Source organism: Streptomyces chiangmaiensis, from assembly GCF_036281785.1.
Taxonomy (GTDB): Bacteria; Actinomycetota; Actinomycetes; order Streptomycetales; family Streptomycetaceae; genus Streptomyces; species Streptomyces chiangmaiensis.
Window position 1 is genome coordinate 1 of sequence record NZ_JAYWVC010000010.1, and the last position, 90,248, is coordinate 90,248.

Annotated in this window: 71 protein-coding genes and 6 pseudogenes; 37 read left to right on the top strand and 40 right to left on the bottom strand. The window is 70.5% G+C overall.

Annotated features, from left to right (window positions below; all coding sequences use genetic code 11):
* Window positions 1-66: 66 nt before the first annotated feature.
* The 10 genes and pseudogenes from VXC91_RS05350 to VXC91_RS05395 form a co-directional block, all read left to right on the top strand.
* Window positions 67-318: pseudogene (locus VXC91_RS05350) on the top strand (SDR family NAD(P)-dependent oxidoreductase); the annotation flags it as partial.
* Between the two features lie 184 nt (window positions 319-502).
* Window positions 503-2,170: an NAD-dependent malic enzyme gene (locus VXC91_RS05355; protein WP_329505564.1), complete on the top strand. Its 1,668-nt coding sequence runs from the start codon at window positions 503-505 to the stop codon at window positions 2,168-2,170.
* Window positions 2,171-2,472: 302 nt separating this feature from the next.
* The gene (locus VXC91_RS05360) at window positions 2,473-5,367 is read left to right on the top strand and encodes a bifunctional glycosyltransferase/CDP-glycerol:glycerophosphate glycerophosphotransferase (RefSeq protein WP_329505479.1); all 2,895 of its coding nucleotides are present in this window, start codon (window positions 2,473-2,475) and stop codon (window positions 5,365-5,367) included.
* Window positions 5,364-6,497: a glycosyltransferase family 4 protein gene (locus tag VXC91_RS05365; RefSeq protein WP_329505480.1), complete on the top strand. Its 1,134-nt coding sequence runs from the start codon at window positions 5,364-5,366 to the stop codon at window positions 6,495-6,497. Before VXC91_RS05360 ends, VXC91_RS05365 begins: the two co-directional genes overlap by 4 nt.
* A gap of 492 nt (window positions 6,498-6,989) precedes the next feature.
* Window positions 6,990-8,306 carry an ABC transporter substrate-binding protein gene (locus tag VXC91_RS05370; RefSeq protein ID WP_329505481.1) on the top strand — a complete coding sequence of 439 codons (1,317 nt, stop codon included), beginning with the start codon at window positions 6,990-6,992 and terminating at the stop codon, window positions 8,304-8,306.
* 14 nt (window positions 8,307-8,320) lie between these two features.
* Window positions 8,321-9,319, top strand: a complete 999-nt coding sequence (locus VXC91_RS05375; protein WP_329505483.1) for a carbohydrate ABC transporter permease — start codon at window positions 8,321-8,323, stop codon at window positions 9,317-9,319.
* Between the two features lie 52 nt (window positions 9,320-9,371).
* Window positions 9,372-10,211: a carbohydrate ABC transporter permease gene (locus VXC91_RS05380; protein ID WP_329505566.1), complete on the top strand. Its 840-nt coding sequence runs from the start codon at window positions 9,372-9,374 to the stop codon at window positions 10,209-10,211.
* A 29-nt stretch (window positions 10,212-10,240) separates the two neighbouring features.
* On the top strand, window positions 10,241-11,605 hold the full coding sequence (locus tag VXC91_RS05385) for a GH1 family beta-glucosidase (protein WP_329505484.1): 1,365 nt from the start codon (window positions 10,241-10,243) through the stop codon (window positions 11,603-11,605).
* 262 nt (window positions 11,606-11,867) lie between these two features.
* Entirely contained in the window at window positions 11,868-12,563 is a 696-nt protein-coding gene (locus VXC91_RS05390) for a L,D-transpeptidase family protein (protein WP_329505485.1), read from the top strand.
* Between the two features lie 123 nt (window positions 12,564-12,686).
* The gene (locus VXC91_RS05395) at window positions 12,687-12,872 is read left to right on the top strand and encodes a hypothetical protein (RefSeq protein WP_329505486.1); all 186 of its coding nucleotides are present in this window, start codon (window positions 12,687-12,689) and stop codon (window positions 12,870-12,872) included.
* A 161-nt stretch (window positions 12,873-13,033) separates the two neighbouring features.
* Here the strand turns inward: VXC91_RS05395 and VXC91_RS05400 are convergent, their stop codons facing one another.
* Complete coding sequence (locus VXC91_RS05400) at window positions 13,034-14,440, bottom strand: S1 family peptidase (RefSeq protein WP_329505487.1); 1,407 nt, start codon at window positions 14,438-14,440, stop codon at window positions 13,034-13,036.
* A 284-nt stretch (window positions 14,441-14,724) separates the two neighbouring features.
* Between VXC91_RS05400 and VXC91_RS05405 the strand changes: the two genes are divergently transcribed.
* From VXC91_RS05405 to VXC91_RS05415, 3 genes are all read left to right on the top strand, one after another.
* A complete protein-coding gene (locus tag VXC91_RS05405) occupies window positions 14,725-15,366 on the top strand; it encodes an HAD family acid phosphatase (protein ID WP_329505488.1) in 642 nt (213 codons plus the stop codon).
* 93 nt (window positions 15,367-15,459) lie between these two features.
* Window positions 15,460-15,846 (top strand): PPOX class F420-dependent oxidoreductase, encoded by a 387-nt coding sequence (locus tag VXC91_RS05410; protein ID WP_329505489.1) that lies wholly within the window; start codon window positions 15,460-15,462, stop codon window positions 15,844-15,846.
* A gap of 155 nt (window positions 15,847-16,001) precedes the next feature.
* A complete protein-coding gene (locus VXC91_RS05415; protein WP_329505490.1) occupies window positions 16,002-17,333 on the top strand; it encodes an enolase C-terminal domain-like protein in 1,332 nt (443 codons plus the stop codon).
* A 71-nt stretch (window positions 17,334-17,404) separates the two neighbouring features.
* On the opposite strand, the gene VXC91_RS05420 is transcribed toward VXC91_RS05415, so the two are convergent.
* Window positions 17,405-18,304 (bottom strand): N-acetylglucosamine kinase, encoded by a 900-nt coding sequence (locus tag VXC91_RS05420; RefSeq protein WP_329505491.1) that lies wholly within the window; start codon window positions 18,302-18,304, stop codon window positions 17,405-17,407.
* 319 nt (window positions 18,305-18,623) lie between these two features.
* Between VXC91_RS05420 and VXC91_RS05425 the strand changes: the two are divergent.
* A pseudogene (locus VXC91_RS05425) lies at window positions 18,624-18,725 on the top strand (IS607 family transposase); the annotation flags it as partial.
* 110 nt (window positions 18,726-18,835) lie between these two features.
* Window positions 18,836-20,665: a hypothetical protein gene (locus VXC91_RS05430; protein ID WP_329505492.1), complete on the top strand. Its 1,830-nt coding sequence runs from the start codon at window positions 18,836-18,838 to the stop codon at window positions 20,663-20,665.
* A 34-nt stretch (window positions 20,666-20,699) separates the two neighbouring features.
* Here the strand turns inward: VXC91_RS05430 and VXC91_RS05435 are convergent, their stop codons facing one another.
* Entirely contained in the window at window positions 20,700-21,362 is a 663-nt protein-coding gene (locus VXC91_RS05435; RefSeq protein ID WP_329505567.1) for a nucleoside/nucleotide kinase family protein, read from the bottom strand.
* A 193-nt stretch (window positions 21,363-21,555) separates the two neighbouring features.
* On the opposite strand from VXC91_RS05435, the gene VXC91_RS05440 reads away from it, so the two are divergent.
* From VXC91_RS05440 to VXC91_RS05450, 3 genes are all read left to right on the top strand, one after another.
* The gene (locus tag VXC91_RS05440) at window positions 21,556-22,296 is read left to right on the top strand and encodes a beta-phosphoglucomutase family hydrolase (RefSeq protein ID WP_329505493.1); all 741 of its coding nucleotides are present in this window, start codon (window positions 21,556-21,558) and stop codon (window positions 22,294-22,296) included.
* Window positions 22,293-24,644: a glycoside hydrolase family 65 protein gene (locus VXC91_RS05445; RefSeq protein WP_329505494.1), complete on the top strand. Its 2,352-nt coding sequence runs from the start codon at window positions 22,293-22,295 to the stop codon at window positions 24,642-24,644. Before VXC91_RS05440 ends, VXC91_RS05445 begins: the two co-directional genes overlap by 4 nt.
* A gap of 108 nt (window positions 24,645-24,752) precedes the next feature.
* Entirely contained in the window at window positions 24,753-25,574 is an 822-nt protein-coding gene (locus tag VXC91_RS05450; protein WP_329505496.1) for a DUF817 domain-containing protein, read from the top strand.
* A 61-nt stretch (window positions 25,575-25,635) separates the two neighbouring features.
* On the opposite strand, the gene VXC91_RS05455 is transcribed toward VXC91_RS05450, so the two are convergent.
* The 5 genes from VXC91_RS05455 to VXC91_RS05475 all read right to left on the bottom strand — a co-directional run bounded on the left by VXC91_RS05455 (window position 25,636) and on the right by VXC91_RS05475 (window position 30,116).
* Window positions 25,636-26,406 carry an SDR family NAD(P)-dependent oxidoreductase gene (locus tag VXC91_RS05455; RefSeq protein WP_329505498.1) on the bottom strand — a complete coding sequence of 257 codons (771 nt, stop codon included), beginning with the start codon at window positions 26,404-26,406 and terminating at the stop codon, window positions 25,636-25,638.
* A 192-nt stretch (window positions 26,407-26,598) separates the two neighbouring features.
* The gene (locus VXC91_RS05460) at window positions 26,599-27,927 is read right to left on the bottom strand and encodes a CAP domain-containing protein (RefSeq protein WP_329505500.1); all 1,329 of its coding nucleotides are present in this window, start codon (window positions 27,925-27,927) and stop codon (window positions 26,599-26,601) included.
* A gap of 61 nt (window positions 27,928-27,988) precedes the next feature.
* Window positions 27,989-28,294, bottom strand: a complete 306-nt coding sequence (locus tag VXC91_RS05465) for a YkvA family protein (protein ID WP_329505502.1) — start codon at window positions 28,292-28,294, stop codon at window positions 27,989-27,991.
* Window positions 28,295-28,420: 126 nt separating this feature from the next.
* Window positions 28,421-28,807 (bottom strand): hypothetical protein, encoded by a 387-nt coding sequence (locus VXC91_RS05470; RefSeq protein ID WP_329505504.1) that lies wholly within the window; start codon window positions 28,805-28,807, stop codon window positions 28,421-28,423.
* A gap of 388 nt (window positions 28,808-29,195) precedes the next feature.
* Window positions 29,196-30,116: a MurR/RpiR family transcriptional regulator gene (locus VXC91_RS05475; RefSeq protein WP_329505505.1), complete on the bottom strand. Its 921-nt coding sequence runs from the start codon at window positions 30,114-30,116 to the stop codon at window positions 29,196-29,198.
* 186 nt (window positions 30,117-30,302) lie between these two features.
* On the opposite strand from VXC91_RS05475, the gene VXC91_RS05480 reads away from it, so the two are divergent.
* Window positions 30,303-30,692, top strand: a complete 390-nt coding sequence (locus VXC91_RS05480; RefSeq protein WP_329505506.1) for a hypothetical protein — start codon at window positions 30,303-30,305, stop codon at window positions 30,690-30,692.
* A gap of 433 nt (window positions 30,693-31,125) precedes the next feature.
* Here the strand turns inward: VXC91_RS05480 and VXC91_RS05485 are convergent, their stop codons facing one another.
* Window positions 31,126-31,950 (bottom strand): ATP-grasp domain-containing protein, encoded by an 825-nt coding sequence (locus VXC91_RS05485; protein WP_329505507.1) that lies wholly within the window; start codon window positions 31,948-31,950, stop codon window positions 31,126-31,128.
* A 140-nt stretch (window positions 31,951-32,090) separates the two neighbouring features.
* Between VXC91_RS05485 and VXC91_RS05490 the strand changes: the two genes are divergently transcribed.
* A complete protein-coding gene (locus VXC91_RS05490; protein WP_329505509.1) occupies window positions 32,091-33,074 on the top strand; it encodes an aldo/keto reductase in 984 nt (327 codons plus the stop codon).
* Between the two features lie 185 nt (window positions 33,075-33,259).
* Here VXC91_RS05490 and VXC91_RS05495 read toward each other — a convergent pair whose 3' ends face one another.
* Both VXC91_RS05495 and VXC91_RS05500 read right to left on the bottom strand, forming a co-directional pair.
* Window positions 33,260-34,864 (bottom strand): serine/threonine-protein kinase, encoded by a 1,605-nt coding sequence (locus VXC91_RS05495; protein ID WP_329505511.1) that lies wholly within the window; start codon window positions 34,862-34,864, stop codon window positions 33,260-33,262.
* A 158-nt stretch (window positions 34,865-35,022) separates the two neighbouring features.
* On the bottom strand, window positions 35,023-36,255 hold the full coding sequence (locus VXC91_RS05500; protein WP_329505513.1) for a 4-hydroxybenzoate 3-monooxygenase: 1,233 nt from the start codon (window positions 36,253-36,255) through the stop codon (window positions 35,023-35,025).
* 172 nt (window positions 36,256-36,427) lie between these two features.
* Here VXC91_RS05500 and VXC91_RS05505 point away from each other — a divergent pair, with 172 nt between their 5' ends.
* Window positions 36,428-37,894, top strand: a complete 1,467-nt coding sequence (locus tag VXC91_RS05505; protein ID WP_329505568.1) for a serine hydrolase domain-containing protein — start codon at window positions 36,428-36,430, stop codon at window positions 37,892-37,894.
* On the opposite strand, the gene VXC91_RS05510 is transcribed toward VXC91_RS05505, so the two are convergent.
* The 5 genes and pseudogenes from VXC91_RS05510 to VXC91_RS05530 form a co-directional block, all read right to left on the bottom strand.
* A complete protein-coding gene (locus VXC91_RS05510) occupies window positions 37,860-38,666 on the bottom strand; it encodes a PP2C family protein-serine/threonine phosphatase (protein ID WP_329505515.1) in 807 nt (268 codons plus the stop codon). The genes VXC91_RS05505 and VXC91_RS05510 overlap by 35 nt on opposite strands.
* 27 nt (window positions 38,667-38,693) lie before the next feature.
* Window positions 38,694-39,438 (bottom strand): annotated as a pseudogene (locus VXC91_RS05515) (pyridoxal-phosphate dependent enzyme).
* A 248-nt stretch (window positions 39,439-39,686) separates the two neighbouring features.
* The gene (locus tag VXC91_RS05520) at window positions 39,687-40,037 is read right to left on the bottom strand and encodes a UBP-type zinc finger domain-containing protein (RefSeq protein WP_329505517.1); all 351 of its coding nucleotides are present in this window, start codon (window positions 40,035-40,037) and stop codon (window positions 39,687-39,689) included.
* Window positions 40,034-41,533 (bottom strand): sensor histidine kinase, encoded by a 1,500-nt coding sequence (locus VXC91_RS05525; protein ID WP_329505519.1) that lies wholly within the window; start codon window positions 41,531-41,533, stop codon window positions 40,034-40,036. Before VXC91_RS05525 ends, VXC91_RS05520 begins: the two co-directional genes overlap by 4 nt.
* Window positions 41,534-41,556: 23 nt before the next feature.
* Window positions 41,557-43,236 carry an FAD-dependent oxidoreductase gene (locus tag VXC91_RS05530; protein WP_329505521.1) on the bottom strand — a complete coding sequence of 560 codons (1,680 nt, stop codon included), beginning with the start codon at window positions 43,234-43,236 and terminating at the stop codon, window positions 41,557-41,559.
* Window positions 43,237-43,367: 131 nt separating this feature from the next.
* On the opposite strand from VXC91_RS05530, the gene VXC91_RS05535 reads away from it, so the two are divergent.
* Window positions 43,368-44,237 (top strand): universal stress protein, encoded by an 870-nt coding sequence (locus VXC91_RS05535; RefSeq protein WP_329505523.1) that lies wholly within the window; start codon window positions 43,368-43,370, stop codon window positions 44,235-44,237.
* Between the two features lie 126 nt (window positions 44,238-44,363).
* Here the strand turns inward: VXC91_RS05535 and VXC91_RS05540 are convergent, their stop codons facing one another.
* Entirely contained in the window at window positions 44,364-45,140 is a 777-nt protein-coding gene (locus tag VXC91_RS05540; protein WP_329505525.1) for a dienelactone hydrolase family protein, read from the bottom strand.
* 329 nt (window positions 45,141-45,469) lie between these two features.
* Window positions 45,470-47,971 carry a SpoIIE family protein phosphatase gene (locus tag VXC91_RS05545; protein ID WP_329505526.1) on the bottom strand — a complete coding sequence of 834 codons (2,502 nt, stop codon included), beginning with the start codon at window positions 47,969-47,971 and terminating at the stop codon, window positions 45,470-45,472.
* Between the two features lie 211 nt (window positions 47,972-48,182).
* Here VXC91_RS05545 and VXC91_RS05550 point away from each other — a divergent pair, with 211 nt between their 5' ends.
* On the top strand, window positions 48,183-48,326 hold the full coding sequence (locus tag VXC91_RS05550; RefSeq protein WP_329505527.1) for a hypothetical protein: 144 nt from the start codon (window positions 48,183-48,185) through the stop codon (window positions 48,324-48,326).
* Between the two features lie 53 nt (window positions 48,327-48,379).
* Here VXC91_RS05550 and VXC91_RS05555 read toward each other — a convergent pair whose 3' ends face one another.
* The 6 genes from VXC91_RS05555 to VXC91_RS05580 all read right to left on the bottom strand — a co-directional run bounded on the left by VXC91_RS05555 (window position 48,380) and on the right by VXC91_RS05580 (window position 55,257).
* The gene (locus tag VXC91_RS05555; RefSeq protein WP_329505528.1) at window positions 48,380-50,311 is read right to left on the bottom strand and encodes an AMP-dependent synthetase/ligase; all 1,932 of its coding nucleotides are present in this window, start codon (window positions 50,309-50,311) and stop codon (window positions 48,380-48,382) included.
* Window positions 50,312-50,580: 269 nt separating this feature from the next.
* A complete protein-coding gene (locus VXC91_RS05560) occupies window positions 50,581-51,531 on the bottom strand; it encodes a TauD/TfdA dioxygenase family protein (RefSeq protein ID WP_329505529.1) in 951 nt (316 codons plus the stop codon).
* 196 nt (window positions 51,532-51,727) lie between these two features.
* Window positions 51,728-52,747, bottom strand: a complete 1,020-nt coding sequence (locus tag VXC91_RS05565) for an LLM class flavin-dependent oxidoreductase (protein ID WP_329505530.1) — start codon at window positions 52,745-52,747, stop codon at window positions 51,728-51,730.
* A 324-nt stretch (window positions 52,748-53,071) separates the two neighbouring features.
* On the bottom strand, window positions 53,072-53,887 hold the full coding sequence (locus tag VXC91_RS05570) for an ABC transporter permease subunit (RefSeq protein ID WP_329505532.1): 816 nt from the start codon (window positions 53,885-53,887) through the stop codon (window positions 53,072-53,074).
* Window positions 53,884-54,828, bottom strand: a complete 945-nt coding sequence (locus VXC91_RS05575; RefSeq protein WP_329505533.1) for an ABC transporter ATP-binding protein — start codon at window positions 54,826-54,828, stop codon at window positions 53,884-53,886. The genes VXC91_RS05570 and VXC91_RS05575 overlap by 4 nt, the downstream gene beginning before the upstream one ends.
* A 138-nt stretch (window positions 54,829-54,966) precedes the next feature.
* Window positions 54,967-55,257, bottom strand: coding sequence for a hypothetical protein (locus VXC91_RS05580; protein ID WP_329505534.1), 291 nt, complete (start codon window positions 55,255-55,257; stop codon window positions 54,967-54,969).
* Between the two features lie 203 nt (window positions 55,258-55,460).
* On the opposite strand from VXC91_RS05580, the gene VXC91_RS05585 reads away from it, so the two are divergent.
* Window positions 55,461-56,822, top strand: a complete 1,362-nt coding sequence (locus VXC91_RS05585; protein ID WP_329505536.1) for a lectin — start codon at window positions 55,461-55,463, stop codon at window positions 56,820-56,822.
* 121 nt (window positions 56,823-56,943) lie between these two features.
* Window positions 56,944-59,106: an RICIN domain-containing protein gene (locus tag VXC91_RS05590; protein WP_408057336.1), complete on the top strand. Its 2,163-nt coding sequence runs from the start codon at window positions 56,944-56,946 to the stop codon at window positions 59,104-59,106.
* 95 nt (window positions 59,107-59,201) lie between these two features.
* Here the strand turns inward: VXC91_RS05590 and VXC91_RS05595 are convergent, their stop codons facing one another.
* From VXC91_RS05595 to VXC91_RS05610, 4 genes are all read right to left on the bottom strand, one after another.
* A complete protein-coding gene (locus VXC91_RS05595; RefSeq protein ID WP_329505538.1) occupies window positions 59,202-60,566 on the bottom strand; it encodes an FAD-dependent oxidoreductase in 1,365 nt (454 codons plus the stop codon).
* A gap of 100 nt (window positions 60,567-60,666) precedes the next feature.
* The gene (locus tag VXC91_RS05600) at window positions 60,667-61,773 is read right to left on the bottom strand and encodes a PP2C family protein-serine/threonine phosphatase (RefSeq protein ID WP_329505539.1); all 1,107 of its coding nucleotides are present in this window, start codon (window positions 61,771-61,773) and stop codon (window positions 60,667-60,669) included.
* A gap of 333 nt (window positions 61,774-62,106) precedes the next feature.
* A complete protein-coding gene (locus tag VXC91_RS05605; protein ID WP_329505540.1) occupies window positions 62,107-63,603 on the bottom strand; it encodes an NlpC/P60 family protein in 1,497 nt (498 codons plus the stop codon).
* A 372-nt stretch (window positions 63,604-63,975) separates the two neighbouring features.
* The gene (locus VXC91_RS05610; protein ID WP_329505541.1) at window positions 63,976-68,394 is read right to left on the bottom strand and encodes a cation-translocating P-type ATPase; all 4,419 of its coding nucleotides are present in this window, start codon (window positions 68,392-68,394) and stop codon (window positions 63,976-63,978) included.
* Window positions 68,395-68,592: 198 nt separating this feature from the next.
* Here VXC91_RS05610 and VXC91_RS05615 point away from each other — a divergent pair, with 198 nt between their 5' ends.
* On the top strand, window positions 68,593-68,934 hold the full coding sequence (locus VXC91_RS05615; protein ID WP_329505542.1) for a hypothetical protein: 342 nt from the start codon (window positions 68,593-68,595) through the stop codon (window positions 68,932-68,934).
* Between the two features lie 33 nt (window positions 68,935-68,967).
* On the opposite strand, the pseudogene VXC91_RS05620 reads toward VXC91_RS05615, so the two are convergent.
* Window positions 68,968-69,108: pseudogene (locus VXC91_RS05620) on the bottom strand (IS5/IS1182 family transposase); the annotation flags it as partial.
* Between the two features lie 194 nt (window positions 69,109-69,302).
* On the opposite strand from VXC91_RS05620, the gene VXC91_RS05625 reads away from it, so the two are divergent.
* Window positions 69,303-69,803 carry a DinB family protein gene (locus tag VXC91_RS05625; protein ID WP_329505543.1) on the top strand — a complete coding sequence of 167 codons (501 nt, stop codon included), beginning with the start codon at window positions 69,303-69,305 and terminating at the stop codon, window positions 69,801-69,803.
* A gap of 229 nt (window positions 69,804-70,032) precedes the next feature.
* Here the strand turns inward: VXC91_RS05625 and VXC91_RS05630 are convergent, their stop codons facing one another.
* Window positions 70,033-70,170, bottom strand: coding sequence for a hypothetical protein (locus VXC91_RS05630; protein ID WP_329505544.1), 138 nt, complete (start codon window positions 70,168-70,170; stop codon window positions 70,033-70,035).
* 195 nt (window positions 70,171-70,365) lie between these two features.
* Here VXC91_RS05630 and VXC91_RS05635 point away from each other — a divergent pair.
* A pseudogene (locus VXC91_RS05635) lies at window positions 70,366-70,585 on the top strand (pyridoxal-phosphate dependent enzyme); the annotation flags it as partial.
* A gap of 177 nt (window positions 70,586-70,762) precedes the next feature.
* On the opposite strand, the gene VXC91_RS05640 reads toward VXC91_RS05635, so the two are convergent.
* The gene (locus tag VXC91_RS05640; RefSeq protein WP_329505545.1) at window positions 70,763-70,927 is read right to left on the bottom strand and encodes a hypothetical protein; all 165 of its coding nucleotides are present in this window, start codon (window positions 70,925-70,927) and stop codon (window positions 70,763-70,765) included.
* Window positions 70,928-71,188: 261 nt separating this feature from the next.
* On the opposite strand from VXC91_RS05640, the gene VXC91_RS05645 reads away from it, so the two are divergent.
* The gene (locus VXC91_RS05645) at window positions 71,189-71,665 is read left to right on the top strand and encodes an SRPBCC family protein (protein ID WP_329505546.1); all 477 of its coding nucleotides are present in this window, start codon (window positions 71,189-71,191) and stop codon (window positions 71,663-71,665) included.
* Between the two features lie 100 nt (window positions 71,666-71,765).
* Here the strand turns inward: VXC91_RS05645 and VXC91_RS05650 are convergent, their stop codons facing one another.
* The gene (locus tag VXC91_RS05650) at window positions 71,766-72,521 is read right to left on the bottom strand and encodes a YqjF family protein (protein WP_329505547.1); all 756 of its coding nucleotides are present in this window, start codon (window positions 72,519-72,521) and stop codon (window positions 71,766-71,768) included.
* Between the two features lie 232 nt (window positions 72,522-72,753).
* On the opposite strand from VXC91_RS05650, the gene ppk2 reads away from it, so the two are divergent.
* Window positions 72,754-73,557, top strand: coding sequence for a polyphosphate kinase 2 (ppk2, locus tag VXC91_RS05655; RefSeq protein WP_329505548.1), 804 nt, complete (start codon window positions 72,754-72,756; stop codon window positions 73,555-73,557).
* A 402-nt stretch (window positions 73,558-73,959) separates the two neighbouring features.
* The gene (locus tag VXC91_RS05660; protein WP_329505549.1) at window positions 73,960-74,700 is read left to right on the top strand and encodes an SDR family oxidoreductase; all 741 of its coding nucleotides are present in this window, start codon (window positions 73,960-73,962) and stop codon (window positions 74,698-74,700) included.
* 521 nt (window positions 74,701-75,221) lie between these two features.
* On the opposite strand, the gene VXC91_RS05665 is transcribed toward VXC91_RS05660, so the two are convergent.
* Window positions 75,222-75,872, bottom strand: a complete 651-nt coding sequence (locus VXC91_RS05665) for a hypothetical protein (RefSeq protein WP_329505550.1) — start codon at window positions 75,870-75,872, stop codon at window positions 75,222-75,224.
* A 756-nt stretch (window positions 75,873-76,628) separates the two neighbouring features.
* Here VXC91_RS05665 and VXC91_RS05670 point away from each other — a divergent pair.
* Window positions 76,629-77,258, top strand: coding sequence for a hypothetical protein (locus VXC91_RS05670; RefSeq protein ID WP_329505551.1), 630 nt, complete (start codon window positions 76,629-76,631; stop codon window positions 77,256-77,258).
* Between the two features lie 227 nt (window positions 77,259-77,485).
* Here VXC91_RS05670 and VXC91_RS05675 read toward each other — a convergent pair whose 3' ends face one another.
* The 4 genes from VXC91_RS05675 to VXC91_RS05695 all read right to left on the bottom strand — a co-directional run bounded on the left by VXC91_RS05675 (window position 77,486) and on the right by VXC91_RS05695 (window position 81,516).
* The gene (locus VXC91_RS05675) at window positions 77,486-77,989 is read right to left on the bottom strand and encodes a universal stress protein (RefSeq protein WP_329505553.1); all 504 of its coding nucleotides are present in this window, start codon (window positions 77,987-77,989) and stop codon (window positions 77,486-77,488) included.
* A 1,495-nt stretch (window positions 77,990-79,484) separates the two neighbouring features.
* Window positions 79,485-80,318 carry an SAM-dependent methyltransferase gene (locus tag VXC91_RS05685; protein ID WP_329505569.1) on the bottom strand — a complete coding sequence of 278 codons (834 nt, stop codon included), beginning with the start codon at window positions 80,316-80,318 and terminating at the stop codon, window positions 79,485-79,487.
* A gap of 77 nt (window positions 80,319-80,395) precedes the next feature.
* Window positions 80,396-80,647 (bottom strand): DUF397 domain-containing protein, encoded by a 252-nt coding sequence (locus VXC91_RS05690; RefSeq protein ID WP_329505554.1) that lies wholly within the window; start codon window positions 80,645-80,647, stop codon window positions 80,396-80,398.
* A complete protein-coding gene (locus tag VXC91_RS05695; protein ID WP_329505555.1) occupies window positions 80,644-81,516 on the bottom strand; it encodes a helix-turn-helix domain-containing protein in 873 nt (290 codons plus the stop codon). The genes VXC91_RS05690 and VXC91_RS05695 overlap by 4 nt, the downstream gene beginning before the upstream one ends.
* A gap of 299 nt (window positions 81,517-81,815) precedes the next feature.
* Between VXC91_RS05695 and VXC91_RS05700 the strand changes: the two genes are divergently transcribed.
* The gene (locus tag VXC91_RS05700; RefSeq protein ID WP_329505556.1) at window positions 81,816-82,298 is read left to right on the top strand and encodes an ATP-binding protein; all 483 of its coding nucleotides are present in this window, start codon (window positions 81,816-81,818) and stop codon (window positions 82,296-82,298) included.
* Between the two features lie 81 nt (window positions 82,299-82,379).
* On the opposite strand, the gene VXC91_RS05705 is transcribed toward VXC91_RS05700, so the two are convergent.
* Entirely contained in the window at window positions 82,380-82,736 is a 357-nt protein-coding gene (locus VXC91_RS05705; RefSeq protein ID WP_329505570.1) for a PRC-barrel domain-containing protein, read from the bottom strand.
* Window positions 82,737-83,078: 342 nt separating this feature from the next.
* Between VXC91_RS05705 and VXC91_RS05710 the strand changes: the two genes are divergently transcribed.
* The 3 genes from VXC91_RS05710 to VXC91_RS05720 all read left to right on the top strand — a co-directional run bounded on the left by VXC91_RS05710 (window position 83,079) and on the right by VXC91_RS05720 (window position 87,444).
* Window positions 83,079-83,792, top strand: a complete 714-nt coding sequence (locus VXC91_RS05710) for an SDR family NAD(P)-dependent oxidoreductase (protein WP_329505557.1) — start codon at window positions 83,079-83,081, stop codon at window positions 83,790-83,792.
* A 315-nt stretch (window positions 83,793-84,107) separates the two neighbouring features.
* Entirely contained in the window at window positions 84,108-84,515 is a 408-nt protein-coding gene (locus VXC91_RS05715) for a universal stress protein (RefSeq protein ID WP_329505571.1), read from the top strand.
* Between the two features lie 202 nt (window positions 84,516-84,717).
* Window positions 84,718-87,444, top strand: coding sequence for a SpoIIE family protein phosphatase (locus tag VXC91_RS05720; RefSeq protein WP_329505558.1), 2,727 nt, complete (start codon window positions 84,718-84,720; stop codon window positions 87,442-87,444).
* A gap of 82 nt (window positions 87,445-87,526) precedes the next feature.
* On the opposite strand, the gene VXC91_RS05725 is transcribed toward VXC91_RS05720, so the two are convergent.
* A complete protein-coding gene (locus VXC91_RS05725) occupies window positions 87,527-87,949 on the bottom strand; it encodes a DUF6233 domain-containing protein (RefSeq protein WP_329505559.1) in 423 nt (140 codons plus the stop codon).
* A gap of 461 nt (window positions 87,950-88,410) precedes the next feature.
* Entirely contained in the window at window positions 88,411-89,394 is a 984-nt protein-coding gene (locus VXC91_RS05730; protein WP_329505560.1) for a quinone oxidoreductase family protein, read from the bottom strand.
* A gap of 181 nt (window positions 89,395-89,575) precedes the next feature.
* On the opposite strand from VXC91_RS05730, the pseudogene VXC91_RS05735 reads away from it, so the two are divergent.
* Window positions 89,576-89,752 (top strand): annotated as a pseudogene (locus tag VXC91_RS05735) (transposase); the annotation flags it as partial.
* Window positions 89,753-90,248 lie beyond the last annotated feature (496 nt).

The following is a 90,248-nucleotide window of genomic DNA, read 5'->3' on the forward strand; positions in this document are numbered from 1 at the left end:
AATGTCCGCAGTGCACAGGTTCAAGTCCAAGACTCACCCCTGCTCACTGATTAGGAACGGTACGGCATCCTGATCACCGGCGCGGCGCGCGGCATAGGCGCCGCGACCGCGCGGCGGCTCGCACGAGAGGGCGCCCGTGTGCTCGTCAGCGACGTGGACGTGGCGGAGGCCGAGAGGACCGCGGGCGCACTGCGCGAGCTGGGTGCGTGGGCCGAGGCGTTCCGGTGCGACGTCGCGGACCGCGCCGGCGTGGAGGCGGCCGTGGCCCACGCCGTGGAGGCCTTCGGCACGTTGGACGTACTGGTCAACAACGCCTACGGCTGAACCCCCGACGCCCCGCGTCGCCCGAGGCGCTAGGGGATCTCGGCGGCCGTACGGCGGGGCGGGGCCGTGCCGCGGCTCCGGCGATCAGGTGAAGGGATTCGTCCACTCGGCCGTGCGGGAGGTACACGAGCGGGGCACAGGGAAGACAATGCTGACCCCCTCCTCCCTGGACCGCATGATGACCCATCTCACCGGACAGACCACCGCTCGTGGTGCCGCGCTGCTCGCCGACCCGCTGCTGAACAAGGGCACGGCCTTCACCCGGCGAGAGCGCGCGGAGCTCGGGCTGGAAGGATTGCTGCCGCCCGCCGTCGAGACCCTGGACGAGCAGGTCACCCGCGCCCACCGGGCCTTCCTCGGCTACGACAAGCCGCTCAACCGGCACATCTATCTGCGCCAGTTGCAGGACACCAACGAGGTGCTCTTCTACCGCCTGGTCACCGCCCACCTGGAAGAGTTGCTGCCGATCGTGTACACGCCCACCGTCGGTGAGGCGTGCCGCCGCTTCAGCGAGATCTACCGACGGCCCCGCGGTCTCTTCCTGGCCTGGGAGGACCGCGACCGGTTCCACGAGATCCTGCACAACCGTCCGCACAAGGGGGCTGTCGAGGTCATCGTCGTCACGGACGGCCAGCGCATCCTCGGCCTCGGCGACCAGGGTGTCGGCGGCATGGGCATCCCCATCGGCAAACTCAGCCTGTACACGGCCATCGGCGGCATCCACCCGGCACGCACCCTGCCGATCCTGCTCGACGTGGGCACCGACAACGAGGAGCTGCTGTCCGATCCGCGCTATCTGGGGCGCCGGGAGCGCCGGCTCACCGGCGCCGAATACGACGAGATGATCGAGGCGTTCGTCTCGGCGGTCGAGACGGAGCTGCCGGGCACCCTGCTGCAGTGGGAGGACTTCGCCACCGCCCACGCCCGGCCGATCCTCACTCGCTACCGTGACCGGCTGCTCACCTTCAACGACGACATCCAGGGCACCGCGGCGGTCGTACTGGGCGCGCTCTCCACGGCGTGCCGGGTGTCGGGCACGCCGCTGCCCGAGCAGCGGCTGGTCGTGCTGGGTGCCGGCTCCGCCGCCGTGGGGGTCGCCGACATGATCCGCGCCGCCCTTGTGGACGAGGGGCTCTCGGACGAGGCGGCCAGGCGGCGCTTCTGGTTCGTCGACGTGGACGGGCTCCTCATCGGCGCCCGTACCGGTCTGAGCGACGAACAGCGGGTGTACGCGCGTGCGGACGACGAGGTGGCCGAATGGGACGGCACCGGGCTCGCCGAGGTGGTGCGCCGGGTGGAGCCGACGGCCCTCATCGGTCTGTCGACGGCATCCGGAGCCTTCACCGAGGAGATCGTGCGGCAGATGGCGTCGACCTGCGAGCGGCCCGTGGTCTTCCCGCTGTCCAACCCGACCTCGCACTCCGAGGCCGATCCGGCCGATCTTGCCCGCTGGACCGGTGGAAGGGCGCTGATCGCGACCGGTTCCCCGTTCCCGCCGCTGAAGGTCGACGGCCGGGAGGCTCCCCTCGCGCAGGCCAACAACGTGTACATCTTCCCGGCCATGGGGCTCGCGGTGGCAGCCGGCGGAGCGACCAGGGTCACCGACCGGATGCTGGTGGCCGCCGCGCGCGCCGTCGCCCTGCGGGCCGCGGACGAGGCCGCCGGGCTTCCGGGCCCGCCGCCCCTGCTGCCGGCGATCGGAGGAATGCGGGAGGCGGCACGGGAGATCGCGTTGGCTGCGGCGCTCGCCGCCGTCGAGGACGGGGTGGCTCCGAGGGCCACCGAGGCGGAGTTGCGCGCGGCGGTCGCCACGGCGCAGTGGACCCCCGACTACCCGGCCCCATGATGTCCGGCACGCCCTCGCTCCAGCCCCCGGCCGGGCCGTCCCGGCGGGGCGGCCGTGCCTCGACGGGCGCGGTCACCGACGCGCGGTCTCCGTGGCCGTGTCCTCACGTAGCGTGGAAGGGAGGTGGGGCACCGCTCTGGCCGCGGTGAACCGCAGCATCGCAACCCTACGGGACGTGGGGTTGCTGACCCGTGCTGAACCCGGACGCACCCTGTCCGCGGGACGCCCTCGCGGACGCCGCCGAGCCACGGCGGGGGACAGGCCCGCTGTCCGGAGAGCCGAATCCGAGACGAGAGGTGGCCGTGTCGATCGATACCCCCGAGTCAGGCGGCGCGGAGCCGGACATCAGCGTCGTCGTCATCGTCTACAACGATGCCCGGCGCCTCCCGGCAGCCGTGCGCTCCGTACTCGACCAGACGCTGCGCAACGTGGAAGTGATCATCGCCGACGACTGCTCGACCGACGGCTCCTACGGCGTCGCGCGGCAACTCGCCGTCGGTCACCCCGGCCGCGTGCGGGCGATCCGGCTGGAGGAGAACAGTGGCGGCTGCGGAGAGCCCCGCAACCGGGGCATGGCCGCGGCCCGCGGGCGCTATGTGATGTTCCTGGACAGCGACGACACCCTCGAGCCCAATGCCTGCCGCAACATGCTGGAGGCGGCCGACCGTACCGGCGCCGACCTGGTCTCCGGACTGTGCCTACGGGTGTATGCCGACAGCCGGCATGACAAGAGAGTCCCCTGGTATCCGTGGCTGTACCGGTCCACACGGACCGTCGAGTCGATCGCCGAACTGCCGGACCTGTTCGTCTTCGACACCCTGTCGACCAACAAGTGCTACCGGCGTGAGTTCCTCGTCGAGAACGAGCTCACCTTCCCGCGGGGCATCCACTACGAGGACCTGCTGTTCACGGCGCAGGCGTACCTCGCGGCGGGGCGGATCACGCTGATCCCCAACACCGTCTACTTCTGGCACGTGGTGGAGAAGTCCACCACCAAGTCGATCAGCAACCGGCGCCACGAGATCAACAATTTCACGGACCGGCTGGAGATCCACCGCCGTATCGACGCGGTGCTGGACCGGCGTGGCCTCGGCGGGCTCAAGCTGCACAAGGACATCAAGTTCCTCAAGCACGACCTCGTCCTCTACCTGCGTGAACTGCCCTTCCTGGACGACGACTACCGGCACCGCTTCGCGGAGCTGGCCCGCGGTTACGTGAAGGAGTTCCCGGAGGAGGCGTACGCCCAACTGGACCGCGTGCACGCCATCTGTGCCCACCTGCTGATGCGGGAGGACTGGGACAACCTGATGCCGGCCGTCGACACGCTGATCAACCGGAACAAGATCTCCGCTCCGCTCGTCCAGCGAGACGGCCGCGTCTACTGGTGCGACCAGCAGCTGGACGACCCGAAGGTACGGGCCGTCATGGACGTCACGGGCCTCGGTTACCACGGCAGACCGCTGGAGGGAATGTTCCTGCGCAACCTGCTCACCGCGTACGCCGTGCGCGGGGACCTGGTGGTGCTCGAGGGCGCGGTGGTCAATCCGCTGCACACCGTCGCCGCCGACGCCCGGCTCACGGCCGAGTTGGAGTTCCGGGCCCGTCGGCGCAGCCTGCAGACGTTCCGGTTCCCGGTGCGGAAGGTGCGTCACGAGGGCGACAGCGTCACCTGGCAGGCCGTCGTCCCGCTGTCGGCGCGCTTCCGGCCGCTCGGTGTCGTCGACGAGGTGTGGGACGTGCGGCTCCATCTGACGGCGGACGGGAAGAGGACCACCACTCGGCTCACAGCAGGTCGCGTCGACCTGGAGAACGCCGCGTCCGTGCCCGTGCAGCCCCGGCTCAGCCGGCTCGTGGCCGACCGGCTCGAACCCCAGGTCTCCGCCAAGGGACATCTCGCCTTCCGGCTCACTCAGCACGGCACGGCGGCCCGCCACGGGCGAGCCGTCGTGGACCGGAATCTGCACGGCCCGGCAGCGAGGACGATCAAGGGCACCTATCGCACACTCCGGGCCGTCAGGAGGGACCTGGCCTCGGGTGCGCGCAAGGTCCAGGTGTACCACCGCATGGTCCGGCTGCTCCCGGTCCGCAAGGGCACCATCGTCTTCGAGAGCCACCTCGGCCGGCAGTACAGCGACAGCCCACGGGCCATCCATGAGGAACTGCGCCGCCGCCGGGCACCCGTCACCTCCATCTGGTCGTACGCGGGAGCGAGGCCCAAGGGTTTCCCGGACGACGTCGAACTCGTCCGCCGGTGGTCCTGGCGCTACCTCAGGGCGCTGGCCCAGGCCGAGTTCTGGATCGACAACCAGGGCTTCCCGTTGCGGCTGGCCAAACGCCCGGAGACCACCTACATCCAGACGTGGCACGGCTCGGCCCTCAAGAGGATGGGCTTCGACGAGCCCACCCATCGGGTGATGTCGGAGCAGGAACAGCAGTCCTACCAGGAGTCGTTGGACCGCTTCGACCACTTCGTGGTCCGCAGCGAACACGACGTCCGCACCTTGGCGCGGGCTTACCGCATCCCCGAGGAGAAGCTGCTGCGCACCGGATACCCCCGCAATGACGCCCTCGTACGGGCGGCCCGCGACCATCGTGCGCCGGACGCGGAACTGCGGCGGCTCGCCGAACGCCTCGGCGTCCGCCCGGACCGCCGTGTGCTGCTGTACGCCCCGACGTTCCGTGCGCGTCCCGACGGCGCGGTCCGGGCCTTCGAGTTCCCCTTCGATGTGGAACGCTTCGCCGACCGCTTCGGCGATCGGTACACCCTGCTGGTGCGCTCCCACTATCTGAACCGGGTCGCCCTGCCGCCGTCGGCGACGGGCCGGGTGATCGACGTGACGGGCGAACCGGACATCACCCCGCTTCTGCTGCTCGCCGACGCCCTGGTCACCGACTACTCGTCCGTGATGTTCGACTATGCGCTGCTGCGCCGGCCGCTCGTGTTCTACGCCTACGACTGGGAGGAGTACTCCCAGGACATGCGCGGCACCTACTTCGACCTCCTCGAAGAAGCGCCCGGCCCGGTGGCGCACACTGAGGAGGAACTGTTCGCCGCGGTGTCCGACCTGCCGGCGGTGGTCACCCAGTACGAGGCGCAGCTCAAGGAGTTCGTGGACAAGTACGGCGAGTACGACCGCGGGGACGCGGCGGCTCGCATCGTGGACCGCTTCTTCGGCCCTGCGGGAGAGACCCGATGACGCAGCGTGAGATCTTCTTCGTCGCCAACGAGGTCAACGAGCTCGGCGGTGTGGGCCGCTGGCAGGCCCAGATGGCCCGGCTGTTCGTGGAGCGCGGCCACCGGGTCCGGATCATCGGTATCGCCCCGCCCGAGCTGGCGATGGACCTCGGCGACGATCCGCCGTTCGAGACCCTGACCCTGTACGACCGGCGGCCCCCGGGCCGGCGCAGGCCCCGCGTCCCGTTCGGCCGTTTCGATCCGTCTCTCCGGCGCCGGGAGGCGGACATGCACGCGGCTGCCGAGCGCCTGTCCCGGCTGTTCCTGGCCGCGCCCTCCGGGGCCGTGATCATCGTGACCCAGGTCTGGGCGATGGAATGGGTGGCGCTCGCGGACACGGCCGGGCACCCGGTGATCGGCATGAGCCACGAGTCCTTCGGCGCCTCCCGCCGCTCCTCGCGCTTCGCCCGCGTGCAGCGCTACTACCAGGATGTGGACCGGCTGCTGGTCCTGACTCAGGAGGACGCCGATCTCTGGGTGGCGCAGGGCCTCAACAACGTCGGCTTCATGCCGAACCCGCTGCCGGTGACCCCCGGTGCCCCCTCGCCGCGCACGGAGAAGGTGGTGGCCAGCATCGGGCGGCTCAGCCACGCGAAGGGCGTCGACCTGCTGCTGGACGTCTGGGCCGAGGCGGCGCCGCGGCAACCCGGCTGGATCCTGCGGATCTACGGCGCGGGGGAACACGAGAGCCTACTGCGGCAGCAGTGTACGGAGCTCGGCCTCGACGACTCGGTGGAGTGGGCGGGGCAGACCGGCGATGTGACCGCGGCGCTCGGGCGGTCGTCGGTGTTCGTGCAGTCCTCGCGTGGCGAGGGCTTTCCGCTCGTTCTCCTCGAGGCGATGGCCTGCGGCGTGCCGTGTGCCGCGTTCGACTGTTCCCCCGGGGTGCGCGAGATCGTCAGCGACGGCGAGGACGGGCTGCTGGCCCGGCACGGCAACACCGCCGAACTCGCCCGTCAGCTGGTGCGGTTGATGTCCGACGAGAACCTCCGCGACACGATGGGTGACAAGGCGCGGCAGAACGTGCGGCGCTTCGCCCCCGACGTGATCACCCGTCGCTGGGAGGAGCTCTTCGACTTCCTGGAGCGCTGACCGACCGTGCCCCGGCGCGAGCCGGGGCGCGCGGGCGTGACGGCGAGCGTTCAGGTTCAGAAAGTGAACGGTGTGGGGTCAAGGCGACCCAGTCGCCCGTGACATGCCTCAGCCGCTTGAACGCAGGGCCATGAACGGCGGTCGGAGTTCCGTCAGAGGCTGCCGACGTGTCCTCGGCTCGCGGCCTTCCCGGAGGAGGCCCGGCGACGGCTCGAACCATGGTCCGAGCGCCCGTCGAGACCCAACCGTTGCAGTAGGCCCTGTCCGGCTCTCCTCCGCAGGTCACATGCCCTGCGGAGGCCGTGTGACGCCCGCCTGATCGTCCCCGTCGCGGCCGGCCGGCGATTAACCCCTGTCGGATCCCTTGACGAGCGTTTCGCGTGGGGTTTAACTCACGTCCTAAATTAAGCCGTGAGGGTTTCGGGAGTCGAACGGGTGTCATCCGGAGCCTTTCTCGGCGTACACGACTCCCGGAAAGGGACACCAGGAGCCATGCGCAGCATCCGAGCCGCGGCCGTCGGCGCCGTCACCATGTCTCTCGCCCTTGCCGTCTCGGCCTGCGGCGGCGGTTCGTCGACGGGTGGTGGATCCGACGACTCGCCCAAGACACTCACCTACTGGGCCTCCAACCAGGGTGCCAGCATCGAGGTCGACAAGAAGGTCCTCCAGCCCGAACTCGACAAGTTCGAGAAGCAGACGGGGATCAAGGTCAAGCTGGAGGTCGTCCCCTGGTCGGACCTGCTGAACCGGATTCTCACCGCGACCACCTCGGGTCAGGGCCCCGACGTGCTGAACATCGGCAACACCTGGAGTGCCTCCCTGCAGGCCACGGGCGCGCTGCTGCCGTGGGACGCCAAGAACTTCGACAAGATCGGCGGCAAGGACCGCTTCGTCGACTCGGCGCTCGGCTCGACCGGCGCAGAGGGCAAGGACCCGGCGGCCGTCCCGCTGTATTCGATGGCGTACGCGCTCTACTACAACAAGCAGATCTTCGCCGATGCCGGCATCGCCAAGCCGCCGGCCACCTGGGACGAGCTGATCGCCGACGGCAAGAAGATCTCCGCGAAGGGCAAGTCGCCGCTCGGCGCCGAGGGCTCGAACGTGTCGGAGAACATCCACCACGTCTTCGTCTTCGGCAAGCAGCACGGCGCCGACTTCTTCACCCCGGACGGCAAGGCCGACTTCACGAACGACGGTGTGGTGGCGGCGGTCAAGCAGTACGTCGATCTGATGGCCAAGGACAAGGTCATCCCGACGGGTGACGCGGAGTACGCACAGAACCAGTCCGTGAGCGACTTCGCCAAGGGCAAGCAGGCGATGCTGCTGTGGCAGTCCGCGGCCGCCAACCTCAAGTCGCAGGGCATGAGCGAGGACCAGTACGGCATCGCTCCGGTGCCTGTCCAGTCCGGCACCCCCGGCACCGGCGCCCAGGTCAACTCGATGGTCGCGGGCATCAACCTGGCCGTCTTCAAGAACAGCCACAACCTCGACGGTGCCACGAAGTTCGTGAAGTTCATGACCAGTGACGAGGAGCAGAAGGTCCTCAACACGGCCTACAGCTCCATCCCGCCGGTCAAGGCCGCGCAGGAGGACGCCGCCTTCACCACGCCGTCCAACGCCGTCCTGAAGGACACCCTCGCCAAGAGTGCCGCCGCGCTGCCGCAGGTCGCCGACGAGTCCCAGTTCGAGACGGCGGTCGGTACGGCCGTCAAGGAGCTGTTCGCCGACGTCGCCGCCGGACGGGCGGTGACCACGGAGTCGGTGAAGGCCAAGCTCCAGAAGGCCCAGCAGCAGATGCCGACGAAGTGAGCACGGGCACCATCATGACCACCACGACCGCCTCCGCCGATACCGGCGAGCGGACGGTGCGCAAGAAGTCTCCCGGTGCGGCGCGCGGCCCGCGCCGCACCGGGCGGATCCGCCGCATCGGACTGCCCTACCTGCTGCTCCTGCCCGCCCTGGTGCTCGAACTCCTGGTCCACCTGGTGCCGATGGTGATCGGCATCGTGATGAGCTTCAAGGAGCTGACACAGTTCTACATCCGCGACTGGGGCACGGCGCCCTGGTCCGGCTTCGACAACTACAAGGTCTCGGTGGACTTCAACGCCCCCGTGGGCGACGCGTTGTTCCACTCGTTCCTCGTCACCGTCGGCTTCACTCTGCTCTCGGTCGGCCTGTGCTGGCTGATCGGCACGGCCGCCGCCGTCTTCATGCAGGACGCCTTCCGCGGCCGGGGCCTGCTGCGCGCCCTGTTCCTGGTCCCGTACGCGCTGCCTGTGTATGCGGCCGTCATCACCTGGGTGTTCATGTTCCAGCACGACAACGGCCTGGTGAACCACGTCCTGCACGACCAGCTGCACCTCACCGACAAGCCCTCCTTCTGGCTCATCGGCGACAACAGCTTCGTCGCGCTGCTCGTGGTGTCGGTGTGGAAGGGCTGGCCGTTCGCCTTCCTCATCGTCATGGCCGGCCTGCAGAACATCCCCAAGGAGCTGTACGAGGCGGCCGCCCTCGACGGCGCCGGAATGTGGCAGCAGATCCGCCGTATCACCCTGCCGTCGCTGCGCCCGGTCAACCAGGTCCTGATCCTGGTGCTGTTCCTGTGGACGTTCAACGACTTCAACACGCCGTACGTCCTGTTCGGCAAGGCCGCACCGGAGGCGGCGGACCTCATCTCGGTCCACATCTACCAGGCCTCGTTCGTCACCTGGAACTTCGGCACCGGCTCCGCCATGTCCGTCCTGCTGCTGCTGTTCCTGCTCGTCGTGACGGGCGTCTACCTGCTGCTCACCTCCCGAGGAAGGAAGACGGCCGATGTCTAGCACCACTCGGGCGCCGCAGCCGCCGGTCACCTCGCGGTCGCCACGCTCGCCGATGGCCTCGCCCCGGTCCTTCCTGTGGTCCCGGGGGATCTTCCTCACGCTGCTCACCGTTTTCGTCCTGGTGCCGGTCTATGTGATGCTCTCCAGCTCTCTGAAGCCCCTGGCGGACGTCACGGGGAAGTTCCGTTGGCTGCCGAGTGGCCTGACCATCCGCCCGTACATCGACATCTGGTCGACGGTCCCGCTGGCCCGGTACTTCGTGAACTCGGTGATCGTGGCGGGCGCTGCGACCGTGTGCTCGGTCGTGATCGCGGTCTTCTCCGCCTACGCGGTCAGCCGCTACGACTTCCGCGGCAAGCGCGTGTTCACGGTGACCGTGCTGTCCACCCAGATGTTCCCCGGCATCCTCTTCCTGCTGCCGCTCTTCCTGCTGTACGTCAACATCGGCAACGCCACCGGGATCGCGCTGTTCGGCTCGCGCGGCGGTCTGATCCTGACGTACCTCACCTTCTCGCTGCCCTTCTCGATCTGGATGCTCATCGGGTACCTCGACTCGGTGCCGCGCGATCTGGACGAGGCGGCGCTGGTGGACGGCTGCGGGCCGCTCGGCGCACTCTTCCGGATCGTCGTACCGGCCGCGATCCCCGGCATCGTCGCGGTCGCCGTCTACGCGTTCATGACCGCCTGGGGCGAGGTGCTCTTCGCCTCCGTGATGACCAACGACACCACCCGCACCCTCGCCGTCGGGCTCCAGGGCTACTCCACGCTGAACGACGTCTACTGGAACCAGATCATGGCCGCCTCGCTCGTCGTCAGCGTCCCCGTGGTCGCGGGCTTCCTGCTGCTGCAGCGCTATCTCGTCACCGGGCTCACCGCCGGAGCCGTGAAGTGACCGACACCCCTATCCCTGAGAGGACTTCTGTGTCCGGACCCATCGACCTCGCCGCGCTCCCGCACGACTTCCTGTGGGGCACGGCCACATCGGCGTACCAGATCGAGGGGGCCGTGGCCGAGGACGGCCGTTCGCCGTCGATCTGGGACACGTTCTCGCACACTCCGGGAAAGATCGACGGTGACGACAACGGCGACGTCGCCTGCGACCACTACCACCGCTGGCGCGAGGACATCGGGTTGATGAAGCAGCTCGGCACCAACGCCTACCGGCTGTCGGTCGCCTGGCCCCGGGTGGTCCCGGACGGCGACGGTCCGGTGAACCCCAAGGGCCTCGCCTTCTACGACGAGTTGGTCGACGCCCTGCTGGAGGCGGGCATCACCCCGTCGGTCACGCTGTATCACTGGGACCTGCCGCAGCTGCTCCAGGACCGCGGCGGCTGGCCCGATCGGGACACCGCCGAGCACTTCGCCGCATACGCCGCGGCAGTCGCGCGGCGTCTCGGTGACCGCGTCACCCACTGGACTACGCTCAACGAGCCCCTGTGCTCGGCCTGGATCGGCCACCTCGAGGGCACGATGGCTCCGGGACTGACGGATCTCACCGCCGCGGTCCGCGCCTCGTACCATCTGCTTCTCGGCCACGGCCTGGCCGCCGCTGCCATCCGTGCCGCCGTACCGGACGCCGCTGTCGGCATCGTCAACAACCTCTCCACCGTGCACGCCGCCGGCGACAGCCCGCAGGACGAGGCCGCCGCCCGCCGCATGGACGGTCACGTGAACCGCTGGTGGCTGGACCCCGTCCACGGCCGGGGCTTCCCCGCCGACATGCGTGAGGTCTACGGCGTCGAACTCCCGGAGCGCCCCGGCGACTTGGAGACGATCGCCGCACCCCTGGACTGGCTGGGACTCAACTACTACTTCCCGGCCACCGTCGCGGACGATCCTGCCGGGCCGGTCCCGCACGCCCGCCCGGTGCGCCGCGACGGTGTGCCGCGCACCGGCATGGACTGGGAGATCGACGCGAGCGGCATCGAGACGCTGCTGCTGCGCCTCACCGACGAGTACGGCGCGCGCAGGCTGTACGTCACCGAGAACGGCTCCTCCTTCCCCGACGTCGTGCGCCCCGACGGCACCGTGGACGACCCCGAGCGCCAGGACTACCTGGTGAAGCACCTTGCCGCCTGTGCCTCGGCTGCGCGTAAGGGTGCCCCGCTGGCCGGCTATTTCGCCTGGTCGCTGCTGGACAACTTCGAGTGGGCATACGGCTACGACAAGCGCTTCGGCCTCGTCCACGTCGACTACCGCACCCAGGCCCGCACGATCAAGGGCAGTGGGCACCGGTACGCGGACATCGTGCGTGACCACCGGAGCCGGTCGCGACGGGCGGCCTGACGCGGCAGTGCCGGTTCGCGCCGTGAGGCGCGGACCGGCACAGGGCGACGACGCAGGCGCTGTCAGTGCCACCATCGGTGGTCGTCGCCGCGCCGGCAGACCCCCTTCGGAACGCCCCGCGAACACCCGAATGTCACTGTTTCGTCGCAGTGTGACCTTTCTTACAACCCGCGAGCCTCGTTGCCTGTCTACCTGGCAAGCAAGCTGGAACGCAGGGTGAGTGCGCGCGCACGGGCGCGCTCACGAGGACGAAAGGTCCGCCATGGGGGACATACGCAGACGGGGAACCGTCGCACTGGGGATCACCGCGCTGGTGATCCCGCTCACACTCGCGCTCGGCGCCGCGCCTGCCGACGCGGCGAGTTGCACCACACAGACGGGGCCGTATCAGAAGCAGGTCGAGAAGTTCCTCGGCCGGCCGGTTGACGGCAGGCAGTCCGCTGCCGACTGTAAGGCGATCCAGGCCTTCCAGTACAAGCACGGCATCACCCCGACCATCGGCTACGCGGGACCCGTCACCTGGGGGGTGATGGACCTCATGAACAAGCAGAAGTCCGTCGGGACAAACCCCAACAGGGACCGGAAGTGCCCCGTCAACAAGGGCCGTATCGCGTGCGTCAACCTCACGCTCCAGCTCAGCTGGATCCAGGACGGGAGCCGGCTCGTCTACGGACCGGTTCCGGTGCGTACGGGCCGTAACGGCTACGAGACCCGTACCGGCCTGAAGAAGATCTACTGGCGGCACATCGACCATGTGTCGAGCCTGTACAACGTGCCGATGCCGTACAGCCAGTTCTTCGACGGCGGCCAGGCCTTCCACTCCGTCGGCCTGAGCATGTGGAACCCGCCCGGCTCGCACGGCTGCGTCAACATGACGAAGACCGCCGCCCAGAAGTACTGGTCGCTGCTCAGGGTCGGCGACGACGTGTTCGTGTACGGCCGCAAGCCCGGCACCTGACGCGGCACCCGGCCCGGCCGTTCCTGTGGGCGGCCGGGCCGGCCCGCGCGGAGTGATCAGCTTCACGGTCCGGAATGCCGGAAGGCGCCTGATTGCTCACAGCGCCTTCACGTGGGGCCCCGTATGCTTCACGCCATGCCCACCACTCCTGAACCCGCAGCGGATCGTTCCGCCGACGAGGTCAACGAGGAGATCCGGGCCCTGTGGTTCCGCAGCGGCGGGACGCTGAGCATGGAGGAACGGCGGGAGTACCAGCGGCTCGTCATGGAATGGGCGGCCGCCTCCCCGGACCCCACTCAGGCGGCCTGACGGTTCGCCTCGCGCCTCGTCCCCGTGACGATCGGCGCGGCGCGTTGGGGGCCGTCCCTCGAGCCCGACTCTCCCGATGCCGTGCCTGCGCGGCCTTCGTCCCGTTCCGTTCCAGAATGATGACGGCAAAATCCGGCGACCCTGTGTTACGGAACGCGGCCTCAGCCCCAGGTGCCGGAGTAGGCCCGGCGGTAGGCCTTGCGCTCCTGTTCCGTGCGGATGTAGCGGGTGGCGGCCAAGGCGACCAGACTCCCCGCGACGACCAGCAGGCCCGGCCCGACGTTGCGCACGTCGGTGAGCCGCGTCACGAAGCTGCCGGCGGTGCCGGTGGCGCCGACCTCCTGGACCGCGCCCGGAGCCGCGGCTCCGGGCGGCCCCGAGCCAGGGGCGATGGCCGCGCCCTGCGAGGCGGAGGCGGACGGCGCGGGAGCGGTGGACGCCTCGTTCGTCGCACCGCCCGACGCCTGGATCTGCCCGGTGAGCCGGATCCCGAGTGTCGACATCGCCTGCGTCACCGGCTGGAAGAACGTCGTGCCGCCCGACCGGCAGTCCCCGTTGCCGCCCGACGTCACGCCGAGCGCGATGCCCTCGGAGAACAACGGGCCCCCGCTGTCGCCCGGTTCGGCGCACACCGTGGTCTGGATCAGACCGGTGACCGTGCCCTCGGGGTAGTTCACAGTCGCGTTGAGCGCGGTGACCGCACCGTCGTGCAGACCGGTGGTGCTGCCACTGCGGAAGACCCGCTGTCCGACGACCGGATCCCCGAACCCCGTGATGCGCACTCCGCGCCCGTCGCCGATGGCCACGACGTTGGCGCCGGGTGTCTCCTGACCGTTCTCGTACCGGATGAGTGAGAAGTCGCCGGAGCCGGGGAACTCCGACGTCACCGTCCGACCCACCAGGGTCCGGCCCGTGCTGTCGGAGAACCAGAGGGTGCCGCCCGGCCCGCAGTGTCCGGCGGTGAGGATGAACTCGCTCTGCCCATTGGTCACGTTGTAGCCGGCCGAGCACCGGCCGTTGGTCGAGATGACCGGCTGGGCGCCGTTCACCCGGGTCGTGAACCTGCCTTGGGTGCGCTCCATCCGTACGAAGTCGCCTATAGCATGGGCGAGTTCGGTCATTCTGGACCAGTCGGAGGCGGAGACGGAGCTGTCGGCCTGCACCACCACCTCGTTGGTCCGGTAATCCAGGGCCCAGGCGGTGCCCGCCACTTTCGGGGCCGAACTCAGGGCTTTGGTGGCCGATTTGAGCTGGCCCATGCTGTGCTGAACCATCTTGGCCCGGGCTCCGGCGGCCGCGACCTGGCCGGCCGCGGCTTCGTCGGTCACGGCGACGACCGGTTTCCCGTCGGAGGAGACCCAACTGCCCGCCGTGCGTGACATGCCGAGCTGCGCCACCAACTCGGCGGCCGTCCGGGAGGCCGCCTGAGCGGACGTGTCAGCGGGAGCCGGCGCGCCGGACGGTTCGCTCGCCAGGGCCTGGGTGACCATAACGCCGCCCAGGAGCAGTCCGCCGGCGGCCGCGATGCGTGCGCCTCGCCGGACGATCCGTCGTCGTGCATGCCTCATCCATGGCTCCCGAACCCCGAACGGCACGGCGTGACCACCGCGGGGCGCTCCGATCGCCGAGCGCCCTCACTACATACGTGGGCCGGGGCCCGGGAGTTCACCGACGGGCGGTGCGAGTGACACCCTCGGCGAAGCGGAGGACTGACTCGCGAGTAACTGTCTACCGAGGAGTAACTTTTCCGTGGTCTGCCGTCCATTCTTGGACATGAGCATGACGGTTGGCGGCGACGCTCGAGGAACTGCCGCCGTTCAGATGCGAGTTGGACGCTAGGGAAGGTACGGGCATGACAAGATCGGGTGTGGGGCGCCGGATCGGTGCGGTCTCGGCGGTCGTGGCGCTGGGCCTCGGTGGCACGGCCGTGGCGGCGCAGACCGCCTCCGCGGCTCCCGTGCAGAGCGCGGTGAGCCTGGCGGCGGCGCAGGCCTCCGACGTCGACTACGTCACCTGGCAGGCCGACGTGAAGGCGGTCATCGACCAGGCGCTGTGGTACGTCCAGCAGCGCACGGCGAACACCGCCGGGCAGAAGCCGGCGATCGTCTTCGACATCGACAACACGACGCTGGAGACGGACTTCCGTCCCTGGTACCAGCTGCCCACCCCCGCCGTGAAGCCCTCGCTCGAGCTGGCGAAGTATGCGAAGTCCCGCGGCGTCTCCGTCTTCTTCGTCACCGCGCGCCCCGGCATCATCGCGTCCGAGACCAAGTGGAACCTCAAGGCCGTGGGCTACCCGGTCGACGGTCTGTACGTACGTGATCTGCCGGACCTCTTCGACGAGGTCAGCGAGTACAAGAGGGGCAAGCGCGCCGAGATCGAGGCCCTGGGCTACACGATCATCGCGAACGTCGGCAACAACGACTCGGACCTGGCCGGCGGTCACGCCGAGCGCACCTTCAAGCTCCCCGACTACGACGGCGCGTTGTCCTGACGGATCCCTCCGCGAACCAGGGCGCCGGTGCGGTCGTAGGTCCGTACCGGCGCCCTGCGCATGTCAGGCCGCCGGCTGCCTAGACTGCCCTCCATGGACGAAGCCACGCTCGACCGGCTCGCAACCGGGCAGTATCTGTTGGTCACCAGCTACCGCAGGAACGGAACAGCGGTCGCCACCCCGGTGTGGGTGGTACGCGACGGCGAAGCGCTCGGGGTGTGGACCCCCGCGGACTCCTGGAAGGTGAAGCGGATCCGGGCCCGCGCCGATGTCCTGGTCGGCCCCTGCGACCTGCGCGGCAATCCGACGGGCGATCAGGTCCCGGCCAGTGCCGAGATCTGCGACCCGGCCACCTCGGCCCGCTATCGGGACCTCATCGGGCGCAAGTACGGCATCCTCGGCCGTCTCACCCTTCTCGGCAGCAGGCTGCGCCGGGGCCGGGAGGGGACGGTGGGCATCCGGGTCACGCTGTCGTCGTGATCCCCTCGCAGCCGGGAACGGCTGCGGAAGGGCATCGACCCGGCAGAGAGCCGGCGCGGCGGCCGCCGACACGGTGGGCGCGGCGGTCGCATCGCGGGAGGACGACGCCCCCCCACGTTGCCGCACCCCTACCACCTTCCAGAGGAGTCCCGTCCATGAGCCAGCCCACCATCACCTCCTTCTCCGTGTACCCGGTCGCCGGCCGGGACTCCATGGCGCTCAACCTCTCCGGAGCCCACGGGCCCTACTTCACCCGCAACATCGTCGTCCTCGAGGACTCCGAGGGGCGGACGGGACTGGGTGAAGTGCCCGGTGGGGAAAGGATCACGCGGACCCTGCGCGAGGCCGAGCCGATCGTCGTCGGTGCGCGCCTGGGCGACCACAAGCGCGTCCTGCGCGAGATAGGGGGCAGGTTCGCGGGACGGGACTCCGGCGGCCGGGGCGAGCAGACCTTCGACCTGCGCACGACCGTGCACGCGGTCACCGCCGTGGAGTCGGCGCTGCTCGACCTCCTCGGGCAGCACCTGGAGGTGCCCGTCGCCGCCCTGCTGGGCGACGGCAAGCAGCGCGACTCGGTCCGTGTCCTCGGTTACCTCTTCTACGTCGGCGATCCCGACCGTACCGACCTGGACTATGTCCGCGAACCCGACGCGAGCGCGGACTGGTACCGGATCCGCCACGAGGAGGCACTCACCCCCGAGGCGATCGTCCGGCAGGCCGAGGCCACCTACGACCACTACGGATTCCGCGACTTCAAACTCAAGGGCGGAGTCCTTCCGGGGGAGGAGGAGGTCCGGGCGGTGCGCGCCGTCAAGGAGCGCTTCCCGGAGGCCCGGATCACCCTCGACCCGAACGGCGCATGGTCCCTGCGCGAAGCCGTCGAGTTGTGCCGGCCGCTCGTGGGCACCCTTGCCTACGCTGAAGACCCCTGCGGGGCCGAGGGCGGCTACTCCGGCCGGGAGATCCTCGCGGAGTTCCGGCGGGCCACCGGGCTGCCCACGGCCACGAACATGATCGCCACGGACTGGCGCCAGCTCACCCACGCGCTGGCGCTGCAGTCCGTCTCCATCCCGCTCGCCGACCCGCACTTCTGGACGATGCAGGGGTCGGTGAGGGTGGCCCAACTGTGCCACGCCATAGGACTGACCTGGGGATGCCACTCCAACAACCACTTCGACATCTCCCTCGCCATGATGGCCCACTGCGGAGCCGCGGCCCCCGGCGAGTACAACGCGCTGGACACCCACTGGATCTGGCAGGAGGGGCTGGAACGCCTCACCACCGCGCCGCCGCGGATCGACGGTGGTGAGATCGCCGTACCGGACACCCCCGGTCTCGGTGTCCGGCTCGACCGGGACCGGCTCCTCGCCGCTCACGACCTGTACCGGAGCAAGGCGTTGGCGGATCGCGACGACGCCGTGGGCATGCGGTACCTGATCGAGGGCTGGACCTTCGACAGCAAGCGGCCCTGCCTGGTGCGGGGGTGACGGAGCATCGAGCGCGGGACTGTACCCCAAGGGGGTATGCGCGGCAGAGCGAGAGCGTGGCGGGGACTTGCCTAGAGGATGGAACGGGCCAGTGCCACCGCTCCGTCGACGGGCGCCACACTCAAGGGCCTTGGCCGTGCACCGGGCAGCAGTGCCTGGAGCGAGGCGGCGAAGGCGCCGTACAGCGCGGGCTGGGCCAGCACGGTGCTGCCCGCGACCACGACGTCGTCGACCGGAACCCCGCGTTCGGCGAGTCGGACGACGAGCGAGGCGAGGGACCGTCCGCCTGCGGCGATCACCTCACGGGCGAGATGCGAACCGGCCTCGGCGGCCGCGAACACGGCCGGCGCATGCCGCCCCCACTCCGCGGAGACGTCCGCCGCACTCTCCAACGCGGCGCCGAGCGCGGGCACCTCGCTCACACCGAACGCGGCGATCAGTCGCAGCGCCAACTCGTCCGGCGGCTCGCCGCGGTCGTGCGCCGCCCACGCGGCCCGGGCCGCCTCCCGGACGAGACCTGCCGAACCTCCCTCGTCGCCGAGCACCGCTCCCCAGCCACCGACCTGAACGGGTGTGCCGTCGCAGAGCCGGCCCACGGCCACCGAGCCGGTGCCTGCGACCAGGCCGACACCCTTGTCGAGCCCCGTCGCGGGCACCAGGAGTTCGGCGTCGCCCACCACCAACGCGGGCACACCAACCTGTTCGTGCAGGGCGGCACGTATGTACTCGCACTGGCGGGGTGTCTCGCAGGCGTGCCCGCCGACAGCGACGGCCGAGGGGCGGGCGCCGTGCGGCAGGGCCTCGTGGATCAGTGCGGTCAGCCAGTCGGCTGCTGCTGCGGGGTCGTGCGGCCGCCAGCCACTGCTGGGGCGGACGTGGTCGGCGACGGATTTTCCCCCGTCCAGGGCGCGGAGATGCGCCTTGGTGCCGCCCACGTCGATACCGACCACAAGGGATGTGGAGTCCTGCACGGATCCTCTTTCAGTCGTCGCGCCGTGGTGCGAACGGTGGGCGAACCGTGCCCGGGTGAGCAGGAGCCGAAGACATCGGGAGCCCCGCGACAGGCTTCGGGCGGAACACGTGATTTCGTTAGGAAATTAACTAACCAGGTAGGGTGCGTCAAGACGAGCCGCGCACTCCACCGCCGGTGCCGGGTGCGCCTGGACGCACCGAGCCCGGCGATGCGCCGCAGCAGTCGCGAAACTGGAGAGCGCCCGCGTTTTATCTGCTGGTTCTTTGGGTCGTGTGGGTGAGCGTGCCCATGTGTGAGTGAGTGTCGTTGTGCAGGGCGTGAATCTGACCGAGTGCGCGAAGGCGCAGGGTGTGCACCCGCAGACGACGTATCGCTGGTTCCGTGAGGGGACGCTGCCGGTGCCTGCTCAGCGGGTCGGGCTCAAGGGCCTTACGCCCGAGGACGACACGGTGCTGCGGGCCGTGGGCGGGCACCTGGGCACGCCGGCCGCGAAGGATCTCAAGCGGCGGTGTGCCGACGGTTGACCGACGTGCATCTTCCTTATCAGCGCGGCCCGTTGCACGACCTGGCGGACACCCCGGTGGCGTACGACGCCGTCCTCGCCGAGGTCACCGAGGAGGCCCTGGCGCGCATCACACCGGAAGGCAATCTCGAACATCCCGGCGCGGTCCTCGACATCGGTGACACCTCGCTCGGCGTCACCGCGCTGCTCGCGCTCGCGTGGCAGCGCACGAAAGACCCGCGTGCGCGCGAGGCGGTCCGCCGCAGCCTGTCCTTCCATCTGCGCGAGCGGGTCTACACGCAGGACAACCCCGGCTACCCGAATCTGAGGGCACGGGACTCCGGACTCCCGTACGCCCGTTACGTCCTCGAAGCGGGCGCCCACCCCATCGGCGACTGGCCGAGCACGGTGTGGGCACTGCTCCAGGCGGTCAGCGTCCTCGACGCGGCGGACGGGCTCCTGGACGATGCACAGCACGCCGAACTCCTCGGCTTGGCCCACGGTTACTGGCGCTGGCTGACCGAGGCGACCTTCTTCAACCCGCAAGAAGCGGGCAATCAGGCGATCGGGTGTGTCGTGGGCGGCCTGATGCTGGCCCGCCATCTCCCCTCCGCCGAGGGCGAGCCGGTTCGCGCGCGGGCGCTGAGCCTGTACGCCGATGAGATCCGTGCCCGCCGGGTGCGGGATCGGGGCGAGCTGCTGCCGCCGGAGCACGGTGGCTCGTACGACAACAACTACGGCCCGATCTCCCTCTCCTTCCTCGCCCAGGCGCACCGGATCACCGGCGAGGAGGTCTTCGCGCAGGACGGCGATGCGCTGGCCCGCTACATCGACGCGCGCCTGACGAACGGCGGCTTCGACAGCGGCGGCCCGCGCTACAGCGAACAGCACTCCGGCTTCGAATCCGTGCTGGGACTGCGCTACTTCAGCCGGCGCATCGCCTCCGACCTGGGTCGCTACCGCGGCGACACCCGATGGGGACGGCACGCGGTCCATCCGGACGGCGGCATCGACGGCCACTTCGCCTTCATGCTGGTCTGGCAGATCCAGGACCCGGCACGCTGGCACCGCACCCCGTCGACCGCGATCGCCCGCCACCAGTTGCGCGCGGGCACCGTGTCGGTCGCCTTCGACGACCGCATGACCCCGGCGCTGATCGAGGCCGCGGGCACGTACTACCTGGCGGCCGCGGTCGACCGCCGGCACGGCTTCGGACCGGTCGTCGACGGCTTCCTGCTGTGCCGGCCGATGGGCCGGGTCCGGGTACGCGACATCCGCACCGGTGAGCTGGCGGCCAAACTGGTCACGAAGCCGGTCGTCGACCGCGAGCATGTGCTGCGCCATGTGCGGTCCCTCTACGGCACCGACGGCACGAGCCTGTGGGTCACGGTCGCCGTGGAACGGCTCGACGGGGCGCCCTACCTGCTGGCGGGGCTGCCGTATGCCACAGATGACGGCCACCTGGTGCGCAGGACCGCCGAGGCCGAGGCGACGTCCGCCGGAGCCCTGCGTCTCACGCACCCACGGGGACAGGGGCCGGACCACTTCGATGCCCGCGCGGAGATCACCCAGGAACAGGCGGCCTTCGCGCTGGCCGCCGATCCGCGCGGCTACGGCAACCCGGACGAGGGCTGGCGCCACCTGGTGTCCTCCACGGCACTCGAAGCCGGCCCCGTGGCCGGTGCCCCGGAGGATCTGCATGTCTTCGCCGTGCGGTACGGCCCCGAAGGCCCGTTCACGCCCGCCTTCGAGTCGGGAGCGCAGGGCCTGACCGTGCGGACCGAGGCCTTCACCGCGCTGATCGGCGAGATCGCCGGTGATGCCCACGGGGATCCGGAACTGAGGCTGCGCGCGTGAGCGCCCATCGGCCCGCGGAACCGCACGGAGCGGTTCAGGCGCATCGCTCCGGAGCGCGGGGCGCGGGCAGCGCCGTACTCGGAACCACCAGGTCCGCACGGGCCCTGGTCGCCGCCACCAGGTCCGCGTTGCGCTGGTCGGTGCCGAGCACCCACGCCACCGCCGTCTCGTGGTCCTTGCCGAACTCCTCGTGGCGGGCCACGAGCCGGCGGATGCGCTCCTCCTCGCCGATCTCGCAGAACCACACCTCGTCCAGCCGTGGGCGGACCCGGCCCCAGGCGCCGCTGTCCAGCAGCAGGTAGTTGCCCTCCGTGACGACCAGCCGAACCTCCGGGAGCACCGGGACCGCGCCCGCGATCGGCTGTTCCAGCACGCGCTCGAAGCCTGGCGCGTACACGGTCTCGTCGCTCTCCTCACGCAGCCGCCGCAGCAGCGCCGCGTACCCGGCGGCGTCGAACGTGTCGGGTGCGCCCTTTCGGTCGCGGCGGCCCAGGCGGTCGAGCTCCACATCGGCCAGGTGGAAGCCGTCCATGGGCACGTGGACCACCCATGGCCGTCCGTCGCCGTTCAGTTCTCGCACCACCTGCTCGGCGAGTGTGGTCTTGCCCGCCCCGGGGCTGCCGGTGATGCCGAGGATCGCGCGACGGCCGGGTCCCGCCAGGGACGCGGCCCGCTTCAGCAGATCGTCAAAGTTCATATGGGTGCGCCGCTCGCTGCCGGAGAGGGAGTCCCCGTCATTGGACCAGAGGCGGCGACGGATCGCGAGGACGGCGATCACTCCAGGGGCCGCCCAGGCCGCGCGGTCCGCCCTGGTCCGTCCGTGCTGGGAGAGCGCAGGAATGTGGCGCCCGCCACTCACTGCCCGGCGTTCTTCGGGGAAGCTAGCCCCTATGACAGAGCTCGGTCTTCCGGACGGCATCCAGGCCTGCCTCTTCGATCTCGACGGGGTCATCACCAAGACCGCCGTCGTCCATGCGGCCGCGTGGAAGCAGACGTTCGATGATTTCCTGCGCCGGCGGGACGGGGACTCCTTCCGGCCCTTCGACGAGGTCGCCGACTATGACGAGTACGTCGACGGGCGCCCGCGCGCCGACGGCGTGCGCACCTTCCTGGCCTCCCGGGACATCCACCTGTCCGAGGGCGACCCAGGAGACCCGCCCGGGAGGGAGACCGTCCACGGTCTGGGCAACCGCAAGAACGAGCTGGTCCTGGAGCTGATCCGGACGCGCGGTGTCGACGCTTACGACGGCACGATCCGGTATGTGGAGGCCGTGCGCGCCGCCGGTCTGCGGACGGCCGTCGTCTCCTCCAGCACCAACTGCCGCGACATCCTTCGGTCGATCGGCGCCGAGCAGCTCTTCGACGTGCGCATCGACGGAGTCGTCGCCGCCGAGCGGCATCTGCCGGGCAAGCCGCATCCGGACACCTTCCTCGCCGCCGCCCACGACCTCGGCGTCGAGCCGAAGGCCGCCGCCGTCTTCGAGGACGCGCTCGCGGGCATGGACGCCGGGCGTTCGGGCCACTTCGGGTACGTCGTCGGAGTGGACCGGGTCGGCCAGGCGGACGCGCTGCGTGCCCACGGAGCCGATGTCGTCGTGACGGACCTTGCGGAACTGGGGGAGCGCTCGTGATCACCCAGACCTGCTACGCCGTCGAGCCCTGGGCGCTGCGGGGGCTGCACCTGGACGTCCTGCCGCAGAGCGAGTCCGTGTTCGCGCTGTCCAACGGGCACGTGGGCTGGCGAGGCAATCTCGACGAGGGCGAGCCGCACGGGCTGCCCGGCTCATACCTCAACGGCGTCCACGAGCTGCATCCCCTGCCCTACGCGGAGGCTGGGTACGGCTACCCGGAATCCGGGCAGACGGTCATCAACATCACCAACGGCAAGATCATTCGTCTGCTGGTGGACGACGAGCCCTTCGACCTGCGCTACGGGCGGCTCGGTTCCCACGAGCGCGTGCTGGACCTGCGGGCCGGTACGCTCACCCGGACCTGCGAGTGGACCTCACCGGCCGGCACAACGGTCCGGGTGCGCTCCACACGCCTCGTCTCCTTCACCCAGCGTGCGATCGCCGCGGTCGCCTACGAGGTCGAGGCCGTCGGCGGTCCGGCCCGGATCGTCGTGCAGTCCGAGCTGGTCGCCAACGAGCAACTGCCCGTCCGCGAGGGCGATCCGCGCGCCGCCATGGTGCTGGACTCGCCGCTCGAGGCGGAGGAGCACTTCGCCAAGAACGGCAGGCTGCGGCTGGTGCACCGTACGCGCCGGAGCGGCCTGAGGGTCGGGGCCGCGGCCGACCACGTCGTCAGGGGTCCCGAGCCGACCACGACCCAGTGCGAGGCGACCGACGACCTGGCCCGCCTCACCGTCGCCTCCCTGCTGCGGGAGGGTGAGCGGCTGCGCGTGGAGAAGTTCGTCTCGTACGGCTGGTCCGGTACGCGCTCGCTGCCCGCGATCAGCGATCAGGTGGACGCGGCGCTGGCCGCCGCCACGAGCGCCGGCTGGTCCGGTCTGCTCGCCGAACAGCGGAGCTACCTGGACGACTTCTGGGCGCGCTCGGACGTCGAGGTGGACGGCGACGAGCAGATCCAGCAGGCGGTCCGCTTCGGCCTGTTCCATGTCCTGCAGGCCGGGGCGCGCGCCGAACAGCGCGCGATACCCGCCAAAGGGCTGACCGGCTCCGGTTACGACGGTCATGCGTTCTGGGACACCGAGATGTTCGTGCTGCCGCTGCTCACCTACACCTCGCCCGACGCGGTCGCCGAGGCGCTGCGGTGGCGGCAGAACACGCTGCCCGCGGCCCAGGAGCGGGCCGTGCAACTGGGGCTGCGCGGGGCGGCGTTCCCCTGGCGGACCATCGAGGGCTCGGAGGGTTCGGCGTACTGGCCGGCGGGCACCGCCGCGTTCCATGTGAACGCCGGCATAGCGGACGCCGTCGTCCGCTATGTCGCGGCCACCGGCGACGAACGGTTCGCACGCGACACCGGGGTCGAACTGCTCGTGGAGACGGCCCGGTTGTGGCGCTCGCTCGGTCACCACGACCATCACGGCACCTTCCACATCGACGGGGTGACGGGGCCGGACGAGTACAGCGCGGTCGCCGACGACAACACGTACACGAACCTGATGGCCCGTGCGAACCTGCTGGCGGCCGCCGACGCCGTGGAGCTCCATCCGCGCCGGGCCCGGGAACTGGCCGTCGACGCGGAGGAGAGCGCGGGCTGGCGCGACGCGGCCGAGGCGATGCACGTGCCGTACAACCACGAACTGGGCGTGCACGAACAGCATGCCGGATTCACCCGCTACCAGCGGTGGGACTTCGCCGCGACCCGCCCCGACCAGTATCCGCTCCTGCTGCACTTCCCGTACTTCGACCTGTACCGCAAGCAGGTGGTCAAACAGGCGGACCTGGTGCTGGCGATGTACACATGCAGCCCGTATTTCGATGCCGAGCACAAGGCGCGGAACTTCGCGTACTACGAGTCCCTCACCGTCCGGGATTCGTCACTGTCCGCGTGCTGTCAGGCGGTTGTCGCGGTCGAGGCGGGCCACTCGTCCCTCGCCTACGACTATCTGCACGAAGCCGCGCTGATGGACCTCGAGGACCTGGAGCACAACACCCGCGACGGGCTGCACATCGCGTCCCTGGCCGGCACCTGGATGGCGCTCGTCGCCGGTTTCGGCGGTATGCGCCACCACGGGGAGAGGATCGAGTTCGCGCCACGCCTGCCGGAACGGTTCGGCCGGCTCGCCTTCACGCTGGAACTGCGGGGGCGTCGGCTGCGGGTGGACATCGGCCGCACAGAGGCCACGTACAGGCTGGTTGAGGGGGAGCCGTTGACGATCCACCACCACGGCGATCCGCTCACGGTCGACGCGGACAAGCCGCACACCCGCGAGATCCCTCTCCTCAAACCCCGCCCGGCACCGGACCAGCCGCTGCACCGGAGGCCGAACAACGCGGGAGCCACGCAGAATTGAGGGCGGAAGCTGCCGCTCACCGCGCCGGCACCGCACGGTTGAGCGGCTGCTCGGCGAAGAGGGCGCGGAATCGGCAACCGCCGGCGCCGCCCCATGGTCTACAGGGACATGCACAAGATCAGGCATGGGACCGGGGTGTTCGTCCGGCAGCTGGCGTTGTTCGGATGGCTTCAGGCGCGTTGCTGTGCCGTCGCCGTCGCGTTGTTCGCCGGTATGGCGGTATCGACGCTGCTGCCCCCGCTGCCGGTGGCACGATACGACCTGCTGCTGGTCTACGGGGTGCTGCTCACCTGCGTCTGCCACCTGCTGGGGTGGGAGAACCGTCGGGAGGTGGCCTTCGTCGCCGTGTGTCATCTCCTCGGACTCGTCTTCGAGCTCGTCAAGGTGCACGTGGGGTCGTGGAGCTATCCCGAGCCCGCACTGACCAAGATCGCCGGTGTGCCCCTGTACGGAGGCTTCATGTACGCCGCGGTCGGCAGCTACGGCTGCCGGACGTGGCGACTGCTCGATCTGTCGCTCACCGGATACCGGGCTCGGAGCACCACCGTGCTGGCCGTCCTTCTGTATGCCAACTTCCTCACGCACCACTGGCTGCCCGACCTTCGCTGGGTCCTGGGCGCCCTGCTCCTGCTCGCCACGAGCGGCACATGGATGTACTTCACGGTCGGCAGTCGACGCCATCGGATGCCGTTGGCGCTGTCCTTCACCCTGGTCGGGTTCTTCCTGTGGCTGGCCGAGAACATCGCCACGTATCTCGGGGCCTGGACCTACCCGTCCCAACTGGACGGCTGGGAACCGGTCTCCGTGTCCAAATGGGTCTCCTGGGCGTTGCTGATCACCGTCATCTTCGCCATACGGGCCATCTGGCGGATCGCGCCCGCCCGACGCCGCGGTGCTGCCGTGGGGCGTCCGCCTCTGGCAACGACCTGACCGCGGACGCCCGGCTCGCCACTTGGCCGGTGCACCCGGGCGCACGCCGGCCCGGACCGCATCAGACGCTGTAGCCGCCGTCGACCCCCAGAGCCTGCCCCGTGATGAACCCGGCCCGGTCCGAGGCGAGGAAAGCGACCGCCTCCGCGACGTCGACGGCGGTGCCGAAGCGGCGCAACGGGATGTTGCGCCGGGTGATGTCCAGGGCCCTCTCGTCGAGTTCACCGGTCGCTATCAGCCGTGCCGCGATCCCGTCCGTCAGCATGCCGGGCGCGACGCAGTTCACGCGTACGCCGTACCGGCCCTCCTCGGCGGCCAGTGCTCGCGCCACCGCCTCGACTGCGCCCTTCGTACCGGCCGACAGCCCGTCGCGCACCGGGAACCGCCGGGTGGCCACGGTGGTGACGGCGACGATGCTGCCCCGGCTCTCCCGCAGCCTCGGCAGCGCGGGATGCACCAGATTGAAGAACGCCACGGCCTCCGCGCACAGTTGTGCCCGGTACCGCGCGGGGGAGACCCGGCTCAGATGGACCATCGGCACATGCGGCCCCGCCGCGTGGACGAGCGTGTGGATGCCGCCGAAGGCGTCGGCGACCTCGCTCACCGCCTGCGCCGTGGCGGATTCCTCGGTCAGGTCCACTCGGACGGCCAGGCACCGGCGCCCGCGTTCCTCGACCTCGTCGACGAGCGCCGCCGCGCCCTTCTCGTCCGTGCGATAGGTGAACGCCACGTCGCTGCCCCGCTCGGCCAGGATCCCGACCAGCACCGCCCCGATGCCTCCGGTTCCGCCCGCCACGAGCGCTGCGCCTGTCCTGCTGGAGAAGTCCGACACCGTACCGCCTCACAATCCGCTCGGGTACCACAGCATGTAGCGGTGTCGAGCGAAGACTTGAAGACCCGTGGGGAAGGCAGGGCGAGGGGGGCGGACGGGTGCGACCGGCGTGATGTCCCTGTACCGCCGGGTGCACCCCGGGATCGCAGCGGCGCGGTGGAAGTCGCCGGGGCGGGTGAGTGGTCGACGGGGTCAGCCGCCGAACAGCTGCGTCCAGTACGTCCCGGCGCGGCCGCCTCCCACGAAGCCGACGCCCAGATGGGTGAAGGCAGGCTTGAGGATGTTGGCCCGGTGACCCGGGCTGTTCATCCAGCCGCGGACGACTTCGGCCGGGGAGCGTTGTCCGCAGGCGATGTTCTCGCCCACCGTGCGGTGGCGGGAGCCCGCCGCGGCGGCGCGGTCCCAGGGCTCGCGGCCCTCGGGCGAGGTGTGCGCGTAGAAGTCGCGGGCCACCATGTCGGCACTGTGCGCCTGGGCCGCGGCCGCGAGCCGGGGATCGGCGGCCAGCGGCGCCAGACCGGCAGCGGCCCGCTCGGTGTTGGTCAGTGCGAGCACTTCCTCGGCCGTGCGGGCCAGTCCTGCGGCCGTGAAGGGCCGGGCCCACAGCGCCGTCCAGTACAGGTCACCCGAGCGCCCCCCGGCAACGCAGGCCGCACCAGCCTCGGTGAACTCGGGTGTGCACAGGGTCCGGCGCGAGCGTTCGTCGCCGAGGCAGTACTCCACGAACTCGGCAGGGGTGCGCGGGCCTGAGACAAGATGCTCGCCGACCGTCAGGAACGTGTAGCCGCGCGCGGTGATCCGCTGGTGCACGGAGGTGCCGTCGGCGCTCTCCGTGGCGAGGGCGCCATGGGCAGCCATGCCGGCGGCATGCGCGTGTGCCGCCGCGGTGAGCCGCGCGTCGAGCGACACGGGAGGCGAACCGGCCCTGGCGCGCGCCGCATTGACGAGGCCCAGGAATCCGTCGGGCGCGGGCGCGTTCGGTGGGGGGAAGTCGTGGGGACCGGGCGCCTGCTCCGGGACGGGGGGTGATCCCACGGCCGCGTCCTCCACCACGTCCACCCCGAAGTCCCGGGCCACCCCTGCCAGACCGTCCGCGTACCCCTGACCCAGTGCGCGCAGCTTCCAGACCCCGCCCCGTCGGTAGAGTTCGGCGAGCAGCAGGACGGTCTCCCGTTGCGGTCGCTGCGGGGTGAAGCGGGCCACGGTGCGACCACCGGCGCCGGTGACGTGGAGCGTCGGGGCGGGCAGGGACCCCAAGTGCGCGGACGGGTCGGCGGGACTTGCGATCACGGTGACGCGCTCGGCTCCGCCCCGCAATCCGGTCGGATGCACGGTGAGCTCCTCACCGACCAGCCGGACGCCGGGCGCGGACGGCTGGTTGTAGAAGACGAAATCGGCATCGCCGCGCACCTTTCCGCCCGTGTCGGTGACGATCGCCGATACGTCGAACGGTCCCGGCACCCTGAGCGTCAGGGGGCCGTCAGGCAGGGGCAGATTGCCGCCGGGAACCAGTTCGTTCATGGTGCCGTCCGCTCGTCCGTACCGCCGACACGGCGGGCGCGGCCGCGAGGCCCGGCACCCGTCAGTCGGACAACGCGCCGTCGCCTCGCCCGGGTTCCCGTACCGGGACGGCGGCGCGCATCGACCTCAGGGCCAGCAGCATCACGCCGATGTCGTCCAGATAGACGGGGTCCGGCAGCAGATCGGCGGGCAGCACCAGATACAGGACCGCGCCCCAGAAGACCCAGCGGGGACCGGTCGGCAGCCCGGCGCGACGCAGATCGCGGCGCGTGCGGACCAGTCGCAGCAGCACGGCGAGCGCCATCCCCAGTACGGCGGCAGCGAGGACCGCGACGACGGCGATCACGGTCCAGGTCGAGGAGTCCATGCGTAGCTCTCCGGGCATCCGTAGGAGTCGTCCTCTCCTACGGATGCCCGGCTTCGCGGCGGACAGTGCCCGCGACCCGCCGAACGGGCCATCCGGTCGCGGAAGAAGAGGCGCTGCGCCCCGTCGTCAGTGGCCGGCGCGCGCCGCGCTGCTCTCCATCAACGCCATGCTCACCACCCGCACGCTGCGCGCGATGTGCTGCAGTTGCTTGACCTCGGCGGCGTACAGCTTGATGGTGTGTTCGATGACCGTCTCGGGCAGACCGAGCCCGGGCAGCTCCGCGCGGGCCGTCTGCAGCGCCGTCCGGGCCACCCGCGCCTCCTGCTGCACCTGGATCTGGGCGTGGCGGGCGAGCAGGACGGGGTGGCGGATCAGTGCCGGGTAGCTGGCATAGCGTGCGGGTACGAGGTCGCGCAGCCACTTCGCAGCCGATCGCTCCCAGTCGTAGCTGCCGGGTGTCTTGACCTGGCACGGCCAGTCCGAGCTGGTCGGCGAGTATGTCGTCAAGGCCATGATCTTCGCTTCCGGGTCACGTCGGCTCGGGTCGCTGCGACAGCTTGGGGCGGCTCCGGTCTAGGGGAGGACCGGAACCGCCACCCTGGACGCCCGCGCAGCGGGGCCCGGCCGGGCACCCGACGCCCGTGGGTAGGAGCGGACGGCAGCGGATGTCCGTACGGCGCGACCCGGGAGTCCGGACTGCGATCCGCGAGAAGTATTTATATATACCGCTGGATACGCAAGGACATGAAAAAATTCACCTGTGGTTTGTGGTGAAACATCCCGAGTGCCATGCTCCCAAGGCTGTCGACGGGTCCCGTTCCGCAGGGGGGCGGGCGACGCCAAGGGGACAGATGGGTGCAGGCGGGCGTCTCATGTCCCGTGGCGGGACATCGGCCCGGTGTCAGTCCTTGAGGAAGAACTGGTGCTGTTCGGCGATCTGCTCGTACTCCTCGAGCCGCGCCTGCGTCCGCTCCGGATCGGCGTCCGTCATGGCCTGCAGCAGGGCCGCGGCCATCAGACCGGGTGCGGCGTAGGAGTCGAAGACCAGGCGCGAGCCGGTACCCGTCGCGAAGACGACATCGGCCTCGTCGGCGAGCGGACCCAGCCCCAGATCCGTGATCAGGGCGACCTTGAGCCCCGCGCCGCGCGCCACCCGCACGGCGGTCAGGCTCTCCTGGGCGTGCCGGGGCATGCCGAACGCCAGCAGCCAGGTGCCGCCGGCCTCCCGGGACTGCAGCAGCGCGTCGTAGGCGACGCTGCCGCCGCGTGTCACCAGCCGCACGTCCGGGTGGATGCGCCGGGCCCCGTACGCGAAGTACTCGGCGAGCGAACCGGAGATCCTGAGGCCCATCACGGTCAGCGGCGTCGACTCCGACAGCGCTCGGCCGACGCGGATCACCTCGTCCGGGTCGGCGAAGTCCCGGCGCAGGTTCTCGAGGTTCTCGATCTCTCTGTCCACGGCCGCCTGCAGCTCGTTGCCGTGCTGCTCCGCCGGCGTGCCCGGGCTGCCCAGCGCGCTCAGGGCGATGGCCTGGAGCTTCTCCCGCAACGCGGGGTAACCGCTGAAGCCTACGGCCGCGGCGAAACGGGTCACCGAGGGCTGGCTGACCCCCACCCGCTCGGCCAGGTCCGTGATCGACAGGAACGCGGCCTCGGTGATGTGCTCGATCAGGTACTGGGCGATCCGGCGATGCCCGGGGGAGAGCCGCGGACCATCGAACAACTCCCTGAGCTGGGACGTCGGTGCAGCATCGGCCGCCGGGGCCGTCTTGCCCGCGGTGATCGCAGATGCCTGCGCGCGTGCCCGCTGCGGCGATGACACCGGACCTCCTCCTCTGCGTCCCGAGAACCTTCAACATAGCTCACGGAAGGCGCTGACCAGGGGCCTTACCGCGCACATCGCGACAGCCGCCGCCGACAGGCGGGCCCGCCGCTTCGGCCGTACCGTCGTGCATGGAGGTATCGGGGATGGGGTACCCGCGTCGGTCACCTGATGAGAGGAGCGGCCGTGAACTCGCCCGTAGCGCACGCACCACAGGTCGAAGTGGTGGTCAGCGGCTGTTCGGCGTCGGACGCCGGGAGCCTGTTCGCCGAACTGTGCCGGCTTTTCTCCTCGGACCGCCGTGCCGAGGACGTGCCGCACGAGACCGCAGGATCCCGGCCCACGATGTGGACCGGGACGTTCGACATGTCGTCCGCCCCGGGCGCGCCCGAGCGGCTTGAGCCGCCGGCGTCCCTGTCGGGACCGGTGAAGGCCGAACTGCAGGGCGAGCCCCGGGCGGTGGAGCGCCTGCGCCGCGCCCTGGACGCAATGTACGTCGTGCACCAGCTGGGCGTGGTCGCCGGTGACCAGGAGGTCGACGTCGAGCTGCGGTTGGAGAGCCGGGGGATGGCCTGAACCCCGGACAGGGCGGACAGGAGGAAGGCTGCCGGGACACGGGACTGGAGAGCCGTCCCGTGCCGAGGCCCCCCGACCGTTCGGCGGGAGAGCACCGCCGAACGGCGCGTACCGGGTGCGACGGGCCGGTGGGCACCCATGAACGCACCGGTCACGCGGGTGTCGCCCCGACCGAGGAGGCAGACATGACCGCCGAGCCGGCCACCTCCCGGGCCGCCGCGGGCGGCGGCGGGCTGTGCCCGCCGCCGCCCGTCGACCCCGAGCCGGCGGCCCGCCTGGAACCGATCGCCGACCGGCTGCCGCCGGGCTTCCCGCCCGATGCGATCCCCGAGATCCGCGCGGGCATGATCCGCCCTCCGCCCTCCGACGAGGACCTTGGCCGCGGCGGTTCCTCGACGGCCGGCCCGAGACGCCAGACGCCCGGGGCGCGGGGCTATGCCGTCAGGAACCGGTGGAGCGAGGCCGTCATCGCGACAGCGAAGGCCTCGCGTGTCCGGTCGGGCACCCGGTCGAGGGAGAGATACGGGTTGAGGTCCTCCAACTCGACCAGCAGGAGGTCTCCGTCCCGGGTGCGGCAGGCGTCGACGCGCTGGATGCCGTGGTCAAGGGTGTTCCAGTGGATGAAACCCCTGGCGAAGGCGAGGTCGGCCTCCGTTGGCTCATAGGGTTCGAGGACCCAGCGCCGCTCGGGATCCGGCGCGTGGAGGGCGTACTGGAAGGTGTCGTCCACGTAGTAGAACGACACCTCGTAGCGGAAGTCGATCCGCGGCTGCACCAGGATCTCGCCCCAGGCCAGGCCCTGCAGACGGGCCCGTGGCACGAAGTCCAGGCCGATGGAGTCCGCTCCCACCTTGGGCTTGACCGCGTACAGATCGGCCTCGGGCAGTCGTTCGAGGTCCTCGGGCCGGTCGGCCGTGGGGATGACCGGGCGTCCGGCCTCGGTCAGGTCGAGCAGGTACTGCTTGCCGGCCATGTCGGCCCGGCCGGTGAGCCGGTTGTACACACGCGTGCCGCGTGCGGCGGCCCGGCCACGGAAGTCGTCGTACTCCCGCTGGTAGCGCAGCACGGGGCCGCTGTTGCGGACCACGACGGCATCGAAGCCGTCCATCAGCGCCGCGGCGTCCAGCGGGTGGCACAGCGCGATGTCGAAGTCCGCGCGCAACCGGGCGGTGAGGGCGATGTCCTCGTCGCCGTAACGCCGGCCGCGGGCGGGGTAGGCCAGATCGGTCACGTACAGAAGGCGGGGGCGGGTGGACATGTCTGGCTTCTCCTCGGTCGGCGGACATCAACCTAGTCGGCGTCCGAAGGCGTGCTCGTGCCGGGCGGTGGTGGATCACCGGTGCGGCGCGCAGGACGGGGCGTTCGCTGCGTGGGCGGCGCGGATGACAGACTGGCCGCATGGAAGAGCGCGATTTCGGCAGGTTGGGGCAGCACGCGTCGGTCATCGGCCTGGGCACATGGCAGTTGGGCGCGGACTGGGGCGACGTCGACGACAAGGACGCCCACGAGGTGCTGGAGGCGGCGGCCGAGTCCGGGGTCACCTTCTTCGACACCGCCGATGTGTACGGCGACGGGCGCAGCGAGCAGACCATCGCCGCATTCCTGCTGGGCAGGCCCGATCTGCACGTGCTGGTGGCGACCAAGATGGGCCGCCGACTCGACCAGATCCCGGAGAACTACGTCCTGGACAACTTCCGCGCCTGGAACGACCGCTCCCGGCGCTATCTCGGGGTCGACCGCATCGACCTGGTGCAGTTGCACTGCCCGCCGACGCCCGTGTACTCCTCCGACGCGGTGTACGACGCCCTCGACACTCTGGTCGAGGAGGGCCGCATCGCCGCGTACGGCGTGAGCGTGGAGACCTGTGACGAGGCGCTGACCGCGATCGCCCACCCGAACGTGGCGAGCGTGCAGATCATCCTCAACCCGTTCCGGATGAAGCCGCTGCGGGAGGTCCTCCCGGTCGCACAGGAGGCCGGAGTGGGCATCATCGCGCGTGTGCCGCTGGCCTCCGGCCTGCTGTCGGGCAAGTACACGAAGGACACGGTCTTCGCCGCGAACGACCACCGCTCCTACAACCGGCACGGTGAGGCCTTCGACCAGGGCGAGACGTTCTCCGGCGTCGACTTCGCCACCGGTGTGGAGGCGGCGGCCGAGTTCGCCGCACTCGCTCCGGAGGGTTTCACCCCGGCCCAGCTTGCGCTGGCCTGGATCGTCCAGCAGCCCGGCGTGACCACGGTGATCCCGGGCGCCCGCTCGGCGTACCAGGCCCGCGCCAACGCGGCGGTCGCCAAGCTCCCTCCGCTCTCCCAGGAGACGCTTAACGCGATCCAGGACCTGTACGACCGGCGGATCAAGGAGCAGGTCGAGAACCGCTGGTAGGCGCAGGCGGGGAGACCGGTCGGCGGCACGACCCCGGCCGGTCGGACCCTCAGTCTGCCCTTCATTCGTCGTCTGCGGCATACGTTAGGTCTTCGAGCGCCCGGTCACCGACCCCGATCCCCTCGCAGAACTCCCCGTCGTACAAGCCGCGGCGGCCAACCGCGCTGCCGGGAACCCGCGTGCGGTCAGGACGGCGTCGGACGGAAGGTCCGCAGAATGACCTTCAGCGCCAGCTGGTCGGTCGTGTTCCCGGCGTCGGCGCCGGGGGCGGTCCAGCGCAGGGAGAAGCCGCGGCCGGCACCGACGAGGAAGCCGCGGCCGAAGGTGTGCGCGCGGACGCCGTCCACCGTGGACAACCACTCGATGTCCGCGCCCTTGTAGCCCTGGTAGGTGACGGGGACGATGTCGCCCACCCGTGCGTAGTCGGCGTACGCGCCCTTCAGGGACGGCTCCAGGGCGCGCCAGATCGCCACCGGGTCCCCACCGAGATGCACGCCGGCGGTGACCGTCAGCGTGCGCGGGTCCCCGCTCGCGCCGAACGTCACCCGGTAGGTGTCTTCGGGGGCGCTCTCCGTACGGATGCGCTCCCATCCCTGTGGCAGGTAGAGGGAGAAGCCCTCCGGCGCCACATGGCGGCCGAAGCCCGCGTTCGGGTCCTGAGTGGCGCTCGCCGACGGGGACGGCACCGCGCCCGAAGGCGGCGCCCCGCGATCGGTGCCGTCGCCCGTCGGGTCGGCCGGCGTGGAGGGAGCCGCAGAGCGGGAGGGCACGGTGCCGGTCGCCGACGTGCCGCCGTTGTCCGAGCGGCCCGCCGCGACGAGGACGGCCACCGACGAGCTCGCGACCACGAGGCCCGCGCCCACCAGCACCGACCGACGCACCGCCGGCCTGCCCCATGCCCGGCACACTCGGTGCGCGAACTGCCACGCGTCCAGAAAACGCGGCATCAGCGTCTCGTGCCCGGACTCGTCGGGGTCCGCGCTCACGATGCGCGTCAGCGAGGCACGCACGACGGGTTCCGGCACCCGCTCCAGGGCGTCGCGGCGCAACAGCCCGGTGATGGCCGGAGCGAGCGGACCGGCGTTCACCGGGGAGCGCGGCGGGAGCCGGTCGACCGCGCGCAATGTCGACTCGACCGGGCCCCGGTCCCTGACCGGCGGACGGCCCTCCACCATCGCGTACAGCAGCGCTCCCAGCGCCCACTGGTCCGTCGCCGGTCCCGCACTCGACCCTCGGGCCTGCTCGGGGGAGGCGTACGACGGCGCGGTGACCCGCTGAGTGACGGACGCGCCGATCAGACCGAACCCCGTCACCACGACGGTGCCGCCCTCTTGTACGAACACCTGCCCGGGGCTCAGGTCTCCGTGGGTCGCCCCACGGCGGTGGGCGGCCTCCAGTACATCGAGGATGCCAAGGCCGATCCGGGCCGCCCGCACGTAGTTGAGGGGGCCGTGGGCCAGGACCGCCCCGAGCGGTGTGCCGTCGATCCGCTCCGTCACGGTCCACAGGACACCGCTGTCCTCGACCACGTCGAGCACGGTGGCGACACGACCGGGACACAGCAGCTCGATGGCCTCTGACTCGCGCAGGATCCGGGCGACGGTACGGCGCACGGTGACCTCGGGCTGAACCGGTGCGATCCGCGACCCGGTGAGTGTCACCGGCCGTCCGAACGCCTCGTCCTCGCCGATCCAGACGGACCGCCCATGTTCATCGTGAACGGCCTTGAGGGCCCGGTACCGTCCGGTGATCAACTCCCTTGTGCAGACCTGAACATGGTCCATCGTCATCCCTCGCTGTGTACCGGATTCTCCCGTTTCCCGGAAGTACGGTGGATGTGACGGTGGGTGTTCAAAGAAAGGCGATTTCTACGGACGGGATTTTCCGGGACCGCACTTTCTCCCGCTCGCACGTGCGAAAACACGGCCCTTGACTGCTCGTCAGTAGGTTACCTATGGTTACCGTCGCCACCCGAGCCGATGTACGACTCGGCGAACGCGGCCGCCGCGACGGAGGAGTCGAACAGCCGCCGTAGCCGGGCAGTGGCGTTGCCGGCGCGGAAGGGATCCTGCGAGGACGGTCCGTGCAGCAGCTCCGCGAACCACTCGGAGAACTCCTGGTACTCCCACACCCGGCGCAGACAGGCGGCCGAGTAGCCGCGCAGGCGGCCGCTGTCACCGTCGCGGTAGTACGCGACGAGCGCGTCGGCGAGTAGCAGCGCGTCGTACAGGGCGAGGTTCATGCCCTTCGCGGCGATCGGCGCCACCAGATGGGCCGCGTCGCCCGCCAGGAACAGCCTTCCGTACGCCATGGGTTGCACCACGTAGTTGTGCATGTCCAGTACGCGCTTCTCGATCAACCGCCCCTCGGTCAGCGGCGGAGCACCCGTCACGGACAGCCGTGCGCGCAGTTCGGACCAGACCCGCTCGTGGGGCCAGTTCCTCGCGTCGTCGCCCGGCGGGCACTCGAGGTAGTAGCGGGTGACCTGTGGGCTGCGGGCCATGTGTGCGGCGAAACCGCGTGGATGGACCCCGAAGACCACGCAGTCCGACGACGGCGGGGCCTCCGCCAGCAGGGCCAGCCACCCCACCCCGTAGTCCAGCCGGGCGACATGTGCGCGCTCGGGAGGCAGCGAGGCCCGGGTCACGCCACGGGCGCCGTCGCAGCCGGCGACCATGTCGCAGGTGATCCGGCGGCGTTCACCCGAGTCGGTATCCGTGTACGACACCGACGGGGACTCGCTGTCGACGTCGTGCAGCTCGACGTCGCGTACACCGAAGCGGATGTCGCCGCCCTTGACGTCTGTGTACTCCCGGACCAGGTCGGTGACGAGCAGCGGCTGGGGATAGACGAAGTGACGGTGGCCGGACGCGCGCGTGTAGCCGAACCGGAGCCGTTCGCCGCCGATACGGAACTCGCACTCCGTGTGTGTCTGCGCCCGTTCCAGCAGACGTCCGGCCAGTCCGTGCCGTTCCAGCGCACGCACCGCCCCTTCCTCGATGAACCCCGCCCTGGGCCGTTGTTCGATGAACTGCCGGCTCTCGGCCTCGAGGACCACGCAGTCGACGGAGGCGCTCCGCAGGACGTTGGCGAGGGTCAGCCCGGCGGGGCCGGCGCCGACGATGACGACGGGAGCGTGCTGATCGGACGGGGGGAGGAGTGTGGGGGAAGAGGTGATCACCGGATCATTATGGCGGTGTACCGTCAACACCCCTACTCCGCACCAGGGTTGGAGTCGGTACGGGGCCACCGACCGGGACCGTGGACAGGCCCCGGGCTCCGGCGGAAGGATGGCGCGTACAGCGAACCGAATGCGCGACAGCCCGCCCGCAGCGTTCCAGGAGGCCCGCCGGATGAGCACCCGCCCGTTGCCCGTCAGCACACCCGCCGAGCAAGGGGTGGACGCCCGCGGGATCCAGGCGTTCCTCGACGTCATCGAGGCGGCCCCCGACATCGAGCCCCACAGCCTCATGATCCTGCGCCATGGCCGCCTGGTCGCCTCCGGCTGGTGGGCGCCGTACACCGCCGACCGCCTCCACCTGCTGTACTCCCTCAGCAAGAGCTTCACCTCGACGGCGGCCGGAGTGGCCGTCGCCGAGGGACTGCTCGATCTCGACGCGCCCGTGATCTCGTACTTCCCTGAGTTCGAGGCGGACATCACCGACCCGCGCAGCCGCGCCATGCTGGTCAGGCATATCGCGTCGATGGCGAGCGGGCACCTCGCCGAGACCAACGACGAGGCCTTCGGGCTCGACCGCGCCGAACCCGTACGCGGCTTCCTGTTGATCCCCCCGGACCGTGATCCCGGCACCGTCTTCGCGTACAACCAGCCCACGACCTACACGCTGGCCGCGCTCGTACAGCGGCTGTCCGGCCGGTCGCTGACCGAGTACCTTCGCCCGAGGATCCTCGACCCCCTGGGCATCGGCGAGGTCGCCTGGACCCAGCACCCGCGCGGCCGGGACCTCGGGTTCAGCGGACTGCACGCCACCACGGACGCGATCGCCCGCCTGGGGCTGCTGTACCTGCAGGACGGCGTCTGGGAGGGCAGGCGGCTGCTGCCGTCCTCCTGGGTGGCGGGCGCGACCCGTTCGCACATCTCCAACGCCGACGGGACGGCCGAGGGCGCCGCTTCGGACTGGCAGCAGGGCTACGGCTTCCAGTTCTGGATGTCACGACACGGATACCGGGGGGACGGGGCGTACGGCCAGTTCTGCGTCGTCCTGCCGGAACACGACACCGTGATCGCGACGACCGCGGCCACCGAGCAGATGCAGAAACTCCTCGACGCGATGTGGCGTCATCTGCTGCCCGCACTCGGTCCCGGTCCGCTCGCCGGCCGCGCCGAGGAGGACAAGGCGCTCCAGGACCGCCTCGACCGACTCACGCTGCCACCGGTCGCCGCGCACCCCGGGCCGGCCGCGGACCCCGGCCCCTGGCAGCGGGCCCGCTTCACGCCCCGCGGCGGCCACTGCGCGAACCAGCCGACCCTGACGAGGGTCGAGGTCGCCAGGGCGGACGGCGCCTGGACGGCGACCCTCGTGGAGGGCGAGGAGCGTCTCGCCCTGCGCCTTCCCGATTCCGGCTGGGCAGTCGACGACGGCACGGTCCCCAGGGCGGTGAGCGGTGGCTGGACGGCCCAGGACACCCTGCACGTCGACATCGTGTTTCTGGAGACGCCGCACCGCCTGACGGTGACCTGCGCCCTCGACGACGGCACCTTCACGGCCCGCTGGCACACGACCCCCCTTCACGTCGGCCCGTTGCGCCGCCACCGCGCTCCGCTCACCTCCCGGGAGGGCTCGGCACCACGCGGATGACGGCGGCGGTGACGTTGTCCCGGCCGCCCGCGTCCAGGGCGTGTCCGACCAGTGCTCGGGCGTCGGCCCGCGCGTCCGGGCCGTGGCGTCCGAGCGCCGCACGCAGCCGGGCGGCATCCGGCAGATACCGCCACAGGCCGTCCGTGCACAGCAGCAGACGACCGGGTACGAGGGGCCGGTAGCCGCGGACGTGTGGGGTCACCGGTCCCGCGTCCCTGCCCAGCCAGGCGGTGAGGGCGTCATGCCGGCCGGTGGCGTCCTCGGTCAGGGTCATGCCCGGCCCCTCGTCGGGCAGCCAGTAGGCCCGGCTGTCACCGACCCAGGCACTCCAGACGCCCCCGGGCCCGGCGACACCGGCGACGAACGTGCAGGCAGGTGCGGTGTCCTCGGACGCGGCCAGGGCGCTCACCGCCCGGCCTGCACGAACGGCGGCCTCGTGGAGGGCCACCTCCGGCACCGTCTCCCCCCGCAGTCGTGCGACCAGGATCGACGCGGCGGTCTCGGCTGCGACCCGCGCCGCCCGCTCCGGCCGCGGCGACATGGACACCCCGTCACAGACGACACCGACCGTCCACTCACCGTCGGTCGCGAGCGCCAGAGCGTCCGCGTTGATCCCCCGCCTGCGGCCCCCGTCGCTGACCCCGGCCGCGTCGGCGCCGGCCGTGATCTCCAGATGGGCCCGGAATGCGGGCTGCACCGCCCCGCAGTGCCAGCAGACACCGTCGGGGGCCACCGTTCCGCCACAGCGGACGCACATCAAGGTCTCGTCCATCCGGCGAGCATCCTGCCACGTTCCGGGTCAGCGCAGCCCGAACCGGTCCGCCCACCCCACGATGTCCGTCACGGTCGCGTTGCGGCCGCACACCACCAGACCCAGCCGGGCCCCGTCACCGACGCGCGCCAGCACCTGCCGGGCCGCCGGCAGCAGACAGCCCGCGGCGGGCTCGGTCCACGCCCCGGCATGCTCGGCCAGCGCCAGGCTGCCGCGGACCGCTTCCTTGTCCGGCACCACCAGGACCTCGGTGACCAGGGCCGACGCATGGTCGTACGTCAACTGCGAGACGGATGGCGCGCTGAGCGTGGTCACGACCGACGACAGCTCCACCGGTACCGGCCCGCCCGCCGCCAGTGCCCGGGACATGGCCTCGGCGCCCTCCGTCTCCACGCCCCACACACGGATGCCGGGCCGCAGGGCGTGCAGCGCCGCCGCCACGCCAGCGATCAGCCCACCGCCCCCGACGCTCACCAGAACATCCGTCAACGCACCCGCGTCCTCGGCGAACTCCAGGCCGACGGTGCCCTGCCCGGCGATTGCCGCCGCTGACCGCCACCACCCCCGCGGCCCGCTCGGCCTCGCCGAGCGTGAGCAGCCGCGCCGTGGCGCCGCGCGCCTTGAAGGAACCGGTGCGCTGCAGCAGCTCCAGCTTGGCGGTCACCGGGGCCCCGAGCAGCGCGGTGAGCCCTGGGCTCGCCACCGTCGGGGTGCGTACGACGTGCCCGGCGATCCGCTCCGCGGCCGCGTGAAGGTCCGAGATCCCGATCAACGCCCCTGCCTCCCAAGACAGTTCCGTACGCCCGCGACACCGCTGTCGCGCCGCCTCCACCCTCGCACGAGCGGCGGAGGAAATCCGGGTGGCCGCCGATGTCCGGCGGGTCAGGCTCCTGCCAAGGGGCGGCGGAGAACCAGTGCAGGGGAGGGTGCATCCCTTCAAAGGCCGGGAACGGGCTCGACGGGCCGCACACGATGTGCGGCCCGTCGATCAGTGAACTCCCGCGCGCCTGCCGGCCGGACCTAGCGGAGCGTCTCCGCCCAGTCGGCCGGTACCCGCCCCTCCGGCCCCGGCACGGGCTGGTCCTCGGGGTGGCTGACCGGGGGCGCCAGGTCCGGCCCGGACTCGTACAGTTGGGACGTGGTGTAGTCCCAGAACCAGCCTTCGTCCGGCTCGAAGCTGCGGATCACCGGATGCCCGGTGGCGTGGAAATGGGCAGTGGCGTGCTTGTCCGGAGAGTCGTCACAGCAGCCGATGTGCCCGCACTGCGCGCACCGGCGCAGATGGAACCACCAGCCGCCCACCTTGTCGCACTCCACACAGCCGCTGCCGCTCGGCGGGACGCTGGGCTCGATTCCGTTCACTGTGCTCATCTTGCCTCCGGTGATGATTCGGGAGCAGGCTGCGACTCGACGCTCTCCTCGACGACATCGGACGCCGCGGCGGTCAGGGGCAGCCGCACCTGGAACCGCGTGTCGCCCGGCATCGACTGGACGTCCAGGCTGCCGTGGTGCTTGTTGGCGACGATGCGCCAGGAGATGTCCAGGCCGAGCCCGGTGCCCTGGCCCACCGGCTTGGTGGTGAAGAAGGGGTCGAAGATGCGGTTGCGGATCTCCGGCGGCACACCGGGGCCCGTGTCGCAGAACTCGACGAGCAACCGGTCGTGGTCGAGCGCGGTGCGCACGGTCAGCGTGCCGTCACCGCCCGCCTCCTCGATGGCGGACACCGCATTGTCGATGATGTTCGTCCACACCTGATTGAGCTCGCCGGGGTAGCCGGGAATGCTCGGCAGGGTGCGGTCGTACTCCTTGACGACGGTGATCTGCGGGCCGATCTTTCCGGAGAGCATCAGCAGGGTGCTGTCGAGGAGTTCGTGGACGTCGACGATCTGATACGGCGCCCGGTCCAGCTGGGAGTACTGCCGGGCCGCGTTGACCAAGGTGGACACCCGGGTCGTGGAGTCCTCGATCTCGTTCATGAGCAGCTCGGTCTCGACCGTGTAGTTGAGCCACCGGATCGCGGTTTCGAGGGTCCCCTCGTCGACGGCCGCCGCGACCTGGTCGAGCCAGTCGATGTCGAGGCCTGCCTGGACGAACGTGGGTGCGAGCTGCCAGCCGCCCTGGATGTCGTGGTCGTCGAGCCAGTCGCCCATCGCGTCCTCACGGTCGGCCGCCTCCAGCGGGCTGACCGGCGGGGCCTTGGCGACCTGTTCCGCGGTCCGCTCCTGGATGTCGACCAGGGTGAGCAGCGTCTCCGGCTCGTACCGGCGGGCGGCGATCATGCCCAGCTTGTGCCGCATCCCGGCGACCCGCTCGCGCAGTGCCGCCGTCGCGCTCACGGCAGCGGCGGCCGGGTTGTTGAGCTCATGGGTGAGACCCGCGGACAGGGAACCGAGCGCCAGCAGCCGCTCACGCTGGTTGATGATCTGCTGCGTGTTCTGGCTGCCGAAGAACAGCCCTTCCAACAGATGCACCGCCATCGGGAACCAGTCCCGCATGACCGAGGAGAAGGTCTCGGCGGGCAGGACGAAGAACCGTGAGGGTTCGGTGACCCGCATCGATCCGGTGTACTGGGCCCCCCGAGCCCGCTCACCGAGGTACGCCTGGAAGGCGCCCGCGTACACCCCTCGCTGCGACGTCCGGGAGAGCTCCACGTCGTCGGAGGCGACACGGCGGGACATCACCACCGTGCCGTTCAGCAGGACGAAGAAGCACGTGGCGGGCTCGCCCTCGGTGTAGACCGGGCCGGGTTCGTACAGCTCCACCCGGCCTTCCCGGCACAGTCGCGCCAACTGGTCGTCGGTCAGCTTCTCGAACAGGAAGAGTGTTCTCAGCTCCCCCTTGTCGCATGTCATCGTCCGGCCGCTCATACACCGTTCCGCGTGCTGTGGGTTCATGACTGCTCCAGATACCGGTGGACGAGCATCACGGCCATGGCTCCCTCACCGACCGCGGAGGCGACCCGCTTGGCGGACTCGGCACGTGCGTCGCCGGCGACGAACACGCCGGGGACGTTGGTCTCCAGGTGGTACGGGGGCCGCTCCAGCTCCCAGTCACGCGGTGGCTGCCCGTCGCAGGTCATGTCGGGTCCGGTCAGGATGAACCCGTGCTCGTCCCGCAGTACGGTTCCCTCCAGCCAGTCCGTCAGCGGGGCTGCCCCGATGAAAACGAACAGCCACTGCGCGTCGACGAGTTCGGTGTGCCCGGTGTCCATGTCGCGCAGGGTCAGCTGCTCGAGGTGGTCGGTGCCGTGCGCCGCCTCCACCACGGTACGGGTGCGTACCGAGATGTTGGGGGCCTCGGCGATCTGCTGGATCAGATAGTGCGACATCGACGCCGACAGCGACTCGCCCCGGACGAGCACGGTGACCGACTTGGCGCCGCGGGCGAGGTACATCGCCGCCTGCCCGGCGGAGTTGGCGCCGCCGACGATGTACACGTCCTGGCCCGAACAGGCGGGCGCCTCGGTCAGCGCCGAACCGTAGAAGACACCGCACCCCGTCAGTTCCTTGAGGCCCGGGGCATCCAGCTGCCGGTAGGTCACACCGGTCGCCAGGATCACGCTGTGGGCCGAGATCGCGGGCAAGTCCGAGAACCGCACGATGCGTGCGGCCCCGTTGACCTCCAGGGAGCTCACCTCCCGCGCGGTGAGGATTTCGGCGCCGAACTTCTTCGCCTGGCGGCGGGCCCGGTCGGTCAGCTGTGCGCCCGACACGCCGTCGGGGAAGCCGAGGTAGTTCTCGATGCGGGAACTCTGTCCTGCCTGTCCACCGGTCGCGGACCGCTCCACGAGCAGCGTCCTGAGGCCCTCCGACGCCCCGTACAGGGCGGCCCCGAGGCCGGCGGGTCCGCCGCCGATGACGATGAGGTCGTAGAACTCCGCGGTGGGAGTCGTCGCCAGCCCCACGTGGGACGCGAGTTCCGGCTCCTCCGGTTCGAGCAGGGGTGTTCCGTCCGGCGTGACGACGAGCGGCAGTCGTTCACCGGTCTGCCTGGCCGCGGCCAGCAGCCGCTGTCCCTCCGGAGTGTCGACCGAGTACCAGCGGTAGGGGACCTGGTTGCGGGCGAGGAACTCGCGCACCTCCGACGACCGCGCCGACCAGCGGTGCCCCACCACCTTCGTGCTCGGCACCGGCCGGTAGTCCGAGGTCCGCCACGCCTCCAGGAGATCATCCAGGACGGGGTAGAGCTTCTCCTCGGGCGGATCCCACGGCTTGAGCAGGTAGTGGTCGAGGTCGATGACGTTGATCGCGTCAATGGCCGCGCTGGTGTCCGCGTACGCGGTCAGCAGCACCCGGCGTGCCCCGGGATAGACGTCCAGGGCCTGTTCCAGGAACTCGATGCCGTTCATCTCGGGCATCCGGTAGTCGGCCATGATCACGGCCACGAGGTCGCCGCGCAGCTTCAGCTCCCGCAGCGCCTCCATAGCGCTGTCGCCGGACTCGGCGCGCACGATCCGGTACGACTCGCCGTACCGGCGCCGCAGGTCGCGAGCCACGGCACGCGACACCCCGGGGTCGTCGTCCACAGTCAGGATGACCGTCCGTGCAGCTGCGCTGGCAGCCTGTGCCATATAGTCTCCCACTCCGATCTCATCGGTATTTCGCCCATCGTATGTTCGATCGTCCGGTTTTGCTGCGGAACCCGGGAGCGTCCGGATCGGTAGCGTGTGATGGGTCGGATCATGAACAGGGAGGCAGCCGTATGACCCGCCCCATCACCGTGGGAGTGGACGGATCACCGGAGAGCGCCGCCGCCGCGGCCTGGGCGGGCCGCGAGGCGGTACGCCGGGGCCGGCCACTGCGCATCGTGCACGCCTGGCAGTGGGAGCCGTACGAGATCGCCCCGGCCGCGGACCGGGGCACCCAGGCGGGGTGGGCCCGGGAAACCGCCGAGAAGGCCCGGCGCACGCTCATCGAGCGGCACCCGGAGCTGACCGTGACCGCCGAGGCCCTGGAGGGTCCGTTCGTCGCGACCCTGGTGGCCGAGGCTGCCGCGGCGGAGCTTCTGGTTCTGGGTTCGCGGGGCCACGGCGCAGTCGTGGGCTTCCTGCTCGGCTCCGTGGGACGGCAGGTGATCGCCGAGTCCGCCCGGCCCGTCGTGCTGGTCAGGTCGGACGACCGGGCCGCTGCCGAGGCGGCGGGCCGCGAGATCGTCGTCGGCCAGCACGGGGAGCCGGACGACAGTGCTCCCGCGCTGGGCTTCGCGTTCGCCACGGCCGCGGCCCGGGGAGCCGCCGTACGCGTCGTGCGGGCCTGGAGCCTGCCGCCCGTGTTCGCCTACAGCCCCGGCTCGCTGAAGCTCCTCGACGAGGCCGGCGGCCTGGAGCCGTACGAGCGGAAGGGGCTCGACGAGGCGCTGCGGCCCTGGCGGGAACGCTTTCCGGACGTGCCGGTGACCGAGCACGTGGAGATGGGCAGCGCGGGTCAGGTGCTGCTCTCCGCGGCCGCTCGTGCGCAGCTCGTGGTGGTGGGACGCCACTCCTCCCGGGCGGTGGGGCCGCGCATCGGCTCGGTGGCGCATGCGCTGCTGCACCATGCCCCCTGCCCGGTGGCGGTGATCCCGCCGGCCTGAGCGGGAGGTCATCGGCACTTCAGGGCCGATCCCGGGCCCGCCCGCCCTGCCACGGCTCCGAGAACCGGCCTGCGCCCGAGTGGCGCCGGGGCGGCGCGCACCGGTCCCGCCGTCCCGGCGGTGGACCTACGATGCGCCCTGCGTGGGCCGCAGGGTGCGGTCCAGCAGAGCCAGCAGCTCCCTCCAGTGGTGTTCCGCCGCCTCGGCGTTGTAGCTCGAGGTGTCGGCCTGGGTGTAGCCGTGGTGGGCGCCGGGGTAGACCTCGCTGCGGTGGCGGACGCCCGCCTCCGTGAGTGCCTTGTCCAGCCGTTCGATCTGCTCCGGCGGCAGCGAGGAGTCCTGGTCGGCGTGCCCGAAGTACACCTCTGCGGTGATGCGGTCGGCCACCAGATGGGGGCTGTCGGGGGCGTCGGCCGCCAGCTGTCCGCCGTGGAATCCGGCCACGGCGGCGACGCGTTCCGGACACGCGCCGGCGGTCCGCAGGGCCAGCCGGGCGCCCATGCAGTAGCCCGTGACACCGATCGGACCGTCGGCGGCCTGGGGGCAGTCGGCGAGCCAGCGCAGATAGGCGTCCGCGTCACGCTCGACCAGATCGGGCGTCAGGGACCGCAGGAGCGGCACGATCTGCTGGAAGATCTCGGGGCGTTCGGACGTGTCGATGAAGTCGGGCAGCTCGACCAGGGGCGCCCTGCCGTGACGGTAGAAGACGTTGGGTACGAGGACGGTGTAGCCGTTCTCGGCGAGCCGGTCGGCCATCTGCCTCAGGCGCGGGCGCAGGCCGAAGGCGTCCATGTAGAGCAGAACCGCGGGGTGGGGGCTGCCGTCGTCCGGGTAGGTCAGGTAGGCGTCGGCAGTGCCGTCCTTGGTGGGGAGGTCCACGGACGTCCCACGGGTGGAGGTCATGTGCTGTTCTCCTGACTTTCGACATCCGGCCGATGTGCGGTCCGGCCGGGCCTTCGTGCGCCATCATCGCAACGCCACCGGCGGTCCCGCGCGTGGGGAACATCGGTGCGGCGGAACGGCACCCGGAACGGCGCCGACGCGCGTTCACGCGGAGGGCGATGCCCCGGCGTCCTCGGCCCGGCCATCGGACAGCGTCTCGCGGACCCCGGACAGGATGTTCGCGACGTAGTCCTCGACGGCGGTGTCCGGACCGATGTCGTGCTGGGCGCGTGGCCGGCCGCGGCAGCGGGTGAGGGAGGGCCGGCTCGACGAGGAGATGCCCCGACGGGCTACGCGTGGCGGGTGCCGGGCGACTCGTCACGGCGCGTCGCCAGCAGGAGCGCGATGTCGTCCGGGCGGTCGGTGGCGTGCCGGGCGCGTTCCATGAGCCGGTCCCCGATGTCCGACAGGGACGGTCCGTGCCCGTGGACCGTGCTCTCGCCGGCGAGCGCCCTGCGCAGCGCCTCGACCCCCTCGTCGATGTCGCGCCCCGGCTGCTCGACGAGCCCGTCGGTGTACAGCGCCAGCACGGCCCCGGGCTCCAGCCGCAGGTGTGTCACCGGGTAACGGGCCTCCGGATCCACCCCGAGCACCAGTCCGCCGGGCAGGTCGAGGACCTCCGCGCGGCCGTCCGGGTGGCGCAGCAGGGGCTGAGTGTGCCCGGCCCGCACGGCCCGCGCATACCCGGTGTCCGGGTCCAGGCGGATGTAGCAACAGCTCGCGAACTGGTCGGGATCGAGATCGATGAGCAGCCGGTTGGTGCCGCCCATCACCTGGTGCGGGGCGTAGTCGCGGAGCGCGAACGCTCGTACGGCACTGCGTAGTTGGCCCATCGTGGCGGCTGCCTGCACGCCATGTCCCTGTACGTCGCCGATGACCAGGGCCAGCCCGTCGCCCGCCTCGACGACGTCGTACCAGTCGCCGCCGACGTCCATGCCCTGCGTGCCGGGCAGATAGCAGACTTCCGTCTCCACCTGCGGGTGCTCGGACAGTCGGTGCGGAAGCAGGGCTTCCTGCAGACCGCGGGCCAGGGCGGCCTCGGAGTCGTAGAGCCGGGCACGCTCCAGGGCCTGGGCGATCAGTCCGGCCAGTGCCGTGAGCACCGTGCGCACCTCGGTGCTGAAGGTGCGCGGCCGCTCGAAGCCGAGGACACAGGAGCCGACCGGCCGCCCGGAGGCGATCAGTGGCAGGAACGCCCGTGAGCCGACCGGGGTGTCCAGCGGCATGTCCGGGTAGGCGGACTCCAGTTGCTGCATCGACTCGAAGAACAGGGGACGACCGGTGGTGAGTGTCTCCGTGCCCGGCAGCTTGGCGTCGAGCCCCACCCCGTCGAACTGCGAGAGGAACCCGGGCGGGAAGCCGGTCTCCCATGCCAGGTACAGATGCCGCTCCTGCAACAGGTAGATGGCCAGCCTGCGCCCGCCGAAGGCGGGCAGCAGCTCCCGCATCACCACCTCGGAGACCTGGCGCGCGGTCACGGCCTCGGACAGGGCGATCGCGAGGATGATGGGGCGGTACGCCGGCGTGGGCGCGTCCCAGGCCGTCAGCGCTCCCGCCGTCGTCACCGCCGACTCCCCGATCGAGGGCGCCTCCTCGGTGTGTCCGAGAGGCACGATCCGGCAGGTCAGGACGTCCGCGCCGGGATAGACCGAAAGGGTGAGCCAGTCCCCGTCGATCTCGTCGGTGGCGCCCGCCGTGGGGTGTCGCACCTGGAAGTGCACCGGTTCGGGTGCGATCAGGGCCGCCCGTAGATGGTCCTCGTACGCAGGGCGGTCCAGCCAGGGGACGGCGTCCCACAGCGCCCGGCCGACGAGCTCCGCCTGCGGTCGGCCCAGCAGATCGGCGGCGCGCGGATTGGCGTAGGTGATCAGTCCCAGACGGTCGAAGGCGAAGACACCGTCGGGGAGGAGGTCCCCGGCTTCCTGCGCCGCCGGTCCCGTCCCCGGGTCGATCACGAGGCCGCCGACGCGGTACTCCCGCCGCGCCGATCCCTCGGTCCAGAACTCCAGCATCAGATGACCGCCGTTCTCGGCCCGTACGCCGAGCGGACGCGACGGCGGGGAGCCGGAGGCGGTCTCCCGCAGCGCGCAGAGCACGAGGTGCGCGTCGTCGGGGGAGATGGCCGCGGCGAGGGCCTCCGGCGAGCGGGCGATGTCGTCCTTGGCACCGCCGGTCATGTCCCAGAAGGTGGCGTCGGCGGTGACCGTGGAGTCGGCGGGGTCCCAGACGAAGTGCCCGATGAAGCCCTGGGGCGGCGCATGGGCAGGTGGCCGCACGCCCAGTGGCTCCGCGTCCCAGTGCACCGGGACTCCGTCGTCCAGGGCGCCGAGGGCGTCGCCCAGACGATCCGCTATCGCCGTGACCCGGTCCCGGTGGGGCAGTGCCGTGGAGGAGTCCGGGGCCGGGGACCACAGCACCGTCAGGACGCCGTACACCGTCGTACCGCCCACCACGGGCACATATACCGAGGCGAAACGGAACGGCAGCTCGGCCGCCAGCTGCGGATAGCGCCGCATCGTGTCCGTGGCGTCGGTGAGCACGACGGGCTTGCGGAGCCGATAGGCGTCCGCGACGGGGAGCTGGCGGTCCATGTGCAGTCGCGCCCACGGTCGGAACAGCGGGCCCGGCAGCCCGGCGAGTACCGCCAGGCGCAGTACGGCGGGCGTGCTGGAGCGCAGGTAGACGCCGCCCGCGAAGCCGCCGACGGCACGGATCGCGTCCGTCACGGCGCCGGTCAGCACAGCGGTCGGCGTCCCGGGTGCGCTGTCCACGCGCTCGGCGCTCCCTCGCATCGATCTGCCTTCGTCCCGGGCCGTCGGGTGGGTTCACAGCAAGAATGCGCCGCACTGCCCCGCACGCGCATCCGGACGGCGCTGCAAGGGGTGTCGTGGCCGTCGCACCGGGCGACTCCGGCGACGCGGAGACCGGGCCGGGTGTCGCGGCGGCCCGGGGCTCACCGCGGCGCAGGATGGGCGGGACGGATGTGCGTGGAGTCCACGGCCGGTGACGGCCGAGGCCCGCGGCCACAGCTGGGCAGTCTGCTCGGCGACCCCGGCCGACGTGGACGCCGGCGTGCGGGACCACGGCGCCGGGGTTCGCCGTTCGCAGTTGGTGCCGACCCTCACCCGGCCGCTGCGGAAGGAGTGATCGCCGGCCTCACGAGCCGTCGCACATCCGATCGCGGGACGGGTGACGCCCGCTCACCTCGTCCGCCGGAACACGTCGTCGGAGTCGTCCCACTGCGGAAGCTCCTCCGACCTCTGCTCCCGTGGAACGCGCGACGCGGACTGGTACATCGCGTCGATCTCGACCGCGTAGCGGCGTGCGATGGCGTCCCGGCGCAGCTTCATCGACGGGGTCAGCAGCCCGTTGGCCACGTCGAAGGGCTCCGGCAGGACCCGGAAGACCCGGATGGACTCGGACCGCGACACCGTGGTGTTGGCGGCGGCCACGGCACGTGCGACCTCCTGACGCAGCGCGTTCGCCTCCCGCGCCTCCCGCCCCGGAGCGTCCCCCGGCGTGAACAGGGCGCCACGCCAGTGCGCCACGAACTCCGGGTCCAGTGTGATCAGGGCGCCCACGCAGGGCCGGTTGTCGCCCACGACCACCGACTGGTGGACGAGCGGATGCATCCGCAGGCGCTCCTCCAGGGCCGCCGGGGCGACACTCTTGCCCCCGCTTGTGACGATGATGTCCTTCTTGCGGCCCGTGATGGACAGATATCCCTCCGGGTCGAGGTGCCCGAGGTCGCCCGTGACCAGCCAGCCGTCCTGCAGTGCCGCGTGTGTGCCGGGATCGTCGTTCACGTACCCCTGGAAGACGGAGGGGCCGCGCACCAGGATCTCCCCGTCGGGGGCCACCCGCACCTCGACGCCCGGCATCGGGTGCCCCACGGTGCCGGACTTCTCCCGTCCGAGCGGCTGAGCGGTGATGCCTCCGCCCGTCTCGGTCAGTCCGTATCCGTCGTGCACGTAGATCCCGATCCCCTCGTAGAACAGGGCGAGTTCACGGCTGAGCGGCGATCCGCCGGACACGGCGCCGCACACCCGCCCGCCGAGGGCTGCGCGTATCTTCCGGTACACCGCCTTGTCGTAGAGGGCGTGCTGGAGCTTCAGGTCGAAACCGGGTCCGGGCCCGGTGCCCAGCCGCTGCCGCTCCATCGCCAGGGCATAGTCCTGCGCCGTGCGCACCGCCCTCTCGAACCGGGCGCCCCGGCCGGCCTGCTGGGCGGCGCGCAGGACGTTCTTGTAGAGCTTCTCGAAGACGAACGGGACCGCGCACAGGTACGTGGGGCGGAAGGTCAGCAAGGAGGCGGCGAGGACGTCCGCGCGGAGGTCGGGTTCGTGGCCCATGAGCAAACCGCCCCGCAGGCACAGCACTTGAAGCATCAGCCCGTACACGTGGGAGAAGGGCAGGAAGACGACGGTGGCGGGCTGCTCACCGGGGGGTGCCCATGTGTGACCCCAGCCGGCCAGCAGTGTGTCACAGGTGCTGGCCAGATTGCGGTGGCTGAGCGCGCATCCGCGGGGGTGTCCGGACGTGCCCGAGGTGTAGACGATGACCGCGGTCGAGTCCGGCAGCACGATACGGCGCAGCGAGTCCACGGTCGTTGCCGGTACCGGGCGGCCGCGCTCCACGAGTGCCCTGAGCGCTCCGGTGTCCAACTGCCAGACATGGCGCAGTCGAGGCAGCGAGGCGCACACGGACCCCACCGTCATGACCCCCTGCTCGTCCTCGACGACCACCGCGACCGAGCCCGAGTCCCTGAGGATCCACTCGACCTGTTCGTGCGAGGACGTCGGGTAGACCGGCACGACTTCGGCCCCGACCGCCCACAGCGCACAGCTGAGCACGGTCCACTCGTATCGGGTGCGGGCCATGATGGCCACCCGGTCGCCGGGACGGATGCCCGAGGCGACGAGTCCCTTGGCCAGATCGACCACTTCGTCCCGCAGTTCGATCGCCGTCACCGTCGTCCAAGTGCCGTCACCGCTGTCGGTGCGACGGGCGATCTGTGCCAGGAGGGGGTCCCGGCTCGCCGTGTCGAAGACGCTGTCGGCGAGCCCTCCGGTCATGGCGGGTCTTTCCGTCGAGCCCGGGGCGGCCGCCCGGATGTTCCCCAAGTCGCGCATGCGCCGCCCCCGAGCCTCTCTGCGACATCGCCGACGGATGCGGGATCGGCGGTGCTCGAATCTAGCCCAGGTTGGCGCCGGATGCCGCGGAATCCGACAAGGAACTCACAGGAAGCGGCAGCAGGAGGTTCCGCTCGGTAGCGGAGGTTTCCCCGGACGGAGCACCGGGCGATCCACGGCCCGGCCGCGCCGTCCGCGGACGTGTGCATCTCCGCGTCCACGACGGCATCGAAGCCCGGATCGGACCGTCGACGACTTCCTGTGACGGGTCACCAGCGTCCGGGTTCGGTGCCGGTGATCGGCGCCGAGGGTTTGCCGTCGGGTCCCACCGGCACGTCTCCCGCGAGCATCACGCGGTGCATGATCCGGGGCTGCCCGGGGGCGACCAGGTCGCCGGGAGCGAGGTGAATGGTGGCCCGGTTGTCCCAGAAGGCGACGCTGCCCGGCTCCCAGCGGAAGCGGACCGTGTACTCGGGACGCGTGGCCTGCTCCAGGAGCATCTGCAGGACGTGCGCGCTCTCGACACGTGAGAGGCCCGCGATCTGCTCGAGGTAGTAACCGTTGACGAACAGCACCCGTTCGCCCGTCTCCGGATGCACCCGCACGAGCGGGTGCTCGGTCGCCACCTGGTGGTCCAGGAGATGACGCAGGTAGGCGTCGTCGCCGGGCCGCGCCCGGTAGCCCACGCCCAGCCGGTGCTCGGCGCGCAGTCCGTCGACGAAGGCACGTACCGGCTCCGAGAGCCCCGCGTAGGCGGCCACCAGGTTGGACCACTGGGTGTCGCCACCGTACGGCGGCACGGTCTCGGCGCGCAGGATGGTCGCGGCGGGCGGATCGACGCGGGCGCCGTGGTCGCAGTGCCAGCCCCTCAGCAGCGAGTGCCGCCTGCGCCGCAGCCACTCGTCGTGGTCCATGCCGTAGCGCCCGCCGAGCTCCAGCCGGTCGGCCGTGGTCTCGACCTCGGGGAAGTCCGGCGGCGAGGCGCTCCCTCGCTCGGCCGGGACGACCGGTTCGCCGAACCGGCGCGCGAGCGCGATGTGTGCGGCATGGTCGAGTTCCTGGTCCCGGAAGAACACCACTTTCCAGCGCAGCACGGCGGACCGGATCGTGGCCACCGCCGTGCCGTCCAGATCGCCGTCCAGATGGACCCCCGTGATCTCTGCGCCGATGTGGCCCGCGACGGGCCTCACCTCGATCTCCGAACCGCTGGCCGTCGTCATTCGGGCTCCGTCCGTCGTTCGTGCGGACCTCTCGGGGCAAGCATCACCCGTCGGCTGCCCGCGCAAAAGATCGCCTGGGCGGCCACGGACGGCCGACGGACTCCCTCGCCCGGCTGCGAAACGCGTGATCGCCCGGGCCGCCACCGTCCGGTCGCCGGCCTGACGCCCCTGAGGGCTCCACGCCGTCACCCGGAGTTCAGCCGGCCGGCCGCCAGCCGAGTGCCGGTCCGAGCCGGGTGGCGATGTCCGTGAGGATCTGTACGTAGTCCCCGTGCTCGAAGGTGAACGGCAGGGCGAACGCCACCTCGTCGACCTCACGGAACGCGGCGTGCGCATACAGCCGTTCGGCGATCTGCCCGGAGGGTCCGACGAGGTCGGGTGCGAACATCAGTCGCGCGGGACCCTGCGGTACGGCCGTGCGCGGCATCCGTTCCGCCGCGTACGCCTCGTACTTGGCGCGCTGCTGGGACGACGCGCTGTCCGTGGGGATGACGACGAGCCCCTGCGAGACGCGGGCGCACTCGCCCTCGGGGTGATGGGCGCGGAACGCGCGGATGTGCGAGAGCTGCACCTCGGCGAAGTCCTCCGACTCCTCCGCCTTCACGACACTACTGGTCAGCAGGTTCATCCCGTGTTCGCCGGCCCACCGCGCCGAGCGCAGGCTCCCGCCGCCGTACCACAGGCGCTTGCCCAGCCCGGGGGAGTGCGGCTGGACCCGGTCGGAGAACACCTCGAAGCCCTCGGCGCCGCTGAAGTCGGTGGCCGGCTCACCGCGCACGAAGTCCAGCAGGCGCTGCACGCGCTCGTAGCCGAAGTCCTCCACGTCGGCGGTGTCGGGGTAGAGCGCCTGCTTCATGTGGTCGTAGTGCATCGGGGGGCCGACGCTGATCCCGGGGTTGAGCCGGCCGCCGGAGAGGATGTCGACGGTGGCCAGGTCCTCGGCGAGGCGCAGCGGGTTCTCCCAGGCCAGCGGGGTCACAGCGGTCCCGAGGTCGATCCGACGCGTGCGCTGGGTGGCGGCGGCGAGCACGGCGACCGGCGAGGAGATCCCGAACTGCAGGTGACGGTGGCGCACCCAGGCGCTGTCGAAGCCGAGCCGCTCGCCCAGCTCGATGATCTCCAGTGTCGACTCGTGCCCGCGGCGGGGATCAGCCTCGTCGAACAGGCCGATGGTGAGGAAACCCAGCTTCTGCAGTGGTTGCGAGGTCGGCGGCACAGGGCTCCTCCAAGTTCCGCGGCATGTCTGCCGTACGCCGGTGCTGTGTTCGATTCTCGCAGCTGATCGTTGCGGGGCGTGACGTGACCGCGGTGCCATGGGGGCCGCAGGGACGGACGTGAAGTGTGGTGGCCCAGGGAGGTTTCGGGAGCAGATACGGCTTCTGCCAGGCGGGTGGGCCGGACTCTGACCGGGCGGAAGTCGAGTAGATCCCGTCCCACGCCGGCGACGGTACGGAACGGGAATCACGGACACAGGGGGACCGTGGAGCCGCTCGGCCGGGCCGAGCCGGCCATGGGGTGCGGACGTCCGTACCGCGCCGGATCATGCGTCCCGTCGTCCGAGGGCCAGCCCGGCTCCGGCCAGTGCTGTCAGTGCGTACAGGCAGAACACCGCGAAGCCGGTCCAGGGGGCCAGCGTGTGGGGCATCTGGTGGATGTGGATCAGGCCCTGCCCGGCGGTGCTCGGCAGATAGGGGTTGATCAGGTCGAGCCACGACGACGGGAGCGCCTGGGCCAGCACGGGAAGCACCAGCAGGAGGCCGAAGAGGGTGGCGATCCCGCCCGCGGTGTTGCGGATCAGCGCGCCGAACGCCACTCCGATCAGGCCCACGACGGTCAGATACAGGCCGGCGCCGAGGACTGCGCGCAGCACGCCGGGCTCGTCCAGCGTCGTGCCCAGGTGGCGGCCGGAGAGCGCCGCCTGACCCGCCAGGAACGCCGCCAGCGAGGCGACCGTCATCAGCGCCCAGGCCACCGCCGCGTACACCAGGGCCTTGGCCCACAGCACCGGAAGGCGGCGGGGTACCGCGGACAGCGAGGACCGGATCATCCCCGTCGCGTACTCGCCGCTCACCACGAGGACGCCCAGTACTCCGACCGCCAGCTGGGCCAGGTAGAGGCCGCGCAGACTCACCAGTGTCGGATCGAAGGCGAGTCGTTCCTCCGGCGGCAGATGGTCCCAGCGGGCGGAGGTGAAATAGCTGAACAGACAGCCGAGTCCCACCATCGCGACGACCGCGGCGAGCAGGGTGAACAGCGTGGACCGCAACGACCGCAGTTTGATCCACTCGGAACGGATCACCCGCAGCTGGGTGACCTCGCCCCGCTCGGCGGCGGGGATCGCCGATGCCGTTGTCATGCCGCCAGTCCTTTCCCACCCGCTTCGACGAGCCGGGCAGCCGGTGCCTGGAACTCCACGGCGTCCCTGGTCAGCTCCATGAACGCCTCCTCGAGCGACGCCTGCTGCGGTGTCAGCTCGGCCAGCACGACCCCGTGTTCGGCCGCGATCCGGCCGATCCGATCACTGCTCAGCCCGGTCACGTGCAGCACGCCCGCCTCCAGCGCGGTGACCGCCACATCCGGCCCGGCCAGCAGCGAGCACAGCCTGTCCGCCTCGTCGGTGCGCACGCGCACCACGTCTCCGGCGGCTTGCGCGACGAACTCCGCCACCGAGGTGTCCGCGATCAGCCGTCCTCGCCCGATCACGATCAGGTGCTCGGCCGTCAGCGCCATCTCCGACATCAGATGCGAGGAGACCAGGACCGTGCGTCCCTCGGCCGCGAGTCCCTTGAGCAGGTTCCGGATCCACAGGATTCCCTCCGGGTCCAGGCCGTTGCCGGGCTCGTCGAGGATCACCGTCGCCGGGTCGCCCAGCAGCGCGCCGGCGATGCCCAGCCGCTGGCCCATGCCCAGGGAGAAGCCGCCGGCCCGTTTCCTCGCCACCGAGCCGAGTCCGACCAGGTCGATCACCTCGTTCACCCGGCGCTTGGAGATCCCGGTCGTCGCGGCGAGTGCCAGCAGGTGGTGGTACGCACTGCGCCCGGTGTGGACGGAGCGCGCCTCGAGCATCGCGCCCACCTCGTGCAGCGGCGCCCGGTGCTCGGCGTAGGACCTGCCGTTGACTGCGGCCCGGCCCGCGGTGGGCGCGTCCAGGCCGAGGAGCATCCGCATAGTGGTCGACTTGCCGGCCCCGTTCGGCCCGAGGAAACCGGTGACGACGCCGGGACGTACGGTGAAGCTCAGATCGTCGACGGCGGTGCGCTCGCCGTAGCGCTTGGTGAGGGAATGGGCCTCGATCATGCACTCCACCCTCGTACGCCGACGCCCGGCTGTCGCGCGGGACTGCTCCGGCCGGAGGGCCCGGCGACGGGGACTCCGAGCGTCCCAGCCGACCCCGCTGCCCAGCGCCTCGAACGCCCAGCGGTTGGTCATGGGCCGTCAGCCGGCTCCGCCACAGCAGGGCGCTGCCCCGGCGGGTCGGCAGCAGCCACTGACGCACGGCGCCGGAGCGTGGCCACGTGGTCGTCGGGGCCCGGCCGCGATGGTGGGGACAGCCGGCGCCTCCGTCGCCCGGGCCGGGGAGCCGTCGGCCACGGACTCGTACGCCTCCACCGTGCCGACCCCGAACGCCTCGCACAGAGCGCCGGGTTCACCGGTGAAGGCGAGCCGCCCGGTGGGGAAGAGGAAGGCGACCCGGTCGCAGCAGGGCAGGTCGGCGAGGACGTGCACGGTGAGCCCAACGCCTGAAGGTGCGCGTCGGCGCCCGTGACCCACGGGCGCCGACCGTCGATGTGCCGGGCGCCCGCACGGAACGGCATCCGGCGATCCCCAACTGCTGGTCTGTACCAAAGTCTTGACAGTCCCTTACTTCACTTCTTAAATCGCGATCTGAAGAAACTGCTTTCTCACCCCCCACACAGAGAAGGAGTGTCATGGGCTCCCCGACCGCCGCTCGCGCCGCCTTGGCCGTGTCCCTGCTGGCTCTGTCCGCCACCGCTCTGTCCGCGTCCCCCGCTGCCGCCGCGACCGGAACCATCACCGGCCTCGCGGGCAAGTGCCTCGACGTCGCCGGGGCCAACTCCGCCAACGGCACCCGCGTCCAGCTCTACGACTGCAACGGCACCGCGGCTCAGCAGTGGACCGTCGGCACCGACGGCACCATTCGCGCGCTGGGCAAGTGTCTTGACGTCACCGGCAATTCGATTGCCAACGGCGCCCGTGTCCAGCTGTGGTCGTGCACCGGCGGGGCGAACCAGAAGTGGACCGTCACCTCCGCACACGACATCGTCAACCCCCAGGCCGACAAGTGCCTCGACGTCACGGACCACAACTCGGCCAACGGCACCCCGACCCAGATCTGGAGCTGCACGGGCGCAGCCAACCAGAAGTGGACGGCGCCCACGGGCGGCGGCACCACCCCCGCCGCGCCGATGGCCGTGGCCCCGTACCTCTACAACGGCTGGGGAGACCCGCCGAGCCCCACCACCATCACCAACGCGACGGGCGTGAAGTGGTTCACGCTGGCCTTCGTCCTCAGCAATGGCTACTGCAACCCCCAGTGGGACGGCGGCCGCCCGCTCACCGGAGGCGTCGACCAGCAGACGATCAACACGGTCCGGGCCAACGGCGGTGATGTGATCCCGTCTTTCGGCGGCTACAGCGGCAACAAACTGGAGAGCTCGTGCTCCAGCCCGGGCGAGCTCGCGGCCGCGTACCAGAAGGTCATCAACGCTTACGGCCTGAAGGCGATCGACATCGACCTCGAGGCCGACGCGTACAGCAACCCGACCGTTCAGCAGCGTACGGTCGACGCCCTGAAGACCGTGAAGGCGAACAACCCCGGCCTGAAGGTGTACGTCACCATCGGCACCGGGCAGAGCGGCCCCGACACCAGCCTGATCAACCGGGCCGCGGGCTCGGGTCTCACGGTCGACAGCTGGACCATCATGCCGTTCGACTTCGGCGGAGCCGGACAGAACATGGGCACGCTCACCCTCCGGGCCGCGGAAGGCCTCAAGACGGCGCTCAAGAACGCGTACGGCTACAGCGACGACCAGGCCTACCGCGACATGGGCATCTCCTCGATGAACGGCATCACCGACCAGAACGAGACCGTCACCGTCGGCGACTTCCGCACCATCCTCGGCTACGCCCAGCAGCACCACCTCGCGCGGCTCACCTTCTGGTCCGCCAACCGCGACCGCCCCTGCACCGGCGGCCCGGCGGACAGCTGCTCCGGAGTGAGCCAGCAGGCCTGGGACTACACGCGCGTCTTCGCCTCCTACACCGGTTGACCGAACCCTCCCCGCCCCCCACAACGGCCGACGAACGCTCGGCCCAGGAGGAACCGTGTTCCCATCCCTGTCCCACCACGGAGCGGGCCGCCCCCGGCGCGCCCGCCACCGTGCGGTCGCCGTGCTGGCACTGGTCACGGCCGCATCGGCGCTCACCGTCGCCTCCGGGGGAGCAGCCCCCCGAGCCGCCGCGGTCGCGGCGGCCCTGCCCACGAGCTGGGCGACGGTCGTCAACAGCGGCAGCGGCAAGTGCCTGGACGCCCGTGCCGCCGGCACCGCCAACGGCACCGTGGTCCAGCAGTACGCCTGCAACAGCACCACGGCTCAGCAGTGGAGTTTCACCTCCACCAGTGACGGCTACGTCCGCATCAACAACCGCAACGACCCGGCCAAGGTCGTGGACGTGACCGACGTGTCCACCGCCGACGGCGCCCCGCTCCAGCTCTGGGCCTATGGCGGCGGCGGCAACCAGCAGTGGCTGCCGGTCGACGAGGGCGGCGGAGCCTACCACTTCGTGAACCGGCACAGCGGCAAGTGCCTCGACGTCCCCGGAGCTTCGACCGCGGACAGCGTGCAGCTGACCCAGTACACCTGCAACGGCACCGCCGCTCAGCGCTTCCGGGTGTCATCCGTGTCCACCTCTCCCGGCGATGTGGACCTCGGCCCGAACGTGGTCGTCTTCGACCCGTCCATGTCGTCGTCGACGATCCAGAGCAGGCTGAACTCCATCTTCCGGCAACAGGAGACGAATCAGTTCGGCTCCCAGCGCTACGCCGTGCTGTTCAAGCCCGGCACCTACAGCAACGACGTCAACGTGGGCTTCTACACCCAGGTTCTGGGACTCGGCCTGTCACCCGACGCGGTGACGATCAACGGCGCGGTGCACGCCGAGGCCGACTGGTTCCAGGGCAACGCGACGCAGAACTTCTGGCGCGGCGCCGAGAACCTCTCGGTCAACCCGGCAGGTGGCACGGACCGCTGGGCGGTGTCCCAGGCCGCGTCGTACCGGCGGATGCATCTGCGCGGCAACCTCGCGCTGGACGACGGAGGCTGGTCGAGCGGCGGCTACCTGGCGGACAGCAAGATCGACGGGCAGGTGCGCTCCGGCAGCCAGCAGCAGTGGCTGACCCGCAACTCCCAGCTCGGCGGCTGGACGGGCGCCAACTGGAACATGGTCTTCGTCGGCAGCCAGGGCGTACCGGCCACCAGCTTCCCGAATCCCCCGTACACGACGGTCGATCGCAGTCCGGTCACACGTGAGAAGCCGTTCCTGTACGTCGACAGCGCCGGTGCCTACCGGGTGTTCGTGCCGTCGGTGCGCACGAACTCGACCGCGACGAACTGGGCCTCCGGAAACCCCGCTGGCACCTCGCTGCCGCTCGACCAGTTCTTCGTCGTCAAACCCGGCGCGACGGCCGCTCAGATGAACGCGGCCCTGGCCGCCGGGAAGAACCTCCTGGTCACCCCCGGCGTCTACCACCTGGACCAGACCCTGAAGGTGACCCGCCCCGACACCGTCGTTCTCGGTCTCGGCCTGGCCACTTTCGTCCCGGACAACGGGGTCAGCGCGATGACCGTCGCGGACGTGGACGGGGTCAAGGTCGCGGGTCTGCTGTTCGACGCGGGGACCACCAATTCGCCGACGCTGATGGAGGTCGGACCGGCCGGCTCCGCGACGTCACACGCCACCGACCCGACGTCCCTGCACGACGTGTACTTCCGCGTCGGCGGCGCGGGCGCCGGCAAGGCGACCACGAGCCTCGTGGTCAACAGCCGCAACGTGATCGGCGACCACATGTGGATCTGGCGCGCCGACCACGGCAGCGGGGTCGGCTGGACGACGAACACGGCGGACACCGGCCTGGTGGTCAACGGCGACGACGTGACGATGTACGGCCTGTTCGTGGAGCACTTCCAGAAGTACCAGACGATCTGGAACGGCAACGGCGGGCGGACGTACTTCTTCCAGAACGAGATGCCGTACGACCCGCCGAGTCAGTCCGCCTGGATGAACGGCTCCACCCAGGGCTACGCGGCCTACAAGGTGGCCAACTCGGTGACCAGCCACCAGGCGTACGGCCTCGGCAGTTACTGCTACTTCAACGTCAATCCGGGTGTCACCGCCGAGCACGCCTTCGAGGTGCCGAACACGGCGGGCGTACAGTTCCGCGGCATGGTGACGGTCTCCCTGGGCGGCACCGGAACGATCCGGCACGTCGTCAACGACCGTGGCGGACCGTCGAATTCCTCGACCAACGTGGCGAACCTGGTCAGCTATCCCTGACCCGCCCGGGGGAGAACCGCCGGCCAGAGGCTCCTGGCCGGCGGACCCGCCGCCCGGCCGCGGCATCATCCGCCGCGGCCGGGCGGCGTCGGTGTTCACGCACCGCTCGCCCGGAGCATGTCCTCACGCTCGACGATCTTCACTCGCTCACGGTCCTGCGGTTCGCCGAGCGCCTTCTCCGCGGCGTCGAGCCGGTACCAGCCCTCCCAGGTGGTGAAGCGGACGTTCCGCTCGGTGAGGTACGCGTCCACCGACGCGGGCTCCGGGGAGGCAGGCGTGTGCAGGCGCCCGTTCGCATGGTCGTCCAGCAGGTTGGCCACCGTCTCGTTGGCGTCGCCCTTGGTGTGGCCGATCAGCCCCACGGGACCGCGGCGGATCCACCCGGTCACATACGTGGACTGCAGGTGGCTGCCGCTCTCCTCGATGACCCGACCGCCCTCGTCGGGCACCGTTCCCGAGTCGATGTCCCAGGGCAGCTTGGCGACGGGGTCGGACAGATAGCCCACGGCGCGGTAGACCGCGGTGACGTCCCAGTCCTGGAACTGCCCCGTGCCCTTGACGTTTCCGGTGCCGTCGAGGGCGGTGCGCTCGGTGCGCAGACCGACGACTCTGCCGTCCTCGCCGAGGATCTCGGTGGGCGATTCGAAGAAGTGCAGGAACAACCTGTGCGGCCGGTCGCCGACGTCCCGGATGGCCCAGTTCTCCAGTGTCTTGGCCACCATGTCGGCCTGCTTGTTCCCACGCCGGGTCGCGATCGACCCCTCGTCGTAGTCGATGTCCTCGGGGTCGACGATGACCTCGATGGCGGGGGAGTGGTCCAGCTCCCGCAGCTCCATCGGGCTGAACTTGGCCTGCACCGGGCCACGGCGGCCGAAGACGTGGATCTCCAGCGCCTTGTTGGCCTTGAGGCCGTCGTGGACGTTCGGCGGGATCTCGGTGGGCAGCAGCTCGTCGGCCGTCTTGGCCAGGATGCGGGCCACGTCGAGCGCGACGTTGCCGACGCCGAGGACGGCGACCTTCCCGGCCGTCAGCGGCCAGGTGCGCGGCACGTCCGGGTGCCCGTCGTACCAGGAGACGAAGTCGGCCGCACCGTAGGAGCCGTCGAGGTCGATGCCGGGTATGTCGAGGGCCCGGTCGGCCATGGCGCCCGTGGAGAAGATCACGGCGTCGTAGAAGGTGCGCAGGTCGTCCAGGCTGATGTCGGCCGGGTAGTCGACATTGCCGAACAGACGGATCTGCGGCTTGTCGAGCACCTGGTGCAGGGCCGTGATGATGCCCTTGATCCGCGGATGGTCCGGAGCGACGCCGTAACGAATGAGCCCGAACGGGGCCGGCATACGCTCGAAGATGTCGATGGACACGCCGGGGTCGGTGGCCACCTCGGACTTCAGCAGTGCGTCGGCGGCGTAGATTCCGGCCGGGCCGGCTCCGACAACGGCTACCCGCAGGGGGCGGGGCATGATCAGGTTCCCTTCGAGCGAGGACAGACGGCTCGATCGGAAACCCTAAACTAAGGCAAACCTTACTTGGTACGCGGGTCCGTCCTATGACCTCATCAGGCTACTTTATGCCCGTCGGCTCCACTGCCGGCTCCGGGGCGAGCAGCAGCATCGTGACGTCGTCGCGAATGGTGCCGCAGTAGTGGACGAGATCCGCCCACACCCGCTCCGTCGTCGTGCCGGGGTCGTCGTTGTCGACGAGTCCGGGAAGCCGGTCGATCAGAGGATAGAAGACGCCGTCGGAGTTCCTGCCCTCCCAGATGCCGTCCGAGGCCAGGAACAGCCTGTCGCCTCCCTGGAGCGGCAGGGTCACCTCGTCGTACGCACCTTGCGGACGCAGGCCGAGCCCGAGGGGCGTACCGGGTGTGATCCGGACTTCCGTGGCCTTCCCGTCCTGGAGCAGCACGGGTGGCGGATTGCCGCAGATGACGATCCGGACCGTGCGGGCGTCGGGAGAGAACTCGAGCAACGCCGCGGTCGCGAACAGTTCGGGACGCTGCGCCTTCGAGGAGTCCACGAGGAGCCTACGGTCCAGACGGGCGGCGACCGACGGCAGGTCCGGCTGGTCGAGCACGGCCTCCCGGAAGGCGCCGAGCAGGGAGGCGACCGTCGCCACAGCGGACAGGCCGTGGCCCTGTACGTCGCCCATGACCGCCCGTGTCCCATGGGGGCTTTCGCGCACGTCGAAGAAGTCGCCGCCGACGAGCGTCCCGCGCTGCGCGGCCCGGTACAGGCCGGTGCAGCGGACCCGGCCGACCTTCTCGGGCAGCGGGGGGACGACGGCGTTCTGGGTCGCTTCGGCGACAGTGCGTTCGAGGTCGAGCTGGGCGTCGCGGTGGCTGCGTACATACGACACGAACACGCTCAGCAGCGCGACGAAGGCGATGGTCAGCAGGTCGGTGTTGCCGGGATGGTCCAGATGGAAGACCCGGACGTGCTGCAGGGCGACGACCACGACGCCGAGAACGGCGGTCGCCGCCGGCCCGTAGGACAGCACGGCCAGGGGCGGGATGGCGCCGAGCAGGAAACCGATGTCGAGGGGCTGGGGACTGATCAGGGTGGCGACGCAGACGATCAGCAGCAGGCCCACGGGCATGATCCGCACCCACCTCGGGGGCGGCGCGCCGCGCAGCCAGCCCCGTCGGCTCTCATCTCGTCGCTGCACCATGTCGCGCACGCTTCGCACACCCCCACGCTCCTACGCGAACCCGCTCGCCGCACGCCGACGGCAGGCACCCGAGAGGGTGTCCGTATGCACTGGTGGGGAGCCGTGTCACCGGCGTCCGGCCGACGGGGCGTGTGCGACCGCCCGCACCGTGACGGCGGGGGCGAAGACGGGGCCATGGCTGTCCCGGAGACCGGCAGCAGCGGGTTCTTCGGAACCGTCGGAACTGCGCATCCCCTACGACCCCGTCACGGGATCCCTCCCGGTCCGCGACGAGGCGTGGTGCCGGCGACGAGGCGCGGAGTGGCCGTCACCGTCGGGGAGACGGTCCGTCGGTCATGCGGGCCGTGCCGCAGCGTGGATCGCGGCGTTCCCCGCGAAGAAGATCGACTCCTCACGGATGCAGGCCCCGGGGCCGGGCGCGTGGATCATCATGGCGTCACCGGCGTAGACACCGACATGGCCGTTGGTGTCGTAGAAGAAGATCAGGTCCCCGGGCCGGATGTCGGTGAGGGGGATCGCCGTCCCCAGGGCCGCCTGGTCCTGCGCCGTACGCGGGAGCACGACCCCGGCGGCCTTCCAGGCGGCCTGCGTGAGGCCGGGGGCGTCGTACGAGTCCGGACCTGCCGCGCCCCGGACGCACGGCCTGCCGATCTGCGCACGCGCGAAGGTGAGTGCCTTCGCGGCCTTCGTCTCGTACCCCGTGACGGGCACAGCGCCGAAGCCGACGGAGACGTCGGCGCCGGTCGCCGTGGCGAAGGTGTCCGTGGCGGCGAATGCGCCGGCGGCGAAGCTGTCGGGGGTGTCAGGGGTGGCGAAGGCGTCGGCGCCGAGGGTGCCGGTGAATGCGTCCGCGGGGACGGTGCCGGTGAGGGTGTCGATGCCTCTGAATACGTCCGGGGCGACGAAGGCGGTGGTGGCGGCGAGAGCGTCGGTGACGAGAGGCATTGCCGCGACGACCGGGGTCGCGGCGGCGAGGGCGGGACTCACGCCGAGGGGCGCGCCCGGCATCCCCGTGCCGAGGACCGACGGCTGCTGCCACTCGGCCTGCCCCCCGGCGACCGGCCGGACCGTGTCGGCGGTCACGGGCTGGAGGGCCGGCAGCCGCGTGCTGTGCTGCGCCGTGTGCTGGGCCAGCAGTTCGCGGGCAGCGGCCAGTTTCCGCCGGGACTGCTCCTTGGAGTTCCTCAAGGGGGATGGCGAGGGCTTCGTGGCGGGCGCGGGAAGCGCCTTGAGCGCCGGGGTTTCCTGATGTGGTTCCGGTGCGGCCGGCAACGCGGCCACGGGGCCGGCGGCCAACTCGAGAGGGCGGTCGGGTGCTCGCTCGGCGGGACCCGCAGTCAGCTCGAGGGGGCGAGCGGGCGCCCGGCCGGCGGGACCCGCGGTCAGCTCCGGAAGGAGCCGGCCGTTCGTCACCCGCTCACGGCTGTCGAGGTCGTCCCCGGCGCGCTGCGCCGGGAGCTCGGGCCATGACTCGACGACCCGTTCCGGCAGCCTGTCCGCGGGCAGCGCCGCCGGAACGGTCGGCCCCAGGCTCGCGCGTGCCGCGTCGAACCACTGCCTGGCGATGGCGTCGAGCGTGGGATCGACGCGTCTGCGCTCGCGGTCGAGTGGCGGGTCGTGGCGCCTGCGGTTGCCCACTGCCATCGCGCGGGTGGCGTTGAAGGTCCCGCTGTCGGTCTCGGCACGGTCGTAGAGGCTGTGGACCCGCTGCTGCACCTCGGCGCGGCTCGGCGCGTCGTCGCCTGCCGTACGGGAGGCGGTCGTGGGGGCGGAGTCGCGCAGGCCGGGGAGGCCGAAGCCTCCCGGGCGCGAGGATCGCTCCGGCGCCAAGGGGACGTGCTCCTTCCGTGCTCCGCCTACCGAGTGAGCGGTGGGGTCCCCGGGTCGCTTCGGGCCCCGGGGTGGGTTCGGGCGGACGATCAGGAAGGTGTGCCCTACGGCCCTTGCCCCGGTGGGCGGTTGGGCCGACTCACCCCATGGTCGATGGGTCCCCGGCTCCGGCTCCGGCTCCGGCTGTGCTGATGGTGCACCGGACTCGGCGGAGGTCGTTCAACCCGGCGAGGTTCGCCGGAGGGAGTCGAACGGCCTGCCCGACAACCTAGCCAACTTGTGTGGCCGGCGTGAAGATTGAAGCGCCAAATGCCCGATACGTAATTGTGACTTTCATCTTGTTGTCTCAAGGCGTGGGGATCGGACCGCCGTTCACGGTGTGGCCGCGACCGGTCGTTGGTGCGCGGCCATGGTGCGGGCCCGACCGATGAGCGCCGGGAGGAACAGCGAGGCCACCGTCGCTCCGGCCGCCGCGGACAGGGCGATCCCCCAGGCGGCGGGCCCCAGGGGAGTGCAACCGAAGAACTGGCTGAGAACCGGGGTCTGCACCACCGCCGCCAGGGCCGCGATGGAGCCCAGCGCGGAGCCGACGATCGCCCAGCTCCGGCCCCCGGCCAGCAGGGTCTGGCCGAGCTGCGCGGCGACGAGCGCGACCAGGGCGACGGTACGGGCGCGAGCGGCGCGCCCGGTGAACCGGGCGGCGAGCCAGCCGGCCGTGGCGCCGAGGGTCGTGGCCACGGCGCGGCAGACCGTCTCCTCTGTGAGAGCCGTGCCAAGGGAGACCTCGGGACCCTCGTGGAGCATGCGCTCGGCGGCCTCGGGGTGCGGTGGGCGCAGTGCGACCGCGATGGCCGGGGCCAGGTCGGTGAAGAGGTTCACCAAAAGGAGTTGACGGGCCGTCAGGGGAGAGGAGCCGGTCGTGGCCGCGCCGAGGAGGGTGAAGGCGATCTCGCCGAGGTTGCCCCCGACGAGGATCGCCAGGGCCTGCCGCACCGAGGCCCACATGGCGCGGCCCTCCACGAGTGCGGCGAGTACCGTCTCCAGCCGGTCGTCGGTGACGACGAGGTCGGCCGCCGCCCGCGCCGCCGGTGTGGCCCGTGTACCGAACGCGATGCCGATGTCCGCGAGCCGGATCGCGGGCGCGTCGTTGGCGCCGTCGCCCGTCATCGCGACCGTCCGACCCAGGCGTTGGAACGCCTGCACCACGCGGACCTTGTGCACGGGGGTGCCGCGTGCGACGACACCCACGTCGGGCAGCAGCGCATCGAGTTCGCGGTCGTCCAGGTCGTCGAGTTCGGCACCCGTCACCACGCGTCTGCCGTCCAGGACGCCGAGTTCGGCGGCCGTGGTGCCGGCGGTACTCGGGTGGTCTCCGGTGATCATCACGATGTGCACCCCGGCGTCCGCCAGTCGCCGCACGGCATCGGCGGCGGCTCCGCGCACGCGGTCGGCGAACGCGAGGAAACCGAGGAAGTCCAGGTCGCGTACGGCATCGTCGGTGAGTTCGTCCGCGGTGACATCCCGGAGTTCGGCGACTGCGAGGATGCGATGCCCCTCGGCCGCCAGCTTCTCACCGGTGGCGAGCACGTCCGCGCGTCCCTCCTCGTCCAGCGGCCGGCCGTCCAGAGTGGCGCAGCGCTCGACGACCTCCTCGGGGGCCCCCTTCACGGACAGGATGCTGTGGCCCTGGGACCGGCCCAGGGTCGCGTGGAAGCCGCGGCTCGGCTCGAACGGCAGACTGGAGACGCGCCGCCAGTCGGGCTCTCCCGTGGTGCGGCGTACCCCCGCCTCCTCGGCGCCGGTGGTGACGGCTCCGTCCGTGGCGTGCTCGAGTCCCGCGTCGCCGTGCGGACGTGGAGTCGCCCGCAGAGCGGCGGCGAGGACGGTGCGCTGCTCGTCGCCCAGCGATTCGAGGGCCCGGCTCTCGCCGTCGGCCGCGACGGCGACAAGAGAGATGTGCCCATGGGTGAGGGTTCCGGTCTTGTCGAAGCACAGGACGTCGGTGCGGCCGGCGGCCTCGATGGTGCGGGGGTCCCTGACCAGGGCGCCGCGCACGGAAAGCCTTCGCGCGGAGGCGAGTTGGGCCGCCGAGACCAGGAACGGCAGCCCCTCCGGGACACTGGCCACGGCCAGGCCCACGCCCACGCCCACGGTGTCGCGTACGGCGCGCCCGCGCAACGCTCCGGCCGCCATCACCGCCGCGGCGGAACCGAGGGCCACGGGCAGGGCGCCGCGGGTGATCCGGGCCAGCCTGCGCTCCACCCCGACGGCGGGAGCTGCTCCCCGGCCGACCGTCGCTGCCCGGCTCGCCTCGGTCGCGGTGCCGGTCGCGACGACGACGGCACGGCCCCGGCCGGCGGCGATCGTGGTGCCGTCGTAGACCAACGACGTACGGTCCGCGAGGTTTGATGCCAGTACGGGCGCGACGTCCTTGGCCACCGGCAGCGACTCGCCGGTGAGCGCCGACTCGTCCACCTCCAGGTGGTGCGCCTCCAGCAGGCGCGCGTCGGCCGGCACCACGTCACCGGCGCTCAAAGTCACCACATCGCCCACGACCAGTGCTTGGGCGGGCACAGTGGTTTGCTCCCCGTCGCGCACCACCTTGGCCATGACGGCCGACTCGCGGCGCAGCCGGGCCACCGCCCGGTCGGTCCGGTGACGCTGGAAGCCGCCGAAGAACCCGGACAGCCCGGTGACCGCCACGATGACGACGGCGTCGAGAACGGCGCCCACGGACGCGGACATGGCCGCCCCGGCTCCGAGTACGGGTGTGAGCGGATTGGCCATCTCGGTCAGATAGGCGCGGGCGAGCGAGGAAGTGCCCGCCGGCTTGTCGCTCCCGGTGCCACGCTCCCGTACTTCCTCTCCGGTCAGCCCCTCGGCCCTGCTGCCGGTCCTGGCGAGCACCGTGGACGGGTCCATCGCATGCCAGGGATGACGGGAGGCGGCGGTCAGCGGCCTCGGGCGACGCAGCAGCCGCACCGCCGACCAGACCCCGACGACGATACCGAGGGCGGCCGCCGCGTTGAACGCCGTGGCACCGCGGTCCTCGGGCCGCGCCGACCGTCCGGCCAGCACCGCCGTCGAGCCCACCGCTGCGGCCGCCTGGGTGAGCCTCACTCCGCGGCGCGCGCTCTCCCGTGCGCCGCGGCAGGCCCGCACGACAAGAAGGGCCGCCGTCAGGTCGCCGGCGTCCACATACAGATCCGCGCCCCAGGGCGGTGCTCCCTTGGGGCCGGTGATGCCGACGCCGACGTCGGCCGCTCGGAGGGCGTGCCGGTTCCGTGAGATCAGCAGCACTCCCTCGCCGTCCCGCTGGAGGTGCCTCAGGGCGTCGGTCAGCCGCTCGCCCCTGTCGCGCACCGCGTCCGCCTCCCGCATGGCGGGGTCGGCGGTGTGCGCCCCCGCGACCACGACGGTCAGTCCCGCCGCTCGGGCGGCGGGCACGAAGGCGGCGGCGGCCTCGTGCAGCTCCGGCAGCACGCTGATCACGGCGAGCAGGTGGTGACCGCGGGCCAGCCCCAGCACCAGTCGCGCATCGTCGCGCTCGAGGCGTTGCCGGGCCTGCGAGACGATGGGACCTGGCACCGAGAGGCGCTCGACGGGTCCCAGTTCCCATTCCCCGTCCCGTGACAGCCGCTCGGGCGCGGAGCCGTCGAAGAGCCGATGAGCCCTCGCGGCGAGTTCCCCGGCCGGCACCTCGTCGTCGAGGGCGATCAGATCGGCCGGCAGATGGGACCCGGTGGCGAGAACGTCCGTGTCGAGAAGCACGGTGCCGATGCGGTCCAGTCTGCGCAGGGCATCGGGGACCGGAACGAGGATTCCGCTGCGGGCCAGGCCCCGGCCGAAGGCGCAGGCGAAACCTTCGCGGGCCAGCAGCGGCGCCTTGGGGACGGCCGCCAGGGCGCCGCCGACCGCCTTCCCGGGCCGCCCGGTGACGAGGAGCGCTCCGGCGAAGGAGGCCGCGGCCACGAGGGGGGCCTGGTCGGCGTACCGCTCCACAGGCCCGCGCTTCAGCGGCGTCCGGCGGGGCGGCGGCGGAGGTGCCACGCCGTGGGAGGCGGCCCCGGCGCTCCCGGTCAGACGTGGCTCGGCCGCGGCCCAGGCGGCGCCCTCCGCGTCGGCCTCCATCACCCGCAACGCGTGCCGGACGGCGTCCACGCCGGTCCCGAGCAGCCCACCGGAGCCGGCTTGGCCGAGCGCCGTCAGACCGACCATGAGCATCTTGGCGTTCCGGGTGCCCACCGCCCGCTCGACCAGAGACCTCAGCCGGGGCTGGGAGTCGACCATGGGGAAGAGGGAGGCGATCCAGGTGGGGATGGGCGCGCGCCGGGTCAGCTCGGTCGCGGCAGCGAGAGGCGCGGCCGCCATGTGGACGGCCACCGCCCATGCCGCCCGGCGCAGCGCGTCACCGGAGAGGGGATGGTCGGGCAGCGGGTGGTCCACGCCGTGTGTTTCCTCCACCGCCTCGACGGCTTCGACGAGGACCGACGCGATCTCCTCCGCGCCGGACGGGTCCTCGGTGGCGACGACGGCGTGTCCGAGAACGGTGTTCACCACGGCCCACGCCACCCCGGGCACTTCGGAGAGCCGCCGCTGCACGTCCTCGGCCAGCTTCGCTGCCGTCGGATGGGGAAGCTCTCCCTCGCTCAGGCCCCGTACGGCGATGTGGGCGCGCCCTTCGAAGTGCCGCACGCGCTGTCGCGTGCCGTTCGCAAGCACGGTGGAATTCGCGAGCACGGTGGAAGACGACACCACCGCCCGCAGCAGCCCGCCTCCCGGCAGTGCCACAGCGCATCACCTGCTCCCCGTAGAGGACTGCCACTCCGGCTGAACAAACAGCGACAAACTGCATGAGTAGCCCTAAATCGCTGATTCAAATCCGATCCGTGCGGATACCCGGTTCACAAGGAGCATCGGGCGTGTCCAGAGGGGCGCCCCGGAACGGCAGAGGCTCACCACACCCACTCCGTGAGAGGAGCCAGGAGGATGGCAAAGCAACACCTGGAAGAGCCGCGGAAGCAGCATGCGCATGAGGGAGCGGGCCTGCACCTCCATACGCGTACGGTGCACCCGTCGTTGACGATTCCGTACATCACCAGGGATGACATGACGAGCACGGCGAAAGCGGCGACGTCGTGGATGCCCGGCATGCCGGCGAACAAGGACCTCGTGTTCTACGGAGGTCTGGGAGCGATGGCCCTGGCGGGCGCCCTGGAGTGGCCGGTCGCCCTGGCCGTCGGTGGAGCCACCTATCTGCTGCGCGGCGGCCGGGCGCACAGGGGCGGCGCCGAAGTGCAGAACGAACACAACGGTGGAAAGCGTGGCTAGGAACGTGGGTCAGTAAGGGGGTCAGTATCAGTTCAGTAAGGGGGACAGCTCGAGTACGTCGTCGACCAGGCCGGCGATGAACGGGGCCAGGTGGTCCTTGGGCAGCCAGTCGTCCAGAGACGGCGGGAGCAGCAGGACCTGGTGCGGGTCGACGGCCCGGAACGGCTTGCCCATCCCCGCCGCATGCTCCCGCGACGCGCTTGTTCTCGACCGGCTCGGCCTTGAACAGCCCATCCCCACCATGCACACCGTGATCCTCGCGATGAATGATCACGAAACATGGGCGGGTCGGCGGTGATGAGGGCGCCGGGAGGGAGCAGAAGAATCCGGTCGACGAGATCACCGCAGCATGCCAGCATCATCACCCTATGGACAGAACCGATTACCCCACATCCTGGGACGAGCGCACGATGCTGCTCACCTTCCTCGACTACACCCGCGCGACAGCTCGGGCGAAGTGCGAGGGGGTCCGCGAGGACGATGCCCGCAGCTCTCCACTTCCCGGATCCCCGCTGACCACGATCTCGGGTCTGATCAGCCACCTGCGCTGGGTGGAGTACTACTGGATCGAGGTCGTGCTGCTGGGCGGTGAGGACGAAGGCCCGTGGACGGAGGAAGACCCGGACCGGGAGATGCGTATCGCCCTGGACATCCCCATCGCCACCCTGCTCCAGGAGTACGAAGCCCAAGCCGAGAGGTATCGGCAGCTCATCGCAGAACTCGAGCTGGACACGCCCTCGAAGAGAGCGGGGAAGAGCGGGACGTTCACCCTCCGCTGGATCCTGCACCACCTCATCGAGGAGACGGCCCGACATAACGGCCACCTCGACATCCTGCGCGAACTGGCCGACGGCACTACCGGCAGCTGACCGCTCCACTTCCCGCACACGCGTCCGAGGCCCGACACCGCTGATCCGTGCAGCCGGCAATCGGTTCCCATGACTACACAGACCCCCGGCGCCCCTGACGCACGCTCCCAGGGCAGGAGGAGAGCCTGATCGGCACCACTGAGGCGCCCGGAAGTGCCGGGCACCTCGAGTGTCGGGCGGCGGGGCCGGGTGTACAGCGGCTGTGTGCCGGCGGTGTGGCAGCCGTGAGTCAGGCGGTGGCCGGGGTGGTGGCCGTACGCAGGTAGCGCGAGTACGCGGCCCACAGCTCCCGGACGATGCGCATGATGATCGCCTCGGCGAGCGCGACACCGATCTTCGTCGCCACGGTGACAAGTATCTGGCTCATGTCCGTCGACTTTCTGTTGGTGCATACAGGGTTCCGATGTCCGACGATGCAGCCTTTTCTTCTGATGCGGGTGCCTTGCCGTGGTGTTTTCGATGTCTCTTGGGTGAACGACAGGTGAACGGGCCTATGGGGTCGGCTGCGGCACAGGCCGGCGCCGGGCCGCCGCCCTTGTGTGCGCCGCCCCGGCGCCCGACCGCCCTGGAACTGATCGAGGAGGTCGGGGACCTGGACGCCCTGGTCGAGCCCGTCGGGGAGAGGGTCTGATCGCCGGCAGCGCCACGGCAGCCAAGGGACTGCGTTCCGCGACACGGGTCATCGGTGTCGAACCGGAAGCGGGCGACGACGCCAAGCGCTCACTCGAGGCCGTCCGGCGGATCTCCATCCCGGTGCCGCGACCATAGCCGACGGCCAGGCCCCTAGGTTCTCGGCGGCTGACGCGGACCTTCCGTCGGCGTGATCCGATGCCGCGCCACGGCCCCTGCCTCCGATGCAGGCCTTGCGCGGTGTCGCCCCGGGAGGCGGCGGGCGGTCGGTGGCGGCTCGTCGAGCCGCTCCGCCGGCCCGATGAGCCCAGCCGCGCCACCGCTCCGGATCAGGCCCTCCGCTGTATGACCAGAGCGGGTCCCAGATGGACGTCTTCGGGAGAGTGGATGTCCACCACGGTGATGACCACGATCAACGCGATGGGAAGCAACATCAGTGCGTGACTCGACTGCCACGGCTGCCGCAGACAGGCGAGTCTCGACCGGAGACCCATGTCTTCCACCCTGCCTCGCCACCCGTGGGGCGGCCACCGGGTGCCCCATGAGAGGTGCGGCGCGACATCAGGTCGTCGCGCACGGTGTCCATGTGGCCCGTCCGGGTGTCCGCACAGACCGGACCCGCATCGCCGCCGCCCGGTCTTCACCCGCATGCGCAGCTGTAAACGGATGCTCCCTGGGTACCCGCCGCACTGTGCCGGGATCCATACGGCGGGCCCGCTGCCCGTCGCGGCCGATCAGTCAGCAAGGAGGCGGAGATGAGCACGGTCAAGGAAGCGGTGGAAGTCGAGGTCCCCGTCCGCACCGCCTACAACCAGTGGACCCAGTTCGAGGAATTCCCGAATTTCATGGGGGGCGTCGAGGAGGTCAGGCAGCTCGACGACCGCCACAACCACTGGACCACCAAGATCGTCGGAATACGGCGGGAGTTCGATACCGAGATCATCGACCAGCTCCCGGACGAGCGGATCACATGGCGCACCACCACGGGCGACTCCAGGCAGAAGGGCACTGTCCGCTTCCAGCGCCTGGACGACACGCACACGCGGGTGGAGCTCGTGATGGACGTCGAGCCCGGTGGAGCCGTGGAGAAGGCCGCGGACATGCTGGGTGTCATCGAGCGGCGCGTGAAGGGGGACATGCGGCGGTTCAAGGACTACATCGAGCACCGCGGTAGCGAATCCGGTGCCTGGCGTGGGCGTATCAAGCCCGGTGAGTCCGGACCGCCACGGTGACACCGCGTTTCCCCAGCGCCTCGACCGGCAGCCGGTCGAGGCGCTGCGGCGTGGTCCGCGCAGAGCTCGCCCGGCGGTGGTGTGATGGGTCGCGCCGGCGTCACCGGCCACCGTGTGTCCGCGGCGACACCACGGATGGGGTGCCGAATCGAACGGCGACCCCGGGTGAGTAGAGCACGCTCACCGGCCGGCGCGTCATCGGTGGCAGACCGGCCGCGGTGATCAGCCCGTCGTCCAGGTGCAGCAACTCGGCCCGGAACAGCGGCCACGGCTCGTGCTCGTTCGGCAGATGCACCGTACGGCCGTGCCATGTCACGTGCAGGCCCCACCGTGCGGTCAGAAACCGCTCCAGCCGGGTGGGTTCGACGATCGGGCGGCCGGTGCGCACAACGACACGACTGGTGGCCCCCGCCGTCGCGGGGTGCCGGCGACGGCAGCTGTAGGTGAGGACGTCACCCGCACGCCGCAGGTGCATGGCCGACCAGGTGTAGGGCAGCCGGACGCCGAGCCGCCCCACCAGCGCCGGTATCAGACGTGCCGCGTCCAGGGACCGGAACACCACACCGCGCCGGCCCTGCCCGTCCACCGAGTACAGGCGGACGTTGGTCTCGCAGAACGTTCCGAGATACGGCAGTCCGGGTCCTGCCCCGAGGCCGACGCCGCGCATGAGGAACGGGACCAGCCCGACGTAGGTGACCCCGTCGAGGGTGTCCGGGCGCGTGCCGGCCGGCAGCAGTCCGGCCACCCGTTCCGGCTCCAGCGGCCAGTGCAGGAAGGTCAGTCGGTGCCAGCCCTGCACGAGCACCGGCCGCCGCACCGGGCGCGGGGTGGACAGCGTGATCGGCTCGATCCCCATGGCGCAGCGTCTTAGCACGCAGCGTGCCGAGGAGCACACAGCGGGGGCAGGGCGATGGGTTCCGGGCCGGGCGGCGCTCTGCCTCTCCGTGGCGCCGGAGACGACTCAGGAGGTGAGACCCGTGTGCCCCCTGATCGATGGGGTCATCGGCCCGGGCGACGGGCAGCGATAGTGTTCGATCCAGGGCACGGGTCGGACACGGATGCCCGCGCAGCATGGACCTGGAGGCGGCATGGCCGGCAAGAAGGCGGAAACGCTGCCACGCAAGACATATGAGCACGAACTGCTGCGCCTGCAGACGGAGCTGGTGAGGCTGCAGGAGTGGGTGCGGGCGGAAGGCGCTCGGCTGGTCGTCGTCTTCGAGGGGCGGGACGCGGCGGGCAAGGGCGGAACCATCCAGCGGGTGACCGAGTACCTCAACCCGCGCGTGGCACGCATCGCGGCACTGCCCAAGCCGACCGAGCGCCAGCGCACGCAGTGGTACTTCCAGCGGTACGTCGAGCACCTTCCGGCGGCCGGTGAGATCGTGCTGTTCGACCGCAGTTGGTACAACCGGGCCGGCGTCGAGCACGTGATGGGCTTCTGCACGATGGAGGAGTACCAGCTCTTCCTGCGCCAGTGCCCGATCTTCGAGCGGATGCTGGTGGAGGACGGGATCCTGCTGCGCAAGTACTGGTTCTCGGTGAGCGACGCCGTGCAGCAGGAGCGCTTCCGGCGCCGTCTGGAGGATCCGCTGCGACGCTGGAAGCTTTCGCAGATGGACCTGGAGTCGATCACCCACTGGGAGGCGTACTCGCGGGCCAAGGACGAGATGCTCGTGCACACCGACATCTCCGAGGCCCCGTGGTACGTCGTGGAGAGCGACGACAAGCGCCGGGCCCGGCTCAACATGATCGCCCACCTGCTGAGTTCCGTGCCCTACCACGATATGACGCCGCCGGTGCTGGAGCTGCCGGAGCGGCCGCCGTCGACCGGCTACGAGCGCCCGCCGCGCGATCTTCAGACATACGTCCCCGACCACGCGGCGAGCCTCTGACGGCCGGTCACCGATCCCGGCCGGGGCGAGAGTCGGCGATCAGGGCGGGTGAGACAGGTGGGCTCGCACGGCGAACGAGCATGCAGCCGCACGGTCCGGCACCGGAACGCCCTACGACTTCACCCCGTTGAACGCGATGTCCAGATGGCGCGGCCCGCGCAGCACCGCGTTCTGCCGGTAGGGCGGCGGGTCCTCGACGAGCCGTGTGAGCAGCTTGAAGACGGTCCGGGGAGCGGCGGGCTTCGAGCCGGCACGGCGGACCCGACCGCCGGTGCGTATCGCTGATTCAGTTTGACTGTTGTCGTTGATTGGAAAGACTGTTATCGTCGATTACAAATTTGAGCGATCGGTGATTCCATGCCGATCTGTGAACCCCGCACCGTGATGAGGAGGAGAGAGCTCATGAGCGACACCACGTCCTGCCGTGCGGCGCTGGTCACCGGCGGCTCCGGTGGTATCGGCCACGCGGTCGTGGAGCGCCTGGCAAGGGACGGTTTCGCCGTCGCCGTGCACTACGCCGGCAACAAGGACAGGGCTGACGAGCTCGTCGAGTCGATCACCGCGAGCGGTGGCCGGGCCATCGCCGTCGGCGGGGACATCGCCGACGAGCAGGAAATGGCCGCGGCGTTCGACGCCGTCGAGGCGGCCTTCGGCGGCATCGACGTCCTGGTGAACACCGCCGGTATCATGCGGCTGAGCCCGCTCGTGGAGCTGGACCTCGACGAACTCGACCGGATGCACCGGACCAACATCCGCGGCACCTTCGTCGTCGATCAGCAGGCGGCCCGGCGGCTGCGCCGCGGTGGGGCGATCATCAACTTCTCCACGTCGGTGACCCGCACGCAGTTCCCGGCCTACGGCGCGTACGTGGCGAGCAAGGCGGCGGTCGAGTCGATCACCCTGATCCTCGCCCGCGAGCTGCGCGGCAGGGACATCACCGTCAACGCGGTCGCCCCCGGCCCGACCGCCACCCCGCTCTTCCTGGACGGCAAGGACGAGGCGGCCGTCGACAACCTCGCCAAGGCCGTGCCACTGGAGCGTCTCGGGCGCCCCGAGGACATTGCCGAGACGGTCGCCTTCCTCGCCGGACCGGCCCGCTGGGTGAACGGCCAGGTCGTCTTCACCAACGGCGGTCTCGCCTGACGCGCTGCCGGCGAGAAAGTGCCACCCCCCGAACGCGACGAAGAGCAAGAACACCCATGAGCGAGAAGAAGGTCATCGTCGTCACCGGGGCCTCGAGCAGCTTCGGCAACCTGGCTGCCCGCGCGCTCGCCCGGCCGACGGACTCGTCATCGAGACGAACGAGAACGGAGGCCCGCACGTCGTCGGAACCGTCGGATGCACCCGGAACTTTCTGGACCGTCGGCTCGAAGGCCTCCCGACTGACGTGAACACGCGGATGACCGACGTACTGCGCCGGCGTCATCCGGGCTTCGCCGAAAGCACCGCAGACTTCATACGCCGCTATCCGGAGCTGCGCAGGCCGGCCCACCCCGACAAGAACTCCTGGGCATTCCTCCCGCTGATCGCGTCCGGGCAGGACAGCGGCTGCTGCGTCATATCCTTCGCCCTCCCGCACATGTTCAGCGACGAACAGGAATTGACGCCGCAAAGCGCACACCGGCTCTGCCCCTTCCAGGGCGGGAGGCGCGTCTCCCGCGGCCCTACTCGGCTTCGTCCGGCTGAGCCCCCGTTTCCGGTGCCGATGCCGACTCGGGCTTGTCGGCCGCGGTGTAGAAGACGGACGCGCCCTGCTTGCTGCGCTGGGCCTGGTTCTTCGCCACAAGTCCCTCGAGCGTGGTCCGCACGACGGTCGTCTTGATGCCGCGCTCGGGATGTGCCTGACCGAGTGCGGTGGCCACTTCGGCCGCGGAGCGCGGACCGTCCAGTTCCGTGAGGTGGCCACGGATGAGTTCGACGAGCGTGGGCTGGGCCGCCTTCGCGGTCGCGGCCATCCCCGCCGGCCTTTTCGCGGCTGCTTTCCTGGCCTGCTTGCGGCCCGGTTCGGCATCGGCCTTCTTGGCGCGCGTGCGCTTCCCCGCGCTGGGTTCGGCGGATTCCTTCTCGCGGGGGGCGGGCACGGTGGCGCTGTCCTGGACGTCCGTGGACCCGTCCGGCGCGGGTGCGACGCCGAGCGCCTGCTGCATGTTCACCAGCACAGAGTGATCGTGCCGGAGGGCGGTCAACTGCTCCTGCAGAGCGGCGATCTCCCCGTTGATGCTGTCCTGCTCCTTGATATTGCGCTCGAGGTCGCCGGCCACTTGGGCGGTGTACTGAGACGTCAGTTCAGTGGTGGCGGTGGTGCTCTCCGACATGGTGTCGACCTTTCCTCGGTTTCCTGGCCGTGATCGAGGACTGACAGGCGTGGAGCGGAACACACCTGCGCTTCCCGGCCTCGTGTCTAGGTATCAGCGGCGTAACTGCCGCGCAATGTCTCGGTGTACAGATACTACGTACGAGTGCAACCGGTTGTTCCTCTCGAGTGATGTTTTCGCACATTGTGAGAGCCGAAGCGACTGCTGTGAAGTGCGCAGTGCGGCCCCTGAGAAAGGCTTCAACGCCGCCTTTCGGGCGCCCAGTTCGTACTCTCGACGGAGAGGTGGGCAGACCCGGCTCGATCGAAGCCCCTTGTTCGGCAGATCTTCCCCGACAGAGGGGTCGCGACTTTCCGAGGCAGCCGCGAGTTCCGGAGCCGGCCTGTGAATCAGGCACAGCCGAACCGTAATTGGCTCACGGCTCGTTCGTTTTCCCAGGACTCAGCGGCAGTCGAATGTGATGGCAGCGCACCCTGCGTTCTGGCCGGCCGGGGCGCGTCGAGGACCTCGCACGGGGAGAGGCGAGCCTGACTGGCCGTGTCCGTGCCGCGCCGGCGCCGCGCGGCACGCCTCTTCGGGTCACACGCGACTCGGGGGAGGCCACGGGTCACTGTGACGGGGCGTCAACGCCCCGACTACTCCAATCGGATTCTTTCTAATATTGTCCGCATCTATGACATGACGGAAATGTGACTGATCTGTACTTTCAATTGCGCATAGGCTCACAGCCGCCGTGTCTGAGACAGGAGAAGTGACATGGCAACGCGTTCCATCGCTGTAACCGCCGCTGTCGCGGCCGGCGCGGCCCTGGTGGCCACTGGCATCACGTACGTCCCCGCCGCCTCCGGGCCGGCGCAGGCGGCCCAGCAGGTCGCCGTCGCTCCCGCCCCGGCCGCGGCTCCGGAGAGCGACAACAAGGGAAACAACGGGAACGGGAACGGGTTCAACGGCAACGACCGCGGCAACGACCACGACAATGGGGACGACGAATACAGCGACCGCTACAGCTGGGACTACCACGGCGGCGGCTACGACAACAGGGTCCACGTCAACGAGCGCGACTACGCCGCAGTCCCCATCGGCTGCATCACGGTGGTCAGCGGCCTCGGATCCAAGACCCTGAACGTCCGCAACGACAGTAGGAGGACCGTCGAGGTCTTCAACGGCGCCGCCTGCGACAACGGCCCTCCGATCGCCACGGTCGGCCCGTTCAGCTCGAGCAACGGGCTCTTGCCCCGCCACGTCAGGGGCGGTGTGGAGGTCACGGACGGTGTGGTGGGCAGCTTCCGAGTGGTCCGTGAGCACGTCATTGTCGAGCACGAGGATCACTACTACAACGACAACGATTACGACTACGACTACGACTACGAAGAGGGCGGCAAGTAAGCAGGTCGCCTGAGTGACGTGGGAGAACGAGAACCCCGGCCCGCCGGAATCGGGCCGGGGTTCCGCTCCCGGGTACCCCTTGACCGGCGTGCCCGCGTTCCACACTAGGACTTGGCCGAACACGCGCAGGTCACCGACGTGCCCAACAGATGAGACAGGCAGTCGGGGCCCGCCCGCCGATCAGGCGGGCGGGGCCCGACTGTTTCCGCGGCGCGCCTCGCCGGGCGTCAGTGGTGGCGGCCCGCGCCGGGGGGCGGCGGAGGGGGTGGCAGTTCGGTCGGTGGGGTTTTGCCCGGCCACACCAGCAGGACGGGGCAGGGGGCGTGGTCGACCACGAAGCGGGTCGTGGGCCCCAGACTGTGGGGCCCGAGCCGGGAACGGTCGCCATCACGTGCACAGATGAGCAGGTCGGCTCCGGTGGCCGCCTCCACCACCTTCCGTTCGGTGCGCCCGTGGATGAGGGCGTGGCGGGCCGGACGGCCCAAGTGCCGTTCGGCACCATCGAGAAGTTCATGAGCGGCAGCCTCGGACAGCGCCTCGATGCGGTGTCCCGGATCGCGTTCGGGATGACCGCGACCGAGCAGCCCCGCGAACGCGCCATGGACCGCCTCGGGGACCGTGTCGTCGCAGACGTACAGCAGCACGATCTGCTCGTCCGGGGCGGCGCGGGTGACCGCGGCGTCCACGCAGGCGGGCCAGGTGCCTTCGGTGATCCAGACGATGACGCTCATGGGCTGCTCCGGCTTTCCGTGGTGGTCGGCTGCCGATCATGTGCAGCATCCCCCACTGCGCCCGGTCGGAAGCAAGGAGCGGGGCCGATCAGGAGGGCAGACATCGCCTGCACCGCCGTCGCGCACCGGCCCGGCCCCCGGTGAACGGTCCTTCCGTGCGCCCAGCACGACTTCGCCCGGCCGGGGTCCAGATTCCGAACCGTACGATTGTGCTTTTCATGGACGCTGGGGGGAACGTGCGTCAAGGGGCGGAGAGGAACCACGGCCCGGGAGACCGCCGTGAGTCCGCGGGCGCAGCCGACGACGGAGCACCGTCCGCCGCGAGCGACGCCGAGCCGGGGCAGCGGGCCGCCGCATGGATCCGGGCCGCACGGTTCGTCGTGCGGGCACTGCGCGGCGAGTGGCACGGCATCGTCGTCGATCCGGTGCGGCAGCTCCTGCGGCGCGGGTTGTCCGGTCTTTCGCTGGCCTTCGTGGCCGCGTTCGGCGTGATCTTCTTCCATGCGATCGCACAGCGGCCGACGGGCGCGGTGGCGGTACGCATTCTGGGCGGGGTCACCGCCGACCTGCCGCTGTGGCTGGCCCTGCTGCGCACCCCGGTGTCGCTGTACGTGCCGGCCCTCGATCTACCGGTCTGGGCGGGCATCACGCAGTTGTTCCTCGCCTTCGCCCTGGCCGAACTGAGCCTGGGCCGGGCTCGAACGTTGGTGGTGTCGTATGCGACCACGCTGGGCGGCACGCTGACGGTGCGGGTGATGATCGCACTCGGGCCGGGCTGGTGCGGGTTCGGCCTGCCGCCTCGGATCGGCCAGGTGCTCGACACCGGACCGTCCGCCGCGGTCGTGGGCCTCTTCACCTACCTCGCCGTCATCCGGCGGGCTCCCGTCGTGTTCACGCTCACCGGCGGGTCGATGGTGTGGGAGTCGATCGCCAAGCCCAACCTTGCCGGCCGCGAGCATCTGATAGCCGTGGCCGCCGCGATCGCCCTGGGCCTGCTTCACGGACGGGCAGACAGATTGCGGCAGTTGTGCGTCGTCCTGCTGTTCAGGGCGCGGCGTCTGGACGAAGACACCGGACCGGGACGTCGATGCCCGCGCCGGTCCCTCCGGCGCGCACTGAGCCGTCCAGGCCCGGAACCGGCGGCGCGCCTTTGCGCGGGGCCCCGGCCGACGACCGCTGTGAGCCGCGCCGATGACAACACGGCGTGCCGGGGTACAGAGCCGGCTTCACCTGAGCATATTGACCTTGAGACAGGCCCGGCACAGTGCGGCGCCGACAGGGCAGCGCTTCGGCCCGCACTGCCCGCAGCACGACACATGGGCCACATAGCCGTGCTGGGTCTTGAGTTCGGCGGCGGTTCGGGCTTCCCACACGTCACATCGCTCCCTGGAGCCGTGCGGTGCTGCCCCGGAACAGGCGCCGGGGCGCACCGAATTCTTCGCCGACATGTGCCACGTCCCTTCCGGCCGGTCCATCGTCGGCCCGCCGCCGCTCGCTACGGCTTGATGCCGACCCCCACCCACAGGCTGACCCTGGCGTCCGTGAGCGGCTCGTTCGCGGTGGTGTTCCCGTTCCCGTCCCCCGCGTCCGGGCGCCAGCGGTGTCCGACGCTGATGCCCGGGTCGAGCAGCTCGAGTCCGTCGAAGAAGCGCGCGACGTCCTTCTGGGCCCGGAACTGCACCGGCGTCCCGGCGCCCGTGTAGATCGCGGTGACCTTCTCCCAGGTCTGCGGATCGAAGTCGGGCGTGCAGTGGCTCAGCGCCAGGGCACTGCCCGAGGGCAGGGCATCCAGCAACCGGCTCACGATCCCATAGGGGTCCTGGGCGTCGGTGACGAAGTGCATCAGCGCGTTCAGCGACAGCGCCACCGGACGGCTCAGGTCCAGCACCTCGGCCAACTCGGGTGCGCCCAGCAGCGTCTCGGGTGCGTTGACGTCCGCCTCGATGTAGGTCGTACGGCCTTGCGGAGTGCTCCGCATCAGACGCTCGGCGTACTTGAGGACGAGCGGGTCGTTGTCGGCGTAGACCACCCGGGCCTCGGGAACCACCGACTGCGCCACCTGGTGCAGATTCGGCTCGGTGGGGATGCCGGTGCCGATGTCCAGCCACTGCCGGATGCCGTGCTCCCGCGCCAGGACGCGGGTGGCCCGGTGCATGAAGGCCCGGTTCTCCCGGGCGCACACGAAGATGCCCGGGTAGGCGGTGGCGACGGTCTCGGCCGCCTGCTTGTCGACCTCGAAGTGGTCTTTGCCGCCGAGGTAGTAGTCGTACATGCGGGCCGAGTGCGGCCTGCTCGTGTCGATGCCCCGCGCGGCGTGCGAGTTGGTCATCATCTCCCTTTCGGTGGTGTATCGGGCGGGCGGGTCGAGGCCGGGGCGGCCGGGATCCTTCCCGTTCATCGGGTGGTTCAGCCGGCCGCCAGGTGGTCGGCCAGGCCATTCTTGACCCCCGCGACGAACGCGGCGATCTCCTGCGGTGTGTAGATCAGCGCGGGGCCGGCGGGATCGGTCGACTGCCGCACCGCGATACGGCCGTCCGCCAGTTGCTTCGTCTCCACGCACTGGCCTCCGTTGGGGCCGCTCCATGGGCACTCCCAGCCCTGCTCGCCGAGGTCCGACGCGGGCATACCGTTGTAGACAAGGCTGTCGAAGGTGCTCATGAGTACTCCTTGCGCATGCGGTTCAGGAGCGCCTTGCTGTCCGCGGAGGAGGTCAGCAGGGACATCCGGTTGTGCGCCTCGAGATGCGCGACGACGTCCGAGCGCTGATCCAGGTACACGGAGGCGGAGAGGATCTCGCTGTAGACGATGTCGGGGAGTTCCGGCTCCTCGAACCGGAAATAGGTGAACGGCGCACACGCCCCCACATGGGCACCCGCGGTGAACGGCACGACGTCGAGGCTGATGTGGTCGAGTTCCGAGATCTGGAGGAGCCGGTCGATCTGTTCGCGCATCACCTCGGGGCCGCCCACCACCCGGTGGAGCACGGCCTCCTCCATCACCACCCAGAGGGTGGGCGCGTCCGGCCCGTCCAGCAGCCTCTGGCGGCGCAGTCGCAGATCCACACGCCGCTGGAGGTCCTCTTCGATCTCGTTCGGGAACCCTCCGCGCAGCACCGCGTGTGCGTACCCGTACGTCTGCAGCAGCCCCGTGACGTAGTGGGGCTCGTAGGTGCGCACGGTTTTCGCGCCGGACTCCAGGCTCACATACGCGGTGAACCAGCTCGGCAGCACATCGCGGTACGCGTGCCACCAGCCTGGCTCGTTGGCCTGTTCGGCGAGGGCGACGAACTCGTCGATCTCCTGCTGATCGGCCCCGTAGGTCTGCAGCAGCTTCTCCACATAGAGCGGCTTGAGACCGACCTCCGCCTTCTCCAGACGGCGGACGGTCAGCGACTTCACGCGCAAGGCCCTGGCGGCGTCCTCGAGCGACACCCCCGCGCCCTGCCGCCGCTCCTGCAGGCGCCGACCGAGGATCATGCGGAGAACGGTGGGTGCACTGGTGCCGGAACCCGATCGAGCCTCGCTCACGCCCTGCCTCCTGAGGGACCGTCACCAGTACGACTCTGACGGCGACTTGAGGATGCCACCAGGCCCGCACCGTCAGTCTGAAATTATCAGGGAGGTGGTTGCAGCGCGAACTTGCCTGCGAGCATGATTACTTGTGTGAGTCACCTCGCCGACGTGAGCGCGACGTACTCGTCAACGTACCGTGGATCCATGGGAGTTGGCGCGCTCCGGCGTTTGATCTGCAGGCCGCCGGAAGACCTCGTCCGGACTGGTCCGTCGCTCACCGTCCCCGTCTGCCGTTCCCATGGAAGGCGCCCTCCGTGTCCCCCCACACGCCTCCCTCTCCCCAGCTTTTACAGACGGCCGGCCCTCACCGGGCCTACTGGCAGGAGTTCCCTTCGCACCGGTCCAGCGTCCGGGTCGCCCGGCACTCCGTGGACGCGTGGCTGGCCTCGCGGCAGCTGCCCGCCGAGGTCGTCGGCGACGCCGTTCTTCTCGTGTCCGAGCTGGTCACGAACGCGGTCATCCACACGCTGAGCACCCAGATCCTGTGCGGTGCCCAGCTCATCACGGACTCACGAGTGCGCCTCGAGGTGCACGACGAGGACCTCGCCGGCCGCGACCTGCCACGGCGTCGCCCGGGCACTGACGACGAGTGCGGCCGGGGTCTGTTGCTCGTGCAGGAGATCGCGGAGTCCTGGGGGGTGGACCGTTCGACGCTCACCATGGGCAATGTGGTATGGGCGACCCTGACGTTCCCCCGTGAACGCCCGATGACCGCTCCGTTCCCCTCTCGTCCCTGAGGGCCGGGCACGGGGGTCGCTCCGGGCGCCGATACCCGGCCGGACCGGACACCGGTGGACTCAACGGCCGGGAGGGCCGTTTCAGCGGCGCGCGAGCCGGCGTCCGTGGTGGGCGCCGGGTTGATAGGTCCTGTCGTAGTGCTTGAAGATCTCTTCTTCCCGCTCGACCGGCAGGATGTCGTCCACACCCATCGACGGCGCCTTCTTCACCAGCCCTTTCGGGTGTGTCACCTTCACATAACCGGGTCCGACGGTTGCCTCGTCGACGGGGACGAAGACCAGCCGCTGTCGCGTCGGCAGGCCGGTACGGACGGTGACCATGGCCGGTTCGTCGGTCGTCGTGTCGACATAGACCGCTTCCAGGGCCCCGATCTTGTTTCCCTTGGGATCGACCACGTCGCGATTGCGCCACTCGCGGATATCGGCTGAATGGATCATTCGTCGCTCCTTGCGGCCCGCAGCCTCGCGCAGACGCCCGAAGGGAGCGACTGCGCGCAGCCACACTGTTTTCACGCTACTCCGGCCACTGCCGTATCGCCTTTTGACCTGCTCTTTTCCGGGCCCTGCCCGCCCGGAGGGTGCCGGTGGACCTGTTGTGCCGGACTCTCGACCGGTGGTGGGTCGGCTCCCTCGCTGCTGTGCGCCCTGCCCTCTCTCACCGCAGGTCAAGAGGGTCATGCGGTGCGGGCAGCTCTCCGTCGCTTGAGCATTGTCGACCGGTCGTCTACCTTGGGAGTGACCGGCACCGACTGGTGGCCGGTCCCGATCGAAAGGACAGCCATGAACGCCACGGGTCAGAAGGTCGCGGTCATCACGGGTGCTTCGCAGGGCATCGGTGCCGGTCTCGTCGACGCCTACCGCAAGCTCGGTCACGCCGTCGTCGCGACCTCCCGCACCATCGCCCCCTCGCAGGACCCGGACATCGTCACGGTCCAGGGCGACATCGCCGACCCGGCCACCGCCGAGCGTGTGATCGCGGCCGGGCTCGAGCGGTTCGGCCGCATCGACACGCTGGTCAACAACGCCGGCATCTTCGTCGCCAAGCCGTTCACCGAATACACGCAGGAGGACTACGACGCGGTCACCGGGGTCAACCTGAGCGGCTTCTTCCGCATCACCCAGCTCGCGGTCGAGGAGATGCTCCGCCAGGGCGCAGGGCACGTCGTCCAGATCACCACCAGCCTGGTCGACCAGCCCGACGCCTCGCTCCCCTCCGTCCTCGCCTCCCTGACCAAGGGAGGCCTGCAGTCCGCGACCAAGGCTCTGGCCATCGAGTACGCCGCCCGGGGTATACGCAGCAACGCCGTCGCTCTCGGCGTCATCAAGACGCCGATGCACCCCGAGGAGTACCACGACACACTCGCCGCGATGCACCCGGTCGGACGGATGGGAGAAGTGAGCGACGTCGTCGACGCGGTCGTCTACCTCGAGAACGCCCCGTTCGTCACCGGTGAGATCCTCCACGTCGACGGCGGCCAGAACGCCGGCCACTGACGCCGGCGCCCGGGCGCGGTGCGGGGCGCCCGGGCACCGTTCGGTTCGCGCGAGGCGGGTGAGGAACGTCCCGCCGTGGGGCAGGACCGTCGCGCGGCCGGACGTCCTCCTTGGAGCCACGTCGTGCTGCCTGGTCCGGGGGGCTCACTTCAGGTGTGCCGCGCCGGTTACGCTCGGAGTGTGACCGAGGACCACCAGGGCGGGCCCGGGCTGCCGAGCGGCGGGGGCCTTCCCGGCGAGGGCGATGAGCCGGCCGACCGCACGGAGCGGGAGCGCACCGTTTTCGAACTCGGTACGGACGGGCCGAAGGTCATCATGGCCGGGGTGGACGGCTCCGATTCCTCCTGGCGGGCGGCCTCCTACGCCGCGGGTCTCGCCCGTCGCCAGGGAGCGCTGCTGGCAGTGGTCTATGTGCAGCCGATTCCGGTCTCGCCCGCTCCTGGTGTCGTGGGGATCATGGCGGAAGCCACGGCCCAGGTCGCCGAGGAGATCGTCGCGCAGGCTCGCAGGGACGCCGAGAAGCTGGGCCACGTCCATAGCCTGCGCTGGGAGTTTTACACGCTCCGCGGTGACCCCTATTCCGGCCTTGTGAGGACTGCGGACGATCTGCGGGCCGACGCGGTGGTGGTGGGCGCATCCGAACGAGCGGGGCACCGGTTCGTCGGTTCGCTCGCGGTCCGTCTCGTCAAGGCGGCGCGGTGGCCCGTCACGGTGGTGCCCTGACGGTCCAGCGGCTCCTTGAGAGAGTCGAGCGGCGGGTCCTTCCTGTGACGCCGTGACCCCGTAGAGCTGTGACTGCTGACGCCTGAGTGTCTGTTGTGACTGACGGTGCAAGCGGGGCTCATGGGGCAGGGAACGAGGCATGGTGACGCACTCGTCCCTTCAGGCCATGGTCACTGGGGAACGTGGATGCTAGAAATGTCCCATGGCGAACCGTCTCGCCCGGTTTCGACGTATATCTCTGCGTTCTCTGGCCGGCAAGAGTCCCCGAAGCGTCGCCGGGCAGATGTTCGTGATGCAGGTGGCGCTGGTGGTACTGCTCGTGCTGTGCGCCGTCTTCGCACTCGTCCTGCAGTCCGAGCGAGACACCGGTTCCGAGGCCAAGCGCCGCTCCATTGCCGTCGCCCAGACTTTTGCCCACTCCCCGGGCCTCCTGCCCGCGTTGCGGACGCCCGACCCGACTGCGGTGCTCCAGCCGCTCACCGAGGCGGGGCGCAAGGAGTCGGGTGTCGACTTCATCGTGGTGATGGACACCAAGGGCATCCGCTACACCCATCCCCTGCCGAGCCGGATCGGACACCGGTTCGTGGGCAACATCGGGCCCTCCTTGGCCGGAAGGGTCTACACCGAAAGCGTGCACGGCCCCCTCGGCGACGAGGTGCAGGCCACGGTTCCCGTGAAGAACCCCGCCGGCAAGGTGGTGGCCCTCGTCTCCGCCGGTCTGAAGGTCGAGAACGTGGCCAGTCAGGTGGACCGGCAGCTTCCGATCATCCTGGCCGCGGGTGCCGGTGCGCTCGTGGTGGCCACCGGCGTGACGGCCCTGGTGAGCAGGCGGCTGCGGCGGCAGACCCACAGCCTGGCCCCGGACGAGATGACCCGCATGTACGACCACCATGACGCGGTTCTGCACTCCGTGCGCGAAGGGGTGCTCATCGTCGGCGACGGCGGGCTGCTGCTGCTCGCGAACGACGAGGCCCGGCGGCTGCTGGAGCTGCCCGCGGACGCCGAAGGGCGGCACGTGGCGGAGTTGTCGGCCCTCGACCCCGCAATAGTCGCGCTGCTCATCTCCGGGCGGGAGGCCACCGACGAGGTGTACTTCGCCGGGGAGCGGCTGCTCGCGGTCAACCAGCGGCCCACGGACCGTGACGGAGGACCCAAGGGAACGGTGGTGACGCTGCGCGACTCCACCGAACTCCAGGCGGTGTCCGGCCGGGCGGAGGTCGCCCGCGAGCGGCTCAAGCTGCTGTACGACGCGGGACTGGGCATCGGTACCACGCTCGACGTGATCCGTACCGCGGACGAACTGGCGAAGGTCGCCGTCCCCCGCTTCGCCGACTTCGTCACCGTCGACATCGCCGACGCCGTGCTGCGGGGCGAGGATCCGGCCACCACGGCAACGGACCTGCGACGCACCACGGTGCGTGGCATCCGGAACGACCACCCGCTCTACGAGAAGGGACGCCTGATCGACTTCGTGTCGTCGACGCCCCAGGCGCGCGGCTACAGCACGGGACGCTCCGAACTGGTGACCGACCTGTCGACCGCCACGGGATGGCATGCACAGGACCCCAAGCGCACCAAGGCGATCACTGACTATGGCATCCACTCCCTCATCACCGCTCCGATCCGGGCCCGCGGTGTGGTGCTGGGCATGGCCAACTTCTGGCGCTCCAAGCGGCACCTCCCCTTCGACGACGAGGAGCTGTCGCTCGCGGAGGAGCTGGTGGCCCGCGCCGCGGTCAGCATCGACAACGCCCGCAGGTACACCCGCGAGCACGCCCTGGCGGTCACCCTCCAGCGCAGCCTGTTGCCGCGCGCCCTGCCCGAGCAGAGCGCGCTGGAGATCGGGTACCGCTATCTGCCGGCTCAGTCGGGCGTCAGCGGAGACTGGTTCGACGTGATTCCGCTACCGGGGAGCAGGGTGGCGCTGGCCGTCGGCGACGTGGTCGGCCACGGCCTGCACGCCGCGGCGACGATGGGACGACTGCGGACGGCGGTGCACAACTTCTCCACGCTCGACCTGCCGCCCGACGAGCTACTGGGCCACATGGACGACCTGGTGGGTCGCATCGACCAGGACGAGTCGAGCGCGGAGGCGGCGGGAGTGGTCGGCGCCACCTGCCTGTACGCGATCTACGACCCGGTGACGCGCCGCTGCTCCATGGCCCGCGCGGGCCATGTGAGCCCGGCGCTGGTCCATCCCGGCGGCAGCGTCACGTTCCCCGACCTGCCGGCCGGGCCGCCGCTCGGCCTCGGTGGCATGCCGTTCCAGAAGGCCGAAGTGGAGCTGCCGGAAGGCAGCCAGCTCGTCCTCTACACCGACGGCCTCATCGAGGATCGCAGGCGCGATCCGGACGTGGGCATGGAACTGCTGCGCAGCGCACTGATGGGTCACCCCGACCGGCCGCCGGAGGAGAGCTGCCAGGCCGTGCTGGACGAACTGCTGCCGGCGCGTCCCAAGGACGACGTCGCCCTGCTGATCGCCCGTACCCGGGCGCTGCCGTCCGACCGGGTCGCCGACTGGGACGTGCTGCGCGACCCGGCCGCAGTGGCGGGCATGCGCGTGGCCGTCTCCGACAAGCTCGAGGAGTGGGGTCTGTCCGAGCTCGGCTTCGGTATGGAACTCATCCTGAGCGAACTCATCACGAACGCCATCCGCTACGGCTCCGCGCCCATCCATGTGCGGCTGATCCGCGACCGTACGCTGATCTGCGAGGTGGCCGACGGCAGCAGCACGTCCCCGCATCTGCGGTACGCCGCGACGACCGACGAGGGAGGCCGGGGCCTGTTCCTGGTGTCGCGGATGGCCGAGCGCTGGGGCACGCGCTACACACCCCAGGGCAAGGTGATCTGGGCCGAGCAGGCGGTGCCGGGGACCGCCGAGGACCTCGGCCTGACGTGGTGCGACGTGGACTCGGCCCTTTCCGACTGACGGGTCGGCGGGCGGAAGCCCGGGGGTGCGCCGGACGTGGAACAGACGGTCTTCGGTCGGCGGCGCCACCGGTGGACAGGGTTCAGTCGAGATCCATGCCGAGCGCGGCGTCCGGACGGCAGAAGGGACATGCCTCCACCATCGGATCCATCAAGGCCGCCCGTGCCTCCTGGGCGCCGATCGGGTGCTTCGTCCCGCCGCTCGTACAGTCGGCGGTGTGACTGCGGGCGGGCTCGGGTCCCACCGCCCTCTTCTGCTGCTCGACGGTGAAGCCGGACGCCTCCTTCGCGTGGTGCGTCGTCGCGAGCGCGGGGGCCGACGAACGGCGCTGTGAGCGCGGCGTCGGTCGTGCGGATCGCTGTTCCTCCGCGCGTCCCAGCGCCTCACGTACGGCGTCGTACTGAAGTCGCAGGTAGATGCCTACCGTCTCGTTCTCGGCCACCCGCTCTTTCAAGTACGCCAGGATGGCGCGGAGCCGGGCCGGATCCGGTGGTAGTTCGGTCATGGAGCTCACCCGTCCCGCTCAGGACCGTGCTCCTCGCCCGAGGCTGCCCTCGCCTCGCCCCGGTCCCCGCAGCGCCGTGCACCCGCCCGCGGTACGTCCCCGCTCCTGCCGGTGGCTGTGAAAGAACGCCGCCGTAGACAGCCGGTACGGGCGCCGCCGCAGTTCGGCTGGACCGGGCCGTTCGGCGAGCTGCCGGGGTGTCGCGCTCCACTTCTGCCGTGCCTGGACGAGGTCGTCGGGGAAACCATGCCGCATGACCGGATTCAATCATGTGTTCGATTTCGCGGTCGACAGCGGCCGACGGCTCTGTGACTCGCAGCGATAGTTGGCCACTCGCAGTGCTAGTTGGCCACGACGGCGTCCTGGGTGGCTTGTCCTGAACCTCGATTTCTGAGGCGAGTCCAGGCCACCCTTGCCGAGTCCGGTGGCAAACGAACCGCAGGCGTTTGCTCGGCGTGCGGTCACAGGCTGAGGAGTACGCGGCCGAAGGGCCCGCCTTCGATGAGGTGACGCTGGGCCTCGGAGGCCTGTTCCAGGGGGAAGACGCGGTCGATGAGAGGAGTGATCTCCTTGTGGGCGGCCAGGTCCAGGAGCTTGGCGTTGGCCGTGTCGATCTGCTCCTGGGTGAACAGGGCGAACAGGAAGCCGTGTACGTGGGCGGCCTTCCAGATCAGGTCGGTGACGTTGATCTCGGTCTGCATGCCGGCGGAGTAGCCGATGCTGATCAGGGTGCCGCCCCGGGCGAGCGCGCCGATGGCCTGTCCGGTGATCGGTCCGGCGACGCCGTCGAGGACGACGTCGACGCCCTTGCCGTTGGTGAGCCGGGCGACCCCGTCGCGCAGCGACTCGCGGCTGAGGTCGATGGCCTCGTAGCCAGCTGCCCGGCTCCGCTCGGCCTTGGCCGTGGAGGTGGCGGTGGTGATCGCGAGCGACGCGCCCAGATGCCGTGCGATCTCGACGCCGCCCTGGCCGACCGCGCCGCCGCTTCCGGGGGCGAGCACGGTGCCGCCTGGCTGGAACTTGGCCAGCTCGGTGAGGGCGAGGTAGGCGGTCAGGTAGCCGACGCCCGTGGACAGCGCTGCGGCGGTGGTGTTGTCGATCCCGTCCGGGACGGTCAGCAGGTGGGCCGGATCGACGGTGACGTACTCGGCCCAGGTGCCGTCGGCGGTGACGCCGTAGCGGCCGCCGCTGATCATGACCCGGGTGCCCGCCGCCAGATCGCTGTCGCCGGGCTCTTCGACCGTCCCTACGCCGGTGCCTCCTGGGGTGATCGGGAAGGGCTTGACCGCGCCCCGCTTGCCGCTGCGCACGGTGTCGTCCAATGGCTGGATGCCCGCCAGGGTCAGCCGGACCAGGGCCTGCCCGCTCCGGGGCTCGGGCCTGGGGGTGTCCACCGGGTGGAGGACGTCGTAGTCGCCGAACTGGTTGTACTGGATTGCTCGCATCGTCTTGGCCTTCCACGGTGTCTGTTCGTGAGACGCGATGCGCTTCCCTGGGGGTGCTTCGTCGAGGTGGGGGTTGCCATCGCGCCTCGAGGGTGCGCTCCGCACAGGTAAAGCGATCGCTCTACTTCAAACCTAACGCCGAAGGCGTCCCAGGTAAAGTGATTGCTGTACTTGCGGGTGTGTGCCCCGAGACGCCGCCGGCACCTGCGAGCCACAGATCGTGAAGAAGCGGCAACGACGGCTGACCGGCGTCGACGAGATGATGCTGTCGCTGTCCGCGAAGGGCCTCACTCACGGGGAGATCTCGGCTCATCTCGCCGAGGTGTACGGCGCCGAGGTGCCCAAGCAGACCATCTCCATGCGCTGCGCCGTCGGTCGGGAGCCCAGTGGGGTGGCGCTCTCCTGCGAGCGGCGGCCGAGGCCGGCGTGGGTGTAGCGCGTTCTGATCTCGTCGATCAGGGAGCCGGACTGAGTGGAGCCGTCATCGGTGACTACGCTGAGCACACCTTCCCGACCCGCGCTGCGAACGCGAGCTTACTCGGAGACCTTCAAGGATCATTCGGGAAGGTACGCCCTTGGCGTTCGGCCCGAGACTGATCCACAGGTTCCGAGCATTGCTCCGGTTCAGAGCCATGATCAATCTCCGCGCTACATCTGGTACCTCAACTACTCACACCCGCGCCTCACCGCCGAAGGGTGTTGTCACGTTGTCGGGTGCATGATCGTCTGACGGTGTGTCGGGGTGTGGTGAAGCCTGGCATCGGGTCCTGGGTCAGGCTGCGGTGGCCGTCGGCCACGCCGGTGATCTGGTCCCAGAGGGTGAAGCGGAGGGTCATCTCGAAGCGGTGCTGCGG

Excerpts from the sequence above, each read along its gene's own strand:
- VXC91_RS05415 (WP_329505490.1), top strand. The coding sequence starts at position 16,002 with ATGAGCCAGCCCACCATCACCTCCTTCTCCGTGTACCCGGTCGCCGGC.
- VXC91_RS05625 (WP_329505543.1), top strand. The coding sequence starts at position 69,303 with ATGGACAGAACCGATTACCCCACATCCTGGGACGAGCGCACGATGCTG.
- VXC91_RS05505 (WP_329505568.1), top strand. The coding sequence starts at position 36,428 with ATGAGCACCCGCCCGTTGCCCGTCAGCACACCCGCCGAGCAAGGGGTG.
- VXC91_RS05470 (WP_329505504.1), bottom strand. The coding sequence starts at position 28,807 with ATGGCCTTGACGACATACTCGCCGACCAGCTCGGACTGGCCGTGCCAG.
- VXC91_RS05370 (WP_329505481.1), top strand. The coding sequence starts at position 6,990 with ATGCGCAGCATCCGAGCCGCGGCCGTCGGCGCCGTCACCATGTCTCTC.
- VXC91_RS05435 (WP_329505567.1), bottom strand. The coding sequence starts at position 21,362 with ATGAACTTTGACGATCTGCTGAAGCGGGCCGCGTCCCTGGCGGGACCC.
- VXC91_RS05710 (WP_329505557.1), top strand. The coding sequence starts at position 83,079 with ATGAACGCCACGGGTCAGAAGGTCGCGGTCATCACGGGTGCTTCGCAG.
- VXC91_RS05685 (WP_329505569.1), bottom strand. The coding sequence starts at position 80,318 with ATGACCAACTCGCACGCCGCGCGGGGCATCGACACGAGCAGGCCGCAC.
- VXC91_RS05665 (WP_329505550.1), bottom strand. The coding sequence starts at position 75,872 with ATGTCGGAGAGCACCACCGCCACCACTGAACTGACGTCTCAGTACACC.
- VXC91_RS05570 (WP_329505532.1), bottom strand. The coding sequence starts at position 53,887 with ATGACAACGGCATCGGCGATCCCCGCCGCCGAGCGGGGCGAGGTCACC.
- VXC91_RS05575 (WP_329505533.1), bottom strand. The coding sequence starts at position 54,828 with ATGATCGAGGCCCATTCCCTCACCAAGCGCTACGGCGAGCGCACCGCC.
- VXC91_RS05380 (WP_329505566.1), top strand. The coding sequence starts at position 9,372 with ATGGCCTCGCCCCGGTCCTTCCTGTGGTCCCGGGGGATCTTCCTCACG.
- VXC91_RS05540 (WP_329505525.1), bottom strand. The coding sequence starts at position 45,140 with ATGACCTCCACCCGTGGGACGTCCGTGGACCTCCCCACCAAGGACGGC.
- VXC91_RS05615 (WP_329505542.1), top strand. The coding sequence starts at position 68,593 with ATGGCAAAGCAACACCTGGAAGAGCCGCGGAAGCAGCATGCGCATGAG.
- VXC91_RS05520 (WP_329505517.1), bottom strand. The coding sequence starts at position 40,037 with ATGAGCACAGTGAACGGAATCGAGCCCAGCGTCCCGCCGAGCGGCAGC.
- VXC91_RS05670 (WP_329505551.1), top strand. The coding sequence starts at position 76,629 with ATGGCAACGCGTTCCATCGCTGTAACCGCCGCTGTCGCGGCCGGCGCG.
- VXC91_RS05720 (WP_329505558.1), top strand. The coding sequence starts at position 84,718 with ATGGCGAACCGTCTCGCCCGGTTTCGACGTATATCTCTGCGTTCTCTG.
- VXC91_RS05525 (WP_329505519.1), bottom strand. The coding sequence starts at position 41,533 with ATGAGCGGCCGGACGATGACATGCGACAAGGGGGAGCTGAGAACACTC.
- VXC91_RS05545 (WP_329505526.1), bottom strand. The coding sequence starts at position 47,971 with ATGCGAGGGAGCGCCGAGCGCGTGGACAGCGCACCCGGGACGCCGACC.
- VXC91_RS05490 (WP_329505509.1), top strand. The coding sequence starts at position 32,091 with ATGGAAGAGCGCGATTTCGGCAGGTTGGGGCAGCACGCGTCGGTCATC.
- ppk2 (WP_329505548.1), top strand. The coding sequence starts at position 72,754 with ATGGCCGGCAAGAAGGCGGAAACGCTGCCACGCAAGACATATGAGCAC.
- VXC91_RS05690 (WP_329505554.1), bottom strand. The coding sequence starts at position 80,647 with ATGAGCACCTTCGACAGCCTTGTCTACAACGGTATGCCCGCGTCGGAC.
- VXC91_RS05600 (WP_329505539.1), bottom strand. The coding sequence starts at position 61,773 with ATGGTGCAGCGACGAGATGAGAGCCGACGGGGCTGGCTGCGCGGCGCG.
- VXC91_RS05585 (WP_329505536.1), top strand. The coding sequence starts at position 55,461 with ATGGGCTCCCCGACCGCCGCTCGCGCCGCCTTGGCCGTGTCCCTGCTG.
- VXC91_RS05595 (WP_329505538.1), bottom strand. The coding sequence starts at position 60,566 with ATGCCCCGCCCCCTGCGGGTAGCCGTTGTCGGAGCCGGCCCGGCCGGA.
- VXC91_RS05640 (WP_329505545.1), bottom strand. The coding sequence starts at position 70,927 with ATGGGTCTCCGGTCGAGACTCGCCTGTCTGCGGCAGCCGTGGCAGTCG.
- VXC91_RS05705 (WP_329505570.1), bottom strand. The coding sequence starts at position 82,736 with ATGATCCATTCAGCCGATATCCGCGAGTGGCGCAATCGCGACGTGGTC.
- VXC91_RS05675 (WP_329505553.1), bottom strand. The coding sequence starts at position 77,989 with ATGAGCGTCATCGTCTGGATCACCGAAGGCACCTGGCCCGCCTGCGTG.
- VXC91_RS05400 (WP_329505487.1), bottom strand. The coding sequence starts at position 14,440 with ATGAGGCATGCACGACGACGGATCGTCCGGCGAGGCGCACGCATCGCG.
- VXC91_RS05530 (WP_329505521.1), bottom strand. The coding sequence starts at position 43,236 with ATGGCACAGGCTGCCAGCGCAGCTGCACGGACGGTCATCCTGACTGTG.
- VXC91_RS05715 (WP_329505571.1), top strand. The coding sequence starts at position 84,108 with ATGGCCGGGGTGGACGGCTCCGATTCCTCCTGGCGGGCGGCCTCCTAC.
- VXC91_RS05560 (WP_329505529.1), bottom strand. The coding sequence starts at position 51,531 with ATGACGACGGCCAGCGGTTCGGAGATCGAGGTGAGGCCCGTCGCGGGC.
- VXC91_RS05510 (WP_329505515.1), bottom strand. The coding sequence starts at position 38,666 with ATGGACGAGACCTTGATGTGCGTCCGCTGTGGCGGAACGGTGGCCCCC.
- VXC91_RS05460 (WP_329505500.1), bottom strand. The coding sequence starts at position 27,927 with ATGAACGAACTGGTTCCCGGCGGCAATCTGCCCCTGCCTGACGGCCCC.
- VXC91_RS05365 (WP_329505480.1), top strand. The coding sequence starts at position 5,364 with ATGACGCAGCGTGAGATCTTCTTCGTCGCCAACGAGGTCAACGAGCTC.
- VXC91_RS05395 (WP_329505486.1), top strand. The coding sequence starts at position 12,687 with ATGCTTCACGCCATGCCCACCACTCCTGAACCCGCAGCGGATCGTTCC.
- VXC91_RS05555 (WP_329505528.1), bottom strand. The coding sequence starts at position 50,311 with ATGCGCGACTTGGGGAACATCCGGGCGGCCGCCCCGGGCTCGACGGAA.
- VXC91_RS05495 (WP_329505511.1), bottom strand. The coding sequence starts at position 34,864 with ATGACGATGGACCATGTTCAGGTCTGCACAAGGGAGTTGATCACCGGA.
- VXC91_RS05450 (WP_329505496.1), top strand. The coding sequence starts at position 24,753 with ATGCACAAGATCAGGCATGGGACCGGGGTGTTCGTCCGGCAGCTGGCG.
- VXC91_RS05630 (WP_329505544.1), bottom strand. The coding sequence starts at position 70,170 with ATGAGCCAGATACTTGTCACCGTGGCGACGAAGATCGGTGTCGCGCTC.
- VXC91_RS05485 (WP_329505507.1), bottom strand. The coding sequence starts at position 31,950 with ATGTCCACCCGCCCCCGCCTTCTGTACGTGACCGATCTGGCCTACCCC.
- VXC91_RS05660 (WP_329505549.1), top strand. The coding sequence starts at position 73,960 with ATGAGCGACACCACGTCCTGCCGTGCGGCGCTGGTCACCGGCGGCTCC.
- VXC91_RS05730 (WP_329505560.1), bottom strand. The coding sequence starts at position 89,394 with ATGCGAGCAATCCAGTACAACCAGTTCGGCGACTACGACGTCCTCCAC.
- VXC91_RS05390 (WP_329505485.1), top strand. The coding sequence starts at position 11,868 with ATGGGGGACATACGCAGACGGGGAACCGTCGCACTGGGGATCACCGCG.
- VXC91_RS05355 (WP_329505564.1), top strand. The coding sequence starts at position 503 with ATGACCCATCTCACCGGACAGACCACCGCTCGTGGTGCCGCGCTGCTC.
- VXC91_RS05645 (WP_329505546.1), top strand. The coding sequence starts at position 71,189 with ATGAGCACGGTCAAGGAAGCGGTGGAAGTCGAGGTCCCCGTCCGCACC.
- VXC91_RS05375 (WP_329505483.1), top strand. The coding sequence starts at position 8,321 with ATGACCACCACGACCGCCTCCGCCGATACCGGCGAGCGGACGGTGCGC.
- VXC91_RS05725 (WP_329505559.1), bottom strand. The coding sequence starts at position 87,949 with ATGACCGAACTACCACCGGATCCGGCCCGGCTCCGCGCCATCCTGGCG.
- VXC91_RS05535 (WP_329505523.1), top strand. The coding sequence starts at position 43,368 with ATGACCCGCCCCATCACCGTGGGAGTGGACGGATCACCGGAGAGCGCC.
- VXC91_RS05650 (WP_329505547.1), bottom strand. The coding sequence starts at position 72,521 with ATGGGGATCGAGCCGATCACGCTGTCCACCCCGCGCCCGGTGCGGCGG.
- VXC91_RS05465 (WP_329505502.1), bottom strand. The coding sequence starts at position 28,294 with ATGGACTCCTCGACCTGGACCGTGATCGCCGTCGTCGCGGTCCTCGCT.
- VXC91_RS05410 (WP_329505489.1), top strand. The coding sequence starts at position 15,460 with ATGGACGAAGCCACGCTCGACCGGCTCGCAACCGGGCAGTATCTGTTG.
- VXC91_RS05405 (WP_329505488.1), top strand. The coding sequence starts at position 14,725 with ATGACAAGATCGGGTGTGGGGCGCCGGATCGGTGCGGTCTCGGCGGTC.
- VXC91_RS05440 (WP_329505493.1), top strand. The coding sequence starts at position 21,556 with ATGACAGAGCTCGGTCTTCCGGACGGCATCCAGGCCTGCCTCTTCGAT.